General features: G+C 54.6%; 105 protein-coding genes and 1 pseudogene (2 of these 106 only partly in view). 48 read left to right on the top strand and 58 right to left on the bottom strand.

The features are described from left to right. Both AC6I8K_RS19775 and AC6I8K_RS19780 read right to left on the bottom strand, forming a co-directional pair. Positions 1-1,195: the 5' portion of a GMC family oxidoreductase gene (locus AC6I8K_RS19775; RefSeq protein ID WP_497827372.1), read on the bottom strand. It extends 449 nt beyond the left edge of the window; only the first 1,195 of its 1,644 coding nucleotides appear in the window; its start codon is at positions 1,193-1,195; its stop codon lies off the left edge, out of view. Between the two features lie 10 nt (positions 1,196-1,205). Continuing rightward, positions 1,206-2,525 (bottom strand): MFS transporter, encoded by a 1,320-nt coding sequence (locus AC6I8K_RS19780; protein ID WP_497827373.1) that lies wholly within the window; start codon positions 2,523-2,525, stop codon positions 1,206-1,208. A 151-nt stretch (positions 2,526-2,676) separates the two neighbouring features. Between AC6I8K_RS19780 and AC6I8K_RS19785 the strand changes: the two genes are divergently transcribed. Then, a complete protein-coding gene (locus tag AC6I8K_RS19785) occupies positions 2,677-3,849 on the top strand; it encodes an ROK family protein (RefSeq protein ID WP_497827374.1) in 1,173 nt (390 codons plus the stop codon). A 150-nt stretch (positions 3,850-3,999) separates the two neighbouring features. Here AC6I8K_RS19785 and AC6I8K_RS19790 read toward each other — a convergent pair whose 3' ends face one another. Further along, entirely contained in the window at positions 4,000-4,746 is a 747-nt protein-coding gene (locus AC6I8K_RS19790) for an SDR family NAD(P)-dependent oxidoreductase (protein WP_497827375.1), read from the bottom strand. 147 nt (positions 4,747-4,893) lie between these two features. On the opposite strand from AC6I8K_RS19790, the gene AC6I8K_RS19795 reads away from it, so the two are divergent. Further along, the gene (locus AC6I8K_RS19795; protein ID WP_497827376.1) at positions 4,894-5,805 is read left to right on the top strand and encodes a LysR family transcriptional regulator; all 912 of its coding nucleotides are present in this window, start codon (positions 4,894-4,896) and stop codon (positions 5,803-5,805) included. A gap of 107 nt (positions 5,806-5,912) precedes the next feature. Here the strand turns inward: AC6I8K_RS19795 and AC6I8K_RS19800 are convergent, their stop codons facing one another. The 4 genes from AC6I8K_RS19800 to AC6I8K_RS19815 all read right to left on the bottom strand — a co-directional run bounded on the left by AC6I8K_RS19800 (position 5,913) and on the right by AC6I8K_RS19815 (position 10,616). Then, positions 5,913-6,809 carry an SDR family oxidoreductase gene (locus tag AC6I8K_RS19800; protein WP_483818011.1) on the bottom strand — a complete coding sequence of 299 codons (897 nt, stop codon included), beginning with the start codon at positions 6,807-6,809 and terminating at the stop codon, positions 5,913-5,915. 248 nt (positions 6,810-7,057) lie between these two features. After that, entirely contained in the window at positions 7,058-7,210 is a 153-nt protein-coding gene (locus AC6I8K_RS19805) for a KGG domain-containing protein (RefSeq protein ID WP_008110189.1), read from the bottom strand. A 117-nt stretch (positions 7,211-7,327) separates the two neighbouring features. Further along, positions 7,328-8,407: an ABC transporter substrate-binding protein gene (locus AC6I8K_RS19810; RefSeq protein ID WP_497827662.1), complete on the bottom strand. Its 1,080-nt coding sequence runs from the start codon at positions 8,405-8,407 to the stop codon at positions 7,328-7,330. A 79-nt stretch (positions 8,408-8,486) separates the two neighbouring features. Continuing rightward, positions 8,487-10,616 carry a TonB-dependent siderophore receptor gene (locus AC6I8K_RS19815; RefSeq protein WP_497827377.1) on the bottom strand — a complete coding sequence of 710 codons (2,130 nt, stop codon included), beginning with the start codon at positions 10,614-10,616 and terminating at the stop codon, positions 8,487-8,489. A gap of 207 nt (positions 10,617-10,823) precedes the next feature. Between AC6I8K_RS19815 and AC6I8K_RS19820 the strand changes: the two genes are divergently transcribed. Further along, positions 10,824-11,711 carry a MurR/RpiR family transcriptional regulator gene (locus tag AC6I8K_RS19820; protein ID WP_497827378.1) on the top strand — a complete coding sequence of 296 codons (888 nt, stop codon included), beginning with the start codon at positions 10,824-10,826 and terminating at the stop codon, positions 11,709-11,711. A 2-nt stretch (positions 11,712-11,713) separates the two neighbouring features. Here AC6I8K_RS19820 and AC6I8K_RS19825 read toward each other — a convergent pair whose 3' ends face one another. Then, the gene (locus tag AC6I8K_RS19825; RefSeq protein WP_497827379.1) at positions 11,714-12,628 is read right to left on the bottom strand and encodes a DMT family transporter; all 915 of its coding nucleotides are present in this window, start codon (positions 12,626-12,628) and stop codon (positions 11,714-11,716) included. 178 nt (positions 12,629-12,806) lie between these two features. On the opposite strand from AC6I8K_RS19825, the gene AC6I8K_RS19830 reads away from it, so the two are divergent. Then, complete coding sequence (locus tag AC6I8K_RS19830) at positions 12,807-13,721, top strand: alpha/beta fold hydrolase (protein ID WP_497827380.1); 915 nt, start codon at positions 12,807-12,809, stop codon at positions 13,719-13,721. A 17-nt stretch (positions 13,722-13,738) separates the two neighbouring features. Here the strand turns inward: AC6I8K_RS19830 and AC6I8K_RS19835 are convergent. Then, a pseudogene (locus AC6I8K_RS19835) lies at positions 13,739-15,911 on the bottom strand (TonB-dependent siderophore receptor). A 500-nt stretch (positions 15,912-16,411) separates the two neighbouring features. Between AC6I8K_RS19835 and AC6I8K_RS19840 the strand changes: the two are divergent. The 4 genes from AC6I8K_RS19840 (at position 16,412) to AC6I8K_RS19855 (ending at position 21,422) form a co-directional block, all read left to right on the top strand. Then, positions 16,412-17,308 (top strand): ABC transporter substrate-binding protein, encoded by an 897-nt coding sequence (locus AC6I8K_RS19840; RefSeq protein ID WP_483818005.1) that lies wholly within the window; start codon positions 16,412-16,414, stop codon positions 17,306-17,308. Then, positions 17,305-18,228 (top strand): amino acid ABC transporter permease, encoded by a 924-nt coding sequence (locus AC6I8K_RS19845; RefSeq protein ID WP_483818004.1) that lies wholly within the window; start codon positions 17,305-17,307, stop codon positions 18,226-18,228. Before AC6I8K_RS19840 ends, AC6I8K_RS19845 begins: the two co-directional genes overlap by 4 nt. Further along, entirely contained in the window at positions 18,221-18,982 is a 762-nt protein-coding gene (locus AC6I8K_RS19850; RefSeq protein WP_061719602.1) for an amino acid ABC transporter ATP-binding protein, read from the top strand. The genes AC6I8K_RS19845 and AC6I8K_RS19850 overlap by 8 nt, the downstream gene beginning before the upstream one ends. A 148-nt stretch (positions 18,983-19,130) precedes the next feature. After that, positions 19,131-21,422, top strand: coding sequence for a molybdopterin-dependent oxidoreductase (locus AC6I8K_RS19855; protein WP_497827381.1), 2,292 nt, complete (start codon positions 19,131-19,133; stop codon positions 21,420-21,422). Positions 21,423-21,518: 96 nt separating this feature from the next. Here the strand turns inward: AC6I8K_RS19855 and AC6I8K_RS19860 are convergent, their stop codons facing one another. After that, entirely contained in the window at positions 21,519-25,229 is a 3,711-nt protein-coding gene (locus AC6I8K_RS19860; RefSeq protein WP_497827382.1) for an FAD-dependent oxidoreductase, read from the bottom strand. 424 nt (positions 25,230-25,653) lie between these two features. Here AC6I8K_RS19860 and AC6I8K_RS19865 point away from each other — a divergent pair, with 424 nt between their 5' ends. Then, entirely contained in the window at positions 25,654-25,776 is a 123-nt protein-coding gene (locus tag AC6I8K_RS19865; RefSeq protein ID WP_255438391.1) for a hypothetical protein, read from the top strand. A gap of 112 nt (positions 25,777-25,888) precedes the next feature. After that, positions 25,889-26,113, top strand: coding sequence for a hypothetical protein (locus AC6I8K_RS19870; protein WP_008103158.1), 225 nt, complete (start codon positions 25,889-25,891; stop codon positions 26,111-26,113). Here the strand turns inward: AC6I8K_RS19870 and AC6I8K_RS19875 are convergent. The 3 genes from AC6I8K_RS19875 to AC6I8K_RS19885 are packed head-to-tail and all read right to left on the bottom strand — an operon-like array spanning position 26,110 to position 29,107. After that, a complete protein-coding gene (locus AC6I8K_RS19875; protein WP_497827383.1) occupies positions 26,110-27,423 on the bottom strand; it encodes an MmgE/PrpD family protein in 1,314 nt (437 codons plus the stop codon). The two genes, AC6I8K_RS19870 and AC6I8K_RS19875, sit on opposite strands and share 4 nt — an antisense overlap. Next, positions 27,423-28,565: an amidohydrolase gene (locus AC6I8K_RS19880; protein ID WP_497827384.1), complete on the bottom strand. Its 1,143-nt coding sequence runs from the start codon at positions 28,563-28,565 to the stop codon at positions 27,423-27,425. Before AC6I8K_RS19880 ends, AC6I8K_RS19875 begins: the two co-directional genes overlap by 1 nt. Further along, positions 28,562-29,107, bottom strand: coding sequence for a GNAT family N-acetyltransferase (locus AC6I8K_RS19885; RefSeq protein WP_064740178.1), 546 nt, complete (start codon positions 29,105-29,107; stop codon positions 28,562-28,564). Before AC6I8K_RS19885 ends, AC6I8K_RS19880 begins: the two co-directional genes overlap by 4 nt. A 331-nt stretch (positions 29,108-29,438) precedes the next feature. On the opposite strand from AC6I8K_RS19885, the gene AC6I8K_RS19890 reads away from it, so the two are divergent. The 4 genes from AC6I8K_RS19890 to AC6I8K_RS19905 all read left to right on the top strand — a co-directional run bounded on the left by AC6I8K_RS19890 (position 29,439) and on the right by AC6I8K_RS19905 (position 34,064). Continuing rightward, on the top strand, positions 29,439-30,509 hold the full coding sequence (locus AC6I8K_RS19890; RefSeq protein WP_497827385.1) for an iron-containing alcohol dehydrogenase family protein: 1,071 nt from the start codon (positions 29,439-29,441) through the stop codon (positions 30,507-30,509). 33 nt (positions 30,510-30,542) lie between these two features. Next, positions 30,543-31,844 carry an LLM class flavin-dependent oxidoreductase gene (locus AC6I8K_RS19895; protein ID WP_064740176.1) on the top strand — a complete coding sequence of 434 codons (1,302 nt, stop codon included), beginning with the start codon at positions 30,543-30,545 and terminating at the stop codon, positions 31,842-31,844. Between the two features lie 18 nt (positions 31,845-31,862). Next, complete coding sequence (locus AC6I8K_RS19900; RefSeq protein ID WP_497827386.1) at positions 31,863-33,062, top strand: aminotransferase class I/II-fold pyridoxal phosphate-dependent enzyme; 1,200 nt, start codon at positions 31,863-31,865, stop codon at positions 33,060-33,062. Positions 33,063-33,203: 141 nt separating this feature from the next. Then, a complete protein-coding gene (locus tag AC6I8K_RS19905) occupies positions 33,204-34,064 on the top strand; it encodes a 5'-methylthioadenosine/S-adenosylhomocysteine nucleosidase (protein ID WP_497827387.1) in 861 nt (286 codons plus the stop codon). A 65-nt stretch (positions 34,065-34,129) separates the two neighbouring features. Here AC6I8K_RS19905 and AC6I8K_RS19910 read toward each other — a convergent pair whose 3' ends face one another. Next, positions 34,130-34,531 (bottom strand): H-NS family histone-like protein, encoded by a 402-nt coding sequence (locus AC6I8K_RS19910; protein ID WP_064740174.1) that lies wholly within the window; start codon positions 34,529-34,531, stop codon positions 34,130-34,132. A gap of 575 nt (positions 34,532-35,106) precedes the next feature. Between AC6I8K_RS19910 and fhuE the strand changes: the two genes are divergently transcribed. Beyond that, the gene (gene fhuE / locus AC6I8K_RS19915) at positions 35,107-37,302 is read left to right on the top strand and encodes a ferric-rhodotorulic acid/ferric-coprogen receptor FhuE (protein WP_497827388.1); all 2,196 of its coding nucleotides are present in this window, start codon (positions 35,107-35,109) and stop codon (positions 37,300-37,302) included. Between the two features lie 31 nt (positions 37,303-37,333). Here fhuE and AC6I8K_RS19920 read toward each other — a convergent pair whose 3' ends face one another. From AC6I8K_RS19920 to AC6I8K_RS19945, 6 genes are all read right to left on the bottom strand, one after another. After that, complete coding sequence (locus tag AC6I8K_RS19920) at positions 37,334-38,455, bottom strand: M20 family metallopeptidase (protein WP_483817996.1); 1,122 nt, start codon at positions 38,453-38,455, stop codon at positions 37,334-37,336. Then, a complete protein-coding gene (locus AC6I8K_RS19925) occupies positions 38,455-39,210 on the bottom strand; it encodes a glutamine amidotransferase (protein ID WP_497827389.1) in 756 nt (251 codons plus the stop codon). Before AC6I8K_RS19925 ends, AC6I8K_RS19920 begins: the two co-directional genes overlap by 1 nt. A gap of 12 nt (positions 39,211-39,222) precedes the next feature. After that, positions 39,223-40,302, bottom strand: a complete 1,080-nt coding sequence (locus tag AC6I8K_RS19930) for a phosphotriesterase family protein (RefSeq protein ID WP_483817994.1) — start codon at positions 40,300-40,302, stop codon at positions 39,223-39,225. 3 nt (positions 40,303-40,305) lie between these two features. Further along, complete coding sequence (locus AC6I8K_RS19935; RefSeq protein ID WP_162129959.1) at positions 40,306-41,307, bottom strand: ABC transporter permease; 1,002 nt, start codon at positions 41,305-41,307, stop codon at positions 40,306-40,308. A gap of 18 nt (positions 41,308-41,325) precedes the next feature. Beyond that, positions 41,326-42,072, bottom strand: a complete 747-nt coding sequence (locus AC6I8K_RS19940; RefSeq protein WP_176972170.1) for an ATP-binding cassette domain-containing protein — start codon at positions 42,070-42,072, stop codon at positions 41,326-41,328. Positions 42,073-42,443: 371 nt separating this feature from the next. Next, positions 42,444-43,472 carry a LacI family DNA-binding transcriptional regulator gene (locus AC6I8K_RS19945; RefSeq protein ID WP_497827390.1) on the bottom strand — a complete coding sequence of 343 codons (1,029 nt, stop codon included), beginning with the start codon at positions 43,470-43,472 and terminating at the stop codon, positions 42,444-42,446. Positions 43,473-43,983: 511 nt separating this feature from the next. On the opposite strand from AC6I8K_RS19945, the gene AC6I8K_RS19950 reads away from it, so the two are divergent. Then, positions 43,984-44,934 (top strand): ABC transporter substrate-binding protein, encoded by a 951-nt coding sequence (locus AC6I8K_RS19950; RefSeq protein WP_064740167.1) that lies wholly within the window; start codon positions 43,984-43,986, stop codon positions 44,932-44,934. Positions 44,935-44,938: 4 nt separating this feature from the next. Here the strand turns inward: AC6I8K_RS19950 and AC6I8K_RS19955 are convergent, their stop codons facing one another. After that, entirely contained in the window at positions 44,939-45,808 is an 870-nt protein-coding gene (locus AC6I8K_RS19955) for a PfkB family carbohydrate kinase (RefSeq protein ID WP_064740166.1), read from the bottom strand. A 28-nt stretch (positions 45,809-45,836) separates the two neighbouring features. Between AC6I8K_RS19955 and AC6I8K_RS19960 the strand changes: the two genes are divergently transcribed. The 7 genes from AC6I8K_RS19960 to AC6I8K_RS19990 are packed head-to-tail and all read left to right on the top strand — an operon-like array spanning position 45,837 to position 52,328. Then, a complete protein-coding gene (locus tag AC6I8K_RS19960; protein ID WP_497827391.1) occupies positions 45,837-46,682 on the top strand; it encodes a BtpA/SgcQ family protein in 846 nt (281 codons plus the stop codon). Beyond that, positions 46,682-47,341 carry a TenA family protein gene (locus AC6I8K_RS19965; RefSeq protein ID WP_497827392.1) on the top strand — a complete coding sequence of 220 codons (660 nt, stop codon included), beginning with the start codon at positions 46,682-46,684 and terminating at the stop codon, positions 47,339-47,341. The genes AC6I8K_RS19960 and AC6I8K_RS19965 overlap by 1 nt, the downstream gene beginning before the upstream one ends. After that, entirely contained in the window at positions 47,338-48,105 is a 768-nt protein-coding gene (locus tag AC6I8K_RS19970) for an ATP-binding cassette domain-containing protein (RefSeq protein ID WP_064740163.1), read from the top strand. Before AC6I8K_RS19965 ends, AC6I8K_RS19970 begins: the two co-directional genes overlap by 4 nt. A 31-nt stretch (positions 48,106-48,136) precedes the next feature. Next, complete coding sequence (locus tag AC6I8K_RS19975; protein ID WP_497827393.1) at positions 48,137-49,108, top strand: autoinducer 2 ABC transporter substrate-binding protein; 972 nt, start codon at positions 48,137-48,139, stop codon at positions 49,106-49,108. A gap of 11 nt (positions 49,109-49,119) precedes the next feature. After that, the gene (locus AC6I8K_RS19980) at positions 49,120-50,061 is read left to right on the top strand and encodes an ABC transporter permease (protein ID WP_483817988.1); all 942 of its coding nucleotides are present in this window, start codon (positions 49,120-49,122) and stop codon (positions 50,059-50,061) included. After that, on the top strand, positions 50,058-51,002 hold the full coding sequence (locus AC6I8K_RS19985; protein ID WP_497827394.1) for an ABC transporter permease: 945 nt from the start codon (positions 50,058-50,060) through the stop codon (positions 51,000-51,002). Before AC6I8K_RS19980 ends, AC6I8K_RS19985 begins: the two co-directional genes overlap by 4 nt. Before the next feature lie 3 nt (positions 51,003-51,005). Next, positions 51,006-52,328, top strand: a complete 1,323-nt coding sequence (locus AC6I8K_RS19990; protein WP_497827395.1) for a M20 family metallopeptidase — start codon at positions 51,006-51,008, stop codon at positions 52,326-52,328. A gap of 76 nt (positions 52,329-52,404) precedes the next feature. Here the strand turns inward: AC6I8K_RS19990 and AC6I8K_RS19995 are convergent, their stop codons facing one another. After that, a complete protein-coding gene (locus AC6I8K_RS19995) occupies positions 52,405-53,544 on the bottom strand; it encodes an acyl-CoA dehydrogenase family protein (protein WP_497827396.1) in 1,140 nt (379 codons plus the stop codon). Positions 53,545-53,744: 200 nt separating this feature from the next. Between AC6I8K_RS19995 and AC6I8K_RS20000 the strand changes: the two genes are divergently transcribed. Next, on the top strand, positions 53,745-54,803 hold the full coding sequence (locus AC6I8K_RS20000) for an ABC transporter substrate-binding protein (RefSeq protein ID WP_064740157.1): 1,059 nt from the start codon (positions 53,745-53,747) through the stop codon (positions 54,801-54,803). 164 nt (positions 54,804-54,967) lie between these two features. On the opposite strand, the gene AC6I8K_RS20005 is transcribed toward AC6I8K_RS20000, so the two are convergent. From AC6I8K_RS20005 to AC6I8K_RS20015, 3 genes are all read right to left on the bottom strand, one after another. Continuing rightward, positions 54,968-56,017, bottom strand: a complete 1,050-nt coding sequence (locus AC6I8K_RS20005) for a PLP-dependent cysteine synthase family protein (RefSeq protein WP_497827397.1) — start codon at positions 56,015-56,017, stop codon at positions 54,968-54,970. 111 nt (positions 56,018-56,128) lie between these two features. Further along, positions 56,129-57,136 carry an ABC transporter permease gene (locus tag AC6I8K_RS20010; protein WP_064740155.1) on the bottom strand — a complete coding sequence of 336 codons (1,008 nt, stop codon included), beginning with the start codon at positions 57,134-57,136 and terminating at the stop codon, positions 56,129-56,131. Between the two features lie 10 nt (positions 57,137-57,146). Next, positions 57,147-58,220 (bottom strand): ABC transporter substrate-binding protein, encoded by a 1,074-nt coding sequence (locus tag AC6I8K_RS20015; protein WP_497827398.1) that lies wholly within the window; start codon positions 58,218-58,220, stop codon positions 57,147-57,149. 194 nt (positions 58,221-58,414) lie between these two features. Here AC6I8K_RS20015 and AC6I8K_RS20020 point away from each other — a divergent pair, with 194 nt between their 5' ends. Further along, complete coding sequence (locus AC6I8K_RS20020) at positions 58,415-59,191, top strand: ABC transporter ATP-binding protein (RefSeq protein WP_497827399.1); 777 nt, start codon at positions 58,415-58,417, stop codon at positions 59,189-59,191. 69 nt (positions 59,192-59,260) lie between these two features. On the opposite strand, the gene eptA is transcribed toward AC6I8K_RS20020, so the two are convergent. The 3 genes from eptA to AC6I8K_RS20035 all read right to left on the bottom strand — a co-directional run bounded on the left by eptA (position 59,261) and on the right by AC6I8K_RS20035 (position 63,653). After that, complete coding sequence (eptA, locus tag AC6I8K_RS20025) at positions 59,261-60,904, bottom strand: phosphoethanolamine transferase EptA (protein WP_497827400.1); 1,644 nt, start codon at positions 60,902-60,904, stop codon at positions 59,261-59,263. Between the two features lie 399 nt (positions 60,905-61,303). Next, positions 61,304-62,287 carry an aldo/keto reductase gene (locus AC6I8K_RS20030; RefSeq protein ID WP_483818518.1) on the bottom strand — a complete coding sequence of 328 codons (984 nt, stop codon included), beginning with the start codon at positions 62,285-62,287 and terminating at the stop codon, positions 61,304-61,306. 271 nt (positions 62,288-62,558) lie between these two features. Continuing rightward, positions 62,559-63,653, bottom strand: a complete 1,095-nt coding sequence (locus tag AC6I8K_RS20035) for an NADH:flavin oxidoreductase/NADH oxidase (protein ID WP_497827401.1) — start codon at positions 63,651-63,653, stop codon at positions 62,559-62,561. Positions 63,654-63,832: 179 nt separating this feature from the next. Here AC6I8K_RS20035 and AC6I8K_RS20040 point away from each other — a divergent pair, with 179 nt between their 5' ends. Then, positions 63,833-64,741, top strand: coding sequence for an AraC family transcriptional regulator (locus AC6I8K_RS20040; RefSeq protein ID WP_497827402.1), 909 nt, complete (start codon positions 63,833-63,835; stop codon positions 64,739-64,741). A 25-nt stretch (positions 64,742-64,766) separates the two neighbouring features. On the opposite strand, the gene AC6I8K_RS20045 is transcribed toward AC6I8K_RS20040, so the two are convergent. From AC6I8K_RS20045 to AC6I8K_RS20100, 12 genes are all read right to left on the bottom strand, one after another. After that, positions 64,767-65,297, bottom strand: a complete 531-nt coding sequence (locus AC6I8K_RS20045; RefSeq protein WP_497827403.1) for a GNAT family N-acetyltransferase — start codon at positions 65,295-65,297, stop codon at positions 64,767-64,769. A 167-nt stretch (positions 65,298-65,464) separates the two neighbouring features. Continuing rightward, the gene (locus AC6I8K_RS20050) at positions 65,465-66,313 is read right to left on the bottom strand and encodes a VOC family protein (RefSeq protein ID WP_497827404.1); all 849 of its coding nucleotides are present in this window, start codon (positions 66,311-66,313) and stop codon (positions 65,465-65,467) included. A gap of 23 nt (positions 66,314-66,336) precedes the next feature. Further along, on the bottom strand, positions 66,337-67,488 hold the full coding sequence (locus AC6I8K_RS20055) for an amidohydrolase (protein ID WP_497827405.1): 1,152 nt from the start codon (positions 67,486-67,488) through the stop codon (positions 66,337-66,339). A 2-nt stretch (positions 67,489-67,490) separates the two neighbouring features. Then, positions 67,491-68,588: an alkylhydroperoxidase domain protein gene (locus AC6I8K_RS20060; RefSeq protein ID WP_497827406.1), complete on the bottom strand. Its 1,098-nt coding sequence runs from the start codon at positions 68,586-68,588 to the stop codon at positions 67,491-67,493. A gap of 182 nt (positions 68,589-68,770) precedes the next feature. Continuing rightward, complete coding sequence (locus AC6I8K_RS20065) at positions 68,771-69,760, bottom strand: putative FMN-dependent luciferase-like monooxygenase (RefSeq protein ID WP_497827407.1); 990 nt, start codon at positions 69,758-69,760, stop codon at positions 68,771-68,773. Then, a complete protein-coding gene (locus tag AC6I8K_RS20070) occupies positions 69,757-71,367 on the bottom strand; it encodes a dipeptide ABC transporter ATP-binding protein (RefSeq protein WP_497827408.1) in 1,611 nt (536 codons plus the stop codon). Before AC6I8K_RS20070 ends, AC6I8K_RS20065 begins: the two co-directional genes overlap by 4 nt. Then, positions 71,364-72,221, bottom strand: coding sequence for an ABC transporter permease (locus AC6I8K_RS20075; RefSeq protein WP_497827409.1), 858 nt, complete (start codon positions 72,219-72,221; stop codon positions 71,364-71,366). Before AC6I8K_RS20075 ends, AC6I8K_RS20070 begins: the two co-directional genes overlap by 4 nt. Continuing rightward, a complete protein-coding gene (locus AC6I8K_RS20080; RefSeq protein WP_196762360.1) occupies positions 72,218-73,162 on the bottom strand; it encodes an ABC transporter permease in 945 nt (314 codons plus the stop codon). Before AC6I8K_RS20080 ends, AC6I8K_RS20075 begins: the two co-directional genes overlap by 4 nt. 12 nt (positions 73,163-73,174) lie before the next feature. Beyond that, complete coding sequence (locus AC6I8K_RS20085) at positions 73,175-74,797, bottom strand: TIGR04028 family ABC transporter substrate-binding protein (RefSeq protein ID WP_064740140.1); 1,623 nt, start codon at positions 74,795-74,797, stop codon at positions 73,175-73,177. Positions 74,798-75,079: 282 nt separating this feature from the next. Then, positions 75,080-76,366: a TRAP transporter large permease gene (locus AC6I8K_RS20090; protein WP_497827410.1), complete on the bottom strand. Its 1,287-nt coding sequence runs from the start codon at positions 76,364-76,366 to the stop codon at positions 75,080-75,082. Between the two features lie 12 nt (positions 76,367-76,378). Next, positions 76,379-76,885 (bottom strand): TRAP transporter small permease, encoded by a 507-nt coding sequence (locus tag AC6I8K_RS20095; protein ID WP_064740138.1) that lies wholly within the window; start codon positions 76,883-76,885, stop codon positions 76,379-76,381. 48 nt (positions 76,886-76,933) lie between these two features. Then, positions 76,934-77,911 (bottom strand): TRAP transporter substrate-binding protein, encoded by a 978-nt coding sequence (locus tag AC6I8K_RS20100; RefSeq protein WP_497827411.1) that lies wholly within the window; start codon positions 77,909-77,911, stop codon positions 76,934-76,936. Positions 77,912-78,280: 369 nt separating this feature from the next. On the opposite strand from AC6I8K_RS20100, the gene AC6I8K_RS20105 reads away from it, so the two are divergent. The 8 genes from AC6I8K_RS20105 to AC6I8K_RS20140 all read left to right on the top strand — a co-directional run bounded on the left by AC6I8K_RS20105 (position 78,281) and on the right by AC6I8K_RS20140 (position 85,942). Beyond that, positions 78,281-79,276, top strand: coding sequence for an MsnO8 family LLM class oxidoreductase (locus AC6I8K_RS20105; RefSeq protein ID WP_064740136.1), 996 nt, complete (start codon positions 78,281-78,283; stop codon positions 79,274-79,276). A gap of 22 nt (positions 79,277-79,298) precedes the next feature. After that, complete coding sequence (locus tag AC6I8K_RS20110; RefSeq protein ID WP_483817970.1) at positions 79,299-80,456, top strand: amidohydrolase; 1,158 nt, start codon at positions 79,299-79,301, stop codon at positions 80,454-80,456. An 82-nt stretch (positions 80,457-80,538) separates the two neighbouring features. Further along, positions 80,539-81,852, top strand: coding sequence for an LLM class flavin-dependent oxidoreductase (locus tag AC6I8K_RS20115; RefSeq protein WP_483817969.1), 1,314 nt, complete (start codon positions 80,539-80,541; stop codon positions 81,850-81,852). A gap of 16 nt (positions 81,853-81,868) precedes the next feature. Further along, positions 81,869-82,801 (top strand): ABC transporter substrate-binding protein, encoded by a 933-nt coding sequence (locus tag AC6I8K_RS20120; protein ID WP_497827412.1) that lies wholly within the window; start codon positions 81,869-81,871, stop codon positions 82,799-82,801. Positions 82,802-82,810: 9 nt separating this feature from the next. Next, positions 82,811-83,323, top strand: a complete 513-nt coding sequence (locus AC6I8K_RS20125) for a GNAT family N-acetyltransferase (protein WP_064740132.1) — start codon at positions 82,811-82,813, stop codon at positions 83,321-83,323. A 9-nt stretch (positions 83,324-83,332) separates the two neighbouring features. Further along, positions 83,333-84,256 carry an amino acid ABC transporter permease gene (locus AC6I8K_RS20130; RefSeq protein WP_483817967.1) on the top strand — a complete coding sequence of 308 codons (924 nt, stop codon included), beginning with the start codon at positions 83,333-83,335 and terminating at the stop codon, positions 84,254-84,256. Beyond that, entirely contained in the window at positions 84,240-85,037 is a 798-nt protein-coding gene (locus AC6I8K_RS20135; protein WP_483817966.1) for an amino acid ABC transporter ATP-binding protein, read from the top strand. Before AC6I8K_RS20130 ends, AC6I8K_RS20135 begins: the two co-directional genes overlap by 17 nt. Positions 85,038-85,072: 35 nt before the next feature. Further along, positions 85,073-85,942, top strand: coding sequence for an ABC transporter substrate-binding protein (locus AC6I8K_RS20140; protein WP_497827663.1), 870 nt, complete (start codon positions 85,073-85,075; stop codon positions 85,940-85,942). A 118-nt stretch (positions 85,943-86,060) separates the two neighbouring features. Here the strand turns inward: AC6I8K_RS20140 and AC6I8K_RS20145 are convergent, their stop codons facing one another. Next, positions 86,061-87,422: a putative bifunctional diguanylate cyclase/phosphodiesterase gene (locus AC6I8K_RS20145; RefSeq protein WP_497827413.1), complete on the bottom strand. Its 1,362-nt coding sequence runs from the start codon at positions 87,420-87,422 to the stop codon at positions 86,061-86,063. 214 nt (positions 87,423-87,636) lie between these two features. Between AC6I8K_RS20145 and AC6I8K_RS20150 the strand changes: the two genes are divergently transcribed. From AC6I8K_RS20150 to AC6I8K_RS20160, 3 genes are all read left to right on the top strand, one after another. Next, positions 87,637-88,197 (top strand): non-canonical purine NTP pyrophosphatase, encoded by a 561-nt coding sequence (locus tag AC6I8K_RS20150; protein ID WP_064740127.1) that lies wholly within the window; start codon positions 87,637-87,639, stop codon positions 88,195-88,197. Further along, positions 88,194-88,988: an SIR2 family protein gene (locus tag AC6I8K_RS20155; RefSeq protein WP_008108794.1), complete on the top strand. Its 795-nt coding sequence runs from the start codon at positions 88,194-88,196 to the stop codon at positions 88,986-88,988. Before AC6I8K_RS20150 ends, AC6I8K_RS20155 begins: the two co-directional genes overlap by 4 nt. A 73-nt stretch (positions 88,989-89,061) precedes the next feature. Continuing rightward, positions 89,062-89,415: a YebG family protein gene (locus tag AC6I8K_RS20160; protein ID WP_064740126.1), complete on the top strand. Its 354-nt coding sequence runs from the start codon at positions 89,062-89,064 to the stop codon at positions 89,413-89,415. A 141-nt stretch (positions 89,416-89,556) separates the two neighbouring features. Here the strand turns inward: AC6I8K_RS20160 and AC6I8K_RS20165 are convergent, their stop codons facing one another. Next, positions 89,557-90,663 carry a Fic family protein gene (locus tag AC6I8K_RS20165; protein ID WP_497827414.1) on the bottom strand — a complete coding sequence of 369 codons (1,107 nt, stop codon included), beginning with the start codon at positions 90,661-90,663 and terminating at the stop codon, positions 89,557-89,559. A 244-nt stretch (positions 90,664-90,907) separates the two neighbouring features. Here AC6I8K_RS20165 and AC6I8K_RS20170 point away from each other — a divergent pair, with 244 nt between their 5' ends. Then, positions 90,908-92,848, top strand: a complete 1,941-nt coding sequence (locus AC6I8K_RS20170; RefSeq protein WP_497827415.1) for a methyl-accepting chemotaxis protein — start codon at positions 90,908-90,910, stop codon at positions 92,846-92,848. Between the two features lie 22 nt (positions 92,849-92,870). Here AC6I8K_RS20170 and AC6I8K_RS20175 read toward each other — a convergent pair whose 3' ends face one another. Continuing rightward, positions 92,871-94,088 carry an MFS transporter gene (locus AC6I8K_RS20175; protein WP_497827416.1) on the bottom strand — a complete coding sequence of 406 codons (1,218 nt, stop codon included), beginning with the start codon at positions 94,086-94,088 and terminating at the stop codon, positions 92,871-92,873. 100 nt (positions 94,089-94,188) lie between these two features. Continuing rightward, entirely contained in the window at positions 94,189-95,184 is a 996-nt protein-coding gene (locus AC6I8K_RS20180; protein ID WP_497827417.1) for a GlxA family transcriptional regulator, read from the bottom strand. 111 nt (positions 95,185-95,295) lie between these two features. Between AC6I8K_RS20180 and AC6I8K_RS20185 the strand changes: the two genes are divergently transcribed. Then, positions 95,296-96,132 carry an alpha/beta fold hydrolase gene (locus AC6I8K_RS20185; RefSeq protein ID WP_064740121.1) on the top strand — a complete coding sequence of 279 codons (837 nt, stop codon included), beginning with the start codon at positions 95,296-95,298 and terminating at the stop codon, positions 96,130-96,132. A gap of 77 nt (positions 96,133-96,209) precedes the next feature. On the opposite strand, the gene AC6I8K_RS20190 is transcribed toward AC6I8K_RS20185, so the two are convergent. Then, entirely contained in the window at positions 96,210-97,433 is a 1,224-nt protein-coding gene (locus AC6I8K_RS20190; RefSeq protein WP_064740120.1) for an MFS transporter, read from the bottom strand. 140 nt (positions 97,434-97,573) lie between these two features. Here AC6I8K_RS20190 and AC6I8K_RS20195 point away from each other — a divergent pair, with 140 nt between their 5' ends. Then, on the top strand, positions 97,574-98,194 hold the full coding sequence (locus AC6I8K_RS20195; protein ID WP_497827418.1) for a TetR/AcrR family transcriptional regulator: 621 nt from the start codon (positions 97,574-97,576) through the stop codon (positions 98,192-98,194). 106 nt (positions 98,195-98,300) lie between these two features. Here the strand turns inward: AC6I8K_RS20195 and AC6I8K_RS20200 are convergent, their stop codons facing one another. From AC6I8K_RS20200 to AC6I8K_RS20215, 4 genes are read right to left on the bottom strand one after another with little or no spacing between them, the layout of a single operon-like run. After that, positions 98,301-99,287: a nuclear transport factor 2 family protein gene (locus AC6I8K_RS20200; RefSeq protein ID WP_497827419.1), complete on the bottom strand. Its 987-nt coding sequence runs from the start codon at positions 99,285-99,287 to the stop codon at positions 98,301-98,303. Beyond that, positions 99,284-99,610 (bottom strand): EthD family reductase, encoded by a 327-nt coding sequence (locus AC6I8K_RS20205; protein WP_497827420.1) that lies wholly within the window; start codon positions 99,608-99,610, stop codon positions 99,284-99,286. Before AC6I8K_RS20205 ends, AC6I8K_RS20200 begins: the two co-directional genes overlap by 4 nt. 35 nt (positions 99,611-99,645) lie before the next feature. Continuing rightward, positions 99,646-100,734, bottom strand: a complete 1,089-nt coding sequence (locus AC6I8K_RS20210; RefSeq protein WP_497827421.1) for an alkene reductase — start codon at positions 100,732-100,734, stop codon at positions 99,646-99,648. A 9-nt stretch (positions 100,735-100,743) separates the two neighbouring features. Next, on the bottom strand, positions 100,744-101,742 hold the full coding sequence (locus tag AC6I8K_RS20215) for an LLM class flavin-dependent oxidoreductase (RefSeq protein WP_483818490.1): 999 nt from the start codon (positions 101,740-101,742) through the stop codon (positions 100,744-100,746). Positions 101,743-101,954: 212 nt separating this feature from the next. On the opposite strand from AC6I8K_RS20215, the gene AC6I8K_RS20220 reads away from it, so the two are divergent. After that, a complete protein-coding gene (locus AC6I8K_RS20220) occupies positions 101,955-102,707 on the top strand; it encodes a hypothetical protein (protein WP_497827422.1) in 753 nt (250 codons plus the stop codon). Continuing rightward, complete coding sequence (locus tag AC6I8K_RS20225) at positions 102,704-103,615, top strand: LysR family transcriptional regulator (protein WP_483818488.1); 912 nt, start codon at positions 102,704-102,706, stop codon at positions 103,613-103,615. The genes AC6I8K_RS20220 and AC6I8K_RS20225 overlap by 4 nt, the downstream gene beginning before the upstream one ends. Here AC6I8K_RS20225 and AC6I8K_RS20230 read toward each other — a convergent pair whose 3' ends face one another. The 3 genes from AC6I8K_RS20230 to AC6I8K_RS20240 form a co-directional block, all read right to left on the bottom strand. Further along, positions 103,616-104,722 (bottom strand): alkene reductase, encoded by a 1,107-nt coding sequence (locus tag AC6I8K_RS20230; protein ID WP_483818487.1) that lies wholly within the window; start codon positions 104,720-104,722, stop codon positions 103,616-103,618. 123 nt (positions 104,723-104,845) lie between these two features. Further along, positions 104,846-106,024 (bottom strand): MFS transporter, encoded by a 1,179-nt coding sequence (locus tag AC6I8K_RS20235; protein WP_497827423.1) that lies wholly within the window; start codon positions 106,022-106,024, stop codon positions 104,846-104,848. A gap of 293 nt (positions 106,025-106,317) precedes the next feature. Then, on the bottom strand, positions 106,318-107,433 hold the full coding sequence (locus AC6I8K_RS20240; protein ID WP_497827424.1) for a metallophosphoesterase: 1,116 nt from the start codon (positions 107,431-107,433) through the stop codon (positions 106,318-106,320). 124 nt (positions 107,434-107,557) lie between these two features. Between AC6I8K_RS20240 and AC6I8K_RS20245 the strand changes: the two genes are divergently transcribed. After that, positions 107,558-107,911, top strand: a complete 354-nt coding sequence (locus tag AC6I8K_RS20245; RefSeq protein ID WP_483818484.1) for an MmcQ/YjbR family DNA-binding protein — start codon at positions 107,558-107,560, stop codon at positions 107,909-107,911. 30 nt (positions 107,912-107,941) lie between these two features. Here AC6I8K_RS20245 and cybB read toward each other — a convergent pair whose 3' ends face one another. Both cybB and AC6I8K_RS20255 read right to left on the bottom strand, forming a co-directional pair. Continuing rightward, on the bottom strand, positions 107,942-108,481 hold the full coding sequence (cybB, locus tag AC6I8K_RS20250; protein ID WP_497827425.1) for a cytochrome b561: 540 nt from the start codon (positions 108,479-108,481) through the stop codon (positions 107,942-107,944). 90 nt (positions 108,482-108,571) lie between these two features. After that, entirely contained in the window at positions 108,572-109,066 is a 495-nt protein-coding gene (locus AC6I8K_RS20255) for a MarR family winged helix-turn-helix transcriptional regulator (protein WP_497827426.1), read from the bottom strand. Between the two features lie 198 nt (positions 109,067-109,264). Here AC6I8K_RS20255 and AC6I8K_RS20260 point away from each other — a divergent pair, with 198 nt between their 5' ends. Both AC6I8K_RS20260 and AC6I8K_RS20265 read left to right on the top strand, forming a co-directional pair. Next, on the top strand, positions 109,265-110,413 hold the full coding sequence (locus AC6I8K_RS20260; protein ID WP_497827427.1) for an MFS transporter: 1,149 nt from the start codon (positions 109,265-109,267) through the stop codon (positions 110,411-110,413). Positions 110,414-110,500: 87 nt separating this feature from the next. Then, the gene (locus AC6I8K_RS20265) at positions 110,501-110,923 is read left to right on the top strand and encodes a nucleotide triphosphate diphosphatase NUDT15 (RefSeq protein WP_064740105.1); all 423 of its coding nucleotides are present in this window, start codon (positions 110,501-110,503) and stop codon (positions 110,921-110,923) included. On the opposite strand, the gene AC6I8K_RS20270 is transcribed toward AC6I8K_RS20265, so the two are convergent. The 3 genes from AC6I8K_RS20270 to AC6I8K_RS20280 all read right to left on the bottom strand — a co-directional run bounded on the left by AC6I8K_RS20270 (position 110,910) and on the right by AC6I8K_RS20280 (position 112,612). After that, positions 110,910-111,281 (bottom strand): RidA family protein, encoded by a 372-nt coding sequence (locus tag AC6I8K_RS20270; RefSeq protein WP_497827428.1) that lies wholly within the window; start codon positions 111,279-111,281, stop codon positions 110,910-110,912. The two genes, AC6I8K_RS20265 and AC6I8K_RS20270, sit on opposite strands and share 14 nt — an antisense overlap. Positions 111,282-111,291: 10 nt before the next feature. Beyond that, a complete protein-coding gene (locus AC6I8K_RS20275; protein WP_483818479.1) occupies positions 111,292-111,756 on the bottom strand; it encodes a GNAT family N-acetyltransferase in 465 nt (154 codons plus the stop codon). Positions 111,757-111,865: 109 nt separating this feature from the next. Next, positions 111,866-112,612 carry an SDR family oxidoreductase gene (locus AC6I8K_RS20280; RefSeq protein ID WP_497827429.1) on the bottom strand — a complete coding sequence of 249 codons (747 nt, stop codon included), beginning with the start codon at positions 112,610-112,612 and terminating at the stop codon, positions 111,866-111,868. A 99-nt stretch (positions 112,613-112,711) separates the two neighbouring features. Between AC6I8K_RS20280 and AC6I8K_RS20285 the strand changes: the two genes are divergently transcribed. Beyond that, positions 112,712-113,614 carry a cupin domain-containing protein gene (locus tag AC6I8K_RS20285; protein ID WP_497827430.1) on the top strand — a complete coding sequence of 301 codons (903 nt, stop codon included), beginning with the start codon at positions 112,712-112,714 and terminating at the stop codon, positions 113,612-113,614. Here AC6I8K_RS20285 and AC6I8K_RS20290 read toward each other — a convergent pair. Further along, complete coding sequence (locus tag AC6I8K_RS20290; RefSeq protein WP_497827431.1) at positions 113,611-114,033, bottom strand: DUF2000 domain-containing protein; 423 nt, start codon at positions 114,031-114,033, stop codon at positions 113,611-113,613. The two genes, AC6I8K_RS20285 and AC6I8K_RS20290, sit on opposite strands and share 4 nt — an antisense overlap. A 267-nt stretch (positions 114,034-114,300) precedes the next feature. On the opposite strand from AC6I8K_RS20290, the gene AC6I8K_RS20295 reads away from it, so the two are divergent. Together AC6I8K_RS20295 and AC6I8K_RS20300 are read left to right on the top strand one after the other, a co-directional pair. Beyond that, positions 114,301-114,780 (top strand): Lrp/AsnC family transcriptional regulator, encoded by a 480-nt coding sequence (locus AC6I8K_RS20295; RefSeq protein ID WP_064740101.1) that lies wholly within the window; start codon positions 114,301-114,303, stop codon positions 114,778-114,780. 303 nt (positions 114,781-115,083) lie between these two features. Continuing rightward, positions 115,084-115,343: the beginning of an autotransporter outer membrane beta-barrel domain-containing protein gene (locus AC6I8K_RS20300; protein ID WP_497827432.1), read on the top strand. It continues 5,716 nt past the right edge of the window; only the first 260 of its 5,976 coding nucleotides appear in the window; its start codon is at positions 115,084-115,086; the stop codon falls past the right edge of the window.

Raw genomic sequence — 115,343 nt, forward strand, 5'->3', positions numbered from 1 at the left:
GCGTCACTTCGCCGGTGGCTTTTGGCCGCAGCAGCAGCGAGTTAACGGTTACGCCGTGGCCGGGATCGGCACCCATCACGTCGCGATCAAGATAAACCGTGGGCACGCAGAACATCTGGATGGTTGGCGTGGCGCTGAAATCGAGCGGATCGAAAAAGGCACAGGTTTCCACGCCGGTGGTGGTGACCGGGCCGGTTTTGAACAACATATATTGCAATCCGGCTTTCACCATTGGCCAGCCGCGATCCTGGCCGTAATAGCCAAATTCGCCGTTGGTGCTGGCCACCACCGGCACTTCGTAGTGATCCTGCAAGTTCTTACCAACGCCGGGCAAATGCTGGCGCAGCGTGATGCCATGTTGTTTCAGCTGCTGCTGCGGGCCGATGCCGGAGAGCATCAACAATTTCGGCGTTTGATAGGCTCCGGCGGCGAGGATCACCTCCTGGCGCGCACGGGCATGTTGCGGATGTCCGTCCTGGGTATAGCGCACGCCGACGGCGCTCGCGCCCTCGAACAAAATTTCCTCAACCTGTGCGCCGGTGGCAATGGTCAAGCGTTGATCCTCGCGCAGCGGCGTGATAAAGGCATCCACCACGCTGCAGCGCTGGCGCGTTTGTCCGTTAATGGTGTGCTGCATAAAACCGACGCCATAGGGATTGCCGGTATTGAAGTCCGGCGTGTAGGGAATGCCCATGCCTTGCAGGGTTTTGACGTAGGCGCGACTCAGCGGGCTAAAGTGACCGAGATGCGACACCTTCATCGGTCCGCCCACGCCGTGATGGGGCGCGCCAAGGTGATCGTTATCTTCGATGGCGGTGAAGTGCGGCAGCAGCGCATCCCACGACCAGTCGATGCCCCGATTGCCGAGCGCGCGGTTCCAGTCGGCATAATCCTGGCGATGCCCACGCATATACACCATGGCATTCACCGTTGAGCCGCCGCCCAGCACTTTCGCCTGCGGCACAATCACGCCGCGCCCATTCAGCTGCGGCTGCGGCTCGGTTTGATGCAGAGTGAGAAACTTATCGCTGGCGAGGAATTTCATGTATCCCGCCGGCATTTTTAATACCGGATGATACTCATCGCGTCCGGCTTCCAGCAGCAAGACGCGCGCGTTACCCTGCGTGACTAACCTGGCGGCGACAATACAACCGGCGCTGCCGCCGCCTACCACAATGTAATCAAACTCTTTCATGGTTCTCTCTTTACTCTGAAGCAACGGAATCTAAACGGCGCAGACGCTGCGCCTCGGGATTATGCTGCTCGCCGGGATCGAGTGGGCTGAGCAGGAAACACCAGGAGACGATGGCGCTGATCAAATACAAGGCGGCGTAGCCCCAAATCACGCCCGATGTGCCAAACAGCGCGTTGAAAGCGCCGTACAGCGCCGGGCCGAAAAAGGTGGAAAGTCCGGCGGCGAAACAGTAAATCGCCATCGCATTGCCTTTATCTTTCGGCTGGCACAGGGAAGAGAACAGGGCGGCAGCCGGAACATAGCCGCATAAGGTGATGCCATATAAACAGGCACAGATCACGCTGAGCACAAAGCTGCCGTGGCTCCACTGCGGCACGAAGTACATCAGCAACATGGAGATGCCGGAGCCGAGTCCGCCAAATACCGTCAACACTTTGCGCCACCCGAGGCGATCGCTGAGCTTGCCAACAATCGGGTTAAAACTCATGCCGACTAAACCCATAATGGTGATCAGGCTGAGATATTCGGTTTGCGTAAAGCCGATCTGCTCGGTGAAAAAGCCCGGCAGGAAAATAAAGAAACCAAAGTAGGGCGTGGTGTTGATGATGCGTACTACCGCAGCGGCCGTAATGCGCGGTTCACGCCACAGAATATCAATGCCGCCCATCAGCGTACGTGCCACGCTTTGCTGACGTTGCTGTTCATCCAGCAGCGACTGATATCCGCTGCGCTCCTTCAGCGCGATCACCATCACCAGCATTCCCAGCGCCACCAGCCCCAGCGAAAGCCAGAAGGTGGCGTACTCGCCAATCAATTTTATCGAGAAGATCGCCACGAGCGATCCCAGCGTAGGCAGGCCGCCGGTAAACGCCAGCCAGAACCAACCGGTAGCCGAGCCGCGCATATCCGCAGGCGCCGCCGCCTGAATCCACACTAAAAATGCATACGCAAACATTGGATACGCCACGCCGCGCAGGCCGTAGGTCAACGCCAACAGCAATACGCTGTGGGATGGCAGCGCAATGGCAAGGAACAGCACTTCGAACACAATCCAGATAACGCCGCCCGCCAGCATTACTTTGCGCGGGCCAATCAACGTGGAGAGCGAACCCGCCAGCCACGAGCCGAGCGTGACCGTAACGCCGTAAAAGGCAATCACCGCCGCCGCGATATTGAGGGAGAAGCCATTTTCGTGCAGATAAGGTGCCAGATAGTTGGATTCCACGCCGTCGCCAATCATAAACAGCAGAACGGCTACGTAGCCCCACGCCAGCGCCGGGGGAATGCCGAGGCGAATCAGCCACGGATGTTGAGTCGATGATGTTGTCATTTTAAGGTTCTCTAAGAGGTCGCGATGGTTTGTTGTTATAGGGATGGGGATGAACTTTAGAGCAAGGCAAGTTGCCGGGATGGCGTGATCATCACAAAAGACAGTAAACTCTGTTTAGTAAACGTGTATGGCGTGTTGCGCTGGAGTGAATATGAAGCAGGTTGGTTTGAATAATTACCAGGTGCGAAAACACAATAAGGCGTTGTTTATGGCGCTAATGTGGCGCCATAAACAGCTCAGTAAAGCGCAATTGGCGCTCCTGAGCGGCTTGACCATTCCTGCCACCAGTAAAATTTTGCAGGCGCTGCTGGACGAAAAAAAACTGCAAAAAAGCGCTGTATTGATGAGCGCGCGCGGCCACAGCAACGGCAGCTTTCAACTGCCTGCTGAAGGTGCCTGGACCTTATGTTTATGCATTAAACCGACCAGCATTGAGCTTCAACTGGCTGATGCGCAGCTGGTGGCGCAGGGCGACTATCAGCAGATCACCATCAACGCGGCAACGCCGCAGGATCTGCTGAACGAGATTGAAGCGGTGTGGCGGCAAACCTGCAAACAGTGGCCGAAACGGCGCATCAATCTGGCGCTGGCGGTGCATGGCCAGGTGGATCCGGTGACCGGGGTGTCGCAGCATATGCCGCAAGCGGCGTGGAAAACCCCGCTGCAGCTGAAATTTTTACTTGAAGAGAAGCTTGCGATTGAGGTGCGTGTTGATAACGACTGCGTGATGCTGGCGCTGGCGGAGAAGTGGCTTAATCGCAATGTTCTCAGCGAATTCTGCGTGATTAACGTGGATTACGGCATCGGTTCATCCTTCGTGATCAACGGTGAGATCTTTCGCGGTAATCTTTATGGCAGCGGACAAATTGGCCATACCCTCATTGAACCACACGGGCAGCGCTGTAGCTGCGGACGCCAGGGATGTCTGGAAACGCTGGCGTCGCTGAGTGCGTTAAAGCAGGCCGCGCATCTGCGCGTGCCGGATGCACCGCAGCCCAGCAGTAAGCAGTTACTGGCGGCGTGGCAAGCGGGTGAACCCTGGATTGTGGCGTGGGCACAGCAAGCGGCCGAGGCGATTGGTGTGAGTTTGTACAATTTTCTCAACACGCTGAATATTAATCAAATTTGGTTATACGGTCGTAGCTGCACGTTTGGTGAAGCGTGGCTAAACACCATCGTGCGCCAGATTGATGTGAATCCCTTCGATCCGCGTGATGCGCTGAAAAGCAAAGGCACTCATGTGCATTTTGGCCAGTTGGATCGTGCCCGTCAGGTATTGGGCATCGGGTATTTGTATGTGGAAGCGGATCCCAGCGCGGCTTAAGAAAGTGGTCGCCATTCATGGTGTAATGCTGCTCACTGAAGCAAAGAATTGCCTGATGATGCAGGTGCGCATGAATGCGCACCCTACGAAAACCCAGCGCTGTAAACGTAGGGTCGCCATTCATGGTGACCTTACAGGCTCTGGTTGTCATCACACCTGCGCCATGCCGCCATCAACAAACAGTTCGGCGGCATTGATAAAGCTGGATGCATCAGACGCCAGAAACGCCACAACTTTGCCAATTTCGTCGGGTTCGCCAAGACGACCCAACGGTACCTGCGCTGCCAGCGCATCAAACAATCCCTGACGCTGTTCTTCAGGTACTAAACCGCCTAACCCTGGCGTACGCACCGGGCCGGGACTGACCACATTGACGCGAATACCGCGATCTTTCACGTCCAGCGCCCACGAGCGGGCAAAGTTACGCACCGCGGCTTTGCTGGCGCTGTACACGCTGAATCCGGCGGTGCCCTGCACCGAGGTGGTGGAAGAGGTGAGGATCACTGAGGCGTTGTCGCTCAGCAGCGGCAAGGCTTTCTGCACGGTAAACAGCACGCCGCGCACGTTGGTACCAAAGATGCGGTCAAAATGTTCTTCGGTGATGGCGCCGAGCGGCAACATGTCGCCGCCACCGGCGTTGGCGAACAGGATGTCGAGGCGGCCCGCTTGTTGCGCAATCTCTGCGTAAACGTTGTCGAGGTCGGTCAGTACCGAAGCGTCAGCGCGAATACCCGTTGCGCTGGCACCGATGCGGGTTACTGCCGCATCAAGTTCCACCTGACGACGACCGGTAATAAAGACGCGAGCGCCTTGTGCCGCCAACTCTTGCGCGGATGCCAGACCAATGCCCGATGTGCCGCCCGTTACCAGGGCGATTTTACCGTTGAGTGCGTTCATGTTTGCTTCTCCAGTGTGTGATGAGGTTTCGTTCACTGCGCTGCAGTGGCTGATAAGCAATCTATCTTCACGGCGTTTGCTGATAAATGGTGTAAAATCGAAATGACTATTTCTGTGTGTGGATAATCAAATGCAGCGGAAAACAGCATGGATCAGTTAATGGCGATAAAGGCATTTGCGCGCGTGGTCGAAGCAGGCAACTTTACGCGGGCGGCGGATTCGCTCGACATGCCCAACGCGACGCTGAGCAAACTGGTGCAGGAACTGGAAGCGCATCTCGGTATTCGCTTGCTGCAACGCACCACGCGGCGCGTCACGGTAACGCCAGCAGGGCGCGATTATTACGAAAAAGCGCTGCGCATCGTACGTGATTTGGAAGATATCGATCACTCGTTCAATGCGGAAAGCACCCGACCAGGCGGCTATCTGCGCATTGATATTGGTGGCTCAACGGCGCGTGACGTGTTGATTCCCGCGCTGCCCGATTTCATCCGTCGCTACCCTGACATTCAGCTTGACCTAGGCGTGTCCGATCGAGCGGTGGACCTGATTAGCGGTAACGTCGATTGCGTAATTCGCGGCGGTCCGCTCAGTGATTCCTCACTGGTCGCGCGGCATTTAGGTGATGCAGAGATGATCACCTGCGCCGCGCCGGGCTATTTGAAAACCTATGGCGTGCCGGCCTATCCGCAAGAGTTGAAAAACGGCCATCGGCTGGTGAGTTATCTCTCGCCTCAAAGCAGCCGGGCATTTCCGTTTCGCTTTGCCAACGGTGAGCAGACGCTGGAAATCAAAACCGAGCATCGGATTGGCGTCAATGAAAGTAATGCGCATCTGGCGGCGGCGGTGGCGGGATTGGGCATCATTCAAACCTTCCGCTACGCGGCGGCGGGGGATTTGCAGGCGGGGAGGTTAGTGGAGATTTTGGCGGAATGGCGTCCGGCAAATTATCCGTTTCATGTGGTGTATCCACAAAATCGTCATCTGACGCAGCGCTTGCAGGTGTTTATCGCGTGGTTGCGTGAGGTGTTTCCTGAGCGATTGCTGGCGCTCACATAAGCAATAAATGACACATAAATAAGGGTGCGCATGAATGCGCACCCTACAAAAATCAGCGCTATCAACGTAGGTCGCCATTTATGGCGACCTTCTATCATAGCAGCGGGTTACAGCGTACCGGTACCGCCGTCAGAGCACCAAACCTGACCGGAAGTGAAGCTGTTTTTCACATCCGCGAACGTAACGTAGAGCGGGGCAATTTCCGCCGGTTGTCCCGGACGGCCCAGCGGAGCGGATTCACCAAACTTCTCCACTTTCTCTTGCGGCTGCCCACCGCTCACCTGAAGCGCAGTCCAGTATGGGCCGGGCGCAACCGCATTGACGCGAATCTGCTTTTCACCCAACTGTTTCGCCAGCGCTTTAGTGAATGCCACAATCGACGCTTTGGTTTGCGCATAATCCAGCAGAATGGCGCTTGGCTGGTAAGCCTGCACAGACGAGGTGTTGATGATGGACGATCCGGCTGGCAAATATTTCAACGCCGCTTTGGTAATCCAGAACATTGCATAGACGTTAGTCTTGAAGGTGGCGTCAAAGTCTTCAGTGGATAAAGTGAGGATTGATTCATTGAACTGCTGACGTCCGGCGTTATTCACCAGAATATCCAATCCCCCTAGCTGATCAGCGGCCTGATCGACCAGCTGCTGGCAAAACTCTTCTGAACGAATGTCACCCGGAATCGCCACCGCTTTGCGGCCTTCCGCTTCAATCAGTTTCACTACTTCTGCCGCATCAGCTTCTTCTTCCGGCAGGAAGTTAATCGCCACATCAGCCCCTTCACGAGCATAGGCAATCGCTACGGCGCGGCCAATCCCGGAATCACCGCCGGTGATCAGGGCTTTACGACCGGTCAATCTGCCGGTACCACGATAACTGGTTTCACCATGATCGGGACGTGGATCCATTTTGCTCGCCAAACCCGGCATCGGTTGCGTCTGCTTTTTAAATGGCGGAACCGGATACGTTTCAGTAATTAGGGTTTTATTGGTGGTTTGCGTAGTCATATATATCTCCTTGTCGCATGAGGTGAATAAAATAAGCCTGGCATAAATGTGATATTTGTCACGTTAGAAAGTGAGCAATTAGATTTATTAAGACGAAACGGAAAAGGAGATGTTTAAAAATGTCAGCTGTTACGTGAGGTAATTAACGAATCTTTTTCAAAATGTAAATGCGGGGATGAGATAATTCTTAGGGCGTCCATGCCCTGGCGGATTTCCAAGATACGTGGTGCTATTTACAGCGTAGGTGACTACTTCTTACCGCCTTTCTTTCCTGCTTCTGACGCTTTAGCGGGGTCGTCTTTGAAGCTACCGCCGCTTTTTTCTCCACCTTTTTTACCGGCATCTGACGCTTTCTTTTTATCGTCAGCAAAATTACCGGAACCGCCTCTATGCTCAGCCATAAAACATCCTCTCGTGAGTTGTTGTTGCACGACGGAAATAACTTCTTCGACGCCGTGCCCGTGCTGCAAATTTAAGATTAGCGAGGTTCCAGTTAATCACAAGCGGAGCGCTAATGATTATTTATTGTTCACTGGCGGAATGGGTGTGAAATAAGTTCCGCTGTAAGGAATCGGTAAGAAATCGTGAAAAATCTGCTGCAGCGTATTTTCCGGTTCAATGTCGGTAAACAGTTGCGGGTAAAGCATTTTCGCCATAAATTCGGTGGCGGCAATATGCCACGGGCTAAGATAGAAGTTCATCCAGATCACCGCCGAGTGGCCATTTTTCACGGCCGCTAATTCCCGCAAACCGTTTTGCTGCGCAGTCAGTTGTTTGAAACTGCTGAGCACGGTTTCGTGTGCCACTTCTGGCCCCAATTTGAGTAAGCCCTGAGAGGCGTTATCGCCAAAGCCGGTAGCGAAGTAATACTCCGGCTGGGCAGCAATCACGCTTTCTTCACTGAGGCGACCAAACACGCCGTGCTGAGTTTTACTGGCAATATTGTCACCGCCCGCCGCATTAAGTAACTCGCCAAGGCTGCCGTTGATCGCCGTCACGCAGCACTCGTTACGTCGCCCAAGATGCAGTTGTAGCAGCACCGAAGGTTTGGCACCCTGATAGCGGGCTAAGCGTTCACGAATCACCTGCATATGCTGGTCGTAGAACCGATTAAACGCCTGCGCTCGCGCTTGCTGGTTCAGAACCTCACCAAAAATCTCTACGCTACGGCGCGTATTTTTGAGCAGATGCACGCGCAGATCGATCTTTACCACCGGAATATGCGCTGCTTTCAGCATGGTAACTAATCGCAAGTCGGCATCATCATAGCGTGCCAGACTGGGCAAAATTACCACGTCAGGTTGCAACGCCAGAATCTGTTCAGGGTTGATGGCGTTCGGACCGCCAGAACCGAGCGACGGGATTTTCAGCATCTGAGGAAACTGGCGTGCAAAGCTGTTCCAGGTTTGGCTGTCGTATTTTTTCAGGTCCTGCGGCCAGGCCACAATATGCTGAAACGGATCGCCCGGCTCCAGCAGCGCCAGCGTATACAACATGCGGCTTTCGCCCAGCACGATACGTTGCGGATGATCGGGGATTTCAACGCGATTGCCGTCGATATCGGTGACCGTTTTTGCCCACGCCGCGCTGCTCAACATCAGCAAAAAACAGGTCAGTAGCGCCCGTAACGGGCTGAGCAGGACAGGCGCACGTGGTGCGCCTGCCGTCAATTTCGCATCAGAATTCAACGCTGGCCTCGAGCATCAGGTTGCGGGTTTCTCCTTCACGCACGCGCAAATTGCCGCCGCTGGAGGTGTAATAGTGTTTGTTGAACAGGTTATTCAGATTGAGTTTCAATTGTGTTTTCTCACCCAACAGCTGATTGTTCCAGGCGATAAAGCTATCCGCGACCACGTAATCAGGCAGGGTAAAACTGTTTTCTGGATCGCCCGCACGCGTGCCCACATAGCGTGCGCCACCGCCTACGCGGAAGTCGCCCGGCATGCCGGAGATGGCCAGATTATGGCTCAGATAGAGCGCGCCTGAGTGGCGGGGCGCATTCTGCAGACGATGACCATTGTTATCAGCGTTTACGCCATCATCAACGATCTCTGCTTTATCGTAACTGTAGTTGGCACTGAGATCCCAACCCGGCAGCACTTCGCCATTTAACTCAAATTCTGCGCCGCTGGAACGGGCTTTATTGATGGCGCGCGTGGTGCCGTTGATGCTCAGCGACATATCGCGCTCGTCGATGCGATATAGCGCCACGCTGGCAAACAGCTTCGGTGAAATCTGCCATTTGCTACCCACTTCCCATGTGGTGCCCTGTTCCGGTTTACCGACGTTGCCATCATCATCAACATCGGTCGATGGCGTGAAGGATTTACTCACGCTGGTGTAGAGCGCAACGTCCGGCGTCACTTTGTAGATCAAACCGGCCTGCGGCAGGAATTTGTTGCCTTCGCTGTCCAGCGTTTGCACCACTGGATCGAAGCCTTTCGAGGCGCGCTGTTCGTAATGCTGATAACGCCCGCCTAACACTGCAATCCAGTTTTCCGTCAGGCTGATGCTGTCTTTGGCATAGATTGAACGGCTATGTGTGCGGTTGAGATTATTGGCATTGGCGCTGTTTTCGGTGCTGCTGTTGGCGATCGGCGACAGAATATCGTACTGCGGATCGGTGAAGTTAAATCCGGTATTGGCTTTGCCTTGATATTGATGCGCGCGATACGTTTGGATCATCTCATAATCGCTGCCCAGCACCAGATCATGCGTCATACCCAACATTTGCTGTGAGCCGATTAAGTCCCACGATACGTATTTGGTTTTATGGTTGAAGCCGCGATTGGCATCGGCACGGCGCGTCACCACGCCGGTGGTGGGATTCACTGCGGTCACGCGCACTTCATTGTTATCGTATTGGCGCTGGTTCCAGCCGAGCGTGACACGCGTGCTCCAGTCGTCATTAAATTGCCACTCATAATGCGCGTTGAGGGTTTTATTATGGCCCCACGCATGATTGGCTTTGTCATCCAAACGATCTTTGTAACCGATATCAATCGGCTTACCGTTGATAAATGCAGTACCGCGGTCGTAAGGAATGTCGTACTGATAATCTGCGTAGCTAATCAGGAAACTGGCTTGCTCCCCAAACCACTGCAGCGAGGGCGCAATCAATGTATGTTTCTCACTGCCAAAATTGCGCCAGTAATCCTGATTCTGTTTTTCCGCAATCAGGCGGAAGGCAAAGCCGTTGCCGAGCGGTCCCGTGACATCGACGGTGCCCGCGCCGCCGCCTTCACTTGAGGTTCTGCCGCTGACTTTAGTGTGCCATTCATACTGCGGCTTTTTGCTTACTACATTGATCACGCCACCCGGATTCTGGATGCCATACAGCAGGGATGCAGAACCTTTTAACACTTCCACGCGCTCGGTGGTGGCATCGAAATTCAAACCCTGGCTGCTGCGGACGCCGTCACGATAGATTGAACCATCCGAGTTACTCCCAAACCCGCGGCGCACAAAGCCATCTTCGGTGCCTGCCAACGTGTTGCCTTCCGTTACACCGCTGACAAAGCGCATCGCATCGGCGAGGCTTGATGCCTGATAATCTTCAAGCTGCTGCTGCGTTACCACGCTAACTGATTGCGCCTGATTGATGCGCGGCGTAGAGGTTTTACTGCCAACCGAACTATTCGTGACGTTGTAACCTTGCGCGCTATCTTCCTGCGCCGAGACAGTGAGGGTGTTGCTTTCCTCAGCTGCAAAACTGCTGGTGGAACCCCAGATGCTCACGCCGTAAATCGCAGCAAGGATGGCTGGATGGCGCTGAGATTTAAAAGCGAACGGTTTGTTGTTATTCATGGGACATTAACCTGGTGCAATGCAATTGAGAATCATTCAATCATGTTGTAATGTAGTAGTAAATGGAAATAATTACACAATCACTACAATTATATTTATTATAAATCATGCATTTATTTGCATATCAGGTGAATAATGTGAAGAATTTACTACAAATAACCCATAAACCCATCCCGTCATCCTCACTATTAATTGAGCAATCAGCAGATGAGTCGAAATAGCATTAAAAGTCGTGTGGATGTATTGGGGGAACGCTATCGGTCACGTGCGCCGACATTATCATCCCGTCTGCAAGCGGTGGCGCGTTACATACACGACAACCGCGAGGTGATCTTGGATGCCACGGCGCTGGAAATAGCCGATGCCACTAACACATCGGATGCCACCGTGGTTCGCGCGGTGCAGGCTCTCGGTTTTGCCGGTTTACGTGATTTAAAAACCACGCTGAACGCCTGGTTTGGTCCGGCGATGAACTCCGAAGAGAAGATGAGCGCCACCGTCAACGAACTGTCGTGCGATATCAATTCGGGCATCGATTTTGTGCTGAGTGGGCATAAACGTGCCTGCGATGCGTTATCCGAAGCGCACAATCGCGAAGCTGTCGCTAAAGCGGTGTCGCACCTGATTGACGCCCGCCAGGTGGCGCTGTTTGGCATTAATGCATCGGGGATTCTGGCAGAATACAGCGCGCGGTTATTCACGCGCATTGGCATTCCGGCGGTGACGCTCAACCGCTCAGGCATTGCGCTGGCGGAACAGCTGATCACGCTGCAACGTGGGGATGTGCTGATTATGATGGCGCAGAAATCGGCGCATCGTGAAGGCATCACCGCACTGAAAGAGGCGAAACGTCTCGGCATGCCGGTGATATTGCTCACCAACGCCATGGATTCAGCTTTCGCTAAAGAGGCGGATGTAATTATCAACGTGCCGCGCGGCGGCGAGAAGGGGCGTATGCCGCTGCACGGCACGGTGTTGGTGTGTCTGGAGATGCTGATTTTGTCGGTGGCTTCGGCGACCTCATCGCGCACGGTGAAAACCATGAAGCGTATTCAGGATCTCAATCGATCGCTGAAGCCATCGGGTAAGAAGTAACGCTATTTGGCGCGGCTGTTGACCGCGGCGCGTTTGCCGAAACCCTTGCTGGTCACCAGCCAAACCGCACAGACAATCAGCAGCGAACCGCCGATAAAGCCCTGATTAATTTGCTCGTCCAGCACTAACCAGCCCCATAAAATTCCGAATGGCGGAATCATAAAGGTGACAGTCAGCGTGCGCAGCGGGCCGATATCGGCCAGCAGACGGAAGTACAGAATGTAGGCGAGTGCGGTACAGATAAACCCAATTGCCAGAATCGAGGCCCATACTGCCGGGATCTGCCAACTGGCGACCGGCGTTTGCGGCGCGCTGAAGGCAAAAAAGGGCAGCAAAAAGAGAGTTGCGCCGAGCTGGCTGCCAAATGCGACTTTAGTGGCGTCCAAGCCACCGCGAGTACTAATCCAGCGTTTCGCTAGAAAACCGGCAAAGCCGTAACAGGTTGTTGCCACCAGGCAGGCCAAAATCCCCATCACCAAGGTTGTGCTTAAATGCGCTTCGCCGGTGGTGCTAATCACGATGATGCCGCTAAATCCAGCGATCATGCCGAGCACTTTGTTAACGGTCAGCTTATCGTCAAAAAAGGCCGCGCCGATTATCACGCCCATTAAGGGTGCAGTGGCGTTGAGAATAGCGGAATAGCCCGCAGGCAACACACGCGCCGCAAGGCAATACATCAGGAACGGAATGGCGGAGTTGATCACGCCTAACAACATCGCCCAGCTTAACTTGCCATCAAAGCGGCGAGGAATGCGCATTATCGCCATGATAAGCAATAAGCCCAACATGCCGCACAACACGCGTAAAAATGCCGTGTTCACCGCGCCCAGCGCCGGCACGGCAATGCGCATAAACAGAAAACTGGCACCCCAAATCGCGGCTAAAAGCAGCAGTCGCAACAGATCCGATGTTCGCATAAGTTTCACAATGGTTAAGAAAAATTCGCGCTTATGTTAGCAAATAACCTGCGACGTAGGGGCGCCATTCATTGCGACCGTCTCACCCTTCACGCAATCAGGTTTTAAATTCCCCAATGTGGCGATCGTCATGTAGTATTTAGGTATCGATCGTTTCCTAAATATCTGGAGAGCAAAAATGTCAGCATCAGTTTTGAAGCATGCGCCGGGCTGGACGCAGCCCTTTAGCGAATTAGACGGATTTTCCCATCATTACGCCACGGTGGATGGCGTACGTTTGCATTATGTCAGTGGCGGTAACGTAAACGGGGAAACCTTGCTGCTGCTGGCGGGATTCCCACAAAGCTGGTTTGCCTGGCGACAGGTAATGGCGCGCCTGGGCGATCGCTATTTTATTATCGCGCCAGACTTACCCGGCCAGGGCGACTCAGATAAACCGCTCAGCGGCTACGACACCACCTCGCTGGCGCAAAAAGTGCAGGGTTTGATGCAGCAACTGGACCTCGATAGCTATTATCTCGCGGCGCACGACGTCGGTGCGTGGGTTGCCTGGCCGTATGCCACGCTGTTTAGCCACCAGGTAAAAAAGCTGGCGTTACTGGATGCTGGCATTCCCGGCGTCACCTTGCCGGAGTCGCTGCCGGCTACGCCGGATAAAGCGTGGAAAACCTGGCACTTCGCGTTCCATCTCTTGCCCGATTTACCGGAGGCGTTGATTGAAGGGCGCGAAGCGATCTATCTCGAATGGTTCCTGAAACGGAAAGCGGCCAGCCCGATGGTGTTCGGCTATGAAGATATGGCGGAATACACCCGTTTGTTACAGCAGAAGGGCGCGATACGCGCAGGCATGGCTGCATATCGTGACGTGGCGGTATCCGCAGGGCAAAACCGTGAGTTACTTCATCAACGCGGCAAACTCGCCTTGCCTTTATTAGCGATCAGCGCCGATCAAGGTTCGATTCCCGATATGGCGATGCCGTTGCGTGCATACGCGGCGGATGTCACGGGAATTAAAATCGCGCACTGCGGTCACTTCATCCCAGATGAGCAACCGCAGGCGCTAGCAGATGCGTTACGCGAGTTTTTTAGTTAAGCCAGGAAGCGGCTCAATTAAAACGACATCGTCAAGCCAGCATAATAGGCGCGGCCTGGTTCGTTATAGGTTGAAGCGCCCGAGTTTTCGCGGTAAATGCGTTTATCAAACAGGTTGTTGATACCGGCATTGGCGCGCAGGTTTTTAGTGATGTCGTAATTGGCGTTCAAACCAAACACCGAATAGGGACTAATCTCCTGCGTCGTCATGCTGGACGCATCGATATTGGTCTCGACATTCTGACGCGGTTTCTGGCGCCCATACTGCGTCCAGTTGATGTTAGCGCTGAGATCCTGCGTCGCCTGCCACTCTAGCTGCGAGTTGATAGTGAATTCCGGGATCACTGACAGCGGATTGCCGGTTTTCTTGCTCTCGGAGCGGAACATATAGGTGGCGTTAGAGCGCCATTCCAGCGTGTCGGCAATTAAAGGAATGGTCAGATTACCTTCCAGTCCTTCAACAACCGCTTTGCCACCGTTTTCCCAGCGCAGCACGTTGTAAACCGGGCGGCTGCTGGAATAAACCGGCTCGGTGCCCGAGACAATTTTGTTCTTATAGTCATTGCGGAACCAGGTTATGCCCGCGACGTAGCCTTGGTCACTGAATTCCAGCCCAATCTCTTTGTTGACGCTGGTTTCCGCATCAAGATCCTGATTACCCAGCAGATAACATTGGCTGAGGCCAATCGGGCAACCGTTGCCACGCGTGGAGAGCAGATAACCCGGTGTGGATTGATAAAGGTTAGGGGCTTTAAACACGCGCGCAATACCGGCTTTCAACGTGAAGTAATCGCCCAGACCTTGCGAAACGTTGAGGCTTGGGCTCCAGTTCGCGCCGAATTGGTCGTGATAATCAAAGCGCAGGCCCGGAATCACTTCGGTGCTATCGGTGGCGGCAATGTTGTCTTCGAAGAACAGCGAACTGAGGGTGGCGCTGTTTTTACTGCTGCGCTGCGACGGATCGCCTGAACTGTCCGGCAAATTCACCCCGATCGCGCTGGCCGAAAGCATCGATGCTGGGTCGTTCAGCTCATCGCGATTCCACTCCGCGCCCAGCGTCACGGTTTGATCAACCAGCAGCTGTAGCGGGAAGTTGATCTCTCCGCCCGCGCGATAGCTTTCCAGACGGCTGGTGGCATAAGTATCGCTATTGATCATGCCTTCGGTACGACCGGCCGTGCCTTCTTGCAGACGCGTATTGTTGGTTTTCTCGTAGTTAACATTGAACTTTGAGGTTCCCCCAATCCCAGATACCGTTGTGCGCGATGCCGTAGCTTTGGCGATACATGCGGTTTGTCTCATCGCCGTACAGCGATTCCACTAAACCGTCGGTGCTGGCGTTGCTGTTACTGTTTTGCGTATCGCCGGCGTAAATGTTGCCCTGGCGGCTGTAGCCGTAAGAGAAGTCGATGATTTGCAACGGCGTGATTTTCCACGAAAGCACGGTGTTGATATCTTTATTGCGCACGCCTTCACGGCCCGCGGCATAAGAACCATTTTCGGCGGTGTTGATATCAAACGCATCGGCATCGGTGCGGTTGATATTGCCGTAGAGACGCATCGTCAACGCATCACCGGCCAGCGGGCCGCTGAGATTGAAGTTAGCGCGTCGGGTATCGCCTTCTTTGTCATTTTCGGGCTGGCTGGTATACAGCGATAGCGAGCCATGCCAATCGTTAGTAGGGCGCTTGGTAATGATATTCACCACGCCGCCCGCCGCGCCAGAACCGTAGCGTGCCGCAGCCGGGCCACGAATTACTTCAATACGCTCAACCATTTCAGCCGGCACCCAATTGGTATCGCCGCGAGAATCACGTTCGCCGCGCCAGCTGTAGCGCACCGCGTTACGCGAGGAAACCGGCACGCCATCGATCATCACTAAAGTATTTTCCGGGCCCATGCCGCGGATATCGATTTGACGGTTGTTACCGCGGCTGCCGCTGGCACCGTTACCGGTGAGGTTAACGCCGGGCATTTTGCGGATGATGTCGGAGAGATCGTTAACAGGGGGATTTTTCTTGATGTCTTCAGCCGTAATCGTGGATACGCCCGGTTGCTGTTTGAGCTCCTGCTCGGCAGTAACAATCATCGACTCATCGTCAGCCAGCTTTTCGGTTGTTTCAACGGCAAAGGCAGGCGACGTTAGCATTCCCGCTAAAACAAGCGCAATCGGACGCTTTTTGCCACGCATGGTTACATTCACTTAATTTTTCTCCCTGTTAGGTTAACAATTGTAAGTAAATGCGCATGATAATGATAACGTTTCTCATTGTATATCTGGCATGACAAACCTTTACACACAGAGGCGACGTCAATTGAAGCGGGGTAGTCCTAATCGGTTAGATGAATCTGTTATGACTAAGAAGCGTTTATTCATGGCGAGCAGCAAAAGCAGGTTATTGATTCGCTAGTAAAATCTGAAATCCGCGCGCTTTTCTTTACGCACACCGGTGCTGAAATGCCTGATTTAAGGCGTTCGTCTCTCTATTCCCATTTTTCGGCAATAGATATGTATTTTTTGCATTTGTGATCGCTGTATATCTTCACAGAGAATGACGCAGGGACGTAATGAGGATGAAAATGCCAACCACTGTGCGCCGTGATGCGCGGTGAGTCTGGAGAAAAAAACATCGCTACCTCAACGCCTTTTCCCGATGGGGAAACATTTTATAAATCAGGAGAAAGGTTCCAGTGAAACTCGCCAAAGGCATCACTTTTATTGCGCTCGCTCTGAGTGCCCACACCGCGTTTGCCGCCGATGAATCCGTGCCAACTGACAGCTCAATCCATGTGCAGGCCGATCCTGCGCTGAAAAGCCTGCTGCCTGCGGATGTGGTAAAGCGTGGCTACATTGTCGCCGGAACCAACCCCAACACGCCGCCAACCACCTTCTATAAAGAAGACAATAAAACGCTGGCGGGTCGTGAAATCGATATCATGAATGCCGTAGGTGAGCGTCTGGGAATCCAGGTTCAATGGCGCGATACCGGCGGTTTCGACAACATTATTCCAGGCCTGAAAACCGGTCGTTATGATGTGGCGCTTTCCAACATCAACGCCACGCCGACGCGTGCCAAAATCATCGACTTCGTCGGTTACTACGATGCCAGCCGCCTTGGCATTATCTCGCGTAAAGATGCCAATATTGCGCCATTCAAAGATCTTGCGGATGTCTGCGGTAAAGAAGTGGGGGCCGGTTCTGGCACCACGCAGGTCACGCGCCTTGAAGACGCCAGCAAAGCCTGTGAAGCCGCAGGTAAAAAACCGATCAAAGTGTCGGTGTTCCCGGATCGCCCTGCTGGCGTGCAGGCGGTGGTAAGCGGTCGCGTGCCCATGTTCCTCGGCCCGTATGAAGGCCTGCTGTGGCAGGTTAAAGTGATCAAACCGTTAACCATGAGCGGCGAAATCACCGTTCACGACGCGCCAGTTTCTGTCGCTTTCCCGAAAGACTCTGCGCTGGAGCCAGCCGTACAGGCCGCGCTCAACTCATTGATCAAAGACGGCAGCTACAACAAGATCCTTGATACCTGGGGCATCGGCTTTGGCGCTGTTAAACAAGCCAAACGCAATCAGGAAATCTTTCAATGAGTGATATTCACGACCACACCGGCGATTTGAAAATCGTCGGCAAACGTTATTACGGACGCTGGCTGAGTGCGCTGGTGGTGCTGTTGTGCGTGGTGGCGATGGCGAACTCGATGATTAACAACCCACGCTTCGAATGGAGCGTGATTGCGGAGAACTTTACCGGCGAATCGATCCTGCAAGGCGTAGTAATGACGCTGCAGCTCACCGCGATCTCTGTGGTGCTGGGTTTTGCCTTCGGTACGGTGCTGGCGCTGATGCGCCTCTCCTCCAATCCGGTGCTGGTGGGCGTAAGCTGGTTTTACACCTGGTTCTTCCGTGGTGTGCCGATGCTGGTACAGCTGTTCCTGTGGTACAACATCGCGGCGCTCTATCCAACCATCGCCCTGTCTATCCCGGGTCTCGGCGAACTCTGGAGCACGCAATCTAACGCGCTGGTGAGCCCATTCAGTGCGGCGGTGATCGCGCTGGTGATGCACCAATCTGCTTATGCTGCTGAAATTGTGCGTGCCGGTATCCAAAGCGTCGGCAACGGCCAGCTGGAAGCCGCGCGTGCGCTTGGCTATCGTCCATCGCAGATTTTCCGTCACACCGTGCTGCCGCAGGCGATGCGCGCCATCATGCCGCCCGCTGGAAACGAAATCATTGGTCAGTTGAAAACCACGGCGGTGGTCTCAGTGATCTCGCTGCAGGACGTGCTGTTCTCGGCGCAGATTATTTACCAGCGTACCTATGAAGTGATTCCGCTGCTGCTGGTGGCAACCTTGTGGTATCTGCTGATGACCTCGGTGCTGTCAGTGGGTCAGTTCTATGTGGAACGCTATTTTGGTCGTGGCGTCACACGCCGGGAAAAACGCAGCCTGTTTAAATCGCTGCCGGGCTTCTCAGCGGCGAAAGCAGAAAGGAGCGTCAGCAATGGGTGAAGCCATCGCATTACGTAAAGTCACCAAGCGCTTCTCTGGCGTCACTATTCTTGACGAAGTGAATCTGGATATTCCCGCCGGGTCAGTCACGGTAATCCTTGGGCCGTCCGGGTCGGGAAAATCGACGCTGTTGCGCTGCATTAATCATCTGGAAAAACTGGATGGCGGCACCATTCGCATTGGTGGCGAGATCATTGGCTACAAGCAAAAAGGCCAGGCGCTGCACGAGTTAAGCAGCGGTGAGGTTGCGCGTCAGCGTGCCGAAATCGGCATGGTGTTTCAGCAGTTCAACCTGTTCCCGCACCGTACCGTATTGCAAAATATCGTGGATGCACCGATGCGGGTGAAGAAGCAGAGCCGTCAGCAAGCGACCAGTAAAGCGCTGTCGCTGTTGAAGCAAGTGGGTTTGTCAGGCCGCGAAGAAGAGTGGCCGCAGAATCTCTCCGGTGGTCAGCAGCAGCGTGTGGCGATTGCCCGCGCGCTGGCAATGGATCCCGGCGTGATGCTGTTTGATGAACCCACCTCTGCGCTCGATCCTGAACTGGTGGGCGAAGTGCTGCAGGTGATTAAACAGCTGGCGCACTCCGGCATCACCATGGTGGTGGTCACGCATGAGATTGGTTTTGCCCGCGAGGTTGCCGACAACATCGTGTTTATGGAAAGCGGCAAAATCGTGGCGGCGGGGCCCACCCAGCAAGTCCTCGACGACCCGGAAAACGGGCGCGTAAGAAACTTTATTGCAACGGTGCTTTAATTTCCTCAGCCCTTGCAGCATGCACATACCGTAGCGGCGCGATTTATCGCGCTGTTTTTAATTTCATTCGTCGCTGCGGCATTGCGCAATAAATTGCGCCGCTACCCTATCTGCAGTGATTGGATTTCAATGAATGCCAGGAACAGTGATGACGCAAAAACCGGTAATGCACAGCGCCCATTGGGGCGCTTTTCATGCCCAGCAACAGGGTGATCGGCTCACCATTGAACCGTTCAAGGGCGATCCCGATCCGAGTCCGCTACTGCAAAACTTCCGCACCGCATTAAACCATCCGGCGCGCGTTTCCCGTCCGATGGTGCGTCGTGGCTGGCTGGAGAATGGGCCTGGCCCAGACGATCGTCGCGGTAACGACGAGTACGTGGCGGTGAGCTGGGATGAAGCTTACGCATTAGTGACGCGTGAGCTGCAACGCGTCGGCGACAAGTATGGTCCGGAAGGCATCTTCGGCGGCTCTTACGGATGGTCGAGCGCGGGACGTTTCCACCACGCGCAAAGTCAGGTGCATCGTTTTCTCAACACCACGCTCGGCGGCTACGTGCGTTCGGTCAATAGCTACAGTTCCGGCTCCGCTTCAGTGCTGTTGCCGCATATTGTCGGCGACATGAATGAAATTGCCCGTCGCGGCGTTAGCTGGGAAGAGATCGCCCAACACAGCGAAATCGTGCTGGCATTTGGCGGTTTGGCGCTGAAAAACTCGCAGGTCGCCAGCGGCGGTTTAAGCGAACACACCGAGCGCGGCTTTATGCAGCAGGCAGCGCAGCGCGGCACGCGCTTTATTTCGGTCAGTCCGTTGAAAAGCGATCTGCCTGAAGAAGCGCAGGGCGAATGGCTGGCGCTGCGACCGGGCACCGACGCGGCCTTTATGCTTGGCGTGTTATCAGTGTTGATCGCCGAGCATTTGACTGATGAAGCCTTCCTCGCGCGCTATACCGTGGGTTGGCCAGAAATGGCGGCCTACATTCGTGGCGAAGAGGATGGCACACCGCGCGATGCAGTGTGGGCAGCAGCAATTTGCGGCGTAAGCGCCGAGTTTATTAACGATTTTGCCCGCCAGCTGCACGGCAAGCGCGTGCTGGTGACGGTAGCACATGCCCTGCAGCGCGCCGAACACGGTGAACAGCCGGTGTGGCTAGGGTTGGTGCTGGCGGCGGCGCTTGGGCAACCGGGCTTGCCGGGCGGCGGTTATACCTATGCACTTGGCGCGCTCGGCCATTACGGCAAACATCACAATCTGGTGAGTTTCCCGGCGCTGCCACAGGGCAAAAACGGCATCGATCGCCTGATTCCGGTGGCGCGTATCGCCGATATGCTGCTCAATCCCGGCAAGCCATTTGATTACAATGGTCGCCGGTTAACCTATCCGCATATCCGTCTGGCATATTGGGCGGGCGGCAATCCGTTCCATCATCATCAGGATTTGGCGCGCCTGCGGCAGGCATTCTGCCAGCTGGATACGCTGATCGTGCATGAAATTGCCTGGACCGCCAGCGCGCGTCATGCGGATATCGTCTTGCCCGCCACCATGACGCTGGAACGTGAAGACATTGGCGGCGCGCCAACCGATCGTCACCTGTTTGCCATGCAGCCGGTGGCAGAACCGTTCGGCGAAGCCAAAGATGATTACGCGATTTTCACCGAGCTGGCGCGGCGTTTAGGTCACGAAGAGGCGTTCACTGAAGGACGTGATACGCGCGGCTGGTTGCAACATCATTATGCCCAGCTGCAGCAAAAGCTGGCGGCGCATCAGGTTGAGATTCCAGAGTTTGATAAATTCTGGCAAGAAGGCGTGCTGGCGTTGCCGCAGCTGAAGGATGGCGGCCGTATGATTAACGCCTTCCGCGCCGATCCAGATACCTCGCCGTTGCCAACGCCAAGCGGTAAAATCGAAATCTTCTCCGCCACTATCGCCAGCTTTAACTACGAAAATTGTCCGGGTCATCCGGTATGGCGTGAACCGCAGCAGAAACCGAATCCCGATCATCCATTTTGGCTGATCGCCAATCAGCCAGCGACGCGTTTGCACAGCCAGCTCGATTTCGGAGATTACAGCCAGAGCGGCAAACGGGATGGGCGCGAAGTGTGCAGTTTGCATCCGGCTGATGCGGCGTCATTAGGCATTCACGATGGCGACATTATCGAACTCTACAACGCGCGCGGTCATGTGCTGGCCAGTGCGCGTCTGACCGAAACCATTATGCGTGGCGTGGTGCAGTTGCCGACCGGCGCCTGGTATGATCCGGTTGATCCCACTGCGCTACGTCCGCTGTGCCGTCACGGCAATCCGAATGTGTTGACGCTGGATATCGGCACCTCATCACTCGCACAAGGCTGCAGCGGGCAAATCACGGTGGTGCAGGTGCGCAAATACCGCGGCGAACTGACGCCGGTGCAGGCATTTACGCCGCCACAGTGTTCATGATGTCCGGCGGGACAACGTAAATCGGTCGCCATCAATGGCGACCATACAGTCAGTTGGCGAAATTTTTGTCGGGTGCGCAGGGATGCGCACCGTTAATTACGCGGTGGTTTTCTGGTTATGCGTCAAATCCTTGACCGTTTCCGCGGCACGTTTCCCGGCAAGAAACGCGTGATCTGAGTTGTAATATTCCCACTCACTGTAACGTCCTGAAAGATGTATACCTTGCGTCGCCAGCCAGCTACGAATCAGCGCAACATTGGCGCTGCGCTGATGGTCGTACACCACGTAGGCATACGGCATATCCACTTCGCTGGCGGTAACGATCGCATCATCGGCATTAATAATGCCCACGCGAATACAATCCGCGATACAGCGTTCAATCAACGCGTCGCCTTCACAGGGCAGCGGTTGATCATCGCGATAGGTCATTTCGCAGGTCAGGCCAAAACCGCCTGCAGGATTACAGTGTGGACTGGCGTTACCTTGTAAAAAGATGCGGTGGAACAGCGTGTTACCAGGATAGTAAATCCAGTGCTTATCGCTGATGGCCGCGCGGCCAATGCCCAGATTGACGCAGCGTACCGAGATATGCCGCAACTGTTTTGCCGCTTTTTGTACCGCTTCCGGCGCAAAGTTGCCCATCAATCGCACCAGTTCCGGCAGCGGCAAGGTGCTGATCATTTGGTCATAGTGGAATTGTCGGCCATCACTCAACAGTACGCGTCGTTGCAGCGGCTGAATCTCATTGACGCTCGCCTCCATCTCCAGCGAGCAAGCCAGATGTGGCAGGAATCCTTCCATCAACGCCTGAAAACCGCCGCGCAGCGGATAACCAAAGCGTGCATTGGGGCCGACAGGTTTATCCAGCGGTGCCAGTGCGCCAGAAATGATTTGCTCTAAATCTGGCAAGGGTACGCGTCCGCCGAGCCATGAGGTTTCCATATTTGCCAGCGGCGTTTTCCACAGTTTTTGGTTATAGGGCAGGGCAAAATGTCGGGCGATGCCTTTACCCCAGGTGCGGAAAATAAAGCTTTCGAAATCTTCATTCTCCGGCTGACAGGCCAGGCTTTCACCATCCGGGATGGCACCATCAGCGCAGCAGTCATGCCGCGCTTCTGTGGCGACGGCTTGCAGCACAGGAGCCGACTCATAGCGCGCTTCAATCGCACCCAACACGCATTCGCCAATCACCTCGGCAGGCAAACCATGCAGCGCCGACTGGAACGGATAGCGGGTGTAAACATCATGGCTGTAAACCCAGGCTTCACGCGTTTGCCAGTGCTGATTGTCGCCCAGCAGAATGTCGTACAGGCGCAACACGTAAGGATCGTTAGAAAACATGATGTGGCCGGCGTGATCGAAAGTGAATCCCTGATCCTCGACAGAACGGCACCAGCCGCCCACGCTGGCATTCTTCTCCAGCACCACTGCACCTGCACCGTAATGATATCCGGCACTCAATCCGGTGGGGCCAGCACCCAGGATCAGGCACTCAATGGTGTTATGCGCCAGCGCTGGCGGGGCGGCGGCGGCCATTTCGGCAGGGGAAATCGGGTGTTTCATCAGCGCCACGATGTGCGCTTGCATCTCTTCAGCGGTGCGATCCCATGAAGTCTCGGCGACGCGTGCTGCCATGTTTTTCGCCAATTGATAACGGGTTTCTACCGGCATGTTGAGCGCCGCTTCGCAGGCCTGAATAAAATCCTGCTGTGAATCGGCGATGCTCACCACCTCGGCATAATGACGTGTTACATCGGCAATTGCCGTGCTAACGATCGGCAGCTGCGCCGCCATGTATTCCAGCACTTTGGTTGGGCTAATAAAGCGCGTAGATGGATTCAACGCGAAGGGCATCAGGCACACGTCCCAACCGGCGAGAAAATGCGGCAAGGCGGCGTAAGGCTGCTGACCAAACCAGTGCAGATTGCTGCGCTGCGGCAAGCTGGCGACGTCAATTTTCACTACCGGACCGACCATCACAATCTGCCAGTCAGGATGTGCATCTGCCAGCGCGGCAATCAGCGTTAAATCGAGGCGCTCATCAATCACACCGTAATAGCCCAGGCGCGGTTTCGGCATGTTTTCCTGCAGCGGATGGCTGTTAGTCCGGTCTAGCGCCTGTTCAAAATGTGCGGCATCAACGCTACTTGGGCAGCAGTAAACCTGCGGATGGCGATGTTTTTTCGCTTCATACAGGCTGGTGCCGCCGGTGAACACGATGTCTGCGCGGCTTAACAGCGCGGATTCACGTTGTTGTAACTGACGTGGAGCCTGGTTGAAGGCAGAGAGCTCATCCATACAGTCATAAATAATGGCACTTGGGGTGAAACAGGCCAGTAGCGGCAGCGCCATCGGTGTGTAAAACCACACCAGCGGCGTTTCATCGTCATCAAGCAGTTCGGCCAGCAGCGGTTGCAGCACGGCGATTTGGCTGTCATGGAAACCGGGTGCAGCCACATCGGTATGCGGCTCGATCACCGTCACATTGGGTGCTGGTTGATATTGGCGTAACGCCGCTTCACCGGGCTGATAAATCGGCTCTTCAATAAATACAATGCGGTGGAACTGAGCGAGGCGCGACAACAAATGCTGCGGACGTTGAAAAACAAATCCCCAACGTAGATGACTGAATACCACTAATACGGATTGTTTCATGACGCTTTCCTCTGGCCGGTTGGCCACGGTGATAAGACCCTGGAAACGGGCTAATACGCGTTGTGATTGCAGTAATGACGCGGCATAAACCAGGTTCAGCTGGCGCTTTTTGTGGGGATCAACATCCCACAAGCCGCTGCGTGGCCAGTGCTGGAGATCCTCCCAAAGTGGGCGATCGATAATCGGATAAAGGCAGATGCCGCGAATATCACAGCCGCTAAGCTGTGCCTGCGCGACATCGGCAGTGACCTGAGCAATCCAGGCGGCGCGTCCGCTGCCGACATGGCTGGTTTCAGCCAGCAAAATCGGCCGCTGATAGCGCTGGGTTAACTGCGTCAGCAACGGATGCAGCGGCACGCGGCGCTTATCTCCGAGATGCCAATCCAACAGACCACCAGACCAGGCAAACCACTGGTTACTGTGGTAATAATTGGCACCCACCACGTCGAGATAGTGTGGTTTACCGCCGAGTTCCGGCTCGCGCAGACCGGCAATCATGTCCCACGCCTGATATTGTGACGCGTTGATCTCGCGGGTGCGCTGCCGACACGCCTCGCTGTCTTCATCCGGCACCACATGAATAATCGGGTCACAATGCAGAAAGCGTGCGCGCGGATCGACACAGCGAATGGCGGCGCAGCCCGCCAGCGTGGCGCGAATGAGCTGGCGTTTAATTTCGTCGGGATCGTTATGCGCATTATTGCCAAACAGGCCGACAGATATTCCCCATGCCATAAACGAGATTTCATTCATCGGCGAATATATGGGTGCGTCTTCATAATATTCAGCGAGAAATAGCGCCATGCGCTGACAAAATGCGGCGAAGCGCGGCACAAATTCGCTGGAAAATAAGGTTAAGTCGTCCGGCCAGCCGTAATGGCAAAAGGTCCAGTTAATTTGCACACCAAATGAGCGCGCGGCATTCATGCGCTTTTTTAAACTTTCGAGCGTGGCTTGCGGTTCCATTTCCGCCAGTCGCCAGCCAATACTTTCGCGGGCCGATGTCATTCCGAACTGCTGCAGCGCGGCATAATCGGTATGGTATTGTGATAAATGGTCGGTCAACGCATTCATTGAAAGCCGTTCCCCGCAGGGATTGATATGATCTGCTCCCTCATAACCGGCTTGCCAAAAGCTGGAAAATGGCGGCATGGTGTTCCCCCGGAATAGAATTCAGGAAATAAAAAGTGAGAGAATTTAATTTATTAATTAAGTGGTACGCATAAATATTTATCTGCGCACATCTCGTAGCGGCGCAATTTATTGCGCGATACATCTCGCTGCTACGATATGTGCGGTCATTTACCGATCGTTAGACTGCGTATCTAAACGACACATTTTTTGGAAAAACCAATTAAAATTATAACCACGCTTTGGCTTAACGCAAATGACTGAGCTGAAAAGAAAATAAGCACAGCGTGAGTTCTGGTTAAATAAGTGAAGCGGCAGGTGAGTCTTTAAGTGATATAGTTAAATTAATTCTTACGCTTAACTCACATAATGGAGAGAAGGGTGCTTTTAAATTTATTTTATTACTACAATTTAATTAACCCATTTCGGGTTTACGGAGGTACCTATGTCAGAGCGTCCAGATGATGATGTAATTCCCCTGCCAGGTGATGATGAACCATTACCCGACGAAGATGATGATTTACCCCGCGATACTGAATTCCCAGAAGATCAGCAACCTAAAATCTGAAAATGGCGTGAGCCGCCAGTGGCGGCTCACTATTTAGATAGCACTCTGCTGTAATTGCCCCATAATACCTCTCCTGAATTCATTTTTTTTTAGCACTTGAGGGAGAGATACGATGGTCAACGACTATTTCACACAGCCAGCGATTGGCGTCACAGTTGAGCAGCATAAGCGTACCGTTGCGGTCGCTGCAGCCTTAGCAGTGGCAAAAGAGTCAGTGAGCGCCTCAACCTCTGCCAGCGGATCAAAGGCATCGTGGGATTTGCAGGCGGTTGCCAATGAGATCGCAAATCTGGCCGATGCCATTCAGGATGCGCTGGAGCCCGTCGAAACGCTTTAATGTAGCAGCTGAGTTAATGCCATCAAATGTGTGGTATTAACCAGTTCGCTGCTGGTGAGCAGCTGTTGCTGGCGTTGCGGAGATTCCTGCTGCAATGCCGCACGCAGTTTGCCTGCGACATCGACCGCATCGGCCAGCGATTGCTGACGTGTGCGGCGATGCTGCAACTGTGAGCCATCTCGCAGCGTGATCGTTACCAGATGAAAACGCAGCGCTGGATTAATCGCATCCGGCGGCGCAGTACTATCCGGGGCACGACGTACTTTGGCCGCCAGCGGCATCACTTCTTGATTTAACTCGCCCTCCGCAAAATCCTGCAAGCGTAAATCGCCGTAAATCAGCATCGCGGCAATCACGTATTCCAGACTGAAACGTGCTTCAATGCCATTAGTCGGCACGCGCACCGAGGCGGCTATATCGCCGCCGGGCGGAAACGCCACGCTAATATCGCTAATACTTTCCAGCAACGACGCCAGGGATTTACCGCTCGCCAGCCATTCATTGCGCAAAATGCGCGTGGCTTCCGCGGCGCTGTGCGTACCGGCGCAGGTGGGGAACGGTTTGAACTCAAGACCTGGCGAGACAATGCGCCACGGTTGTGCCCAGTTCTCAACCAGCTTTTCTGGCTGCGCCTGGCCGTTGCTGGTGGCAGAGATGAACGCATCAATCACGCCATCCTGTTTACCCTCAAAACCAGCCAACGTTAGTTGTGCCGCGGTTACCGCACGTTCTGCGGCAAAGCCAGCGTGCAACGGCTTCACTGCCGAACCAAACTGCGCACGCAAACCGCTGGCCTGGGTAGTGGCGATGCCGAGCAGCGTCGCGGTGGCGGTCACATCCAAAGCCAGCAAACGCGCCAGCGCGGCGGCGGCGGCAACTGTGCCAAGTGTCGCGGTGTTGTGATTGCCTAATGCGTAATGCTGCTGGCTAACGGCGAGGCCTAAACGTCCGGCGACTTCCACGCCAATCGCATAGGCATCAAGGAAATGGTCCCGCTCAGAAGGCTGCTGTTGCTGCCAGGCAAACAGCGCGGGCAAGATCACCACGCTGGGGTGACCGCGAAAATCCGCATGAAAATCATCGTAATCCAGCGCGTGACTGGCATAACCCAGCAGCAACGCATTGGATCGCGCACTGCCGTCGCCGTACACGCTGCGCAGCGCGGGTAAACCGCTGTCCGGCACCTGGCCTTGCAGCACCGGCCAGCTCACGGCGAGAAAATCACGCACGCCTGTGCGCGCCGCGTCGCGTGCGGCGGCATCCGGTTTGCTGTGAACAATGCGCTCAGCCAGCGCGGCGGTCAGGTTCATCAGCTCACGCTCTTCAAGGCCGCGACCGCCAAATTAGCGAGGTAGCGCGACGTGGGCAGCAGCACATCATCATTGATGCGGAAGGCCGGATGGTGCAGCGCATAGGGCTCGCCCGTGCCGATCATCATGAACGCACCCGGCAGCTGTTGCTGATAGAACGCGAAGTCCTCGCCAATCGGGCTGGCTTCGACCACGCGCGCCTCAAAGCCGCTTGCGCTGGCCTGCTGCAAGGCAAAATCCGCCCAATGCGCATCATTCACCACGGAGGGCGGACCTGCATGCCAGTTGAATTTCACCTCGGCGGCAAAGGCTGCGCCGATGCCTTGCACGATTTCACGGAAGCGCTGCTCAAGACGTTCGCGCGTCTCCTGTGAAAACGAGCGCACCGTGCCTTCCAGCCAGGCGCTGTCTGGAATGACGTTCCACGTGCTGCCGCTGTGAATCTGCGTAATCGATACCACTGCGTTGTCGCCGGAGGGCGCATTGCGGCTGATTAACGTTTGCGCTGCCGAGACAATTTGCGCGGCGATCACAATCGGATCGTTGCCCTGATGTGGCTTAGCGGCATGGCTACCCATACCGGTGATGCTGATATCAAAGCGATCGACCGCCGCAGTTAGCGGACCGGCTTTACTGCCAATCACGCCCGGCGGCAGCGACGGATCGTTGTGGATACCGAAGATCGCCACCGCGTCATTCAGCGCGCCAGTGGCGATCACGTCGGGCGCGCCCTGGCCGGTCTCTTCTGCGGCCTGAAACAGAATGCGCACGCGACCTGGCAGTGTCTCTTCTTGCTGTTTCAACAGAATCGCCGCGCCCAGCGCTGCCGAACTGTGAAAGTCGTGGCCGCAGGCGTGCATCACGCCGGGACGTTCAGAGCGGAACGTAACGTCTGACTGCTCTTCAATCGGCAGCGCGTCGATATCAGAGCGTAACACCATCAGCGGACCTGTTTCCGGTCCGATTTCAGCGACTAAGCCCGTTTTGAGCGGCAGATCCAGCACGCGAATGTGGTGTAACTCTAACTGCTGGCGAATACGTGCGGTGGTTTCAAACTCTTCATTGGAGAGCTCGGGAAAACGGTGCAGTTCGTGGCGGAAAGCGATCAGCTGTTCGCCTAAGGTGTCGAGTGATTGACTCATGCGTTTACTCCTTGTTGCGCCGCCTGGCGTGATAACCACGCATCATGGGCGGCGGCATCCAGTACTTTCTTCATATATTGGGTAATGTGGCCTTTGCCGAGATCGGTGGTGTGCATCAATTGGAAACCGCGCTTCTGGTACATGTCGATCAGCCACGGATGGCTGGTGGCGGTGCCAAGCGAAACGGCGGGGGCGCGTAATTTGCCCCAGAGAATGTCTTCTTCGAGGCGATCCTGCACCTGGCGGCCATACTGCTTGCCGGGATAGTCGGGATGCGCACCGAACCAGCCGATATGTGGCAAGCCAAAGGGGCCGGGCAGCGGTCCCCACGGATAGCGCACGGTAACGGACGAGACCATCACCTCATCTGCATAAAGGGCATAAACACCGTGGCTTTGCAGGTGGCGCAGGGTTTTCGCGCGATCGGCGGTGGCGGCATCAAACTTAATGCCCAGTGCCAGCGTGGGCGCATACGCGGCATGCATGAGCGCCTGATAGGTTTCCACCTCGTCTTCTCTAACCTGACGAAATTCAAGTGACATAGACATCCCCGGAAAACCGCCAATAGGCGGCGAATAAAAAAAATATGCACAATCCGCAGCGGCGCGATTTATCGCGCAATAAATTGCGCCGCTACGGATTGAGCTTGCAGTCATAAAGATCAGATTACCAGCAAAGCCTTACCGCGCTATATGTGAAAAATAACTAAGCTAATGCGAATTTGTGAAAATGAAATCGCCGGTTTTGCATTGCTTAAATCGTTATTTACCGTAGTATGCAGAAAATACATAGCGCTATAACTATTCTGTATTAACCCTCTGAATTATCTTAATTTTAATCCGTTATAGCCTTATTCTTAATCAGGGTGACGCCGTGTTAGCGATCAAATCTCCGCGTGCATACGCACATGAATCCGGTTTGCGTGCGCGCGCCGGTGAATTTATCAAACCTTACGCTTCGCATATTCGCATCTTTACTTCTCCTCGTGCCTGGCAGGCCGTTAATCCGGAATTAACGCAGAGCCTGGAGGCCAACGGTATTCGCTGGGAACTTGAATATTTATCGGGCGAATGTACCGACGGCGCCATCGAAAGCCTGAAGCACAATGTGGTGCAACAAGGTGCTGAACTGCTGTTTGCGGTGGGCGGCGGACGTGTATTGGATGCGGCGAAAGCGGTCGGCAGCCAGCTGCCCGATCTCAAAGTGATTAACTTCGCGACGGTGGCCGCCACCTGCGCGGCCTGGTCGCCCATCGCCATCATTTACAATGAACAGGGCGGCCATGTGCGCAGCCAGCCGCTGGGCAAAATGCCGGATTTGGTGCTGGTTGATAGCGAAATTATTGCACGCAGCGATGTGCGTTATTTAAAAGCCGGCATCGTCGATGCGCTGGCAAAATACTACGAGTTCTACCCTTATCAACGTAATAATCCCAACGATCTGGCGCTGGATCTCAAAGTGATGACCGCCAAACGCGCGTTGGATCTCTATCGCGAGCTGGGTGCAGCAGCTGTTGCCGCTAACCAACAGCAGCAGGTAACGCCGGAGCTGGTGAAAATCATCGATGCCAACATCGTGTTAGCCGGTTTGGCCAACAGCGTACGCGATGTGTTGCCGACGCCGGGCTTTGCCCATGCCATCCACAATCGTCTCACCCATCTGCCGGAACTGCACGAATGGCTGCACGGCGAGAAAGTGGGTTACAGCCTGCTGGTGCAGTCGTTGATTGAACATAACGGCGTGCCGGATGCCGATCTGCTGGCGCTCCTGCGTGAGTACGATATGCCTTTAACGCTAGCTCCCTTAACCGGCAACCGCGCCGCGGTGATCCGCACCATCGCGGAACACATCAAATTCCCGGCGGCCAGCGCTGAACGTCTGCCCTTCCGCATCTCAGCCGATGCGCTGGAACAAGCGCTACTGGCGACCGAGAACACGTTTTAAAACGCCCCCCTTTTTATTGACCAGGACAAATTAATGGCTAACTCACAACAACAACGCCGCATCCGCTTAGGCCTTTTCGTACAACCGGTAGGACAACACGTTAGCGGCTGGCGTCTGACGGAAAAACTCGGCGATCCTACCGACATTGACTGGCTGATCACCATCGCCAAAAAAGCCGAAGCCGGTAAATTCGATCTGTTCTTCGTCGGCGATGCGCTGGCCACCAGCATGTATCGTCTGCCATCGACCATGGCGCGTCTCGAGCCGCTAACCATGCTGTCGGCGCTGGCGGTGAACACCACACGCATTGGCCTGGCAGCCACGGCATCCACTACCTTTAGCGATCCGTTCACGATGGCGCGCAGCTTCTCCTCGCTGGATCATATCAGCCGTGGCCGCGCCGCATGGAACGTGGTGACATCGTTTTCTGCCGATGTGGCACGCAACTTTAGCCGCAACGATATGCCGAATCATGCCGAGCGTTATGCGCGTGCGCGCGAGTTCCTCGAAGTGGCGGAAAAACTGTGGGCCGGCTGGGAAGAGGGCGCAGTGCAGCCAAACAAAGAAACCGGCGCGTACTTTGTTGATGACAAAATTCAGCCGATTAACCACGAAGGCGAACATTTCCAGGTGCAAGGCCCGCTTAACATCACCCGTTCGCCGCAAGGTCGTCCGGTGATTATCGAAGCGGGTTCATCCGCCGATGGCCAGAAACTGGCGGCGGAAACTGCGGAAGTGATCTTTACCGCCGCCGCCAGCCTCGAAGAAGCGCAAACCTTCTATCGTTCGCAGAAAGATCAGGTGGTTGCCGCCGGTCGTAATCCGGATCACGTGGTCATTATGCCGGGTGTGATGCCGATTGTTGGCCGCACGCGTGAAGAAGCCAAAGCACTGTGGAAAGAGCTCAACACGCTGGTGGACATCGAAAACGGTCTGCGCCAGCTGTCGCTGCGTTTCAGCATGGATCTCAGCCAGTTCCCGCTGGATGGTCCGGTGCCAGAAGTACCGCTGGGTGAAGGTAACCAGAGTCGCGTCAAACTGATGACCGACATGGCGAAGCGTGAAAATCTGACGCTGCGTGAGCTGGCGGCAGTGGCTGCTGGTTCACGTGGACACCGCGTGATTGTCGGCACCGCCGAAGATATTGCCGACGATTTCGAGCTGTGGATGAAAGAGGGCGGCGCGGATGGTTTCAATATCATGCCAGCAATCATGTCCGAGCAGCTGGATCTGTTTGTTGAGCTGGTGATCCCTGAACTGCGCCGTCGCGGCCTGTTCCGTGACGACTACGAGTTCGCCACGCTGCGTGAAAACCTTGGCTTACCGGTGGCTTAACTTATTCAGGAGTTCAACATGGTCACCTTATCAAAGCGTGTGCAGTCCGTGTCGCTCTCTGCCAATGCTGCGGCGCGTCAACTAACGCGCCAGCTAAAAGAGCAGGGCGTCGATATTCTCGATCTCACCACCGGTGAGCCAGATTTTGATACGCCCGCGCATGTTCGTCAGGCGGCGGTGGCAGCAATGGAAGCCGGTGAAACGCGTTACACGCCAACCAACGGCACCACGCCGCTGCGCAAGGCGGTGCTGGCCAAGCTGAAAAATGAAAATCAGCTCGATTATGAACTGGCGCAGATCTGCATCGCTAACGGTGCCAAGCAGATCATCTTCAATGCCTTTGCCGCCACGCTGAATGAAGGCGATGAGGTGATAGTGCCGGTACCGTATTGGCCGACTTTTCCCGATAGCGTGCGTTTTAATGGCGGTAAAGCGGTATTGCTTGAATGCCCGCTGGAGCAGGAATATAAGTTGCAGCCGCAGCAGCTGGCGCAGGCGATCACGGCGAAAACTCGCTGGCTGGTGTTGAACAATCCCGGCAACCCTTCTGGCATGGTGTACCGCGCCGATGAACTGACCGCGCTGGCGGCGGTGCTGCGCGATCATCCCGATGTGCTGATCATGCTGGATGAGCTCTACGAGCATATTCTGTTTGATGGCCGTGAACACGTCAGCCTGTTGCACGTCGCGCCGGATTTAGCCGATCGAATTCTGCTGGTGGGCGGCGTGTCGAAAACCTACGCCATGACCGGCTGGCGCATCGGCTTCGGTGCCGGGCCCAAAGCCTTGATTGATGCGATGGTGGTGGTGCAGTCGCAAAACAGTTCCGGTGCCAGCGCTATCAGCCAGGCCGCGGCGGTGGCGGCGTATAATGGTGGACTCGACTTCCTGCCGCCGCAACGCACGGCTTATCAGGATCGCCGTGATGCGATTATGGCGCTGTTAATGCCGGTGCAGGATATTGAAGTGTTGAATCCTGACGGCGCGTTCTTTATTTTCTGCCGCTGCGCAGGTTTACTGGGCAAAACGCGTCCCGATGGTCAGAAGATCGAAAACGAGCAAGATGTAATGAATTATCTGCTGGAGAGCGGTGTATCTGGCGTGGCGGGTAGCGCGTACGGTTTATCGCCTTATTTCCGCTTGTCGATTGCCACCGATATTGAAACGGTGCGTGAGGCGGGCCGCAGAATTGCGCAGGCCTGTGCAGCGCTGAAATAATCCTGCTATTAAATGATGTCAGATATTTCCTGAGATTTATCTGACGTCTTATCACCATAACTTCATCAATGAATTAACAACTTTCCAACGCGCGTGTCATCGCGCATAATGATTTTTTTCATTATTTTCGGTTATTATTTCATGCCTAAACTATTGTTGAATCTGAATACCGCATTGATCAGCGGCGTGGCTATATTCTCACCGCTGCACGCCCTGGCAAATACAGAAACGTCTCCAGCACCGATTATTATTCAGGGAGCGATGCCGGTAGAAGCAGAACATTTTTCTGCCAAACTGGATAACGTTAAACAGCGCCAGATTGGCGAATGGCGTTTTTGGCAGGGCACGGTTGACGGTTATCCGGTGATTGTTTCTGAAACATTAAAAGGCATGTCGAATGTGGCGGCAGCAACCTCGATTGCTGCGGTCGAATTTAAACCCAAAGCCATCATTAATCAGGGCACGGCGGGCGGTCACGATCCGGCATTACATGTTTATGACATCGTGGTAGGCAAATATTCGGTGAACCTCGGTGCGTTTAAAACGCCGCACAAGTTACAAGGCGCAGGCAGTAATTCCGTTGAGTGGAAACCGATGGATCTACTGGCCTCGAAAGGCAGCGCAGGTGAAGATAAAAATGCCCACAGCATCCGCCAGTTTGCCGCCGATCCGCAGCTGATGAAAGCGGCCGAGCAGGCGATACCGGCCTACACCAAAGGCAAAGTAGTGGAAGGCGTGATTGGATCTGCGGATGTGTGGAATAGCGAGTTAGACCGTATTCGCTTCTTCCATGAGAATTTCAGCACCTCTGTCGAGGAGATGGAGACCGCGTCTGCAGCACAGATATCATCGCTGTTTACTATCCCGTTTATCGGTATCCGTGTGTTATCCAACAACATCACCAATAACGGTAAGTACGATGCGCAAACCGGTATCGCTTGCCAGGATTATGTTTACGACGTTTTAAAGGCGTATATCAAACAGATTAACGTTCAGAAGTAATAAGTAAAAAACGCAGCACATGTGCTGCGTTTTTTACGTTCATGCGCTGTACTGCATGGTGTCGATTAAATCAGGAAATCATCCATTGAACCGCCGGCATCAAGTGCAGCCTTAATCGGTGACGGCGTGCGGCCCTGGCCGGTCCACAATTTTTCGTTACCCTGTTCATCGATGAACTTATACTTAGCTGGACGCGGCGCACGTTTCGCTTTAGGTTTACTTTCCTGCAGGTTTAATTGCGCCAGGTCATTAATATCGATGCCGTCATTCAGCAGCATCTCTTTATACAGCGCCAGTTTTTCTTCTTTTTCTCGCTGTGCTGCAGTTTCTGCATCCACTTCTTCACGGCGTTCGGCGACTACCACGGCGAATTTTTCCAGCATCTCTTCTAATACTGCGACCTCAATATCACGCGCATGAGCACGCAGCGTACGAAGATTGTTCAATGCTTTAAGTGCATCGCTCATGAATAAATCCTTATTACTTATATAAATGGTTTGAAGCCGCGCATTCTACGAGATTTTTCACCAAATTAAAATAATCTACTATCAACAGAATTGTCCGGAAAATAGGGATGAGATCAGGTATTTCTTTATTTGACTTGATGATTATTCACACTATTTGACGTTTTTTTATGACGCAAAGCAATGCGAGTAATAAAGGTGCACGTACTCCGCGTTTTATGCCGTTTAGTTAAGTTCATCATTATTTCGCCGCACATTCTGTGGCGGCGCGATTCAATGTGCAATTCACGCGCAATAAATTGCGCCGCTACAGGGTGAATCCGTTTAATTTCACATAGTTGCCGGAAATGCCAAGCGGATACTCCTAAAAATAACGCCTCTCAACTATTACTCCTTGAAGATTAAGGTTTTTCTTGAAGTGTAAAAGTGTCAGTAAACCGGTAACAATTTCTTGCATTGGAAATCTTAATGCGTATATTTCTCATTTGCTTTCTTAACGGCTTCCTTACTGTCGTTCCTCTTTCAGACGTCAGCAGCGGTGCCGCAAAAAAATAACGATAAGTTGATCGAGGAATCGTATGTCTTTCGAAGATTTGCGCGTCAGGAAACCCGGCAGTGTGCCTCAGCGTGCATTGCGTCTCTCTTTACTGGCTATGATGGTTGCGTCGGGTATCGCGCAGGCAGCAGAGACCAGCCAAACCGAACAGACACTGAACGTTGATGCCAGCGCTACTGCGGAACAGGAACAGCAGGCGGCACAGGATTACAGCGTTCCGGTGACGCGTGCCGGTACCAAAATGGCGCTCACCGCGCGCGATATTCCGCAATCGGTTTCGATCGTTAGCAAGCAGCGTATGCAAGATCAGCAGCTGCAATCGCTCAATGACGTGCTGAAGAACACCACCGGCATTCACGGCGTCTCGTCCGATATGGACCGTACTAATTACTATTCGCGCGGTTTTATTATCGACAACTATATGGTCGATGGTATTCCCACTGCCTTCGCATCACGCTGGAACCTTGGCGATGCGCAGAGTGATATGGCGCTGTATGAGCGCGTAGAAGTGGTGCGCGGTGCCACCGGTTTGTTAACTGGCCCAGGCAATCCATCCGCCTCGATCAACATGGTGCGTAAGCACGCCGACAGCAAAACGTTCACCGGTGATGTCTCCGCCAGCTATGGCAGCTGGAATAAGCAGCGTTATGTTGCGGATCTCTCCGCACCGCTGTCGCCAGAAGGCAACGTGCGTGGTCGTTTGGTCGCGGGTTATGAAGATAAAAACAGCTTTATCGAACGTTACGGCGCAGACAAAAAGTTCGTCTATGGCGTGGTTGACGCTGATCTGACCGACTCCACCAAATTGTCGGTGGGCTACGAGTTCTCGCAGGTCAATACCGATTCGCCAATGTGGAGCGGTTCACCGCGCTGGTATACCGATGGTTCGCAGATTAAAGCGCGTCGGGGTTACAACACCGCACCGGATTGGGCTTACAACAACAAAGAAAACAAAAAGGTCTTTGTTAACCTGCAGCAGAATTTCGATAACGGCTGGAACATTACGCTTAACGGCACGCACAACGAAATGTTCCTCGACAGCAAACAGCTGTATATCGATGGCTTCTTTGATAAAACCACCGGTGCGGGTTCTTCTTCTTACGCCGGCTATCCGGTTATCGGCGGTACGGGCTACAACACCGGTAAACGTAAAGTGGATGCGGTGGATGCCTTCGCCAGCGGCCCATACGAATTGCTAGGCCGTCAGCATGAGCTGATGATCGGCGTTAACTACAGCCGTCAGGACAACAAGTACTACAGTTCGTGGGAAAACATCTCATCCGCCGAGCTGGGTAACTTCAATAACTACAACGGCGATTTCCCGGAATCCAACTGGGATCCGCGTGAACCTGCGTCAGATACACAACGGGTACATCAGAAATCTGCTTATCTGGCAACCCGCCTCTCGCTGGCCGATCCGCTGCATGTGATTCTGGGCGCACGCTACACCAACTGGAATCGTCAGACGCTGAGCGAAGAGATGGAGAAGAACAACATCACGCCGTATGGTGGCGTGATTTGGGACTTCTACGACAACTGGTCTGCGTATGCCAGTTACACGTCAGTGTTCCAGCCGCAGGATTATCAGGATGCCTCGGGCGGATTCCTGGCGCCGGTGATTGGCAAAAACTACGAAGCGGGCGTGAAATCAGACTGGTTTAACAGCCGTCTGACCACCTCTATCTCGTTATTCCGTACCGAACTGGATAACGTTGGCGAGGCTACCGGGCAAACTAACCCGGAAACCGGCAATGCTATTTATGTGGGTAAAAGTGGCGTAGTCAGCCGTGGTGTCGAGTTTGAAATCAACGGTGCGGTAACTGATAACTGGCAGATGACATTCGGCGGCACCAGCTATGTGGCTGAAGATCGTGATGGCGAAAACTACAACTCTCAATTGCCGCGCACCTCATTCAATCTCTTCACCAGCTATCGCTTGCCGATGCTGGATCAGTTGACCTTGGGTGGCGGCGTGACCTGGCAGTCGAAAACGTACGGCGACATTGGTGGTCCAGAGGGTGAAGGCACCTGGCGTGCTCGTCAGGGCAGCTACTCGGTGGTGGATCTGTTCGCGCGCTACGACGTCACCAAAAACGTCTCGCTGCAAGCGAACATCAACAACCTGTTCGATAAAGAGTACGATACCAACGTCAGTAACGGCGGCATCGTGTACGGCGATCCGCGTAACTTCTCAGTCTCGGCAACTTATCGCTTCTGATGAAAGGTCTGGGTGCGCAGGATTGCGCACCCTACGAAATCCTCATCCACTCGGCAATGATCTCACCATACAACTGCTCGGCTTCCCCCAGCTTGCTCACCAGACAATACTCATCGGTTTGATGTGCCATCGTCGGCTCGCCAGGACCTAAAATAATACACGGCGGATGATCCAGCGCGGGCAGCAGTAAGGATGCATCGGTAAAATAGGGCACCACGCGCGCGTGTAATGGCTGCTCGAACATCGCCTGACAATGACGGTAGATCGACTGAATCCACAGGTTCTCTTCTGAACTCAACACCGCAGGCAGGTCGACTAAGGTGGTGATGTGTACGGCTTCACCCATCAAGTCGCCTAACTGCTGACGAATAGTGGCGTGTTGCAGGTTGGGCGCGCTGCGGATATCAACATCAAACGCCGTGCGATCCGGCACCGAATTAATATTCAAGCCACCCTGAATACGGCCAACGTTGAGCGTGGGCTGCTTCATTAAGGGATGCGGCGCGCCGGGAGAAAAGTGGCGGATTTTACCTAACGCATCGGCGGCAAGATAAATGGCGTTAATACCCAATTCCGGCATTGCGCCATGCGCGGTTTTGCCGCGCGTCTCACAGCGTAACCACAGCGCGCCTTTGTGACCAATTACCGGGTAATTTGCCGTGGGTTCGCCAACGATCAGCGCACCAATCGCCGGCAACGTTCCCGCCTCAATCAGCGCCTGCGCGCCATCGCAGCCGGTCTCTTCACCGCCAGTGATGAGCAACACCACGCCGCGTCCGGCACGAATTGCCTGCTGTTGCTGGATGCAGGCGAGGGCAAACGCGGCGATGGCTGCTTTCATGTCGCTCGAACCACGCCCATACAGCCGATCGTCGGCCACCTCCGAACCAAAAGGATCGTGCTGCCACGGCTGATTGCCGAGCGGCACGGTATCGATATGTCCGGTAAACGCCAGCGGTTTGCCCGGAGCAGTACCGCGCATCTGCGCCACGAGATTGCTGCGACCTTCGCCAAACGATGATAGCTGCACGTCAAAACCCTGCTCGCTCAGCCATGCGGCAAAAAACGCCATACAGGCGGCTTCGTTGCCCGGCGGATTGATGGTGTCGAAGCCGAGCAGTTGCTGGGCGAGTGCGAGTGAAGCCGGCTGCATCAGGCGCGCTCCGTCAGCCAGTCAAAGCAGTTAATCCACAGCTGGCGATAGCCAGGCCATTGGGTAAACTCTTCCGGCAACCAGTGCGCCGACATATCGCTGGTCCACACTAGCGAGCGGCCTTGCTGATATTCGCGCACTGCTAATAAAGGATGCAAAGTCCCCGCGACGGTCGCCAGCAGCGTGCCTTCGGGCTGCATCTCCACTTCGTTGTAGCCCAGCATCCACGGCCATTCGTCAGAGATACCATCGAACAGCGCGTGTGATTGTGTTATCTCCAGCGTGGAACCTTCCGGCGTTTCGATGCGGTCATCCCAGGCGAGGCAGCGCACCGGCAACACTTTCTCGACCAGCGTATTGCGGAAACGCGCGCCGCCATTGATGCCCTGAAAACTGAAGTAGCCGCCGATCATCATCAGGCTGCCGCCGGCGGCAACGTAATCGTGGATCAATGACAAGCGGTTGGCGGTGCGACGGCTTTTCAGCCAGGTATCAGGATGCAGCAGCAGCGTATTGGCGCCAATATCCGACAGGATAATCACATCCCATTTTTGCAGCCCTTCGAGCGTCAGCGGGAAATCCGTGGCGGCGGCATGCGCAGGCATGTGGGTAATGGCGTAATTGCTATCCTTCAGCGCCGCGATAAAATCGTTGGCCCCGCTGTGCCAGGTCGCGGTGGAAAATTGGTCAAAGCCTTTAATATGGTTCGAGGTGCTGGTCCAGGATTCGCCTACCAGCAAGACTTGTTTCTGCATAATATTTCCCTTTTACCCGCCAAATACGCGCTGCGGGTTAGCAATCATTAAGGTTTCGAGTTGTTCGCCGCTAACACCGTGACGTTTCAGGCGCGGGACAAAATGTTTGAGGATGTAGCCATAACCGTGACCGCCAAAGCGGGTCAGCATGGTTTTCAGGAACACATCCTGCGACAGCAAAATTTGCTGAATGTAGCCGTCATCGATCAGTTCGCAGATGGCGCGCGCGTTCTCTTCATCGGAAGGCGATTGCGCGGATTCATCGGCGTAGTAATAACTCATGCCGATCATGTCGTATTCAAGGAACACGCCGCGGTCGGCCAGTTCACGCTGATAGGTTTTATCGGCAAAGCTGGGATTCATATGGCACAGCACGGTATGACGCAAATCGGCGCCTTCCTGCTGCAGAATATCCAGCACGTTGTGACCTAAACGCTCCCAACCCGGTAGATGCACCTGAATCGGTACGCCGGTCGCCGCACTGGCGCGCCCGGCAGCCCGCAGCGACTTCTCTTCATCGGCGGTAAAGCGGCTGGAGATGCCGATCTCGCCGATCAATCCGGCGATCACCTCGGGTTTTTCCGCTGCACCGCCGAGGTCAAAAATCAACTTCTCAGCGAGTTGCTCGACGCTGATGCGCTTCACCCATTCCGGATGTGACGGTTCCAGATACAGGCCGGTGCCCATCACGATATTGAGTCCGGTTAAACGCGCGATGCGTTGCAAGCCTTGTGGATCGCGGCCAATGCCGATATTGGTAGGATCGACGATGGTTTCGCCGCCCAATGCGCGGTACTTCATCAACTCGTCAATCGCCATCTCGACGTCAAACAGCTGGCAGTTGTCGCGGCTCATCAACGGATTCATGTTGAGTTCGCCGAGGTTCTCCATTTTGACCGGCATCTCAGCGAGATGACGATCGCTGCAGCAGCAGGGCGGCACCCATTTGCCGGACGCATCCAGCAGAATGTGTTCGTGCATTAAAGTGACGCCCATCTGGCTCAGGGGCAGCGGCCCCAAAACCGTCATCACCTGTCCACTGCGTACGCCGAGCGGTAACGGATCCGCATGACGAAAAATCGATCCTTTCATGAGCTATCCTTTTGCCGGCGCGCGGGTGGGATTGAGAATGCGGGTGTTGAGCCAGATGGCGAGCAGGATGATGGTGCCGGTAGCGATTTGCGTATAGAACGGCGAGATGTGCGACAGGATCAGCCCGTTCTGAATAATCGCTATCGACAGCGCGCCCAGTAGCGTACCGATAATGGTGCCGAAGCCACCAAACAGGCTGGTGCTACCGAGAACGACAGCTGCGATCACCTGCAACTCAAAGCCTTCGCCCTGATTAGATGAACCGCTACCGAGACGCGCGGTAATGATCATCCCGGCCAGCGCCGCCGCCATGCCGCTGATAATATAGACCTTCATGGTGACCGCTTTGGTATTGATACCGCTGCGGCGCGCACCTTCGGCATTCGAACCAATCGCCGTCACGTAGCGGCCAAACCGCATGTGATTGAGCACTATATGCCCGGCGAACAGCACCACGATACCGATCAGTGCGGGCATCGGGATGCCAAGCACCCACGCGCGGCCCATAAAGGTAAACAGGCTGTCAGCCGGGACCGGAATTGAGTAACCCTGAGTGACCAGCAGCGCGATACCGCGCACCACGGCTAAGGTGGCTAAGGTGACGATAAACGCCGGAATCCCCTCAAAGGCGATAAAGAAGCCATTAATCGCGCCAACCAATCCGCCCAGCAACAGCCCGCCAATTAACACCACCGGCCACGGCAATCCCCAGTTATTCAGCGCGATAGCCGAAAGCGCACCCACCAGCGCCAGCGTCGAACCCACCGATAGATCAATGCCGCCGGTGGTGATCACCAGCGTCATCGCGGTGGCGACGATCAGCAGTGGGGCGCTCTGGCGAATGATATTCAGCCAGTTAGTGCTGGAGAGAAAGTTGCTGGTGATCAGTGAAAACACGACGCAGCAAAAGATGAAAAACAGCGCAATGCTCACCACGCCCGAATGGTTGTGCAGCAGGCGACGCGGTAGCGAATGCTGGATCATGCGCGAACTGCTTAAATTCATGATGCTCATCCCGTTACCTCAGTGTGCCGCCGCTGAGTGAGCGGTAAACTTCTCACCCACGATCAAATTAACGATATCGCTCAGGCTGGTATCCGCTACGCGCCGATCCGCCACATTGGTGCCTTCGTACATCACCATGATGCGATCGCACACCAGGAACAGATCCTGCAGGCGATGGGTGATGAGGATGACGCTGACTCCACGTGCCGAGACACGGCGGATCAGTTCCAGCACCGCTTCGACTTCCGCTACCGCTAATGCGGCAGTCGGTTCATCCATGATCAGCACCTTGGGCTCGAACGCGGCGGCACGCGCAATTGCAATCGCCTGACGTTGTCCGCCAGACAAATTGCGCACCAGTAAACGCGTATCCGGAATTGAAATGCCTAAGCCTTTCAGCATCTCGCGCGCCTCAGCGTGCATTTTGGCTTGATCAAGAAAAGGAATACCGAGCACGCTTTTCATGGGCTCGCGACCCATAAACAGATTTCCTGCGACGTCTACGGTGTCGCACAGCGACAAATCCTGATAGACCATTTCGATGTGACAGCGGCGCGAATCGGCCGGATTAGTAAAGTGCTGTTGTTCTCCATCAATGCGAATGGTGCCGCTGGTGGGCACTACCGCGCCAGAGAGCACTTTGGTTAACGTCGATTTACCCGCGCCGTTATCGCCGACTAAGCCCAGTACTTCGCCCGGCGCCAATTGCAGATTGACGCCGCGCAGGGACCGTATTGAACCGTAAGTTTTGGTGATGTTAATCATCTCTACCCGCGCTGAGGTAGCGTGTGGCTGCAGCATCTGAACACTCCCAATCGGTTGCCGGGAACAGGCTCTGTTAGCGCGAAAAATGCCTTTTCTGACACGATTTACAGTCTAGTAAACCGGTTTACCTGTCAGATAAATTATTATCCGAACTCACAGAGCAATAGGTTACAACGATATTTGTTTGCCGCTGGGAACGTTGCAGCTTCTGTGCCAGGTTAGAATATAGACAGTTTGGCAAGCGTAAAACTGATTCAAATTCAGCTGGTTAATAATTTAATATTTAGTAAACCGGTTTACCTCGCGCCGCTCGACGTCACTGCATTGATCAACATTTGCGCCAATGTTGTGCAATTTTGCGCCATTGTGGGTCAGCTAAGGCAAATCTGGATTGAATCGCGTCCCACCCACTCAACGGGCAGGCGCGTTTCCAGCGGGATAGTGGTGTCGCTATTGAGCAGGCGCAGCATGATGTCCACTGCGGTATAACCCAGTTGCCGTGCGGGCTGGCGGATGGTCGAGATACGCGGCTGCGTCAGGTCGGTATAGTTGGCGTCATCAAAGCCAACCAGTGAAAGGGCATCTGGCGCCTGTAATCCACTGGCGCGTAAACCATCCAGCAATCCCAGCACCAAATAATCACTGGCCGCAAATACCGCTGAAGGGCGTGGCGACTGGCTAAACAGGTGCTGCAAGGCCTGCTGGCCGAACTCGCGTGCGTAGTTGCCGTACATCACCCATTCGTCCGGTATCGCCAAACCGGCTTGCTTCATTGCAGTGCAGAAGCCGAGATAACGTTCGCGCACACTCATTAACTGTTCCGGGCCACCGATAAACGCAATATGACGATGTCCGGCGGCGATGAGGTGTTCCGTGGCAATACGCCCACCTTGCACGTTGTCGGCAAACACTTTTGGTACGCTGCTGCCGGGAATGTCTTCATCGAGTAACACAATATGCTGATGGCGCTGGATCTCTTTACGCAACAGGCCGTTATCCGGGCGGTTGGTGGTGAACAGCAGACCATCAACCTGACGTGTATCCAGCCAGCGAATGAACTGCGCTTCTTTATCGGGATTGTTGCGGGTGATGCACAGCACCAAACTGTAACCCCGCGCTGACGCCGCTTCTTCTGCGGCATCGGCCAGTTCAGCAAAGAAGGAGTTGGTGATATCGGGTAGCACCAGGCCGAGGGTTTCGCTGCCGCCTTTGCTCAGGCGCCGCGCCAGGCTGTTGCCGCGATAATCGAGCTGACGTATCGCTGCTTCGATGCGATCAATCGTCTCCTGCGGCAATACAATGCTGTGATTCATATAGCGAGAGACCGTGGCTTTGGAAAGCCCGGCTAACTGTGCCACGTCGGATAACAGCACGCGTTTGGTATTCATAGTCCTCGCCATATTGAGTTATTGGTCGCCAAAAATGGGGTAATACCGTTCACTTAAGCGCCGTATCAAAACACCGCACATTCCGTAGCGGCGCGATTTATCGCGCAATGAATTGCGCCGCTACAATGTGTGCGCTCGGTTATTGAAGTAACTGACAAGCATTGCGCCAAAAATGGCGACCTCACTAAGCGCCGCAATATCTGTAACACACATAAGCACAGCTGATACAGCGCTTTCCTGTATTCACTGGCGCGTAAATAAACACTTGACAAAAAAAGTCACTCAGCGAATTGTATGCACAGTTTACCGCATTACCGGGAATCCATTCCCAAACCGACTTAAGTTATTTCACCAGGTATTCCTAACGGATGGGTTACCGAAAAAAACTTAAGCAGGTCGTTGTAAAAACACGGCTACGTTGCCGTGTGTACATCACGCCATCGATATTTGCCCGCCAAAAAATAATCTCAGTGTCTTAAGGCTGGGAAACGCTGATTATTCTTTATTCCCGACGAGGAACACCATGATGTTATCTTTCACCGGAAAACTGCGTTCATTGGTTTTGGCTTCCACCTTAATTTCTGCGGGTTCATTTTTCTCCCTGGCGCAGGCCGCGCCGACTTATGCATTAGTGCAAATTAATCAGCAGGCGCTGTTCTTTAATCTCATGAATCAGGGCGCGCAAGAAGCGGCAAAAGCCAGCGGTAAAGAGTTGGTTATTTTCAATGCCACCGATAATCCTGTGGCGCAGAACGATGCGATTGAAAACTATATTCAGCAAGGTGTGAAAGGTATTTTAGTTGATGCCATTGACGTCAATGGCATTATGCCAGCGATTAAAGAAGCCGCCGCCGCAAAAATTCCCGTCATTGCCATTGATGCGGTATTACCCGCCGGTCCGCAAGCGGCACAGGTCGGCGTGGATAATCTTGAAGGTGGAAAAATCCTCGGTAAATATTTTGTCGATTACGTGGCGAAAGAGATGGGCGGCAAAGCGCGTGTCGGTATTGTTGGCGCATTAAATTCGGCAATTCAGAACCAGCGGCAGAAAGGCTTCGAAGAGACGATTAAAAGTAACAGCAATATCACCGTCGCCGATGTGGTGGATGGGCAGAATATTCAGGACAACGCCATGACGGCAGCGGAAAACCTGATCACCGGCAATCCTGACTTAACCGCAATTTACGCCACCGGTGAACCGGCATTGCTCGGTGCGATTGCGGCAGTGGAAAATCAGGGCCGCCAGAAAGATATCAAAGTATTTGGCTGGGATCTGACGGCAAAAGCCATCAGCGGTATTGATGGCGGCTACGTCACCGCCGTGTTGCAGCAGGATCCAAAAAAGATGGGTGAAGAGGCGTTGAAAGCATTGAACGCGCTTTCTGAAGGCAAAACGGTGAGCAAAACCATTCTGGTTCCGGCCACCGTGGTAACCAAAGCGAACGTCGATAGCTACCGTCCGCTGTTTAAGTAACAGATCACTCGCTGCGCGTGGCAAGCAGCGCAGCGAGTTCTTGCTGGCTGGGAAAAGCGTTAACGGTGCCGGTGCGACCTACCGTCATCGCGGCGGCCAGGCTGGCGTGGTGTAAAGCAAGTGCATCGGGTTCCACGCCGCGTAACAGCGAGGACGCGAGCAGCACGGCGAGGAAGGTATCACCCGCGCCAGTGCTGTCCACCGCGCGCACCGGCGCTGCCGGGCAGAAGTGGCGTTCCGTTTCATTGATTAGCCAGGCGCCCGCCGCGCCCTGGGTGATGATTAAGCTGCTCACGCCAGCGGGTTGCAGCAACTCCGCTTCCAGCTGATTGACAACCGCGATATCGACCAGCGGCCAAAGTTGCGCGAAGTCAGCATTGACCGGCGAGGGATTAAAAACTGTTTTCAAGCCGTTGGCTTTTGCCCACATGAAAAGGAGGCGCGTTTTCTCAATAGAGAAGTTGCCTTGCTGCAACAAAATATCGCCTGCTTGAGCATCGGCTAAATAAGGCAGCATCTGCTCAACGGTTAATGTGTCTGCCGCCGCCGTCGTGGTAATAATGGCATTATCGCCATCGCGGCTGTTTAAAATAATTGAGGCGTCGCTGGGCGATGATGAATATTCAGTGGGGAGTAGCGTAACCGGCTCTTGCGCTATTTTTTCACGCAGCCACTGGCCATTGCTGTCGTCACCGATGGCAGCAATTAATCGCGTATCGATACCACAGCGTGCAATAACAATCGCCTGATTAGCGCCTTTGCCGCCTATATCCTGCGAGACTTTAACGCCGTGAATAGAGGCACCTTTTTGCGGAAGATCGATAATCGACCAGGTTTCATCAACAACAATATTCCCTGCAACATAAATTTGCATAATGGTTCTCGTTAATAAGGTGGAGAAGATGGTTTCTATATCAGCAGGAAAAGTTAGCGCAATACAAGATATTTTTTCCAGAAAGAAAGCAGTGATTGGCGTCGTGCATTGCGATGCTTTTCCAGGCGCACCTAAATATCGTGGAAAACCACTGTCAGCTATTATTGAGCGTGCGCTACGCGATGCTGAAAATTATATTTCTGGTGGCGTACATGGTTTGATTATCGAAAATCACGGCGATATTCCTTTTGCTAAACCAGACGATATTGGCCCGGAAACCGCAGCCTTTATGGCGGTGATAACGGAGAAGATTCGCGAACGTTTTGGCGTGCCATTGGGGATTAACGTATTGGCGAACGCCGCCATTCCTGCCTTTGCTACCGCCTTAGCGGGCGGCGCAGATTTTGTGCGTGTCAATCAATGGGCGAACGCCTATATCGCCAACGAAGGCTTTATTGAGGGTGCGGCAGCGAAAGCGCTGCGCTACCGCAGCCAGCTACGCGCCGAACATATCCGTGTGTTTGCCGATAGCCACGTCAAACACGGTAGCCACGCCATCGTGGCCGACCGCTCGATTCAGGAGCTCACACGCGACGTTGATTTCTTCGAAGCCGATGCGGTAATCGCCACCGGGCAACGCACCGGCGACAGCGCCACGCTGGATGAGATCGACGAAATCCGCGCCGCCACCGAGCTGCCGCTGCTGGTCGGTTCCGGCGTCACGCCCGCCAACGTGTGCCAGATTCTTGGCCGCACGCAAGGCGTGATTGTTGCCAGCACCCTGAAAGTCGATGGCGTGTGGTGGAACGAGGTAGAACGCGCGCGCGTGAAGCACTTTATGTCCGTGGCGCAAGCGGCGCTGGAGGAAGCGTAATGAACAGCTTTACTGACCAGCTTTTGCAGCAGCACCACGCACTGTGGCAGGCGATGCAACAACATCCGTTTGTGAGAGATATTGAGCGCAATCAGCTGCCCGACGCGGTGTTTAACCGCTATCTGGTGTTTGAAGGTAACTTCGTCGCCACCGCCATCAACATCTTCGCGCTGGCGGTGAGCAAAGCGCCCGATATTCGTCAGCAACGCTGGCTAATCGGCGTGCTGAATGCGCTGGTGGATACGCAAATCGCCTGGTTTGAGGAGGTGCTGGCGCGCCGCCACATCAACCCATTGGATTATCCCGATGATCTGCCCGGCGTCAGCGCGTTTCGCGATGGCATGTTTCACGTGGCAAAGCAGGGCAGTTTTGCCGAAATCCTGACCCTAATGTTTGGTGCCGAGTGGATGTATTACCACTGGTGCGCCCGCGTCAGCGCTCAGCCGCTGCTGGATGATGACATTCGTCATTGGGTCGATATGCATGCCGAAGAAGCGTTTCACCAACAGGCGTTATGGTTGAAAGCCGAATTGGACCGCAGCGCGCTGGCATTGGCGGAAGAGGAAAAGCAGCGTTTATCCGATCTCTACGCGCAGGTACTGCAGTGGGAGATCGATTTTCACAGCGCCGCCTATCTGAGTGCCGGGGAGGCAAGATGACGACGTGTTTTATTGAAGCGCGCAACATCTGCAAACGCTTTGGCGCCTTAACCGCCCTCAATCAGGTGAATCTCAGCATTCATCGCGGTGAAGTTCTCGCGCTGCTGGGTGACAACGGCGCGGGCAAATCCACCTTCACCAAAGTGCTGTCGGGCGCATACAGCGCCAGCGACGGCGAATTATGGATCGAGGGTAAAGCGGTGAAATTCAGTTCGCCGCGCCAGGCATCCGAACACGGTATCGCCACCATTTATCAGGAGCTGGCGCTGGCGGAGAACCTCAGCATTGCGGAAAACGTGTTTCTTGGTCGTGAGCTCAAGCGGCGCGTGCTGGGCATTCCTTTCCTGCGACGCCGGGAGATGCGCGAGCAGGTTGATCAACTGTTAAAGGATCTGGATGCACACATCTCCGATGCCGAAGCCTCGGTCGGCAGTCTCTCCGGCGGACAGCGTCAGGCGGTGGCGATCTGTCGCGCGCTCAACCTCAATGCGCAGCTGGTGATCATGGATGAACCCACCGCCGCGCTGGCGGTGGCCGAGACGCAGAAGGTTTTGCAGCTTACACGCCGACTCGCTGAACGCGGCTGCGCGGTGGTGCTGATCAGCCACAACATCAGCGATGTGTTCGCGGTGGCCGATCGCATGGTGGTATTCCGCCGTGGGCGAAAAATTGCCGAGCGCCGTCATGCCGAAACCTCACCCGATGAAATCGTTTCACTCATTACCGGCGCGCATCCCGATGCGCGCGCGTTTGAGAATCAGTAATTGTTATGCCATTAACCCAGGGGAAATAAAGATGCGCCGAATTACCACTGCAGTCTGTTCTCTCTCATTACTGTTTTCAGGTTATGCCCTTGCCGCCGAAAAAGTGGCCTTTGTGCCGCAGATCATCGGTATTCCCTATTTTCAGGCGATGGAGGCGGGCGGTAAACGTGCAGCCAGCGATCTGGGCGTCGAGTTCGTGTACAGCGGCCCGGTGGATACCAATCCAATGGATCAGTTGCAGATTGTGCAGAACCTGATCGCGCAGAAGGTGAATGCGATTGGCATCAGCGTGCTCGATGCATCAAGCATCGCGCCGGTGCTGGCGCAGGCGAAAGCCAACAATGTGCATCTGTTCACCAGTGACAGCGACGCACCCGACAGCGGACGCCCGGTTTACGTGGCGCAGGCCACCGATCAGGGTTTAGGTGACGCCATTATTGATGAAATGGTTAAGCGCGTGGGCGATCACGGCAAAATCGGCATCGTCTCCGGCGAGGCCACCGCCTCCAACCTCAACAGTTGGATTGGCTTTATGCAGCAGCGGGTCAAAAGCAAATATCCCAACATCACGTTGCTCAAACCGCAGTATGCCGGCGGATCCGCCAGTCGCGCGGCACAGATTGCTACCGATTTGATGTCCGCCAATCCGGATATTAAAGGCCTCATCGCCATGGCATCGACCACGTGCCCAGGCGTGGCGCAGGCGATTGAGACCGCAGGTAAAAATGGCAAGGTGATCGGCAGCGGTTTCTGTAGCCCAATCACCGCGCGCGCCTATCTGAAAAGCGGTGCTTTTGGTTACACCGTGTTGTGGGACCCCGAGAAGCTCGGCTATCTCACCGTGTGGGCGGGCAAACAGCTGATTGACGGCAAAGCCTTCAGTGCCGAAAACCGCGTACCAGGCTTCACCGAACCGGTGAAGTTTGATAGCAAAACCGGCGTGTTGCTGCTCGGTTCGCCTGCGGTGTTCACCAAAGAGAATGTCGATCAGTTCAAATTCTAACGGGGCTTCACATGCACATGACTTCACGGGAGATCGCTTTGCTGGCGATTGCCCTGTTAGCCATCGCCGGTTTTTCCTGGTTTTCACCCTGGTTCGCGACGGTCGATAACCTGCTCACCATTCTGCGCAACAGCAGCGAACTGCTGCTCATCGCGCTAGGCATGACGCTGGTGATCGCCATGGGCGGCGTGGATGTGTCGGTCGGCGTGGTGATGGGCGTTGCCGCATGGGGCGTCGGCCAATTGCTGCTCGTCAACTCGCCGTGGTTGGCGGCGTTGGCCGGTCCGCTGCTCGGCTTGCTGCTCGGGCTGATTACCGCATTGGTGGTGGTAATGGGCCGCATTCCGGCTATCGTTGGCACGCTCGGTCTGTTCGGCGTGTGGCGTACCGGGCTGTTTGCGCTGCTCGGTGGACAGTGGTTATCCGGATTGCCCGGCAGCTTAACCAGCGGCCTCATGCATCCCCTGCTGGGACTGCCGGTGATGGCGTGGATCATCGTGCTGGTCTGGGCCTGCGTCTGGCTGGTGTTACGTCACACGCCTTACGGTTTGTGGTTGCTGGCAGCGGGTAATTCGGAGGAGAAAGCGCGGCTGGCGGGCATTCCTGTCACACAGGTGCGTATCGCGACCTTCATGATCAGCGGCCTGCTGTGCGGCATCGCCGCGACCTGCTACATCGCCACCTATCGCAACGTTGAGATGACGGTCGGCGGCAGTCTGGCGCTGGAAGCCATCGCCGCGGTGGTGCTGGGCGGAACGCGCATTACCGGCGGTGCCTGCAGTTTGTTGGGCACGCTGCTCGGCGTGCTGCTGCTGCGCATCCTGCAAAACGGCTTATTGCTGGTGGGCATTCCCTCGCTGTGGCAAACCGTGGTCACCGGCGCGGTGCTGCTCGTCGTGCTGAGCAGTGAAGCGGCAAGCGGTCGCGTTATTGCTTTCAGGAGGACCGCATGAGTTGGTGGCGCAAATTTCCTGACTTAACGCTGTTGAGCGCGCTGTGGCTGCTGCTGGCCATTGGCATTGTGCTGGTGTTGCCGCAGATGCTGGCATCCTGGTCGATCACCTCGATTCTGCAGTTCGCGACCTTACTGTCGCTGGTGGCGCTCGGTCAATCATTCGTGGTGATGAGCGGCGGTGGCGGCATCGATCTCTCGGTGGGCGGCAACGTTTCGCTTTCGGCGGTGATGGGCATGCTGGCGCTTCATCAGGGCATCAATCCGCTTTGGCTACCGCTGATCTGCCTGATCACCGGCACGCTGGCGGGTGCGATAAACGGCTGGTTGATCGCGCGGCTGCGCCTTTGGCCGCTGATCGTCACGCTCGGCAGTTTCTATCTGTTTTCCGGGCTGGCGCTGGCGCTAACCGGTGGCGCCGCGGTTGCCGGTGTGCCCGCCGAACTCACGCAGTGGGGGCGCGGTACGCAATTCTTTGTTCCCTTACCGTTCCTCACCTGTGTGATTCCAGCCTTCCTGATTGCCTGGCTGATTCTCAGCAAAAGTGCGTGGGGAAAATGGATTTACGCCTGTGGTTTCAATGAACACGCCACGCGGCTGGTGGGAATTCCGGTCGATCGCCTGCGCTTTCTTACTTACTGCCTGAGCGGCATGCTGGCGGGCTGCGCAGGATTCGTCTCGCTCAGCTGGTTGGGCAGCGCGCGACCAGAAATTGGCGTCAATCTGGAGCTCGAATCCCTCACCGCCGCATTACTCGGCGGCATCGCCATCTTTGGCGGACGCGGCAGCGTGATCGGTGTATTAGCCGCCGCACTGATGCTGGTCACCATCAAAACCTGCATGTTGCAACTGGGATTGAACAGCGTCTGGCAGCTCGGCGTGGTGGGCATTTTGTTAATTATCGTGTTGATGGCACAACGACTTTTTATCTATCGGAGATAACCAATGAATCTGACTGAACAAATCAGCGCGCACGTTGAAGCGAGCGCTGAACGCATCGCCAACACGCTGTGCGATCTGCTGGCGTTTCCCTCTATCGTCAAAGTCGATCCGCGTGAAGCTGGGCCAGGCGAGCGTGATTGCCAGCTTTACCTGCAACAGCGTCTTGAATCGCTGGGCATGGAGACCGATCTGTGGGATCCCGATGGTCCGGCGCTTTTCGCCAAGTATCAAGGCCGACCCGGCGCCAATAAAGGCCGCACCTTTGAAGGCCGACCCAATCTCGGCGGCACGTTAGCGGGCGCGGGCGGAGGAAAATCGCTGATGCTCACCGGCCATATTGACGTGGTGCCGCCGGGTCCGTCGGAACATTGGCATACCGATCCCTTTGTACCGGAGATTAAAAACGCGGCGGTGTATGGTCGCGGCGCCGTCGATATGAAAGGCGGCGTCGCCTGCATGTTGATGGCGGTGGAGCTGTTGCAGGATCTTAACATCCGTCTGGCGGGCGATGTGGTGTTTACCACCGTGGTGGATGAAGAGATCGGCGGCATGGGATCGCTGGCGATGGTCGATCGCGGATTTAAAGCCGATGCGGGTATTATGACGGAACCCACGGCTAATCGCATTTCACCGATCTGCCACGGCATTTTATGGGGCCGCATTATTCTCGACGGCATTGGTGGTCACGCGGAGCTGACGCCAAACAGTTGGGACAGCAGCGGGCCGGTGGATGCAGTGATGCTGTGTCGCCAGATGCTTGATGGCCTCGATGTGCTTAACCGCCGCTGGCAGACGCAGCCGAGCAAAAACCATCCGCTAATGGCATTGCCGAACCAGATCATCGTTACGCAGCTGAAAGTCGGTGAACACCCGGCCTCCATTGCTGGCCGCGCCGAGATTGTGATTGATGTGCAGTATTTGCCAGCCGAGAAGGATGAGATGGGGCTGGGCGGTAACGTCAAAAAAGAGATTGAGGCGCACGTTGCCAAAGTCTGCGCGCTCGATCCTTATCTGGCAACACACCCGGCTAAAGTCGAATGGATTCTGGATGCTGATTGCGCAGAAATCGCTGCGGAACATCCGTTCGTCACCACTTTCCAGCAGGGCGTGACCGACGCCGCACTCAATCCGCAACTGGCTGGATTCGGCGCACACAGCGACATTGGTTTGCCAAGCACGCTGGGGCAGACGCCGACGGTGAACTTCGGCCCCGGCGATCCGGCGATGTCACATCAACCGAACGAGCATGTCGCAATCGCCGATCTGGTGGCCTGCACCAAAGCGATTGCATTGACGTTAGTGCGCTGGTGTGGAACCGCCGTTTGACACGACGTCGCGCAATAAATTGCGCCGCTACAGAACCTTGCACCTATCTGTAGCGGCGCGATTTATCGCGCACTTTTTATCTCTCTGCTGCAAGCGCCGCTTTTCCCACGGAAGTGAAGATGGCGTCGTCCTGCGGCGTGTGAATGCGACCGCACAGCACATTGCGTAGGTGACGTTGTAACGGATGGTGGCGCGTTAAGGCGTGATTGCCGATGCTCTCCACCATCAGCTGCACGCTGCGAATGGCGTTTTCGGTCACCACCTGTTTGATTTGTGCGGCATGTCCGCTGGCGATGTGGCCATGCGCAGCGCTGCTTAATAGCGTTTGATTGGTGAACAGCAGCGTATCGATGCGACCCACCAGCTCATGAAAACGCGGCAGCGATGCCAGCGGTGCGCCAAGATTGGCGGGTACCCGCTGCTGCAAGAAGGAGATAAACCAGTCGCGCGCGCTGTGCGCAATTGCGTCATACAGCGAACCGAGCAGCACCGCCATCCACACCGATTCCTCTTCATTCAGACCCGGACGCGGCGTGCTCCACCGCACTACGTTCACCGCGTGATCGAGCGGGATTAGCACGTCATCCAGCACCACGCGGTGACTGCAGGTGCCGCGCATGCCGAGGTGATCCCACTCATCAATAATCTGAACGCCGGGCGCGTTGGCCGGCACCAGATAGCCGCCCACCAGCGGATCGGCATCATCGCTGCTGGCCCAGACCAGAAACCAACTCAATCCATGGCTACCGGTGGAGTAAATCTTCTCGCCGCTGATGCGCCAGCCTTCAGTGCTGCGGCGGGCGCGGGTGGCGGGCAATCCACCGCGCGCAGGCGTGCCTAATTCGGGTTCGACGCGCAGTGCGTTGATTAGCGCACCGTCACGAATCACGCTCTCCGCCACCTTGCGGCGCACGGCATCTGGCCAGTTTGAGGTGTCGTCGAGCCGACGCGTATTAAGATATTGCATGATGAGGATCAGCGCGGCGGAAGGTTCGCCGCGCGCCACGGCCTGGATAATCGTCTGGCTAGCCAGCAGATCGCCGCCGCTGCCGCCTGACGCCGTCGGTAATACGAAATGCACTAAGCCATGCTGCTGCAACACATTAAAAGCCTGCCTGGGAAATTCGCCGCTGCGATCAACCTCTTCTGCGTCTTTTTCTAAGGCTTGAATAATCACCGGCAATATTTCAGCCAGAAAGGGCGGGATATTTGCCATGCGCTATTAATTCCTCAATCCAATCAGACTTAATTGTTTGCTTTTCTGCCACCGCTGTAAAAGCAATAAATCGGCTATATACATGCGTAATCGGCATAATTCTGCGGCCAGTTGAAGTGTTAATTTGCCATGGCTACTTCTGCGCAACTTTTTAATTAGGGTTAACAACTTCACCTGCATTTATTTTTGGGAGTCATTTAATGCCAAATAATTATTTAGTTTCCCGTCGGCATTTTCTGGGATATTCCGCCGCGGCGGCGATGGCGGCAACGTTACCGGGCCGCGTATTTGCTGACGATCATAGGGCAGGCATGTCGATGCCCGGCGATTTACTGCAAGATGGCCCAGGAAAATGGGCGCTGGCGAAGCCGACGCACGTGCGTCTGGCGGTGAATCTCAACGCGATTTGCCTCGCGCCGGTGGTCGTGGCCGATCAACATCACTTCTTTAAAGCGCACAACCTGGACGTAGAGTTTGTTAACTTCGGCAACTCAACCGAACTGCTGTTGGAATCCATCGCCACTGGCAAAGCCGAAGCTGCCATCGGTATGGCGCTGCGTTGGCTCAAAGCGCTGGAACAGGGCTTTGACGTTAAACTCACCGCCGGCACGCACGGCGGCTGTATGCGCCTGCTGGCGCGCGAGGGTGGCCCAACCACGCTGGAACAGTTGAAAGGCAAAACCATAGGCGTCACCGACATGGCCGGCGCGGATAAGAACTTTTTCTCGCTAATGCTGAAAAAGCACGGCGTCGATCCCAACACTGACGTCGACTGGCGCGTGTTCCCGCAGGATTTGCTGCCGATGGTGCTGGAGAAGGGCGAGATTCAGGCCGCCAGCGGTTCTGATCCGGTGATGTGGCGCTTAACCCAGAAGCCGGGCTATCGCGAGATTGGCACCAACTTAATGGACGAGTACGCCAAACTGAGCTGCTGCGTGGTGGGCACGCGCGGCAGCCTGATTCGCGAGCAGCCGGAAGTGGCCGCCGCCATTACTCACGCCATTCTGCAGGCGCATGCCTATGCGGCGCAGCATCCGGAAGCGATTGGCAGCGAGTTTAACGGCCATGCGCTCAACACCACGCCGCAGGAGATCGCCAGCGTGTTGAAAACCCATACACATGGGCACTATTCGGTGGGTCACGCGTTTGTAAATGAGATCGACGTGTATGCACGCGATTTGAAAGCGATCAACGTGTTACGACCGGAAACCGATCCGATGTTGTTCGCCAAAGGGATTACCAGCAACGTGTTGGTTTAAATTGAAAGCGCGCGATAACTTCCGTAAGGTCGCCATTCGTGGCGACCTGGTGCGCATAAATGCGCACCCTACGAAAAACGCACCAATCCTTTGTAGGGTCGCCATTTATGGTGACCGAAAGATGCTTAACTGACGCGAATTAAGCAATGTATTGCGCATTATTTTTACGCGATTTTCCTGGAGGTTTGCACGGCGCTCGCCAGCTTCAGCGACTCCGCGGGCACCTGATGAGCGAACAGCTGGGTGGTCAAATAACTGCTGCCGCCGTCGGCCAGTAACACCACGATGCGCTTGCCGTGATTCTCCGGTCGCGCCGCGACCTGTTGCGCCGCCCACAACACGGCACCCGACGAATCCCCAACCAGCACGCCTTCGCTCAGCGCCAGCTGACGCGCCGCCGCATAGGCTTGCCAGGTTTCCACCGCAATCACCTCATCGTAAACCCGGTGATCGAGATTGGCAGGAATACGCTCCGGCGTCTGGTTGCTAAACGCATGGACGCCGGTGATCTCCAGCGGATCCGGACGCAGCTCGCTCGGCTGTGAACCCACACCCGGTTCCACGGCAATCACCTGTAAGCCGGGATGCTGCTGTTTGAGATAACGTCCGGTGCCAGAGAGCGTGCCGCCGGTGCCGACGGCGGCGATAAAGATATCCAGCTCGCCTCCGCTGTCGCGCCAGATTTCCGGCCCGGTAGTGCGCTCGTGTACCGCCGGATTGGCCGGATTATCCAGTTGCAGCAGAAAATGCACTTCCGGCTCTGCGGCGGTGACCTGCTCGGCCAACCATTTGGTGGCGGCGACGAAATCGCCGTTGCTGGCATCGTAAAATTCTTTAAAGCCTTCAATGGTGCTAAACGGCACCACTTCGGCACCGTAGGCCTGAATGATCTGGCTGCGTTCGATGCTGACGAAATCATTGATGTAGACGCGGAACTTGTAGCCTTTTGCCGCCGCAATCGCCGCTAAACCAATGCCGGTATTGCCGCTAGTGGTTTCAACCAGTGTATCGCCGGGCTGAATAAGGCCGTTGCGTTCTGCGGCTTCAATCATGCTGAGGGCAATGCGATCTTTCACACTGTGATTAGGGTTGAACAGTTCCAGTTTGGCGATTAAATCAGCCTGAATCTCCTGCTGCTGCGCATAGCGCGACAGACGAAGCAGCGGTGTGTTACCAATCAGTTCGGTGATAGAAGCGGAAATCTTTGCAGCCATAATCGACCTCGGAAATAGATGATTTGAACCTGATTAATTGCGCGATAAATCGCGCCGCTACGGATGCGTGCACATACTGTAGCGGCGCAATTTATTGCGCAATCTGTGTGCTTACCATTTCACCGCGCTGCGCTGCCACGACAGCAGGCGGTCACGCACCAGAAACAGCAGGGAGATCAGTGATGAGAACAGCAGTGCCATGACGATCAACGCGGCGTACATATTGGCGTAAGCCGCCCAACCTTGTGCCCACTGCAGATACCAGCCGAGCCCGGACTTCACGCCCATCATCTCCGCCGCCACCAGCACCGAAAACGATGCGCCCAAACCCATAAACAGGCCGACAAACAGATGCGGCAGCGCGGCAGGCACCGCCACACGCAAGACGAGAAACAGCGAATTGGCACCCAGCGTGCGCGCCACATCGTAATAACGGGTATCAACGCTGGAGACACCTGACCACGTCAGCACCGTCACCGGGAACCAGGTCGCCAGCGCGATCAGGAATACCGCCGCCGAGAAGCTCGACGGGAAGAAGTAGAGCGACAACGGCAGCAGCGCAGTTGAAGGCACCGGACCAAGAAAGCGCAGAATCGGATGCACCCAATAACCCAACCCGCGCGACCAGCCAATCGCCACGCCGGTAATGAAGCCGACCACGCTGCCGTAGATAAAGCCGAAGGCCAGCAGACGCAGCGAATTGAGTACGCTATCCAGCAGGCGCGGCCAGTCGGTGGCGTAGGCTTCTACCAGCGCACGCGGCGGGGCGAAGAAGGGCGCGGGCAGCAACCCCAGTTTGCCGGTGACGGTTTCCCACAGGCCAATCAGCAGCGCCAGCACCATCAGCCAGGGACCGCTGCGCTTGAGTGGCGCGCGCAGCGTCAGTCGCGGGAACAGGCCTGAGGCAATCGTCAGCCCGGTGAGAATGAGCGCTATGGCGGCAAACAGCTCGTGCGTTTCATTAACAAAGCGCGGGGCGGCAAAGCCCTGCGGTTTATCCGGCACCGCCACCATCAGCGCTACCAGCGCCCACCACAGCAGGAGTGCCCCCCAAACCGCCGGTTGAATGCGGCGCGGCACATCGTGGTTGCGGGCAATCGTCAGGGTTTCACTGGCCATTCTCGTCTCCTTAGCTGGACATGTTGCTCATGTGCGCCATGTTGCTGGCGTGTTGATGGGCCGCTTTAGCGGGCAGCAGCTCCGGCACATAGTGCTCAGCGAAGCGCTGCGCATCGGTCTCCGGACGGATCACGTTGATTTGTTTTAGCTCATTGATATACACCGCCACTTCTTTGCGCAGCTGCACGCCAGTGGAGTGATGACTATGTGTGTGCTCTTTTAGCATCGCGGCTATATCCTCAACCGCCACTGAGCCCGGCACAAACGGCTGGAAGATTTTCGCTGTCTCCTCCGGATGCTCGGCGGTCCACTGCTGCGCATCGACAATTGCCTGCGTGATGGCGCGCGCGGTGGCGGGATCGTCACGCACCAGCGAGCCGCGCAGGCCCAGCACGCAGCAGGTTAGGTTGGCGTATTCGCCTTTTAGGTTGTTATCCACTTCCACCAGGTCGTGCTGCTTCTTCAGCAGCCAGCCCTGCGGATCGTCAGTGGCCAGCGCCTGCACTTCGCCTTTGCGCAGCGCTTCGCCAAACAGGTCAGGTGGATATTGTAACCAGTTAACCTGTTTATCGGGGTCGATGCCCTGTTTCGCCAGCTGAATGGCGAAGAAGTTGCGAATCGGACTGGCCTGATCGCTCACCGCCACCGATTTACCCACTAAATCTTTCACATCGCGAATACCACTGTTCTGCGGGGCGAGTAAACGCATGCAGCCGCCGTGCGTGCCGACCGTGAGGTCAACATCAAAGCCTTGCTCCAGCGGCTTCAGCCAACGCAACGCCATGCCAATCCCGCCATCGGCCTGTCCAGTGGCAATCGCCTGTAACAGCGCATCGGTTGGGCCACTGAAGTTCACCGGTTCCACATTCAGGCCGTACTTTTTAAAGAAACCTTGTTTCAGCGCCACCGAAATCGGTGACTGACACACTGCGGTTTGTCCCCACGCTAGCTTGATGGTTTTGAGGGATTTATCGTCGGCAAACACCTTGCTGCTCAGCAACGGATTCACCGCCACGCCGGCACTAAAGAGACCCAGGCCACGTAATAATGCACGACGGCTCAGAGAGAATTGTTGAAATGCCATCCTGTCTTCCTTGTAGATAAATTTTACAGGCACTATGGCAAAGGCAATAAGCGCGACCAAATAACATTCCCGCATGACATCATGCAATTTTTCATTATGAATATTTACGGATAAGTTTGCCGAAATGGCTATTTCGAGCAGGCAAAGGTGCGGCTTATGCTTTATTTCTTAGCATATCTTGCAGGAGCATAAATATGGCCACCACCTCGGCGGGTGTGAATATAGCGATTGAGCAGGTTAATCATCACTTCACCTTAGAAGGCGAAGCGTTGCCGGTGCTGGAGAATATTAATTTGCAGGTCAAGGCCGGAGAATTTGTCGCACTGCTGGGGCCGTCCGGTTGCGGCAAATCGACGCTTTTGCGTCTGCTGGCCGGACTGGAACCCCCAACCAGCGGTTTACTGGCGGAAGAGGGCAAGGCGATCACCGCGCCCGATCCGTCGCGCGTGGTGGTGTTTCAAGATCCAACACTCTATCCGTGGCGCAATGTCTATGACAACGTTGGCCTCGGCCTGCAGATTCGGGGTGAAAGTCGCCCCCTGCGTGAACAACGCATTAATGCCATGCTGGATCGCGTTGGGCTCAGGCAGTTTGCCCGCGCCTGGCCGCATCAGCTCTCCGGCGGGATGGCGCAGCGTGCAGCGCTGGCTCGTGCGCTGGTCAATGTGCCGCGTTTGCTGATCCTCGATGAACCGCTCGGCAAGCTCGATTCACTGACGCGGTTGCGTATGCAGCAGGAGATTGTCGATCTGTGGCAGGAGCAGCAGTTCACCACGCTAATGGTAACGCACGACGTGGAAGAGGCGCTGGTGATGGCTAATCGCGTGGTGGTGTTCAGCCCAAGACCGGCAAAAGTGGTGGATGTGATCGCGGTTAATCTGCCGTGGCCACGCCGTCGCGACGATCCACAACTGGTGGCACTGCGTAGCCGTATTCTGGATTTATTGGGGGCGGATCGGGTGGCGGCGTGACGTTGGTCGCCAGCAATGGCGACCTTACAACGGCTTCGTAGGGGCGCCATTTATGGCGACCTTATAGCACTAACCCTGCGTGGCCCGACAACTGGCCAGAATATCATCCGCAGGCTGATATTCACGGGTCTGAATCCCCGTTAATCCCAGCAGGGTGGAGAACAGATTATCCTGCGAATAACCCTGATGCATCGCGAGCTTATCGACACAGCTTTTACTCACGCCATAGCGCTGTTGATAATCCGGTGATAACCAAATCAGCATCGGCACATGTTTCTGCACATCAGGCGCAATTGCATACGGCATACCGTGCAAATAGGCACCGTTTTCACCTAAAGATTCACCGTGATCGGAAAGATAAACCAGGCTGGTGGTAAAGTGATCCTGATGCGCTTTTAGCACATTAATCGCTTTATCGATAATGTAATCGATATACAGAATAGTGTTGTCATAAGTATTCACCAGCTGCTGTTGCGAACAATCCTGAATTTGATTGGTATCGCACGTCGGCGTGAATTTTTTAAACTGTGGCGGATAGCGGTTGTAATAGGTTGGGCCGTGACTGCCAATGGTATGCAAAACAATTACGCCGTTGCCTTTGAGGTTTTTAATATAATCCTCAATGCCGTTGAATAACACCTCGTCATAACATTCCCCATCGTGACACATATTCGCCAGATTCAGACTGGTCATATCCTGATGCGGCACGCGGTCGCAGGCACCTTTACAGCCGCCGTCATTGTCTTGCCATAAAACCTGCACACCGGCACGCTGGATAATATCGAGCATGCCTTCCTGATGATCAGCGAGCTGATCGTCATAATGTGCGCGCGGCATATTAGAGAACATACAAGGCAAAGAGACCGCAGTAGCCGTGCCGCAAGACTGGGTATTTGGAAAATAAGAGACATCATCTTTCGCCAGCAACGGCGTGGTTTCACGGCCATAACCATTCAGCTGGAAATTCACCGCGCGCGTGGTTTCACCCACCACTAAAATCGTCAGGTTTTTCTTTGCACCCGCCAACATTGCTGGTTGTTGTTTGGCGTCTAAACCAATTTTTACCAGCGGCAGATTAGCGGTGCGGCTGTGGTGGTACCAGGAAAGCGTCGCCACGATCGAATTGGAAGGACTGAGCGATTTAATCAGCTCTTTTTGATTACGGAACAGCGAGGCGTAATCTTTATAGAAAAACGTCGCCACCAAGGCGATGCAGATTATCGACACGACGATGGACGCAGCGCGTTTGGCGATGTTTTTCCAGAGAGGTTGGCTATTATTGATCCCAATCCAGAAAACCAACAGGGCCGCGAGCAAGCCGCTGCCACCCAGGGTAATAATTAACTTGGGTGACAATAAGGCAAAGGATTCTGACGGTGTGGTATCCAGAATATTCACGATCATCGAGCGATCGATAACGATACCGAAGGTCCAGATGAAATATTGCGCCGCAGCCGCAACCAATATAAACAGCGCGAGAATCAGCCGATCGAGCCACACAAAGGAGGCGAGCGTGGCAATAATATTGATTACGCTAAAGGCCACTAGCGGCATGGAGGCGAAGACGGCTATTGTGCGCAGCGTATCAAGCGGCATCGCTTCAATCACCTGACGATAAAAGGCAATATTCAGGAACACCGCAATATAAAGTGAAAATAGCGTAATAAAGGTCAGCCGACTTAGCGTCGGTCTTTTGCGCAGCGAAAATATCATTGGTCCATCCATAAAAGCTCAGATGGGCCTAGCTTAAGCAGTGAAGGTTAAGTAAACCTTAATTTAGAACCAGATGGCCAGAAAGCTCACTACGGTGAACACACTTACAACGACGGCCAAAAATTCACTGAAGGGTCGGGACATCATCGATTTCATAAAAATTTCCTCTTAGGTTGAGGACATTTTCATTTCTGAAGATTAAGTGAACCTTAGTATGAGAATAAATGACATTACGCGGCTTAATTGCACACAGCTGTCGGTCGGCGAGTTTATCCACCCTGATCGCCGCGGGTATAACGCGCAGATGCAGTTGACGTTATGAGAGCAGGGATCAATTAGGGCAGCCTTTATGGATTATTGGGCTGCCCGAGTGACTGAAACGCATGTATTCAGGAATATTTATGATGCTGGCTGAACAATCTGCATCTGTTCCTTGTTCATACGACCGCCAAACACGGTTAATCGGGCCAGTGCTGTATCCATTTCACTCAATTCAGCTGCAGTAAATCGAATATTTACCGCACCCAGATTTTCATGCAGATGATTGATATTTCGGGTGCCAGGGATCGGCACAATCCAGGGTTTCTGCGCCAGCAACCATGCGAGTGCAATCTGAGGAGGCGTGGCATTTTTTTCCGCCCCGATTTTTCTTAGCAGATCAACAAACGGCTGATTAGCTGCCAGGTTTTCAGGTGAGAATCGTTCAAAGCCTGTCCGAAGATCTTTTTTTGCATCAAAATGGGATCGCGCGTTCAGTGCTCCGGTTAAAAAACCCATGCCAACTGGGCCCCAGGGAACAAAGCCAATCCCCAACGCTTCACAGGTTTGCAGAACGCCGTTGTGTTCCGGGTCGCGGTTCATCACTGAGTACTCAGTCTGTACTGCCGCTACCGCTTGAACAGCATGAGCGCGGCGAATAGTTTCAGGGCTGGCTTCGGAAAGACCAAAATGCAGGATTTTGCCTTCGCTTATCAGATCTTTGATGGTGCCGGCGACGTCTTCAATCGGCACGTTGGGATCAACCCGATGTTGATAATAAAGGTCAATACGATCGGTTTTCAGGCGGCGAAGGGATTCTTCAACAACCTGACGAATATGCCGAGGCTGACTGTTTAGTCCACCGTTTTTGATATCGAAGCCAAATTTACTGGCAATGACCACCTGATCACGAATCGGCGCTAATGCTTCTCCAACCAGCTCTTCGCTGGTATAGGGACCATAAACTTCCGCCGTATCGAAGAATGTCACGCCCTTATCATGTGCTTCACGCAATGTGCGGATACCCTGTTGACGATCGGCCGCCGGTCCGTAATTGGCACTGATGCTCATACAGCCTGCACCCAGTGCTGAAACGGTAAGGTTGCCGAGTTTTCGCATTGGCATAATGTCTCCTGCTTGCGATGGATGGTTAGTGTTCTGTGCCCCGGAAGCGAGGGATATGGAGGCCCCCCACGACAGCGAGCTGACCGCCATGCCTGCGCTTATCACTGCTGTCCGGGAGATGAAACTGCGTCGACTCATTGTTCCTGCCGACGTTGATAATGCCGCTGACGAAGCATCGAACTTTTCTACTTTCATGATTATCTCCAGAGGGAAAATGGCATTAAGCGGCAGCGCTGAGTTAAGGCTGACGGTGGCAAATAAAAAGAGAGAATTATTCCGCCCAGTTCTTTAGCCAGTACGCATAAGCAACGGGTAATACTGACTCTGGCGAATTGATCTGAAGTTCCCGTGCAGCATGGAATACCCAATGGGGATTGGCCAAAAGCGTGCGGGCAAAAAACACCAGGTCAAGTTTTGCATCCTGGATAAAGTCGTTAGCATCGCTGGCTTTGGTGATCATCCAACTGGTTGCAACGGGGAGACCGGTTTCTCTGCGAACCCGTTCAGCGTAGGGAACCATGAAATTTGGACCCCAGGGTACCTGTTCATCGGGAGTTGAGAGCGCTAACCCAACATCAGCAAAGTCGATCCCAGCTTTTTTCAGCCATCGAATGACTTCCAGGGATTCAGCAAAACTGTGTTCAGGACAGGCATCAAATTCAATGACACCGAGTCGGGCGGTGAGTGGCAGATGTGCAGGCCAGACAGATTTCACGGCCTCGACCACATCAAGCATAAAGCGTGCACGGTTCGCTAAAGAACCGCCATACTGATCTTCACGAAGGTTGGTTTTTGATGACAGGAATGTTTGTGCCAGAAAGCCGTGTGCAAAATGAAGTTCAAGCCATTCAAATCCAGCTTCCGCAGCGCGGCACGCGGCCTCTTTAAAAGCATGAATGGTATGCTGGATCTCTTCGCAAGACATCTCATGCGGAACATAGTCGCTACCTTCTACGTAAGGCACTGCGCTGGCAGCAACGGGGACCCATGCCTTTGGATCCTGCTGATCCAAAGGAGCGCCACCTTGCCACGGCGGCGTGCACCCTGCTTTTCTGCCCGCATGCCCAAGCTGAATTCCCGCTACCGCTCCGGCTTGTTTGATGGCGGTAACAACGGATGCGAATCCTTCAGTGTGAGCATCACTCCACAGACCAAGATCACCTGGTGTAATTCGCCCTTCTGGCAAAACGGCGGTTGCCTCAACGATGAGTAAACCCACGCCACCGTTTGCCAGCATCGAATAATGCGACTTATGCCAGTCATTAATGAAGCCACCGTCAGCCTGATATTGGCACATCGGTGACGCGACGATTCTATTGCGAAGGGTAGTGTCTTTGAGCGTGTAGGAATCAAATAAACCAGGCATCTTTCGTCTCAGCTTTTCAGGTTAAGTGTTGACCTATTATGGGATGGCTATTGCTTGTTAGGCTTGTCGGATCTGCCGAGAGAATTGCCTAAAACGATGCATGTGCCTCAACGAGTACATTTTGAATTTTACTGATGTTAAAATCACCTGACTGAATCTACGGCGATGGGTGGGCTTAAATGGTCGATAATAATGTGAATTCTGGCCTTGGAAATTTGGCTGCGCTGATTAGCAGGATTGCCCAAAACGAGGGCGATCACGTGACGGCTATAGCCTCACTTTCTGTTCATCGTCGCGATATGCCAACGTTGCCCGTGCACTGTATTTATCAGATGGGTTTAGGTGTAGTGGTGCAGGGAGCAAAAGAGATCATGCTGGCGGGAAAACTAACGCATTACAGCGCGGGTGAGTCCTTGCTGACGACGATCGATTTGCCGGTGGTATCGCATGTAACGCAGGCTAGCCAGCATGAGCCATTTTTAGGAATGATGTTAACGTTTGATCCTCGCATGGTGATGCAGATTGCCGCGCTGATGCCGCCGGCGAAGCCTGGTAGGGAGATATCACTCAATCCACTGTCTGTCGAACCTTTGGATGAGGGGTTGATTAATGCGTTAAGCCGCTTAATTACGTTACTGGATGAGCCGGATTTAATAACTCACCTGGAACCCCTGATTCAGCAAGAAATTGTTATGCGCCTATTGGCCAGCAACCATGGTCCACTACTAAGGCAAATAGCCACGGCCGGTTCGCCAAGCCAGAATATTTCGAAGATCGTTGGCTGGCTAAAACAAAACTTCACACGGCCTATTAGCATGGATGAACTGGCTGCGAATGCTTTCATGAGCCCATCGACTTTTCGCCAGCATTTTCGCTCAATGACGGGGGTGAGTCCCTTGCAGTACCAGAAAAAGCTGCGATTGCAGGAAGCCAGGCAACAGATGTTGAGCAAGAATCTTGATGCCAACAGCGCAGCGTTAACTGTTGGCTATGAAAGTGCGTCGCAGTTTAGCCGCGAATACAGACGCGAGTTTGGCGAATCTCCGCAACGGGATATCAAACGCACGCGTTTGAATGGAGAGGGCTAAGTCGATAACTGCTTGATTACAGACTCTATCCGCTGCGCAGCAACCCAAACAGCCAATCGTTATGCCATGCATTTCTCAGCCAGTAACTTTCGCGCAGTTCACCCTCCAACACGAAACCGACTTTTTCCAGCAATCGACGTGACGGCATATTGCCTGCAGTGACGGTGGCGCTCAGGCGATGGATGCCGCCGTCGCTGAATGCATAGTCACAAATCGCCTGAAGCGACTCGTGTGCATAGCCTTTGCCTTGCGCTTCTGGTGCGAACAGAAAGCCGACTTCGGCGCAGTCATTTTCACGATGGATATAGCCGCTGACGCCGATGCGATTACCCGTCTGTTTTTCACGCACCACCAGACAAAGCCAATGCTCGCTCTGCGGCGACCAGATCGGCAATCTTGCTGAAAAGTCTGCGAGAATTTTTTCTTCTGTTTTTTGGTCAGCGACGTAGTGCATAACGTCTGGCGAGAGCTGGAGTTGACGGAAGAAAGCCCAGTCGGCCTCCTCAATCTGCGAGCAGGTGAGTCTGGAGGTTTCAAGATGCAGTTTCGTAGGCAATGTTCACCTTCGGTAACAGGACAAGGAGGATGAACCTATTTTAGAACGCACTTAACGTAGCGGCGCAATTTATTGCGCATCATCTGGAGGTGCGCGGAGTCGCCTTTGCTATGCGCGATAAATCGCGCCGCTACGGATTTGTACCAGGCTCGGTATACGCGGATTTTTTATTGCTCAAACCTTAACGCCACGCCAAACGCCTGCCCGGCACCGACGATAATCGCGGACTCTTCTTCGCGGAACGGTACGTCGCCGAGCAGCAGGCTGGCTTTCACCTTGCGCAGATCCGTGGTACGCAAGCTCAATCCCGCCATGCGCGCGCTGCCATCGTAATCGATCGGTAAACCAGCGAAGCGCTGCGTCACGTATTCTGCGGCGGCAAAGCGCACCGTCGCTACGCCCGCTTTGAGTATAAACGCACCTTCCTGACAGGCGGTGAGCTTATCGGCGCCAAACAAACGGCTGTAAGGTTGCGCGGCAGCAGCGGGATCCTGAGCAACCACCACAAATTCAACGATATCGCTCACGCCATTGGGATGAACGCGCCACGCGTCCTGCCATACCGAATCCGGCGTGTCGTGTTGGCAAAAGAAGCTGCGACCATTTGCAACCAGCGACGGGCGCAGCCGCACGGTGCGGAAGCGCGCTTCCTGCTCGGTGCCATCCGGCAAGGTTACCGGACGGAAAAAGCTCGCCGGCAAATCGCCGTCGATGTCCTGACTCTCCAGATAGCGCCACACCGCATCAGCATCTTCGGTTTTCCACACTAAACCGCTGAGACCCATCGGTGACTGCCACAAATCCTGGCGCAAATTGCCACGCCCGGCTTCAAAACCTAATAACTCCAGATAGTTATCACCAAATATCGCCAGATGATTGCTGGAGCCGAGCGAATGATGGCCGCGCTCGGTCAACTGAAATCCGAGTCGACGAAACAGTGCGCTGGCATCATCCAGCTGGTTGGCAACGTTAATCACCACATGGTCGAGACGTGGAACAGGTACTGAAATCGCCATCGCTTTTCTCCTTGCTCTCATGGTCACGATGCCAGCGCCTGTTGTTGACGCAGCATGTGTAGCGCGCGCTGGGCCAGCTCGGTGAAGTAATGCACCGCCGGTTCCAGCATTGCTTCATCCGGATCGAAACCGGCGTGATGCAGGCCAAATTCACTGGCGCTGCCAATGCTCACGAACGCACCGGGATGCTGTTGCAGGTAGAAGGCGAAGTCTTCCCCCCCCATCTGCGGTGTGCCAACTAACGTTTGATAGCCGTGATCCGCTGCTACATCCAGCGCGAAATCGGCCCATTCCGGTGTGTTCACCAGCGAGGGCGGGCCTTCCTGCCACACCAGCTCCGCCTGCGCGCCAAATCCGGCGGCGATCCCATTAATCAGCGCTGCTATTCTCTGCGGGATTTGCGCGCGAATCGCTGCGTTATGGGTGCGCACCGTGCCTTCCAGTTCCACCGTTTGTGGCAGCACGTTCCAGCTGTTGCCTGCGGTGAAGCGCGTCACGCTGACGACAACCGATTCCAGCGAACTGAACACGCGGCTCGGCAGCGTTTGCAGCGTGGTGACGATGTGGCTGCCAATCACGATGCTATCGATGCCTTCATGCGGACGCGCGGCGTGTGCGCCTTTGCCGGTAATAGTGATCTGGAAGCGATCGACATTGGCATAATAGGCGCCGCCGCGCGTGCGCAGTGTGCCCGTGGGCAGATCTGGCGCGTTATGCAGCCCGAAAATCGCCTGCACATCTTGCAGCGCACCCGCCGCCAGCAGCTGTTTCGCGCCGGTAAAAATCTCCTCGGCAGGCTGAAACAGAATACGCACGCGACCGGGTAATTCAGATTCGATGCGTTTTAGCTGCTGTGCGACGCCCAGCATCACGCTGCTGTGCAGATCGTGGCCGCAGGCGTGCATCACGCCCGGCTGCTGGGAGCGCCACGGCTGGTCGGTTTGCTCGTCGATCGGCAGGGCATCGATGTCGGCACGCAGCGCAATCAGCGGTTGGCCGTGACCGATTTCTGCCACCACACCGGTTTTCAACGCCAGCGGCAGCAGCTTGACGTTCAATTCCTGCAGCCAGCGGGTAAGTCGCTCGGTGGTGGCAAATTCCTGATCCGACAGCTCGGGATGCTGATGCAGCTCGCGTCGCCAGCGCACCAACTGTTGATGGGAAAGATCCGTCATGGTCATCCTTGTGTTTGTGCAGGTAAAAAAGGTTCGCCCAGCGTCAGCATCAGACGGTTCGCCCAGGCGAAGAAGGCGGCGGACTGAATCAGGTCCAGCAGCTCTAGCGTGCTGAATCCCTGATCGCGCAGCGCGTGCAGCTGTTTCAGGCTAGTGGCGGCGGGTGTGATCGATAAGGTGGCAACCAGATCAATCTGCGCTGCCCAGCGGGCCGATTGTCCGTGCGCCAGCTCAGCGCCGGGCGCGACATTCAGCAGCTTCTGCACCGCGGGTTCATCTTTGGAGAGCTGGCTGGCTTTACGCGCATGCACCGAGGCACAGTAGATGCAGCCGTTGACCTTGCTCACTACCGTGGCGGCGAGTTCGCGTTCGGCACGCGAAAGGCCACCGGCGGTATAGAAGATGCCTTTATCGGTCAGGGTGCGTTGCTCAAGCAGCGGCTGATTACGGCCCAGCAGGCGGAAGTAATCGGAATCACTATGGCCGAATTTCGCCAGTGTGCTCTGCTCTTCAGGGCTAAATTCATGCAAGGGTTTCGCCGCCAGCCACGGCTCCCAGCCGAGTTCCTGTTGGGTAAATGCGGTGAGGGCAGTTTTACCCCTCACGGTGAGCGGCGCATCATGCCATTTACCCGCTACCGCATGCGGCTGCGTGGCGGTCTCTTCGCCGTTGAGCAAACGCAAACCCGCGAGTAAGCGGCTCTGGAAGCTGACAAACGCAACCAGCTGCGCCAGCGTGACGATACCGCGCGGCGACCAACCGGCACGTTGCAGCGTCTCGATGTGCTGCGGCGCGGCATCCACCGGGTGCAGGCTCAGCAGTTCAGCAAACGTTAAACCGGCATCGAAGCGTGCGCCGTGCGGCTGATTCGGCTGCCGGTAATGTGCTTCGAGGCGTGATGCGCCATGCCAGGCCGCCACCTGCGCGGCGAGGGCGAAGCGTTCAGCCAATGGCAAATCTTCATCATCTTGTGTAAACAAAAAGTCATAGCTGCCTTGCGTATGTTGCGTGGCAGCATGGCGCTCGGCGCGGGCTTGCGCCAGTTCAGACGTAGGATCGATATCCGCCAGCGCGGCGAGTAAATCTGTCGGTTGAGACATAAAATTCTCCAGTTAAAGCATGAGTAGGTCGCCATAAATGGCGTAATGCCGTTCAGCTAAGCGCAACATCAAACCACCGCACATTTCGTAGCGGCGCGATTTATCGCGCAATGAATTGCGCCGCTACAAGGTGTGCGCTCAGTAACGTGAGTATTCATCTGTGTACCTTCATGCACACCGACTTAGCCACGCAGCGTGGGCGCGATATGGTCGGCAATCAATTCAATGGAACGCAGAATGTCGGCGTGTGGCGGATCGATGGAGTGCACCTGGAAACTGATATCGGTGACGCGTTGCAACACGGTGTCTGCCAGCAGGGATTGCCGCACCCGTTCGGTATCGCCGAAGTGCGCATCTAACTGGCGCGTCTGCTCATCCAGCGTGTGGCCAACCACATATCCTGATTCGCGGAAATGCTGCGCCTGACGCTGCAAGCCCGGCTCGGCAAGGCGACGCGCGTAGTCGTTGGAATCGGCGACAAAGGCGGTGCGCGAGGCCAGAATGCGCGGCGCAATGCCCGCCGGTAATGCGGCAAGATAAGCATCGATCATCGGGTTCTGGATTTGATCGAGCGCTAAATCCGGCTGACCCGCCGGACGCGGCTGGGTGCGCGACAGCATCAAACCGTGCCCGGCTTGCCCGGCGCGCGCGGCGCCTTCCACCGAGAAAGTGGCAATCCACACGCGTTGTGCCAGCGTCGGTGCAGCGGGATAGAGATGATTATCCGGATGTCCCAGCGTATCGCCGCGCCATGCGCTGAGCAGCTGATGAAGATGATCGGCAAACACGCTGGTGCGTTGGTCGATGGTGATGCCAAACGGCAGAAACGAGGTCGCGGTGCCGCCCGATCCTAAACCTACCTCCAGGCGACCATTACTGAGCAGGTCCAGCACCGCCGTATCTTCAGCCACGCGCAGCGCATTCTCCATCGCCAGCGTGACGATACCGGTGCCAAGGCGAATCGTGCGGGTGTGTGCGGCAACGTGTGCCAGGAACAGCAACGGCGACGGCAAGCCGCCTTCTTTCTCATGAAAGTGATGCTGAGCAATCCACGCGCTGTCAAAACCGGTGCGCTCGGCGTGCTGAATCTGCTCGGTTGCCAGGCGATAGCGCTGCTGTGCGGTGGTGTCATCCAGCAGGCGGGTGAAAAAACCAATGCGTTTGCGCGTCATGCAGACTCCTTAATCAGCGGGCGGAAAGCCGGAATTGCGTCAATCAGCGATCGGGTATACGGATGCTGAGGCGCGTTAAAAAGCGTGACGGTGTCACCTTGCTCCACCACTTCACCCGCGCGTAGCACGGTGACGCTGTGTGCAATGCGGCGCACGGTTGCGAGATCGTGGGTGATGAACAGATAGGTGAGGCCCAGCTCACGTTGCAGTTGTTGCAGCAGGTGCAGAATCTGCGCCTGCACCGTGACGTCCAGCGCCGAGGTGGCTTCATCCAGCACCAGAATCGCCGGTTGGATAATCAGGGCGCGGGCGATGGCTACACGCTGACGCTGGCCGCCGGACAACTCGCGCGGTTGGCGTTGCAATAATTCCAGCGGCAGCGCCACGCGCTGCGCTACGGCTTCGACGCGTTCGCGCCGCTCGTTATGGCTTAGCTGCTCAAAGTTACGCAGCGGTTCCTCAATGATGGCGAACAGTGTCTGGCGCGGATCGAGGGAGGCAAAGGGGTTCTGATAAACAAACTGAATCTTGCGGCGCAGTTGACGTTGCGCTTCACCGCGCAGCGCGGTGGCGTCAATCCCATCAATCACCACGCGACCGCTGTCGGCCTGCTCAAATCCCAGCAGAATGCGCGCCAGCGTGGTTTTACCCGAACCGGATTCGCCGACCAACGCGTGGGTGGTACCGCGCGCCACGCTAACGCACACCGCTTTGGCGACCTGCAGCTGCTGCTGGCGACCGAGGGCAAACTGTTTATTGATGTTCGAGAGCTGGATCGCGGGCGACGAAAAGTTGGCTTTGGCGGGCACCGCCAGCGCGCTGTCGCCCGGATCGGCGTCTTGTAACAGTTGTCGCGTGTAGGGATGTTGCGGCGCGGTGATCACCTGCGCCGCCGGGCCTTGTTCCTGCACTTCGCCATGACGAAATACCAGCAGACGATCGGCGCGTTCTGCTGCCAATGCCAAATCGTGCGTGACAAACAGCACCGCCGTGCCGGATTCGCGGCGCAGCACATCCAGCAGATCGAGAATGCGTTTTTGCACCGTCACATCCAACGCGCTGGTGGGTTCATCGGCAATAATAATCTGCGGACGTAGGGCGAGGGCGATGGCAATCAGCACGCGCTGTTTCATGCCGCCGGAGAGCTGATGCGGATACTGTTTTAAGCGCTGTTCCGGATGGCTGAGACCGACCTTTTGCAACAGCTCGAGCACGCGTAGCTGGCGTTCGGCTTTGCTGATTCTCAGGTGTAGCTGCAGCATTTCACCGACCTGATCGCCGATCGTTTTTACCGGATTGAGCGAGTTGCCGGGATCCTGCGGTACTAAGCTGATGCTGACGCCACGCAGGCTATCAAGGCGTTTGGACGACCAACCGGCGATATCGGTGCCGTTCAGCACTATCTTGCCGCTATCACGGCGGCCGTTTTCCGCCATCAGACCAATAATGGCCTGTGCGGTGGTGGTCTTGCCGGAGCCGGATTCACCGACCAGCGCCACCATTTCACCAGGCTGTAACTCAAAGCTGACGTTGTGAACCACCGCGCGCCACTCGCCGCGCTGGCGATAACTCAGGGTTAAATTTTCGATGGCTAATAACGCGCTCATGCGTCACCTCCGGCCAGTTGACGGCTGATGCGATTGGCGGCCAGTACCACGGCGACCACCACCATGCCAGGGAAGGTGGTGAGCCACCACGCAGTGGCCAGATAATTGCGTCCTTCGGCGATCAGTAATCCCCACTCAGGCGTCGGCGGCGGCGTGCCGTAGCCCAGGAAACTGAGGGTAGATAACGCCAGGATTGCCTGACCAAACTGCAAGGCGGCAAAGGCGATCACCGCCGTCAGCGAGTTAGGCAAAATGTGACGCCACAATACGCGCCAGAAACTGCCGCCGCTGCCGTAGGCCGCTTCGACGAATTCACTGCGGCGCACGCGCACCACTTCACCGCGCGCAAGGCGAGCAAAGCTGGCAATAGAGGCGATGCCTACCGCCAGCGCGGCGTGTACGGTGCCGAAGCCCAGCAGAATCAGAATGCTGAGCGACAGCAGCAGAGAGGGAATCGACAGCAGCACATCGACTAAGCGCATCAGCCAGTTCTCGGTGCGCCCGCCAATCGCGCCCGCCAGAACGCCGAGCGTGGTGCCGCCAATCAACCCCATCGCCACGGCTGCGACCGCCGCCGACAGCGACTGAGACGCACCGTAAATAATGCGCGCGTAAAGATCGCGGCCTAGCTGATCGGTGCCGAGCCAGTAAGCGGCCTGTGGCGGCAGACGCTGCGCGCCGGGGACGCCTTCAGTTGGGCTGAAATGGGTAAACAAGCCAGGCGCAAACGCCGCCAGCAGCGCCAGCAGCATCACGCCCCACGCCAGCCACAATCCCGGCTGGAGGGGGAGCACGCGTAACGCACGCGCGTTGCCATTGCTTTGACGCGCAGTTGAGTAATCGACCAGACTCATCGGTTGCCTCCGGCAATAGATTGCAGACGCGGATCGAACAGCGGCATCAACGCATCGACCAGCAGGTTAATCAGCACAAACGCCAGCGCAGAGATCATCACCACCGCCTGTAACACCGCGACGTCCTGATTATTCACCGCCTGCTGCGTCAACTGTCCGACGCCGCTCAGGCCAAACACGGTTTCGGTTATCAGCGCACCGGCAATCAGCTCACCGAGTAGCAAGCCCGCGACATTCAGCACCGGTAGCAGCGCATTGCGCATCACGTGATGCCACAGCACGTGGCTTTCGCTGGCGCCTTTGGCACGCGCCACCGCCACGAACGGCTGGGTTGAGACCTGATCGATGCTGCGCAACAGAATTTGCGCCAGCGGGGCGGAAATCGGAATCGCCACGGTAATCACTGGCAGGATCAGGCCTTGCAGGGCTGAAGGATTGATCACTGGAATCCAGCGCAGTTGGAAAGAGAACAGCTGAATCAACGCGATGCCAAGCCAGAAGGTGGGCAGCGAGATAAACAGCGCCGGCACCGATTGCAGCAGCGAACGCAGGAAACGCAGCGCAGGCAAACGCGATAACGCCGCCAGCGTAAAGGCGATAAGCGTCGCCAGCGCAAAGCCGAGCAGTGCCAGTTGCAGCGTAGCGGGCAGATTGCTGATCAGCTGTTCACTGACCGGCACGCCCGCCTGCACCGAGTAACCAAAATCGCCGCGCAGCATCGCCAGCAGCGTGTGCACGTACTGCTGCCAGAGCGGATTATCCGCGCCGTAAGCCAGGCGCATTTCGGCGATTTGATCCGGGCTGAGGCCCAGATCCGGGTTCTGAAACTTGATCAGCACCGCATCGCCGGGCAGCACCTGCAGCAGAAAGAACGACAGGGTAAACGCGGCCCACAGCACCAATACGCTTTGACCCACTCTTCGCAGCAGTGAACGTTGCATCATTGACCCGCCTTAGTGTTTTTCCAGCCACGCGCCGTAGAACGATGGACGACCCACGGCTTCAAAATTCACCCCTTTCAACCACGGCGCACCAGCAAACACCTGCGGCTCTTCAAAGATCGGAATCACATACGCCTGGTCGAGCAGATAACGCTGCGCATCACCGGTCACCGCCAGGCGTTTTGCCGCATCGACTTCGGAGGAGATACTCAACAACAGCGTGTTAAGCTTGTCGTCGCGGAAGTTCTGCACTTTGTCGCTGGAGCCGCCTTTTTGCAGCAGCGCATCGCGGTTTGTCGGATAGAACTGGCTTTTCACCACGTCAGGATCGGCGCGGCCCACTTCGGATACCACCAGCGGGGTTTTCAGCGGATCGAGGTTATCCAGTACGCGGCTGCCGGCGTCACCGGCTTTGACCGCCAGCGCGACGCCAACCTGACGCCATTGCTGCGCCACCAGCTGCAGCACTTCTTTGTTCTGCGGCTGCGGTAGTGATTCGTAAATGGTTAACGCCAGTTTTTTGCCATCTTTCTCGCGGATGCCGTCGCTACCCGGTTTCCAACCCGCGTCATCCAGCAGTTTTTTCGACAACGCGGGATCGAATTTCAGCTTGTCGGCCAGGTTGACGTAACCGGCGGCCGATGTGGCGATCACCGAGGTGGCTTGCGGATAGTTGGGTGAGAACAGGGTTTGCACCACTTGCTGCGCGTTGGTGGCGTGTAGCAGCGCCTGACGCACGTTCACATCGCTGACCAGCGGGTTATCCGGGCGGAAGCTGATGCTGTCGTTGACACCGCGCGTGGGGGCGGCATAAATCGGGAAGTTTTGCTGCTGCGCCTGCTTCTCGTCATAGGCTTGCACCTGACGAATAAAATCGGCCTGGCCGGCCAGCAGCGCGCCGATGCGCACGCTGTCTTCCGGCGTCACAATAAACTTGATGCCGTCGAGATTGGCAGGACCTTGCTGGGCGCTGTTTTTCGGGCCCCACTGGTAATCTTTGCGCGCGGTTAAATCGACTTCGCGCCCGAGTTTTTCATCGCTGACGACAAACGGGCCGGAGCCAATAATATGGCGCGCATCGCCGAGTTGGTCGAAACTACGCTGCAGGGTGCTGAGGGAAACCAGACCTGATCCAATGGTTGCCGTGCCCTGTAAAAAACCGGGTGACGGTTTCCTGAAATAGAATTTCACCGTCTGCGGATCAATAACCTCACTGTGATCGTAATTATTAATCACTTCGGAAACCGGCAGGCGCTGGGCTTTATTTCCCAGACCGTAAGTATCAAAGTTTTTTGCTACCGCATTGGCATCTAATGGCGTGCCGTCGGAGAACGTGACGCCGGGACGAATTTTAAAGGTATATTCGGTTTTATCGGCGTTACTGCTCCAGCTTTCGGCAATCCACGGTTCTACTTTTAAGGTTTCCGGATTCTGCCACGTCAGTTTATCGGTGATTTGATTCAGAATACCGCCATTGGGATAAAAGCCACCGGCGGGTGGATAAAGGTTGGTATGCGCCTGTTGTTCGAGATAAATCAGCGTGCCGCCTTTGACCGGCGTATCCGCCGCGTGGGCACTAAATATCCCTGATAGCAGGGCCAAACTCAGAGCCTGCAAGTGAAAGTGCTTAGTCATGGTGATTCCTTTTTTTATCAATAGCCCGACGGGCGGTTTTCATCATTGAATGCCGCACCCGTGAGTTGAACCAAGGAATTGCACTAAGCTTTTCTGAAAAAGATAAATAGGATTGAAAAAGGTGAAGAGATGTCGTGGCGCTTCTTTACCTCTTTGTTGATATGAACAACGATAGTGCTTATCGCATGTATTGTAGCGGCGCAATTTATTGCGCGATAAATCGCGCCGCTACACAATGTGCGAATATTAAATAACCTGCTCACGCCTTATAAATGCGCGTTGCTACATCACCCCCATTAATTGCGGTAGCCAGAGCGACAATGCCGGAATATAGGTAATCAGCATCAGCACAATAAACAACACGCCATAGAACGGCAGCATGGCCTTAACCACTTGCTCAATTTTCTGCTTACTCACTGCGCTGGCCACAAATAACACCGTGCCGACCGGCGGGGTAATTAAACCAATGCCAAGGTTGGTTAGCATAATCATGCCGAAATGTACCGGGTCAACGCCCAGTGCGGTGGCCACAGGTAGTAATACTGGCGTCAGAATCAGGATCAGCGGCGCCATATCCATTAATGTTCCCACCACCAGCAACAGCAGGTTAATACACATCAAAATCACATATTTGTTACTGGAGAACTGGGTAAAGGCCTCGGTAATGATGGTGGGCAGTTGCATAAAGGTCATCACCGCACCGAAACCGGCTGCGAAGGCAATCAGCACCATCACAATCGTCACCGTCTTGATGGTGCGAAAAACCAGAATGTGCAATTGATTCCATTTGAAATCGCGGTAGATAAACATCGTGACGAAGAACGCCCAAATACAGGCGATTGCTGCTGACTCAGAGGCGGTAAAAACACCTGAGAGAATCCCGCCAAGAATAATAAAAATAGTGAACAGGCCCCAAAACGCATCGAAGAAGATTTTCACCGCCTGCTTATAAGGGATGCGCTCACCTTTAGGGTAACCACGTTTACGCGCAAAGATCAGACACATCACCATTAAGCATAATCCCAGTAACAGACCGGGAATAATGCCGGCAACAAACAGCGAAGAGATGGTGACGATACCGCCGGTGGCGAGTGAATAAATTACCGAGTTGTGGCTGGGCGGGGTTAAAACCGCTTGCACCGACCCGCTGGCCGTTACTGCCGCAGCAAAATCACGGGGATAACCTTTCTCCTCCATCTGCGGAATCATGACTGAACCAATTGACGCGGTATCCGCGACCGAAGATCCGGAAATAGCGCCAAAAAAGGTTGAGGCGACAATATTAACCAGCGACAATCCGCCCCGAATGAATCCGACAAAAATATAAGCAAAGTTGACTAGCCGTCGGGCAATGCCGCCTTCCGCCATAATGGCGCCCGCCAGGATAAAGAAGGGAATAGTCAGCAGAGAAAATTTGTTGATCCCGTTGGTAATTTGTATCACCACTGCTTCCAACGGTAATTCGATCCACCATGCGCCGATAAATGCGCTTAACCCAACGGCAAACGCTACGGGAAAACCCAGCAACAGCAATACCACCAGACTGCCAATTAAAATAAGTGCGTCCATTTTTTGCTCCGCTTAATGGGTGCCACCAAGAGTGACGATTGCTCGCTGGCTTTGATCGCCATTAATTAATCGCTCAGCTACAAATAACAGCGTAAACACCGCGCCGACCGGGATGGGTAAATACATTTCGCCATACGTCACCACCGGCAGTGAGGCCAGCGTTTGAACCCACATCGCTTCACACAGGTTGTAGCTGGCGCGGAAAATTACCAGACAGGTGATGATCATTAAGATGTCAGACAGTTTCAGCAGCCAACGCTGGTTGGTGGGCGAGAGCCTGTCGGTCATCATTGATACACAGATATGCGTACCGGCACGAAATCCCACCGGCGCACCAATAAAGGTAAAGATGATCATGCAAATGATGGCGACCGGTTCTGGCCAGGAAAGCGCATCGTTTAACACGTAGCGTGAAAATATCCCGATGGGGATGACCGTCACCATAATTAATAGCGCCACAGCGGCAATCGCCATGCACAGTAAATAAAGCCCATCCATCAGACGAGAATATGCAGTCATAGTGTTTACCTGAGTAAAACGCCACGATGAGACGTGGCGTGGAAAGGGTTACTTCACATCAGCAATCTGTTTCATCAGGTCCTGATATTTTCCACCAAACTGATCGCGCACCGGCTGAGTCGCCTTGATGAATGTTTCACGATCGGTTTCCTGGAAGGTCACGCCGCCGGCTTTCATTTTTTCAATCGATTGCTGGGTGTAGGTTGCCCATAACTGACGTTCCTCATCCTGCGCTTCTTTGCCGAGTTTCTTTAGCAGCGCCTGATCGTCAGCCGATAGCCGATTCCACAACGGTTTGGAGTAGAGGATCATTTCGGGCTGAATGAAGTGCCCAGTCAGGGTGTAGTACTTGGTGACGGGCATATAGTTATGGGCGACAAACGTCGGTGGATTGTTTTCGGTGCCATCTACAACCCCTGTTTGCATGGCGCTAAACACTTCGCTCACCCCCATCGCCACGGGATTGGCCCCCATCGCTTTCAAGGTGGCCAGTGAGATAGCACTGTTTTGCACGCGAATCTTCATGCCTTTCAGATCGTCGGGTTTAGCAATCGGTTTTTTGGTGATCATGTTCCGCACACCGGCGTCGGTCCAACCGAGGAAAATCATGCGGGCGTTGGGATCGTTATCGAATTTGTCGACAATCTGTTTGCCGATATCGCCGTCCAACACCTGATGCATATGATTCTCATCGCGAAAAACATACGGCAAGGTTAAGACGCTGGTCTCTGGCGCGATGGTGGTGACCGGTGCCAGCGACACGCGAATCATATCGATGGCCCCGAGTTGTACCTGCTGCAGCGTTTGGTCTTCATCCCCCAGCACACCACCGGCATAAACTTTCATTTCTAAGCGCCCGTTAGTGGCTTTTTTCAGCTTCTCGCCCATGTGCTCAAGTGCCACGACGGTCGGATAGCCTGCGGGTTGCACTTCCGCCACTTTGATGACTTTAGCGGACACCGCGGCAGGGAAAAATGCTGCAGCGGAGGATAACGAAACTACCAAGAGTAATTTTTTAAACGTCATTCTTTTTTCTCCAGCAAAGGATGAAGCAGAGGTGCGGCACAATGACTTTCCAGAGGGGGGCCGCGTGGTGCCAGCATAGAGAAATTACTTCGCGGAAAAATAAGGCAATTGCGATTGGATGAATTGCGTCACATTTTGAAACGATGTTTTAATAATTTTATATTGAGTGTCACATTTTCAAAACATCGCCTTAACAATTCCTGCGGGTTTTACTTAATTGTGTGTTTTAAAAGGAATTAAACCCGGTGCATATAGCCTATCTATCTGATATGCATAAAGTAAATATAGATACGACAATATGATGTTTTACGAATCAGTGATTACCGCACCACACTACTCGCCATATTCACTTTGATAAGGATAAGGCGCATGTCATACCGACTGAGTTTGCTGGATAAATCGCCGATTGCCGATGGAGAGACGGCCAGCCACGCGCTTCATCGCACTTTACAGCTGGCGCAGCAGGCGGAAGCCTGGGGCTATCACCGTTTTTGGTTAGCGGAACACCACAATACCGATCGTCTGGCGAGTCCCTCGCCGGAACTGCTGATCGCCTGGATCATTGGCCAGACACAGCATATTCGCGTCGGCTCCGGCGGCGTGATGCTGCAGCATTACAGCCCGTATAAAGTCGCAGAAAATTTCAACTTGCTGGCGTCATTAGCGCCGGGACGAATCGATATCGGTGTTGGCAAAGCGCCGGGCGGCTTGCCGCTCTCGACGCGTGCGCTGCAGCTCGGCGTGCATCTGCAGGAGAAAGGCAGCTTCGCCGAGCAACTGACGCTGCTGGATAGCTGGCTGCACGTGCCGCCGGTGGGTGATGAAGAGATTTTGCGCGCCACGCCGCAGCCGCCGCGTCCGGCGAATCGCTTCCTGCTGGGTGCCAGTGAAGAGAGCGCCAAACTGGCAGCGGAACTGGGCTGGCAGTTGGTGTTCGCCGCACACCACAACGGCGATCCGCAATTAATGGAAAAAGTGCTCAACGGCTATCGCCAGCATAGCAACGGCCAGCGCGCGCTGGTGGCGGTGCAAGTGGTGGTGGCAGATTCTCCAGCGGAAGCCGATTTGCTGGTGGATAACCTGCGCGTGTATCACGTCAGCGTGAAAGAGGGCCCCAGCGTTAACGTCGGCAGCGTCGAGCAAGCCGAGCGTTATGTGCGTCAGGGCGGTTACACCGATTACGTGATTGAACCGCGCACGCCATCGCTGCTGAAAGGCACCGCCGCGCAGGTGCATGCCAAACTGGATGCGCTGCATCAGCATTTCGGTATTGAAGAGTTCGTGATTGATACGCCAGTGGCGGAAGAGCAGGCGCGGGTGAAATCACTCGAACTGTTAGCCACACATCGTTTAGTGACGGCATGATTCGCCGCTTCCGGAGGCAGGTATGACGCAATTTAGCGAACATCAGCTGATTGACTGGCGACGCGAGCTGCACAGCTGGCCGGAGTTGTCCGGTCGCGAAGTCGAAACCACCGCACGCCTGCGTCGCTGGTTACAGGACGCCGGTTTGCGTCTGCTGGATTATCCGCTGGAAACCGGCGTGATAGTGGAAGTGGGAAGCGGCGACACGCTGATTGCGCTGCGCGCCGATATCGATGCGTTACCGATTCACGAAGCCACCGGACTTGCTTACCGTTCGCGCAACAGCGGCGTGATGCACGCTTGCGGGCATGACGTACACAGTGCCGTGATGCTTGGCGCGGCATTAAAGCTGAAAGCGATTGAAGATCAATTGCCGGGCCGCATCCGTATTCTGTTCCAACCGGCAGAAGAGAACGCCACCGGCGCACGCCAGTTGATCAACGCTGGAGTTCTGGACGGTGTGCAGGCGATTTTCGGGATGCACAATGAACCCGGTTTGCCGACCGGCACCTTCGCGACACGCGGCGGTGCGTTTTATGCCAATGCAGATAAATTTATCGTGCACGTTGCTGGCAAAGGTGCGCACGCAGCGCATCCGGAAGAGGGCGTGGACAGTATTGTGGTCGCCAGCCAGATCATTCAGGCGCTGCAATCGCTCACCAGCCGTAGCTTCAATACGCTGGACAGCTTAGTGCTCAGCGTTACGCGCATCGACGCCGGCAAAACCTGGAACGTGCTGCCCGGCGAGGCAGAATTTGGTGGCACGGTGCGCACCCACGACAAACAGGTGCGCGCCGAGCTGGAGCAGCGCGCCCGCACGCTGGTGGAGAACATCGCGGCGGCCAACGGTGCCAGCGCCACCTTTAGCTGGCATCCGGGTCCGCCAGTGCTGGAGAACGATGCGCGTTGGGCGCAGTTTGCCAGCCACGTGGCGCAGCAAGCGGGCTACCGCGTGCAAACCGCGGAGTTGCATCTTGGCGGCGAAGATTTCGCCTACTACTTACAGCAGATCCCTGGCGCGTTTGTCAGCATTGGCAGCGCAAGCGAATTTGGTCTGCATCATGGCGGCTTCAATCCTGATGAAGCGCTGATTGCCCCCGCTGCACAATACTTTGCGCAATTGGCTCAACACGCGTTGCAGCACCTCAATGTGCGATGTCGTGACGCCATTCTGAACTAACTCGATTCACGCATTTAATACCGATTCTGTACGGCGACACGATGTCGCCGTCAGGCTGCGCCTTGGCAAAAGAGAGAACATTATGACTGCAAGACAACTGCGATTGGGCACCATCCTGCATGGCGCATCCGGCAACATGTCCGCATGGCGACATCCGGCGGCGCTGGCTGATGCCAGTATCAATTTCGATTACGCCAAACACATTGCGCGCAAGGCGGAAGCGGGCAAGCTGGATTTCCTGTTTGTCGCCGATGGCCTGTTTATCAACGAAAAATCGATTCCTCACTTTCTTAACCGTTTCGAGCCGCTGACCTTGCTGTCGGCGCTGGCGGGCGTCACCGAGCATCTCGGTTTGGTCGGCACCGTTTCCACTTCGTACAGCGAACCCTTCACTGTGGCGCGTCAGTTTGCCAGCCTCGATCATTTGAGCGGCGGTCGCGCGGGCTGGAATGTGGTGACCTCGCCACTGGAAGGGTCGGCGAAAAACTTCTCGCGCCAACAGCATCCTGAACACGCGCTGCGCTACCGCATCGCCGATGAATATCTGCAAGTCGTGAAAGGGCTGTGGGATTCGTGGGAGAGCGATGCTTTCGTGCGCAATAAAGAGAGTGGCCAGTTCTTTGATCCCGAGAAGCTGCACACGCTAAATCACCACGGTGATTTCTTCCAGGTGCAGGGGCCGCTGAACATCGAACGCACGCCGCAAGGGCGACCGGTCGTGTTTCAGGCGGGCGCTTCGGAAGATGGCAGAAAGCTGGCGGCGCGCCATGCCGATGCCATTTTCACCCATCAGCCGACGCGTGAAGAAGCACAGGCATTCTACCGCGATGTGAAAAAACAGCTGGTGGAAAACGGCCGTGAACCAGGCGACCTGCACATTTTCCAGGGCGTCGGCGTGATTGTTGGCGACAGCGCAGAAGATGTGGAGCAGCAGTATCAAGCCACCGCCGCGCTGGTTTCCATCAAAGATGCGCTCAATTATCTCGGTCGCTTCTTTGATCATCATGACTTCTCGCAATATCCGCTGGATGCGCCGTTCCCGGAGCTGGGCGATATCGGGCAAAACAGCTTCCGCAGCACCACCGATGAAATCAAACGCAAAGCGCGCGAGCACGGCCACACGCTGCGTCAGGCGGCGCTGGAAGCGGCGACGCCGCGTCCGCTGTTCCACGGCACGCCAGAGCAGGTAGCCGATGGTTTGCAGCTGTGGTTCGAGAGCGAAGCCACCGATGGCTTCATCATTCAGGGCGGCACGCCCGATACCTTCGAACGCTTTGTCGATCGCGTGGTACCGATTCTGCAAGCGCGCGGCTTAAGCCGCACTGAATATCCCGGCACCACGCTGCGCGCCAGCTTTGGTTTGAAAGATCCCGTTAACCAGTTCACACAACAATAAGAGTCGAGAATACGCTATGCAGAAAAAATCCCTTATCGCGCTGTTACTACTGGGCATGAGCAGCGCCGTATTCGCCGAAGACGTGGCGGTTAACGGGCAGAACATCAGTGTTGAAGCCAATAAAACGCCTATCAATACTGCGAAGAATGATGCCGCTGTGGCGCAGATTCCGGCCGGACATCGCTTCGCCGTGCCGGGCTCGTTCACCGTGGCGGTCGCCGCCCTGAATTCACCGCCGCTGACGGTGTTCAGTGATGACAACAAAACCCTGCTTGGCAGCGAAGTGGATATCGCCCGCCTGGTCGCCGACAGCCTGGGTTTGAAACTCAACGTGGTGCCAACCTCGTGGGAAGACTGGCCGCTTGGCGTGGCATCGGGCAAATATGATGCGGCGATCAGTAACGTGACCGTCACCAAAGAGCGCAAAGAGCGCTTCGATTTCGCTACCTATCGCAAAGATTCACTCGGTTTTTACGTCAAAGCCAGCAGCCCGATTAAGTCGCTGACCAAAGCCGAAGATATCGCCGGACTGCGCATTATCGTTGGCTCCGGCACCAATCAGGAGTCGATCCTGTTGGCCTGGGATAAAGAGAATCAGGCCAAAGGGTTGAAGCCGTTTACGCCGGTCTATACCAAAGACGATGCGGCGCAAACGCTGGCGTTGCAGTCGGGTCGCGCGGATGCCTTCTTCGGTCCGAACGTAATTGGTGCCTGGAAAGCGGCGCTAACCAAGCAAACGCGTTTAGTCGGCAGCGTCGATGGCGGCTGGCCGAAAGCGGCGCACATCGCGGTGACGGTGAAGAAGGATGGAGGTCTGGTGCAGCCGATCAACACCGCGCTGAATGGCGTGATCAAGAACGGCGATTACGACAAGGTGCTGAAGCGCTGGGGTGAAGGCGTTGAGCGTATCGACAGTTCAGAAATCAATCCGGCCGGATTGGGTGATTAAGGAGGCCGCATGAGCGAGCAACTGTTCCGCGAAGTGTCACCGGAAGCGCCTGAACTGCAGCCGATTTTGACCGGGCTGTTTGGTGAATACACCGCGCGCTACGGCGCGTTCTTCACCAGCCAAAAAGAGGTTGAGTTGACCGAATGGTATTTGCCGCCGCGCGGGCTATTTATCGTGCTGGAGCGTGACGGCGAAATCATCGCGATGGGCGCGTACAAACCCTATGACGCGGTGACCGCCGAATTTAAACGCATCTGGACGCGCAGCGATCTTCGCCGTCAGGGGCTGGCGTTGTTGATCCTGCAGGAACTGGAGCGCCGTGCGCTGCGTGCTGGTTACCAGCGCGTGTTTCTCACCACCGGTTTCCGCCAGCCGGAAGCGGTGAAGTTATATATCGGCCACGGTTATCAGCCGCAGTTTGAGCTGCTGGAGGATATGGAAGTCTACAGCCAGCCGCCACACGATGGACGCTTGCGCTTCCTGAAAGTGATTGATGTGCATAGCGTGGCGCAGGCCAGTTAAGGAGTTGCAATGAGTAATCAACAACGTTTAACCGTGGTGCCGGCGCGATATCCGGCACGTACCGTCGGCGCGATTGTCGCGCTGTTTATTCTGGCCAGCGTGATTGATTCTGTGGCCTTCAATCCGCGCTGGGAATGGGGCGTGTTCGCCAAATGGTTTTTTGATCCGGTGATCCTCAGCGGTTTAGGGCAAACGCTGCTGCTGACGCTGTTCGGCACTATCCTCAGCCTGATCTTCGGCGGCCTGCTGGCGCTGGCGCGGCTTTCGTCATCGTGGCTGCTCAGTACGCTGGCATTCGGCTATATCTGGCTGTTCCGCTCGCTGCCGCTGATTGTGGTGCTGATCATCCTCTACAACTTTTCTTATCTTTACGACACGCTGTCGCTCGGCATTCCGTTTACCGCGCTGTCATGGGGCCATTTCCAGACCATTAACGTACTCGGCCAGTTCCCGGCGGCGGTGATTGGTTTGACGCTGGTGCAGAGCGCCTACAGCGCCGAAATCATTCGCGGCGGCTTTTTGGGTGTCGATCACGGCCAGTTTGAAGCGGCTTCGGCGCTGGGATTATCCTCCACGCGTCGCACCTTCCGCATCATTCTGCCGCAGGCGCTGCGCGCGATTATGCCAACCACCTTTAATGAAATTATCAGCCTCGCCAAAGGTACCTCGATGGTGTACGTGCTGGCGATGCCAGAACTGTTTTACACCATCCAGATGATCTACAACCGCACGCAGCAGGTGATTCCACTGCTGATGGTGGGCGCGGCCTGGTATCTGATTATCACCACCGTGCTGTCCCTGCTGCAGCACAGCGTTGAGCGCTGGCTGGCGCGCAGCGTCACCCGTGAACCGCAGCCATCGCGCTGGCGTCAATGGCGCAACCGCAGCGCCAAACCTGTCACCGAGGAGCTTTCCCATGTCCGAAGCCATTGATTACCGCAAGAATCTGCATACTGCTGGCGCAATTAGCATCACCGGCGTGAGCAAGTCGTTCGGCAAACTGAAAGCGCTGGATGAGGTGTCGCTGGAGCTTGAACCGGGATCGGTGACGGTGATCCTCGGGCCTTCCGGGTCGGGCAAATCGACGCTGCTGCGCACCATTAATCATCTCGAACGTGTCGATGAAGGCTATATCCAGATCGATGGCGATTACATCGGCTATCAGCGTCGCGGCGACAAGCTGTATGAGCTGAAAGAGAAGGCGATTCTGCGTCAGCGCATCAATGTCGGCTACGTGTTTCAGAACTTCAATCTGTTCCCGCATCTAACGGTGCTGGAGAACCTGATTGAAGCACCGATTGCGCATCGCCAACTGTCACGCCGAGCAGCGATTGATCGCGCCGGTGAACTGTTGGATGTGGTGGGCCTGCGCCATAAAGCCGATGCCTGGCCGCGCCATTTGTCGGGCGGCCAGCAGCAGCGTATCGCGATTGCGCGTGCCCTGATGCTCAATCCACGCGTGATGCTGTTTGATGAACCGACGTCAGCGCTCGATCCTGAGTTGGTGGGCGAAGTCCTGGATGTGATCAAAAAACTGGCGCGTTCAGGCACTACGCTGGTGATTGTGACGCACGAAGTCGGTTTTGCGCGTGAAGTCGCGGACAACGTGGTGTTTATGGTCGATGGCCGCATTGTGGAGCAGGGCAGCAGCACTCAGGTGCTTAATCAACCGCGCCACGAGCGCACTAAACGTTTTCTGGCGCGGGTACTTTAATGGAACGAGTGATGATTACCGCGTTACTGGCAGTGATGTTAGCCGCGCCAGCCATTGCAGCAGAAACGCTGGATGCTAAAAATAACGAAACGCCGATTAATATTGCGGCGAATCCACAGGCTATCGCTAACATTCCGCCGGGTTTTCATTTCGTCAATCCAGGCTATTTAACCGTTGCCACCACGTCGATGAATTCGCCGCCGATTGGTTTGTGGGCATCAGATAATAAAACGTTGATTGGCAGCGATCCGGATATTGCGCGTTTGCTGGCAGATAGCCTTGGCCTGAAATTAAAACTGGTGCCGGCGGCCTGGGAAGATTGGCCGCTGGGTATCACCGCCGGGCGCTATGACGTGGCGATGTTTAATATTGCCGTCACCGAAGAGCGGAAGAAAAAGTTCGATTTCGCCACCTATCGCGCCGATAACCATGCGTTTGCAGTGAAAACTAATAGTGCGATTACCGCGATTAAAGGGCGGGAAGACGTGGCGGGCAAACGCATTATTGTCGGTTCCGGCACCAATCAGGAAAGGATTTTGCTCAGCTGGGATGAGAAAAATCGCGCGCAAGGTTTAGCGCCGGTGCAGCCGATTTATCTCAACGATGATGCTGCGGCCACGTTGGCGCTGCTTTCTGGGCGTGCCGACGCATCGTTTGGCCCGCAGGCGATGGCGGCATGGAAAGTTGCTTCGCGCGGGCAAACCAAAATTGTCGGCCACGGCCCATTCCGCGCGTGGGTGGCGGTGACCACCAAAAAAGGCAACGGATTGGATGTGGCGCTGCAGCAGGCGATCAATGGGGCGATCGCGAGCGGCGAGTACAAACAGGTGTTGGCGCGTTGGGGTGAACAGGAAGAGGCGGTTGAAACCTCGCAGGTGAATCCACCGGGAATTGTTTATCAGTAATTGTTTAAAGGGGATTGGTTTGATAGTTAAGAGACAACAATTCCCATTACCGAGCGCACACATTGTAGCGGCGCAATGTAGTGCGCGATAAATCGCGCCGCTACGGTATATGCGTAGATTATATTTTCGCTTTTTTGATCCATACCAATGCATCAGGGGCTGGCAGCGGGCGGGCGAAATGGTAGCCCTGAAACAGATGACAACCTTTATCACGCAGGTAAGTGAAATACTCTTCACTTTCGATGCCTTCGGCGAGGACGGTTATGCCCATTTCGCGCGATAACTCGATGGTTTTTTGTACCACAATGGCCGATGACTCATTTTTGAAAATTTGCAGGGTGAGTGATTTATCGATTTTAATATCATCAATGGCAAAATCACTGATCGATTTAAGCGACGAATAGCCAACGCCAAAATCATCAATCGCCCACTTAACACCTAATTGGCTAAAGTGATTGATCACCTCACCAATACGCTTTTGATCGTAGATAAAGGTGGTTTCAGTGATCTCGAATTTCAGTCGTTCCGGGCGGATTTTATAGTGCGAGAGCGTCAGTAAGGTTTCCTGAGTAAAATCACGGTGCATCAATTGTAGCGGACTGATGTTAACGGAAAACACCAAATCACCGAGGTACTGCGTACGATCCCATTCAGCGATTTGTTGTAAGGTGCGCTCCATCACCCATTTCCCAATTTCAATAATCAAGCCGCTTTTTTCTGCCACGGGAATAAACACTTCGGGTGAGATATAACCTTTCGCAGGATGTTTCCAACGCAGCAGAGCTTCAAACCCGATGAGATTTTTATCGCTATCAACCTGTGGTTGGTAATAGAGTTCCAGCGCGTTTTTTTCAATGGCCTGTGAGAGTTCACGCTTAATCAAATCGGTTTCAGAATAGTTGCCGCGCAGCGTGAAGGCGGTTAACAGTAACGCGATCATCGGTACCGCACAGTTAACGATATAGAATCCAGACTCTTGGGGAATATTGAATTGAAAGTGCTTAAGTTGCCATGTCAAACCGGTTGATATAAAAAACAGATAAACGACCAGACAGATTATCGGAAATATTTTACTTAAGTAGGGTGATTGCTGCCGCAATACCAATACTGAACCAACGGTTAATGCCACCAGATAATTGTACTCTGAATGCTTTTCAATGGCATGACCGTTGTCCAGCAGAAACAACAATATAATGATCAGTAACAAAGCGTGGACGATGATATAGAGGTGCTTAGACAGTTTGTCACTAAAAGCCACAGCAGCAATATAAAACCCTAATGATAGGCTGATGCAATATAATCCCGCGACGCCATTCCGGCCACTGGAGACATTGATTATCACCATATAGAGACCTGCTAAAATGCTGGAGAATCCAGCAATTAACAAGGTTAAACGTAATTTCTTCTCTGGATTATCCCCCTTCATTGCGAAGGGTAGATCCTTTACCATAGAATATCGTGAATTAAAATAAGAGTTCATCTGTAGTTCTCATTTCTTTACTTTCATATTAATCACATTTCTTTTCATCGCTATTCTAGAGTTAAGCGAGGCGAGTGTCATAAATTTTTTTCGTATTATACTTTTATTACCATCAGAGATTGTTCCTATCCAGTTATCTCTCCACGCGTTAGAATGAAATCGAAATGGAAAGTCTCAAACAGCACGTAAATTCACTCTTAACTTAGTGATTGCAATGAAAATACGTTTCCTATCTGCAAATGAGCTAAAGCTGGCCGAGGTCCGTACCATCCTTGGGCCAGTGGGTGTCGAAGTACTCCCTATCGCGCGCCGTATCGAAGAGATTCAGACTGAAAATGAGGTTGAGCTGGTGCGCGACAAGCTCACCAAAGCGTTCTCGATTATCGGTCGTCCACTGTTTGTTGAACATACCGGGCTCTATCTGGATGGCTTGAACGGCTTACCCGCCGGGCTCACGCGCATCTTCTGGAGCCGTCTGAACGCCGAGCGATTTACCAAGCTGGTTAACGGTCTGGATAGCCCCTGCGTTACGGCGAAAACGGTATTGGGTTATTGTGACGGGCAAAAGATGTATCAGTTTGAAGGCGAACTGCGCGGCACCATCGCCACTGAGCCTGCTGGCCCACGCGAATTTCAGTGGGACTGCGTATTTATCCCGGAAGGGCACACGCAAACTTTCGCCGAAATGGGCGAACTAAAAAATGAGATTTCTATGCGCCGTTTGGCGTTGGATCGCTTTGCTACCTTTTTGAAAACGTCGCGAGGACTGGCATGAAACCGGAGCTTAAACGCGCCTACGACGCCGGTAAACTGATCTTGTTTGCGGGGGCGGGCATTTCACGCAATCTTGGCCTGCCTGAGTGGCATGAGCTGATTGCTCATCTGGCCAAAGAACTCGGCTACGACCCGAAAATCTTCAATACCTACGGTACGCATTTGTCGCTGGCGGAATATTACAAACAGCGTAAAGGCTCGCTGGGGCCGCTGCGCAGTTGGATGGATCGCGAATGGCATCGTCCGGATATTGATGTGCGCAGTTCTGAAATCCACACCATGATTACGCAAGGTAACTTCTCTCGCATCTACACCACCAATTACGATCGCTGGCTGGAGATGGCGCACGAGGCGCACAATGTACCTTACAGCAAGGTGGCAAATGCGGCAGATTTGGTGTCTCTGACCGAAGATAAGCGGCATATCATCAAGCTTCATGGTGATTTCGACGACGATACCTCAATCGTGCTCGATGAGAGCAGCTACTTTGAGCGCCTCTATTTTGATTCGCCGCTTGATATCAAACTCACGCACGACGTGATGGGCAATTCGGTGTTGTTCGTCGGCTATAGCATCAGCGATTTCAATATTCGTCTGTTATTCTACCGCCTGACAAAAATGTGGGGCCGCACTGGGCTGGCTACCGCACGTCCCAAATCTTATCTGTTCACTAACCGCAATAATCCGGTGGCGAAAGAGGTGCTGGGACAGTGGGGCATTGAGATGATCGTCTCGGAAGAGGACGATCCGCGTAAAGCCCTGGCGCTGTTCCTGGAAGAATTACTCGCTTAACAGCAGAAAGTCATTGCCTGGAAAAGTTTGATCAGAATATACTGTATATAAATACAGTTAACCGAGGTGCATCATGGCAGTCGAAACCAAATATGTTGTAGTCAGAAAGGGTGAAGAAAAGATGACGTTTGCCAATAAAAAAGACGCGGATGCCTGGGACAAAATGCTCGATATGGCAGACGCCTTCACCGATTGGTTGCAGCAACATCAGCCAGAACTGGGTGAAGCGCAGGCTGAAGCATTGGGTCTGTTGTTGGCTGAACAGAAAGATGCGGTGCAGCATATTTTGCGCACCAGTAAACGCCCTGACGTGGTCAAGCGTGACGTAGCGGACGCTGAGGAACCTGCTGAAGCCTCTACAGCATCGGATGCTGAAACAGAAGCTGCGGCGCCGGAAAAGAAAGTGCGCGCGGTTAAAGCGGCCTAATTGGGCTGGGTCGCCATGATTGGCCTCATCACTTTGCACATACCGTAGCGGCGCAATTTATTGCGCGATAAATCGCGCCGCTACGGTATATGCGGTGATTAAATTTAATGCCAAAGTGCGCCGTTTTGTAATCGGCCCCCTTCAGCATTTAATCTGGTAGCGCGTACTGCGTCCGCCGCCGGGTAATTTCTGCAGACAACCTTTCGCCAGCAGTTCGGTCAGATGCCGTGTGGCCGTGGCTTTACTCACTTTCGCCACCTTCTGGTACTGACCTGCGCTGATGCCTTCGCTAAAACCGTGTTCACCGCCATCCAGCAAGCGATTCAGCACGCGGGTTTGCTCCGCGCTAAGCTCAGCAGCGTTATGCATCAGCCAGAAACGCGCTTTATCTTGCGTGCGCGTAACGGTTTTCAACGCGTGTTCCAGGCTGTCATTCATCACATCGCAAAACCACAGCAGCCAATCTGTGACGTCCATTGCACCGCGCTGCGTCTCCTGCAGGATGCGGTAATAATCCGCACGTCGCGCCAGGATCGATGCCGACATGGCATACAAACGGATGCTTTGGCTATCAGCCTGTGCTAACGCCAAATCGGTTAGTGCGCGGGTGATGCGCCCATTTCCATCCTCAAACGGGTGCAGCGTGACGAACCACAGATGGCAAAGCGCGGCGCGCAATAGCGGATCGAGCAGCGGATCCTCGCGACTGTGATTAAACCAGGCAACAAATTCATCAAGTTGGGCTTTCAGACCGGCACGCGGCGGCGCTTCAAAATGCACCGTTGGTCGATCGATACGCCCCGAAACCACCTGCATCGGCTCATCACCACGCAACGTTCCTACATTCAATCGCTTGATCGTCCACTCACTTTCCGGGAATAACCAGCGATGCCACTGATACAATCGCGCCAGGGTAAGGGTTTCATCGCGTTGTGTGATGGCATCCATCATCATGGTAGCCAGCCCTTCTGAACGTTCTGAAACCGGATAAGGTTGATCGAGCGAAACGCCCAAACGCCGTGCGAGAGAAGATCTTACCGATTGCGCATTGATGCGTTCATCCTCAATCGCTGAGGATGAAAGGATGTTGCTCAGCAGCGTATCCAGCGTTTGTTGTTCGCTATTCTCCTGCACGCTGGCACGCCCCAGCAAAATGCCACGTTGTTGCTGCAACTGACGCAGGCGCGGCAATATTTTGTCGTCCTGCCAGTGGAACTGCGGCCATTCTGGCCGTTGCCAAATCCACATAGGTTTTCTCCGCTAGCGAATGAGCTAAATAGAGAGATTATTCGGCTCGATATATGAGCTGAATAATAGCCCCTATTCGGCTCAACGACCAGCCTCAGACGAAAGTACCGCCCAATCGTCTGGTTTCCGATCGATTTATAGCCATCAAGTTCCCACTCTGCGCGCCGATAGAGTGTTCAAAGGGATGTACGCGCACAGGGAGTGGTTGTGAATACCGATAAGTGTCAACTCCAGGAGCGCCATAATGGCCAAACACGCATCACCTAAGAAAACCATGAGCACCCGCACGCAGATGCTGCTGACGGGCGCCTTAACCATTACGCTCGGCTTTGCCGTGACCATCGGCGTCCTTAGCTGGCAATCCAGTAACGAACAAAAGTCGTTGGCCGAAAACTATTTGCAGCAAATTGCGCAAAGCCAGGCGCTGCAAATTCAGCATCAACTTAGCTACGCGCGTGATGTGGCGCACAACCTCGGTCACAGCCTGATTGCCCTGCCCGCGGCGGGCATTCAGGACCGCAAAGTCGCGGACAAGCTGATGGAATCGGCGCTGCGTGATAATCCGGATTATCTGTCGATATCCGTCATCTTCGAAGAGAACGCCTTCGATGGACGCGACGCGGAGTTCGCCACCCAGCCCAATGCAGCGCCGAAAGGTCGCTACGCTTTCTTCGTCGATCGCGATCAGGCCGGCAGTTTCAACATGCATCCGCTGACCTCAATCTTTACGCCGGGTCAGGGCGATTACTATCTGCTGCCGCAAAAAAGCCAGAAAGACACGCTGATTGAGCCGTACAGCTACGCCTATAACGGCGTGCCAACACTGCTGACCTCAGTGGCGGCACCGATTGTCAGCCAGGGCAAACTGTGGGGCGTGGTCACATCCGATATTTCGCTGGCTTCACTGCAGGAGAAGGTGAATAAAATCAAACCCTGGGAAGGCAGCGGCTATGCGATGTTGCTCTCCAGCGCCGGCAATGTGGTGTCATATCCGGATAAAAGCCAGACCAGCAAAGCGTGGAAGGGGGATACGCACAACTTCAGCCATAGCGTAACGGAACAACACGATGCGCTGCTCGGTGAAGATGCACTGGTGACATGGCAGCCGGTGGTGATTGGTAACAGCGATCAAAAATGGTATCTCGGCGTGGTTGCGCCAGTGAGCCAGGTAATGGCCGCCGCACATCGCCAGCTGATTAACGCGGTAATCCTGATGGTCATCAGCATTCTGGTGGTGTGTACGCTGCTTGGCATGCTGTTCAGCCGCAAAGTCTTGAAACCGATTGGTGGCGAACCGCTGGAAGCCGCAACCATCGCGCTGGCGGTGGCCGACGGCAAACTGGATAACGTCATTACGCTGAAGGGGCGCGATAACAGCAGCTTGTTCTTTGCGCTGCATACCATGCAAAACCAGCTGCGTGATATCGTGGGACAGATCCAGGATGCCAGCTCGTCGGTACGTCAGGGCGCGGGTGAAATCGCCAGCGGCAACCTGAATCTGGCTTCACGCACTGAACAACAAGCTGCCGCACTGGAGCAAACGGCTGCCAGCATGGAGCAGATCACCGCCACGGTGAAACATAATGCCACCAACGCCCATCAGGCGACGACACTCACCGACAACGCCACGCACATTGCCAGCCGCGGTGAAACGCTGGTGGGCGAGGTGGTGCAGACCATGGCACAGATCGACGACAGTGCGAAGAAAATTGGCGACATCACCGCCATCATCAACAGCATTGCCTTCCAAACCAATATTCTGGCGCTTAATGCCGCAGTCGAAGCGGCACGCGCCGGTGAGCAAGGGCGCGGCTTCGCCGTGGTGGCTTCGGAAGTGCGTAATCTGGCCCAGCGCAGCGCCAATGCAGTGAAAGATATCGGCGCGCTGATTGAGGAATCAACGCAGCGCGTCGGCAGCGGCGTGCAGTTGGTGCAGGATGCGGGCCGAACCATGCAGGAGATGACGCAGGCGGTGAATTCGGTGCGCACCATTATTGGTGAAATCGTCATTGCATCCGATGAGCAGGCGCGCGGCATTAGTCAGGTGACTATCGCGGTGAACGAGATGGACAGCACCACGCAGCAGAACGCCGCGCTGGTGCAGGAGATGTCTGCCGCCGCCAGTTCGCTGGAAGATCAGGCCTCACAGCTGGCGAACACCGTTGGGCGTTTCCAACTGAGCTAATCGATCAATGGCCACGGAACAGCTATGAACGCGCTGAACGTGGCACACCTCTCTTTTCTGAATAACGGCTGCCGATCCACCAAATGATCAGCGCCGCAAGCGCGATCGCGCCCAGCACCGCAAACGCACTTTGATAGGAGTAGGCTGCGGCAATGTTTCCCGCTAACGCAGGACTCATTGCCGCGCCGACGCCCTGCATCAGCATAATAAAACCCTGACCGGCATTCGTATGGCCGCTGCCCTGAAGAACTTTCACGATATAACCGGGCACCGCCACGCCCAGCAGACCCGCCGCCAGGCCATCAAGCACTTGTACCGGAATCATGAAATAAGCGCCGTCAAAGGCTGAGGCGATCACCGCGCGAACCGGCAGCACCAGCAGCGCGGCGGTAATCAATGCCGGATAGCCGAAGCGCGCTGCACGGCGTGCGGCATACAGCGCCACGGGGATCATTACGCATTGTGAAATAACCACGGTGGCGGCAGCGTAAAGCCCCGGACTGATGGCACCGTTATGTGCCGCCGCAACACGCAGGCTCAGCATGGGTAACAGCGCAGCATTGCCCAGATGAAAGAGCAATAACGTTACCCCCGCGACGATGATCGCAGGTTCGCGGGCAATCTGGTAAAGACGCGGAACGTTACCGGCCGATTCCGGCCCAGAAAGCCCGCGCGCCGCGAGATTGTCGATATCGTTATGGTGAATAGCCAATACGGCTGCACCCGCGCAAAGCGCCATCGTGGTCATCAATACAAACACCGCACCCGTTCCCCAATACCACACTGAAGCGCCAGCAATGATCGCGGCCGTCATATTTCCACCGTGATTGAAGGCTTCATTTCTCCCCATTTGATGACCAAACCCTTGAGGTCCTGCTAAGCCGAGGGTGATCCCGGTCAATACTGGCGCGATGAGGGCGGCTGAAAGGCCGGTCACAATCTGCGATAAAACGACGATCCAACTCTGTTGGAAATACCAAAGCAGCAAGGTGGAAAGCGTGATCAGGATTGAACCGATGATCAGTAGCGATCGTTTATGACGCGTGGCGTCCGTGGCTAAACCCGCCGGTAAGGTGGCAACAAGCCCCGCCAGGCCACCCGCGGTCATGACCCAACCAATATCTCCGGCATTCCAGTGCCGTTCCGTTAGAAATATGCCCAAAAAAGGCCCGAGACCATCTCGTACGTCAGCCATAAAAAAGTTAACCAGACACAAAGCCTGAAGCGAACGCAGTGGCATAGCAATCCTCAATGATTAAGTGAAGCGCGCGGAACGGGACGACGATAATCATGGCAGGAAAACGGCGATTTGCCTGTTGTGACGCGCAGTAAACCTTGTGTTAATCATTGTGACGGGTGCCAAAACGCTGGCGGTACTGTCCGGGCGTGACGCCGGTGAGTTTGCGGAAAATTTTGCGAAAGGCGGAAGGATCGCTGTAGCCGATTTCCCACGCGATGTGATCGACAGAACGACTGCTCAACTCCAGCGCATCGCGGGCTTTCATGATGCGTACCTGCTGCAGGTAATCTGTTGGCCGCAAGCCGGTGGCTTTCTGGAAATGGCGCAGAAAAGTACGTGGTGTCATGTTCGCCAGCGCCGACATGGTGTCAATGCTGTGCTGTTCGGCAACATGGGCATGAAGATGATGCTGCGCGCGCAGTATCTGGGCGTCGCCATGATCGAAATTGGGGATAAACGCGGAGTAGGTGCTTTGCTCGCGTCGCGGCGGATCGATCAGTAAAAAGCGCGAGGTCGCCAGCATGGTGCCGGTACCCAGAACCTTTTCAATCAGCGTTAACCCCAAATCGGTCCACGCCAGAATCCCTCCGGCGGTAATTATATCGCCATCGTCGATCACCATATTGTCCACCGCTACCTCGACCGCAGGAAAACGTTCCGACAGCGTCTGCGCAAACGCCCAGTGCGTAGTGGCGCGACGGTGATCGATCAGGCCGGTTTCTGCCAGTACAAAGGCACCGGCGCAGACCGAACAGAGCGTGACGCCTTGATCATAAAGTTCGCTCATCCAATTGGCGGGCACCTTCATCGGCACCATTTTCGCTGGCACCACTAGACTTGGCGGCGCAATCACGTAGCTTAATCGATGTGGCATAGCGGGATGGCTATCCCAGACGCAGGTCATTTTTTCGCTGTGGGGATCGATCTGCCAATGCGATACCCGAATGGCCCGCTTGCGCTCCTCTCCGGAAATATTCTCCGCCCATTCAGCGGCAATACGGAACATATCGGTTAAGCCATAGATCGCCGCGAGCTGGCAATCGGGATAGATCACTAAGCCAATCTCCGCCACAACGTTATTTTTTGCAGTTTCCATGAATTGTCACTTACGGCCCTTAATGTGTCATATATGACAATGTTAGCGGCTGTCGCTTTCCCTGACAATAAGCCCATCGAACATAAACCATCCCATTCAGAGGACACACATATGAGCAACGGCATCATCACTACACAAGACGGTACCCGGATTTTCTACAAAGACTGGGGTCCAAAAAACGCCCAACCGATCGTGTTTCACCACGGCTGGCCGTTAAGCGCCGATGACTGGGACAACCAAATGTTGTTCTTCCTGGCGGAAGGTTACCGCGTTATCGCTCATGACCGTCGTGGACATGGTCGTTCAGATCAAACCGATAGCGGCAACGATATGACCACTTACGCCGCCGATGTGGCAGAACTCGCTAAAGCGTTGGATCTGCGCAACGCTATCCATATCGGCCACTCAACCGGCGGCGGTGAAGTGGCGCGTTATGTGGCGCAGGCTGAGCAAGGCCGGGTGGCGAAAGCAGTATTAATGGGCGCTGTACCACCCATCATGCTGCAAACCGCCGCGAATCCGGAAGGTTTACCAAAATCGGTATTTGACGGCTTCCGTTCTGCACTGGCAGCCAACCGCGCGCAGTTCTTTATCGATGTGCCAGCGGGCCCGTTTTATGGATTTAACCGTCCCGGTGCAAAAGTCAGCCAGGGTTTGATCGATAACTGGTGGCGTCAGGGCATGGCGGGCGGGGCTAAAGCGCAATACGACTGTATTACTGCCTTCTCTGAAACCGACTTTACCGACGATTTAACCGCGATTACGGTACCGGTGTTGGTGCTGCACGGGGAAGACGATCAGGTGGTTCCGATTGATGACTCGGCACATAAGGCGATCAAACTGCTGAAACATGGCACCCTGAAAACCTATCCAGGCTTGTCGCACGGTATGTTCGCCACCCATCCTGAGCAAATTAACCCTGATCTGCTGGCGTTTGCGAAATCCTGAATTGCAGCTTGATGAGCCGGACATGCTGTCCGGCTTTTTAACGTTGTGGCTGGTTTCGGCCGCTGGCGTGAAGTCGATTATCTGTCAATCTCGCTGGCCGGGCTGAGTGCGGTTTTGGCTCGGCTGTTGACTGCCGGGAAACCCCGCTTTGCACACGCCGCCGTGGCCAGCGCCACCAACAGCAATATCAGAATCGCCCACGGGAAGGATTGGGAACCGGCATGCTGCAGCAGCAATCCGCCTGTCACACCGCCGAGGGCGATGGCACTGTTCCAGGTGACAACATTCATCGACAGCGCCACATCGGCATAGTCACCGGCTGCATCGGCTAAAGCCGTTTGCAGCAGCGTTGCAGCCCCCCCAAACGTCACGCCCCAAACGGCAATTCCCACGTAGATGACGGCGGGTGTTGGCGTACGTAAACCAAAAACGACCGACACCGCAGCAAAAATTGCCAGAGAAAGCAGCACCGCTTTGCGCAGATGCGTATCGATGATCTTGCCGGTAATGAATATGCCGCCCAATGCCGCAATACCAAAAATCAGCAGCACGCTATCCACGCGATCCGCCAGACCGGCTGAAGCAATGAATGGCGCGATGTAAGTATAGAGAATGTTATGCGCCATCATCCATGTCAGCACCACGCCGAGCACGGCACTGACGCCCGGGATTCGCAATACCGCGCCGAGCGGCATTTTTTGTGTGGCAGATTGACCGGGGTAATTCGGTACGGCCAACAGAATCCAGCCAATAAGGATGATAGAAAGTCCGGACATGACGGCAAACGTCAGGCGCCATCCCAGTAACGATCCCATCCAGGTGCCAGCGGGTACGCCGAGGGAAAGGGCGATGGGCGTTCCTACCATGGCGAGCGCTAATGCGCGTCCCTGCAGTGATGGAATCACCATTCTTCGCGCATAACCCGCAATCAGACTCCATGCCAAACCTGCGGAAGCACCCGCCAAAAATCTCGCGGTCAAAATAATGCCAATATGGGAGGACACGGCGGTGAGCGTGTTAAAAACCAGAAATCCGCACACCGTACTTAACAGCACACTCCGACGCGACCAGGTTCGGGTCATCAATGTCAGAGGAATTGCCGCCAGCAGTGAACCAGCGGCATAAGCTGTCACTAACTGGCCAGCCAGCGAGGGTGAAATAGCCAGGCCTTGGCTGATTTGCGGCAGCAAGCCAGCCGGGATGGTTTCCGTCAGGATGCAGATAAAACCTGCCATTGCCAGGGCTAGCAGCGCCAACACGGGCAGTTGTTGCGCCTCGCCATTTTTAAACTGTGATTTCATCATTAAACCTTTCTGAGATGGGTAGCGTCGCCATAGCGTGGCGCCGATATATATACTGATCGGTATTTATATTGCGGAGGCGAACCATGCGTTGTCAATGAATTCTGTATCGATTAGTATAAATAGCGGAGGAGGTGAAGATGAGAACAGGCAGACCAAGACAATTTGACCGGGATGAAGCGGTCATCAACGCCATGCACCTTTTCTGGGAAAATGGCTACGAATCAACCTCGCTGGCGCAACTCAAAGCCTCGATAGGCAAGGGGATCACCGCGCCAAGCTTTTACGCCGCATTTGGATCGAAAGAGGCGCTTTTTGCTGAAGCGGTGAGCTGTTATTTGCAAACGCATGCTCAGGTTACGGAAGCTCTGTGGGATACCCGCTTGCCAGCACGTCAGGCGTTGGAGACTGCGCTGCTCAATTCCGCCAGAATGCAGTACGATCCTTCGCATCCGCGCGGCTGCATGGTGGCGCTCAGCGTGATGTCGTCCTGCTCCGATGAAAACCGCCACGTACTTAAACCGCTTGAGGCATCACGAACGCGCACCCGTGAAGGCATCAAGCAATGCGTGCAGAGAGGTATCACCAGCGGAGAGTTGAGGAATGATGAGGAGACGCGTTCCCTGGCGGTGAGCTTTAACAGTTTTATGCTGGGCATCTCAACGCTGGCGCGTGATGACGTTCCCCTCGCGGAGATTGAGCGTGGAATCGCGCAGATGATGCGATTGTGGGATGCGTCGCGTGCGCTGCCAGGGGAGTAATCTGGCATTGTTCACCTATCGGTAAAGTGAACAATGCCATTTTGGGCCAAAGAGAATTTCTCATTCATCTGCATCGTGCTGAAAGAGAGTTTTTCTAATCAGCATGTTATGCGTTGAACGGCAGGGTATTTTCAGAAAACCAACCCGGAACATATTCGCTCCAGGAGAACTTCCAGTATCCCTCCTCTTTACGAAGCTCAATACGATAATGCGCTCCGTACATCCATTCGCCCTGTTGATTTTTGATTTGTCCGGGTATCAAGCGGCCAGTCCACATCTCGGCGCTTTCACCGTCTGAACCTACTGTGATTTTAAGCGCTACACCGTAATGCTGCATCCACGGCCAGTGACGTCGAAATTCCTTTAGCGAGCCGACAATATTGTGGTGTCCGCTCAGCGGCCCTAAAGGCGGAAATTCCCCTTTAGCATCCCAGGTGTAACATGTGCGAAATTGGCCAAAATCATTCTGATCGATACCCCATGAGTAGCGAGAGTAAGCCTCTTCAATCTGCTCTTCTACTGTGGAAACAATCTGGTTATGCGGTATACAGGCCCAGGGTGAATCAAGTTCACTGACCAACACCGGCGGTGCATCACCCGGCCGCCAACCCTGCTGACCTGGCGGAAGCGTCCAGCCGGATAGGGCGTGACGGTCTCCTTCTACCCAGCTGATATTGACCAGCACTTCCGTCACTTTCCACTCACTATCGATTAAATTTAGCGTTAGACGGACAACGGCACCAAAAAGCGCGGCTGGGGTAGACTTTATATCTGACGCGACCTCCCCGTAGAGGTAGGCGCTGACCATCGCCATACCCTGACCATTATCGGCAGCATAATAATTCGAGGTGACCAGATTGCGATGCTGACCAGAATCCGTATCTTCACGAAATGCCGCGATAACGGTTTCATCACCTTTCAATGTGCCTTTATGGCTACTTCTGAGCGTGACAGAAGCGGACAGGAAGCGTGAGGCGTCCTGCCAATCGCCGGTTTCCCAACTGCGACGAAACGCGTCAAGGAAGCCAAGCGCTTTAGCGCGGCTTATTATCTGGGTCATATATTCACTCTGATTGGTGTCCGGAAGACTCAACGTTTTTTGATTTCAGTGATGTAAGTGACGGCTACGTGATCGGCAAAATTGGGCACATCATCATAGGCCTCAACGCCGGTCGGTGAACTAAACGCAGCTATAGCATCTTCAAGGGAGTCGAACCACAGTTCTGAAAACCCATCGACGGGCGAGTCAGGATAACGTTCGCGATCAATAGGATTGAGCACATAACCACGCAATCCTGGTAAACGCAGGGCAATTTCGGTATGGACTTCATCCCAGTATTTGACGAAATCTTCGAAACGCTGTCCCTTCTTCCGGGTAATAAAACCCACATGCTTAAAGCCTTTTACCGTTGTCATATCGATCTCCGCTTGTTTTTTCAGTAAGCCTGCATTCAGGCATGGTCTTCGCCATAAAACGGGTAGTCGGTGTAACCGTCGGCACCACCACCGTAATACGAGCTCTTTTTCGCCATCGTCAGCGGCCAACCGTTTCTGATCCGATCCACTAAATCAGGATTGGCAATAAAGGGACTGCCAAAGGCCGCGAGATCGGTCAGACCGTCTTTGATCAGGCTTTCGGCTTGGGTGGCTGTCAGACCGCCCGCGAGAATCAAGGTGCCACGCCAGGTGTGTCTGAACTCTCGTAGCAGGCCGTTGAACATCACTGGCCCCTGAGCCATCAGATGAACATAGGCAATATCACGACGATTAAGCTGTCGGCCTATGTGCAGATACGTTTCTGATGTCTGGTTATATGACGGCATGTCCTGCAACTGATTGCAGGGTGAGAGACGTACGCCGGTACGTCCGGCACCGATCTCAGCAATAACCGCATCGGTAATGTCCAGCAGCAGGCGAGTTCGGTTCTCAAGCGTGGCACCACCGTAGAGGTCGGTGCGGGTATTAAATATGGGGTTGATAAACTGCTCGATGAGATAGCCATTTGCCGCATGAATTTCGACACCGTCGAATCCCGCCGCCATGGCGTTTGCTGCCGCACGACGAAAATCGTTAATTACACGGGCAATTTCATCCGTCTTAAGTGCTCGCGGTTTGCTGGCGGTTACCGTAGCTGCCTGACCATTTTGATCCCAGGCAAACGCATTGCCGCCCTGAATAGCGACTGCGCTAACGGGATCTTGCCCCTCTGATTGCAGGCTGGTATGTGACACGCGGCCAACATGCCAGAGCTGAGCAAAGATTTTACCTCCCCGCGCATGCACGGCATCCGTAACCGGCTGCCATGCTGTCACCTGGCTGTCGAGATAAATGCCGGGTGTAAAAAGATACCCCATCCCTTCACGTGAAACGGGCAGACCTTCGGAAACGATCAGCCCGGCGCTGGCGCGCTGCGCATAATAAAGAGTGGTCAGCTCATCGGCATGTTCATCGCTGGCGCGCGAACGGGTCATGGGCGCCATCACGAAGCGATTGTTGAGCTGAATATTCCCGAGCTGATGACGGGCAAAAAGCTGTTTCATATTGCCTCCTTACCGTTTCCAGCATTCAGCAATCAGCTGATGGGAACGAATTCGCGCGTCAGCGTCATGGATCCAGGAGTTCACCATAATTTCATCTGCCCCGGTGCGGCGCACCAGATCCGTAAGGCTTTCGCGTACCGTCTCGGGTTTACCCCAGATCGACTCGCGCAACTGACTCAGCACGCGTTGTGCCTCAATGGGGTGCCACAACGCATTCATGTCATCAACCGGCTTGGGAAGTTTCACCTCAACGCCACGCCCCAGATTGACGAATTTCTGCAATTCAGTGGTTGCAAGTCGATCGGCTTCCTGCTGAGTGTCAGCCGCAACCACGTTAACGCACACCATGACATAAGGTTCGGCGAGGGTTGCAGACGGCCTGAAGCCGGAGCGGTAAGTATCAATCGCCGCCAGCATCGCGTCGGGTGCAAAGTGCGAGGCGAACACCAGTGGCAGGCCTTTCATTGCTGCCAGTTGTGCGCTGAAGGTGCTGGAGCCCAGCAACCAGAGTGGGATATTGAGTCCAGCACCCGGAACCGCGGTGACGCGCTGACCAGGGCGAGAAGGCGCCAGGTAATGCTGCAACTCGTCCAGCATTTCGGGGAAGTCGAGTCCCTTCGCGCGGCTTTCGCGGCGTAAAGCCTGAAGGGTTTCCTGATCGGTGCCCGGCGCCCGGCCCAGTCCCAGATCGACTCGGCCTGGGTAAAGCGTTTCAAGCGTGCCGAACTGTTCCGCAACCACCAGTGGGGCGTGGTTAGGCAACATAATGCCGCCCGAGCCAATACGAATTTTGTCAGTTTTGGCACCGATGTGACTCAGAATTACCGTAGTAGCGGCACTGGCAATATCGACCATATTGTGGTGTTCAGCCATCCAGAAGCGATGATAGCCCGCCTCTTCGGCCGCTTTAGCAAGACGAACACTGTTGCTGATTGCATCGCTAAGATTGTTGCCCTCTGTAATGGGAGCCAAATCCAGCAATGACAGGGGGATGTAAGTGTCTTTCATAGTCATTTCCTCGGCCTCGGTAATCAGTTTTGAGGCGAAACAGTAAACCTGGAAATCACTATGATTGTTTTTTAGGAGATGATAAATCCGGTTAAGTGCGCATCTGTGTAGACATAAATTCCACAATTAAACGGGAAGGTTAGCGGTATCTTAACGTCATCCTGACAAGCGGATAATCCGCATGTCACTTACTCTACGCGATGGGAATATCGATGACAGATGAACAGATAATCAAAGCCCAATATCATGCAGCCTGTGATATTGCATACCGCTGGTTTTCCTTCTTTGAAGGAGAGACTGAGGCACTTGATCAGCACAGCGCTCTCTTTTCCGAAGATGTCATCCTGACGCATGCAGGCACGCACCTACTTGCCCAGGGAAAAGAGGAAATAAAACAGTGGCTGCGTAATTTACCTTATGAAAAGGGTTCGCACTTCATCCGTAATATTGATGTGATTAACAGGGCTGATAACCAAGCCGACGTTAATATGAATATTAGTTATCAGAGAATTGACGCTAATCAGGAGGTGGGTGGCGCCTTATCGGAATACAGAACAAGGGTGAAATTTGATGAACGGCACAATGCGACATTTACATTCATTCAAAAAACACCCCGTTTCCCCAATCCAGATCCGGTGTTTCATGATTCATTTGCTGTAAATCGACTTCGTTCGTTTATTGCACATTTCAGCCAGTTAATCATTTCTGACCCAAAGGGCATTGCCGAATTAGTGGCAGCAGAAGCCGATCAGCAGACCACAGCTATGATAAAAACCCTTAAATGGGATGAAGAAATCGGCATATTAAAATTGCTGAGCTTTGATCCGAAGCAGTCAATATGTGAATTCCTTATTTCATCCAACGGAATGCAGAACACGCTCGCGCTGACGTTAATTGAGTCGGCGGGGCGTTATATGACTATACTGCGCGCTACAATATCTGAACGTTCACTCAGCAAATCATGAGAAAAACCGATCATTTAGGTGGAATCACCGCATTTGTGACAACCGCGCAGCAAGGCAGTTTTACTGCTGCAGCTGAGCGATTGGGACTGACTAAATCCGCCGTTGGCAAAAGCGTCAGCCGGCTTGAGGATCGCCTTGGCCTCAAACTGTTTCAGCGTTCGACGCGCAGACTGAGTCTGACCCCCGACGGTGAGCGTTTTCTCACTAGCTGCCAAAGTGCCATCGATATTCTTGAGCAAGCAGAAGCGGAACTGACTTCACATATTTGTCAGCCGGCAGGAAGGCTGCGGGTCGATTTGCCTGCGGCCTTTGGCCGCCAGCGCATATTGCCTGTCCTGCTACAAATCACGCGAAAATACCCCGAGCTTGCGCTGACGGTTACCTTTAGTGAGCGATTTGTCGATCTCATCGAAGAAGGTATTGATCTGGTCATTCGCATCGGTGAGCTGGCTGATAGCAGTGGGCTGGTTGCCAGAAGACTGACCACGCAAAAGCTGGTGATATGCGCCTCGCCAGATTATCTGCTTTATCATGGTGAACCCGTTACCGCCGATGAGTTGAGTGAGCATCAGTGCGTTGTGGGATTTCGTCGCAATCAGCCCATTTCCTGGCTGCTGCGGGATGACGAAGGCGTGATAACCCGTTTTACACCCCCGCCGACGCATGAATTTGCCGACGGCGATGCGATGCTTGCCGCTACGTTGGCAGGTTGCGGCTTGTCACAGCTGCCATTGTGGTTGGTGGGTCAACATCTGGAAAGTGGAGCGTTGCGAGAGGTTCTGCCTCTTAACTCGGGGGGAGAGATGCCAATAAGTGCCCTCTGGCCCAAGAGCCGTCAACTGCTGCCTAAGATCCGTTACGTAGTGGATACGTTGATTCAGGCAGCAGAAGAGGGCGCGCTTGACTGATTACGCTTGTTCAGAATAGGCAGGATAATCGGTATAACCTTCCTCAGAGCCACCGTACATGGTGGCTCTGTTAACGTCATTCAGTGGCCAGTTATTCGCCATGCGTTCTACCAGGTCTGGATTAGCAATGTACGGGCGACCAAATGCAATCAGATCGGCTTTGCCCTGGCGCAGATAGGTTTCGGCCAGCGTTTTATCAAAGCCACCGGCGATGATGAGGGTACCTTCGTAGGCGGCGCGGAATTTATCTATAAACCCAGCGGGAATAGCCTGCTCTCCCAACGTTTGCTGATCGCTCAGATGCACATATGAAAGCGAACGCTGCCCCAGCTCTCTGGCCAGTTGCAGCCATGTTTCTTCCTCACCGGCAAATTCGTGCATATCAAAAAGACGTCCAAATGGCGCCAGTCGAATACCGGTTTTGCCTGCGCCAATCGCTTGTGCGATAGCGTCGGTCACTTCCAAAACAAACCGCAGGCGATGCTGATAATCTGCTCCGCCGTATTCGTCATTGCGGGTATTTAAGCCACCATTGATGAACTGCTCCAGCAAATAGCCATTAGCCGCATGAATTTCAACACCGTCAAATCCCGCACGAATAGCGTTTTTCGCTGCGTTGACATAGTCCTGAATCACTAACTGAATTTCATCACGGGTAAGCGCGCGCGGAGTTGAAACCGGTACCGGGCCTGGATTGCCCTGTTCATCCCGGGCGTAGCAGGTTGAATTTTCCGCCCTGACGGCTACCGAACTGACGGGAGCCTGACCGTCCTGTTGCAGGCTGGTATGAGAGATGCGACCAACGTGCCAGAGCTGAATGTAAATTTTGCCGCCAGCCGCATGGACTTCCCGGGTCGTTTTTTGCCAACCCTGTACTTGCTCATCATTATAAATTCCCGGCGTAAACAGATATCCCTGACCCTGAACGGAAATCTGTGCCCCTTCGGTGATGATCAGGCCCGCAGAGGCGCGCTGTTGATAGTACTTCGCCGTTAATGCATCGGCGGTATCTCCCGCGCGGGCGCGGGATCGCGTCATCGGTGCCATCACAACGCGGTTTTTCAGTGTGATGTCTCCTAACGTGTATGAGGTAAACAACTTGTCCATATTTTGCTCCTTTAAGTAAATGCACCCTCATGATGAGGGTCAGGAGAGGGTAAGAGAACACCTGTCTATTCCGAACAGATGTTCCATAAATTCTACTTTAAACTGCCGATTTACTGTTGTGCATCAAGCTCGTTCTGCGCAAAGCTGCGTCGATTTGGTGTCAGAACGGTGCTTCACCGCGATGCTGATGAACGCCAGGAGGGCAAAAAGTACGCTACTAAGTACCACCGAGTGCGTGCCGAGTTGAGCGATAAACCAACCGCCGGTTAGCGAACCAATAGTAATGCCAAGGTTCGAGAACGACATATAAAGACTGTTGGCAAATTCTGGCGCTTCGCTGGCCTCGCGCATTAGCCAGGTTTGGCTGACAACCAAGCCGGAGGAGTGGAATGCGCCCCAGAACACGGTCAGCAAACACATTGCCAATGGAGAAAAGCCGAGGAACCACACCAGCAGAAAGACCACGGTAAACAACAGCGGATAGGCGTATGTGGTTTTCACCACGCTCTTCTGCAGAAAACTGCTGAACACAAAGTTGCCGGTGAAACCACAAATGCCGAACAGGATAAGCATCGCGCTAATGGCGTTGTTGCTGAGATGGGTCACGCTCGCCAAATAATCAGCGACATAGCTAAACCCAGAGAACATGGCCGCGAACACCAGCGTGACGGTGGAGATCGTTAGCCACAGTTTACCATTACGTAATACGGAAACCTGGCTGGCAAAAGAGACTTTATGGGTGGCGGGCATGGATGGCATAAAGGCCATGACGCCGATGAACGCCAGCACGCAGGCGATCGCACCAAAGTAAAATGCCGCAGACAGTGAAAGGTGATCGGCAATCAGTGAACTCAGCGGTACGCCCAATACTAAACCGATCGCCACGCCAGCAAAGACCTTGGCGGCAGCGCCAGCGGCTTTTTCTTTTGGAACAGAATTAGCCGCCACCACCAGCGCAACGGCAAAGAATACCGCATGCGCCAGCGCAGGAAGAATACGGAACAGCAGCATCAGGTTGAAGACATTAGTAGTGGCATATATCAGGTTAGAAATAATAAATACCACTAGAATACTGAGCAACACCGTTTTCTTATTGAATCCTGAAAGCATTAAAGTGATAAACGGCCCAGTCACCGCCACAATAATGGCGTAAATACTGACGAGGAATCCCACCTGTGTTGGCGTGACATGAAGTTGGGAGACGAGTTTTGGCAACAGACCAATGATGGCAATTTCGGTGGTGATTACCCCGAAAACAGCAACAGACAGCGCCAGTAAAAGCAGTGAGCTTTTATTTTGCATAGCATACCCTTGTGAAAAAACCGCAATGAAATAAAGGAAAGCCAAAGAGCGGAATACGACCTTTATGCGTTATGACCGGTATATTTTTCCGGAAGAGCATCATCGCGAAGTTTTCACAGCGGGGAAATATGCTTATAAACGTTTCAGTGGAGACATAGATTCGTCAATAAGGTTGTTAATAAGAGGATAGGTTTCATCAAACTCGATTTGTTGACGTAACCTTTCAGGCAGGCGCGCATTGAGCAAATGCCCCAATGCGCGTTGATCTTCTTTCTCTTGGGGGCAAATTAGCGTTAGGGTTTGCGCTGCAGCGTAATGCGGGTTAACTCGGAGGGGCGGCCCAAACGTACCGCCATGCCAGGCCACAGCGCGGTGCCATTGTTGACGTAAAGTTGCATGCCGCCCACCTGATAAAGCCCCGAGACAAAGCCCGCGTTGGGTTTCGCAAACAGTCGGTCAAAACCTACAATCAGGCCGCCGTGCGTGTGACCGGAAAGTTGCAGATCGATTTTCTTAACCGCATTTTGCCGGGCGTTACGCGGCTGGTGATCGAGCAAGATGATCGGTGCATTTTCCGGTGCGCCGGCCAGCGTTTGCTCCAGATCCGGACCGACAGCACCACGTCGTGACGCTGATGTATCTGGCATGCCTGCAATCACTAATTCAGCCTGATCGCGCTTAATGACCGTATGGCGATTAAGTAGCGGCTCAAGGCCGAGTGACGCCAGATGCGCAGTCCAGCGCTCCTGCTCGAAGAAATACTCATGATTCCCGGTGATAGCAAAAACGCCATCCGGCGCATGTAGCCCACGCAGCGGTTCAACATCCGCACGGCGATTCTGCAGCGTGCCGTCAATCACATCGCCGGTGACCAGAATGAGGTCGACATCCAGCGTCATGGCTTTTTGCACCAGCGCGCGCGTCCATTTCTCATTGAAGAGTTTGGTGATGTGCATATCGGTTAACTGTAACAGTTGATAGCCTTCAAAAGCGCGGGGAAGGTTATCGATATCAATCGTCACATCTTTAATCGGCGGAACGCGGATGGCCTGATAAACGCCGACGGTGGCCAGAATCATGGCAAACGCCGCCGCTACATAGCGAACCGCAGGCACGATTTCAAACGGATGACGGAACAACAACGAAACGAGCGCCACCACATCAATTACCAACTGCGTCAGCGCAAGAAACAACACGGCGCTGAAGCCCCAGTTGAATAAGATGACAATCGCGCGCGGCATTTCCGGGGAGAACATGCTGCCTGATGTAAATCGACTCACCAGCAGATACTGCGAAGCCAGTAACACCAGCAAAGACAGAATGATTTTTAACAGCAATGGCATGGCTAACGGGAATAAAAATCGTACGATCACATACCAGCTCGGTATGCTAAAAATCAGATGAAACATCACTCACTTCCCTGGTTAAAGGCGCTACACCAGCGCAAAAATACCCTACGCAGTGTAGTCTTAACGGCTTAAAATTATGGCTTCGCGTGTGCTTTTTTTACGCGCCGCCGAACAAGGAGGATGCATGCAACGCCAGCAGTTGTTCGATCACATCAATCAGCATTATCAGATAGAGCCCGATTATCCGTGGAAAAAGCTCAGTGAATATGCGGTGCTGCGTCATCCACGGCACCGCAAATGGTTTGCGCTGGTGTTTCCGCTGGAGAGTCACAAACTCGGCCTGCCGGATGGACCGGTGATTGAGGTGATGAACATCAAAACCCGGCCCGAACTGAATGGATCGCTGCGTCAACAGCACGGCGTTTATCCAGCTTATCACATGAACAAAGAACACTGGCTGAGCATCACGCTGGAAAACGGCTTGCCGGATAGCGAGATTCTGGCGCTGCTTGACGACAGCTTTAACCTGACGTTTTAGTCAGCCTATGTGACAATGTCACTATTAGCCTCAACGCGAGCGACGCGATGGCATCATGCGCAGTAACGTATTGTCTTTGAAAAGATAATGGTGCGCCAGCGCGGCAACCGCATGAATGCCAATCAGCCAGTAACCATAAGGCGCGAGTGTTTCATGCCAGCCCGCAATCATGTCGGCGAAATCGGGATCGGGATCGCCACTTACCGGCATCGGAATGCCGAAGATCCACCATGTGCGGCCCATATAAAAGCGTGACAAAATCCCCAGCGTCGGCAATACGATGAAAAACACGTAGATCGCCAGATGCATCAGATGCGCCAGTCCGGTTTGCCAATGCGGTGGTTTGGGCAAAATTGCCGGGCTGCGATGGCGAAAACGCAGCAGGATGCGTGTCAGCATAATCACCAGCACACAACTTCCTGCGCTGAAGTGACTCATGATCATCGCAAAGCCTTGCCACGAACCGCGCGTCGCCAATCCACGGAATTCCATGGTGCAATATGCAATAACGACTAACAGAAAGGTCAACCAATGAAGAAAAATCTGCGATGGCGCGTATTTATTGCTCATTTCTAATCCGTAAAATGCCTGGCGAGATGCGTACTTTAAGGGAAAATGCGCTGAATTAATTCATTATTTGACACATTAGTCACCTCGTTTTTACCTTTCCGTTTCACTTGCCACTAACAATTGACTCAATAAGCTTTTGAGCTGCAATTGCTGAGAGGCATCCAGCGCAGCCAGCAGGCTGTTTTGCGTTTCCGTATGCACTCTCAGCGCTTGCTCGATCTTCGCTAATCCCGCATCGGTAAGCGCCACCAGCATGCTGCGCTTATCCTCGGGATCGGCGACACGCACAATTGAACCGACGGCTTCCAGCCGATTGAGGCGATGGGTCATCGCGCCCGATGTCACCAGCAACGATTTATACAGCTGCGTGGGCGATAAGCGATAGGGCGCACCCGCACGTCGCAGCGTGGCAAGCACATCAAATTCGCCATCGCGAAATCCAAACGGTGCCAGTGCTTCAGCACGGGCTTTCGCCAGATGCTTCATGATGCGCAGCATGCGACCAAAAACGGCCATTGACGATGCATCCAACTCCGGCATCGCGCTGGCCCACTGTTCCACCACAAAATCGACGTGATCCGTCAATATCCTTCTCCTTACAACCTGGTTGATGCATTTCTGCCCACACCATATATCGCGCTGCTACGGTGTGTACGGTCATTGATTTTCACCATCATCTCTTGCGCATTGAATCTCCCATTTGTTGCTTTGTGCGCATGGGCTATTGTTGTTGCAAAAAGTATCTTAACGTTAAGACACTTTTAATGTGTCTGGAGATGCTCTGTGAATCGTACTTTACCTGCGGTTGGGATGTTTGCCTTACTGGTTTTTATTATCGCCCTGAATTTACGGCCCATTATGGCGGCGATGGGGCCGCTGTTTCCGCTACTGCAGCGCGACGCGCAGCTCAACGCGACGCAGCTAAGTCTGCTCACCACGTTGCCGGTAATCATGATGGGATTGGCGGCGCTGGCCGGTCCGTTGCTGCTGCGTCAGCTCGGTGAAGTGCGCGGTATCGCTGCCGGATTAGTGTTGCTGGCGCTGGCGAGCGTAGCGCGCGGATTCGACCAATCCGCGGGTGCGTTGATTATCAGTGCGCTGGTGGCGGGTGGCGGCATCGGGTTAATTCAGGCATTGATGCCAGCGCAAATCAAACGTCACTTCGGTGAAAAAGCGGGCACGCTGATGGCGCTGTTTACTACCGGCATTATGGCGGGCGCAGCGATTGCCGCCGCCAGCGCGGCGCCATTGGCGAATACGCAAGGTTTAGCGTTAACGCTGGCGATTCCAGTCGTGCCTGCAGTCCTCGCGCTGTTGTTATGGCTGAAGATTTCACACGGCGTAGCGCCGATTCAAAGCAGAAACCCGCCACGCGCCACGCGCTCCACGCGTGCGTGGCTGTTGATGATCTTCTTTGGTATCGGTACCGGTGCATACACTTTAGTGCTGGCGTGGCTGCCGCCGTTTTACATGCAGCACGGTTGGCAACCGGAGCAGAGCGGATACGTGCTGGGCGCGCTGACGCTGACAGAAGTAGCCGCAGGATTTGTCCTGTCGGCGCTGATCCATCGTTTCCGCGATCGTCGCCGTCCGTTGCTGGTGGTTTTAACCTTTATTTTGCTGGGTTTGATGAGTTTGCTGCTGCTGGGTGGCGCGCAGGTGTGGCTGCCCACATTGCTACTGGGAGTGGGCATTGGCGCGCTGTTTCCCCTCTCGCTGATCGTTACGCTCGATCACGCGCACACGCCGGAAGAAGCGGGCGCATTGCTATCATTTGTGCAGGGAGGCGGTTATTTACTGGCGGCGTTGATGCCACTGATCGCGGGCATTGTACGTGACCGCGCCGCCTCGCTGGATAGTGCGTGGATCATAATGAGCGTGGGCATTGTGCTACTGATGGTGATGGCGCTGCGTTTTAAACCGCAAAGATAAACCGCCGACAGAGAATGTGATAAAACGTGGGGCAGTTTTTACACCTAAGGTCGTCATGTGTGACGGCCTGGCAAAAAAGGAGCAACGATGTCGCCACAAGTGGGGATCGGCGTATTAATTTTCCGCAACGGAAAACTGTTACTGGGGCAACGCAAAGGCAGTCACGGCGCGGGCGACTGGTCTGCGCCGGGCGGGCATCTGGAGTTTGGCGAATCGCCGGAAGCCTGTGCGCGTCGAGAAGTGCTGGAAGAAGCCGGCCTACAGCTTGGCGAACTGCAAAACGGTGCGTTCGTTAGCGATGTGTTTCCCGAGGTCAACAAGCACTACATAACGCTGCTGATGGTGGCGCAGGATGTTATCGGCGAACCGCAATTGATGGAGCCAGAAAAGTGCCACGGCTGGCAATGGTTCGCGCCGGAGGATCTGCCGCAACCGCTGTTTGCGCCGCTGCGCACCTGGATGGCGCGCGATGGATTGGCGGCGCTGCAGGCACTGGCTAAAGTGCGATAATCGCCTCAATCTCAATCTTTAAATCCGGCGAGAAAAGTTGGCTGATTTGTACCAGCGAACTGGCAGGAAGATGGTCGCCATAGTGTTTAAATAGCACGGTGCGTAAAGCGTTGATTTCATCAAATGAGGTGATGAAAATCGTCACCTTGATCAGCTTTTCCAGCGAACTGTTTTCCTCAGCCGCGATGGTATGCAATTGCTGGAATAGGGTTTCTGCTTGCGTAGCGATATCGGCCTGCTGCGCTGGCGTACCGAAGGCGGTCAAGCCAGAAACATACAAGGTATCATTGTGCTTTACCGTATGCACATAAGGCGCTTTGACTTCACCCAATTGCGGATAGTTTTTACGAATCAGCATCTGTTTCTCCTTAAACAATTTCAAGAACCATCACCGTAACCTCTTCATCAGCAATCTCACGCTGCTCCACATCCTGCCAGCCGAAGCGGCGATAGAGCGCTTGTTGATCCGGCGTATACAGCCACAGCGCGGTAATCCCACGCAGACGCGCTTCGGTAATTACGCGCGTCACTAAAGCACTCGCCAGCCCTTTGCCACGATGTTCTGCGGCAGTAATGACTTCGCCGAGCCAAAACTCGCGCTCGGCAATATCGTTAAGTTCGTAATGGATTATGCTGGCGGTCGCCATCAATGCGCCTTCTGCCGAGGTCGCAATCAACGTCAGGGTTTGAATTTCATCAGCATTGCGCGCCTGTAAACGCTGCTGAATAACCGCCGCATCGCGCCAGTTGGGTAAATCTGACCATTCGCAATGCAGCATCCGTGTCACCGCGTCCAAAAACTGTGGCTGCTGCGCCAGCAGGCTAATGTGCATTTCTAATCCTAAAACGTGGCAGACGAGAGTGACAACATAGCGGCTAGCCGTTGATGTTGCCAGGCAAACTGCCGTTGCTTTTCACCATGGCAGTCGCCGAAATTCACCGTTAGCCCACTTCGTTTGCCAGCGCCACCGCATCTTCGCCGGCTGGAATGCGCATCGGTGCATTGGGGTCCGTCGCCGCTTGCCACACCGCTTCGGCTACATCAAGCGCTTTGGTGGTCGGTTGCGGTTGTTGCATCCTGTTTAACACGCCATCTAATAGCGGCTGATAGGGCTCAAGCTGCGTGTTCTCCATGCGCGGCGTAGCGTTCTTGCCAAAATCGGTGGTGGGCGCCAAGCCTGGCAGCACCAGGCGTACTTTGATATTGAACGGCTCAAGCTCCAGCGCCAGCGATTCGGTAAAGGCATTTACCGCCGCTTTGCTGGCGGTATACACCGCCAGCAGCGGCAGAGGTTTCAGCGTTACCGTCGAGGTCACGTTGATAATCGTACCGCTCTGTTTAGCACGGAACTGTGGCAGCACAGCCTGCGACAGTGCGATGGTGCCAAGCGTGTTAGTTTCAAACACGTCGCGTACCGTCGATATTAGCGTGCCTTCTAGCGAGGCCAGCAAGCCAATCCCGGCGTTATTCACCAGCACATCAATGTCGCCCGCTTCAGCAATGGCATTTTTAATGCTGCCGGCATCGCTAACGTCCAATGGCAGTAGACGAAGATTATCCGACGCCGGGAACAGATCGGCGCGCGGATTGCGCATGGTGGCGATCACTTTCCAGCCTCGTTCCAGAAAATAGAGCGCGGTGGCGTGACCAAAGCCAGAAGAACAGCCGGTGATCAGAATCGTTTTCATCTTTCACTCCTGCATTGCATTGGGGTAGACGAACACTATAGAGTCAACCAGCTGGACTCACTACAACACAACGTCCGGCTTTCATTCGCAGGAGTCCAAATGATCGATCCCTTAGCTGAAATGGTGTCGCTGCTGCAGCCGCAAGCGGCGTTTTCCAAACGCGCCCGCGCCAATGGCCAATGGCGGGTGGATCGCAGTGAAACCGGTCAGCCGTTCTATTGTGTCGTGCTGGAAGGGCGCAGCCAGTTGAAGATGAAAGGGCACCCAGCCATCTCGCTTGAGCAGGGCGATTTTGTACTGATCCCAGCGGCGTGTGAATTTAGCATGACCAGTGCCCAACCGCCGGCCGCCGATGCGCCTGCAACAACGCCACACATGCTTGCGCCCGGTGAATTCTGGATCGGCGATCAGCAACAGCCCGCCGATGTACAAACACTCATTGGCTTTTGCCAGTTCGGCGCGCCCGATGCCGGATTGATTGTTTCGCTGCTGCCGCAGTTCATTCATGTTCGCGGCGAATCGCGCTTAACCACACTGGTACAATTGGTGATGGACGAATGCCGGGCACAGCGTCCGGCGCGCCATGTGGTGCTGGAACGCCTGCTGGAGTTGTTATTAATAGAAGCGTTGCGATCGATACCGATCTGCAATGCGTGTCCGGGCGTGATGAGCGGGTTAGCCGATGAGCGCCTGGCGGCGGCGATCCGCGCCATTCACGCGAATCCGGCGCACAACTGGACGGTGGCCGAGTTGGCGAAAGCCGCAGCGCTATCACGTTCTTCTTTTTTTGTGCGCTTCCGGGAAGCGGTTGGCGTTGCTCCGATGGTCTATTTACTTACATGGCGCATGGCGCTGGCGAAAAATTTGCTGCGTGGCAAACGCATGGCGGTGGCCGAAGTGGCGGAGCGCGTTGGCTATCGCTCCGCCAGCGCGTTCAGCGTGGCATTCAGCCGCTATGTCGGTCAGCCACCCGCGTGGTTTGCGGCTGAAGAGGAGAGTTAGCGATACAGTTTCAAATTACCGGTTAAACGGGTAATTTTTTTCTTTGGACCGATCAAACCGATTGCCACCAACTCAATCTGATCGCTGTGCGCGTCAGCAATACGTTCGCCGTACTCTTCATACGTTTTGCAGGATTGCGCCAGCGCGCTAAACGGCATCGCAAAGATCTCGCTATCCGCGACGCTTATTTGCTGTAATTCGCGCAGGTAATTGCCGTCCGCCAATAACACCGGCAGCGGCGCGTAGATGACGCCGGGATAATTAACGCCATCCTGGCATTGCTGATCCGGCCCCACCAAATTCCCGATCAATTTTCCAAAACTAATGCCGATAACGCTAGCAGCGTTCATTGCCAATCCTGCAGGCAATTGCTGATCGATCACGATGGTACAGCGATGGGTGTTTGCGTCGAAATTCATGCTTCAGGCTTCACTTTGAGTGGGTTATAGGTACGCGCTTCTGCGAATAACGCTGGTATTCCCGGTGCGCATAAATGCGCACCCTACGCCGTAGGATCGCCATTCATGGCGACCTGGCTACATCCGCGCAATGACTCTGACGGCAATAATCAGACGAAAAGTATGCCGCATCCCCAAGGGAAAGTGCTTTCTGAATAGGTTGCAAAAGCGGCGGAATAGGGATAAAAACCCCCTTAATCACTACTTAAAGGAAAGAATTATCCGCTTATGACTCTGAGCAAGACAGATATCAAAATCCTCCAGCAGTTGCAGCAGGACGCGCGCATCACCAACCAACATCTCGCTGACGAAATTGGCCTCTCCGCCTCGCCAACCTGGCGCAAAGTGCGCAAGTTGGAAGAGGATGAAGTGATTCAGGGCTATCGCGCTGTACTGAATCGAAAAAAGATTGGCCTTAATGTGATGGTGTTTGTACGCGTCACCATTGATAGCCACAGCGAAGCCGAAGCGCGAAAATTCGAACAGAAAGTGATGGCGCTGGATAATGTGGTGTCCTGCTACAGCATCGGCGGCGATGCGGATTTCTTATTACAGGTGGTGGCAGCAGATTTGGATGCGTATGCAGAATTTGCTATGTCGGTCATTCGCCGCCTGCCGGGGATAAAGGAGATGCAAAGTATGTTTGTGTTGAAAGAGATAAAAGGATTGGCGGCCTGGCCTTTGGAAAAAAAGATGCTTAATGAATAGCTTCTGGAAAATTTCTGAACGCATGTTCATAAAGCCGAATGAAATGAATGTCTCTCAAAGATTTTAATTTACTCATTCAGGGTAGATCCGCTTAAAAATACAATTTTCCTGGCTCAATTCCTAAATCCTCTCTCCCGCCTCACAAATACTTAACTCAAACTGGACGCTTTCCTGCTTAAGCGACGATACTCATTTCATCCGATTTCAAATATTAAAATCCTGAAACAAATTAATTCAGTCAGTTAAACAATCTGAAGCACACTGCTTTGTGCCTTTTGTCTTTTCTCTCTTGAGGAAAACATTGTGTTTAAATTAAATCCGGTATTACTAAGCCTTGTGGCTGCGCAAGGCATGATGTTCCCTGTGTTGCCGACAACGGCAGCGATATTAAAGCCTTATACGCCTGAAATTAATGACAATAAGGTTGGAGCCTACTGTTTATGCAATGGCAGCACGCAAACGCTCAGCGGATTACCAAAGTTTCCACCCGGTGAGAGTGGCGTGGGGAGCGTGACAATTGGTGAGTTGCGATCGATTGGTCGTATTATTAACGACGATGTTAT

It is taken from the genome of Pantoea sp. X-Soil-ISGK-421 (genome assembly GCF_059730785.1).

Bases quoted from the DNA above. Each gene is read 5' to 3' on its own strand.
- AC6I8K_RS19780 (WP_497827373.1), bottom strand. From the start codon at position 2,525: ATGACAACATCATCGACTCAACATCCGTGGCTGATTCGCCTCGGCATT.
- AC6I8K_RS19785 (WP_497827374.1), top strand. From the start codon at position 2,677: ATGAAGCAGGTTGGTTTGAATAATTACCAGGTGCGAAAACACAATAAG.
- AC6I8K_RS19790 (WP_497827375.1), bottom strand. From the start codon at position 4,746: ATGAACGCACTCAACGGTAAAATCGCCCTGGTAACGGGCGGCACATCG.
- AC6I8K_RS19795 (WP_497827376.1), top strand. From the start codon at position 4,894: ATGGATCAGTTAATGGCGATAAAGGCATTTGCGCGCGTGGTCGAAGCA.
- AC6I8K_RS19800 (WP_483818011.1), bottom strand. From the start codon at position 6,809: ATGACTACGCAAACCACCAATAAAACCCTAATTACTGAAACGTATCCG.
- AC6I8K_RS19805 (WP_008110189.1), bottom strand. From the start codon at position 7,210: ATGGCTGAGCATAGAGGCGGTTCCGGTAATTTTGCTGACGATAAAAAG.
- AC6I8K_RS19810 (WP_497827662.1), bottom strand. From the start codon at position 8,407: ATGTTGAGCAGCGCGGCGTGGGCAAAAACGGTCACCGATATCGACGGC.
- AC6I8K_RS19815 (WP_497827377.1), bottom strand. From the start codon at position 10,616: ATGAATAACAACAAACCGTTCGCTTTTAAATCTCAGCGCCATCCAGCC.
- AC6I8K_RS19820 (WP_497827378.1), top strand. From the start codon at position 10,824: ATGAGTCGAAATAGCATTAAAAGTCGTGTGGATGTATTGGGGGAACGC.
- AC6I8K_RS19825 (WP_497827379.1), bottom strand. From the start codon at position 12,628: ATGCGAACATCGGATCTGTTGCGACTGCTGCTTTTAGCCGCGATTTGG.
- AC6I8K_RS19830 (WP_497827380.1), top strand. From the start codon at position 12,807: ATGTCAGCATCAGTTTTGAAGCATGCGCCGGGCTGGACGCAGCCCTTT.
- AC6I8K_RS19845 (WP_483818004.1), top strand. From the start codon at position 17,305: ATGAGTGATATTCACGACCACACCGGCGATTTGAAAATCGTCGGCAAA.
- AC6I8K_RS19850 (WP_061719602.1), top strand. From the start codon at position 18,221: ATGGGTGAAGCCATCGCATTACGTAAAGTCACCAAGCGCTTCTCTGGC.
- AC6I8K_RS19855 (WP_497827381.1), top strand. From the start codon at position 19,131: ATGACGCAAAAACCGGTAATGCACAGCGCCCATTGGGGCGCTTTTCAT.
- AC6I8K_RS19860 (WP_497827382.1), bottom strand. From the start codon at position 25,229: ATGCCGCCATTTTCCAGCTTTTGGCAAGCCGGTTATGAGGGAGCAGAT.
- AC6I8K_RS19865 (WP_255438391.1), top strand. From the start codon at position 25,654: ATGTCAGAGCGTCCAGATGATGATGTAATTCCCCTGCCAGGTGATGAT.
- AC6I8K_RS19870 (WP_008103158.1), top strand. From the start codon at position 25,889: ATGGTCAACGACTATTTCACACAGCCAGCGATTGGCGTCACAGTTGAG.
- AC6I8K_RS19875 (WP_497827383.1), bottom strand. From the start codon at position 27,423: ATGAACCTGACCGCCGCGCTGGCTGAGCGCATTGTTCACAGCAAACCG.
- AC6I8K_RS19880 (WP_497827384.1), bottom strand. From the start codon at position 28,565: ATGAGTCAATCACTCGACACCTTAGGCGAACAGCTGATCGCTTTCCGC.
- AC6I8K_RS19885 (WP_064740178.1), bottom strand. From the start codon at position 29,107: ATGTCACTTGAATTTCGTCAGGTTAGAGAAGACGAGGTGGAAACCTAT.
- AC6I8K_RS19895 (WP_064740176.1), top strand. From the start codon at position 30,543: ATGGCTAACTCACAACAACAACGCCGCATCCGCTTAGGCCTTTTCGTA.
- AC6I8K_RS19900 (WP_497827386.1), top strand. From the start codon at position 31,863: ATGGTCACCTTATCAAAGCGTGTGCAGTCCGTGTCGCTCTCTGCCAAT.
- AC6I8K_RS19905 (WP_497827387.1), top strand. From the start codon at position 33,204: ATGCCTAAACTATTGTTGAATCTGAATACCGCATTGATCAGCGGCGTG.
- AC6I8K_RS19910 (WP_064740174.1), bottom strand. From the start codon at position 34,531: ATGAGCGATGCACTTAAAGCATTGAACAATCTTCGTACGCTGCGTGCT.
- fhuE (WP_497827388.1), top strand. From the start codon at position 35,107: ATGTCTTTCGAAGATTTGCGCGTCAGGAAACCCGGCAGTGTGCCTCAG.
- AC6I8K_RS19920 (WP_483817996.1), bottom strand. From the start codon at position 38,455: ATGCAGCCGGCTTCACTCGCACTCGCCCAGCAACTGCTCGGCTTCGAC.
- AC6I8K_RS19925 (WP_497827389.1), bottom strand. From the start codon at position 39,210: ATGCAGAAACAAGTCTTGCTGGTAGGCGAATCCTGGACCAGCACCTCG.
- AC6I8K_RS19930 (WP_483817994.1), bottom strand. From the start codon at position 40,302: ATGAAAGGATCGATTTTTCGTCATGCGGATCCGTTACCGCTCGGCGTA.
- AC6I8K_RS19935 (WP_162129959.1), bottom strand. From the start codon at position 41,307: ATGAATTTAAGCAGTTCGCGCATGATCCAGCATTCGCTACCGCGTCGC.
- AC6I8K_RS19940 (WP_176972170.1), bottom strand. From the start codon at position 42,072: ATGATTAACATCACCAAAACTTACGGTTCAATACGGTCCCTGCGCGGC.
- AC6I8K_RS19945 (WP_497827390.1), bottom strand. From the start codon at position 43,472: ATGGCGAGGACTATGAATACCAAACGCGTGCTGTTATCCGACGTGGCA.
- AC6I8K_RS19950 (WP_064740167.1), top strand. From the start codon at position 43,984: ATGATGTTATCTTTCACCGGAAAACTGCGTTCATTGGTTTTGGCTTCC.
- AC6I8K_RS19955 (WP_064740166.1), bottom strand. From the start codon at position 45,808: ATGCAAATTTATGTTGCAGGGAATATTGTTGTTGATGAAACCTGGTCG.
- AC6I8K_RS19960 (WP_497827391.1), top strand. From the start codon at position 45,837: ATGGTTTCTATATCAGCAGGAAAAGTTAGCGCAATACAAGATATTTTT.
- AC6I8K_RS19965 (WP_497827392.1), top strand. From the start codon at position 46,682: ATGAACAGCTTTACTGACCAGCTTTTGCAGCAGCACCACGCACTGTGG.
- AC6I8K_RS19970 (WP_064740163.1), top strand. From the start codon at position 47,338: ATGACGACGTGTTTTATTGAAGCGCGCAACATCTGCAAACGCTTTGGC.
- AC6I8K_RS19975 (WP_497827393.1), top strand. From the start codon at position 48,137: ATGCGCCGAATTACCACTGCAGTCTGTTCTCTCTCATTACTGTTTTCA.
- AC6I8K_RS19980 (WP_483817988.1), top strand. From the start codon at position 49,120: ATGCACATGACTTCACGGGAGATCGCTTTGCTGGCGATTGCCCTGTTA.
- AC6I8K_RS19985 (WP_497827394.1), top strand. From the start codon at position 50,058: ATGAGTTGGTGGCGCAAATTTCCTGACTTAACGCTGTTGAGCGCGCTG.
- AC6I8K_RS19990 (WP_497827395.1), top strand. From the start codon at position 51,006: ATGAATCTGACTGAACAAATCAGCGCGCACGTTGAAGCGAGCGCTGAA.
- AC6I8K_RS19995 (WP_497827396.1), bottom strand. From the start codon at position 53,544: ATGGCAAATATCCCGCCCTTTCTGGCTGAAATATTGCCGGTGATTATT.
- AC6I8K_RS20000 (WP_064740157.1), top strand. From the start codon at position 53,745: ATGCCAAATAATTATTTAGTTTCCCGTCGGCATTTTCTGGGATATTCC.
- AC6I8K_RS20005 (WP_497827397.1), bottom strand. From the start codon at position 56,017: ATGGCTGCAAAGATTTCCGCTTCTATCACCGAACTGATTGGTAACACA.
- AC6I8K_RS20010 (WP_064740155.1), bottom strand. From the start codon at position 57,136: ATGGCCAGTGAAACCCTGACGATTGCCCGCAACCACGATGTGCCGCGC.
- AC6I8K_RS20015 (WP_497827398.1), bottom strand. From the start codon at position 58,220: ATGGCATTTCAACAATTCTCTCTGAGCCGTCGTGCATTATTACGTGGC.
- AC6I8K_RS20020 (WP_497827399.1), top strand. From the start codon at position 58,415: ATGGCCACCACCTCGGCGGGTGTGAATATAGCGATTGAGCAGGTTAAT.
- eptA (WP_497827400.1), bottom strand. From the start codon at position 60,904: ATGATATTTTCGCTGCGCAAAAGACCGACGCTAAGTCGGCTGACCTTT.
- AC6I8K_RS20030 (WP_483818518.1), bottom strand. From the start codon at position 62,287: ATGCCAATGCGAAAACTCGGCAACCTTACCGTTTCAGCACTGGGTGCA.
- AC6I8K_RS20035 (WP_497827401.1), bottom strand. From the start codon at position 63,653: ATGCCTGGTTTATTTGATTCCTACACGCTCAAAGACACTACCCTTCGC.
- AC6I8K_RS20040 (WP_497827402.1), top strand. From the start codon at position 63,833: ATGGTCGATAATAATGTGAATTCTGGCCTTGGAAATTTGGCTGCGCTG.
- AC6I8K_RS20050 (WP_497827404.1), bottom strand. From the start codon at position 66,313: ATGGCGATTTCAGTACCTGTTCCACGTCTCGACCATGTGGTGATTAAC.
- AC6I8K_RS20055 (WP_497827405.1), bottom strand. From the start codon at position 67,488: ATGACGGATCTTTCCCATCAACAGTTGGTGCGCTGGCGACGCGAGCTG.
- AC6I8K_RS20060 (WP_497827406.1), bottom strand. From the start codon at position 68,588: ATGTCTCAACCGACAGATTTACTCGCCGCGCTGGCGGATATCGATCCT.
- AC6I8K_RS20065 (WP_497827407.1), bottom strand. From the start codon at position 69,760: ATGACGCGCAAACGCATTGGTTTTTTCACCCGCCTGCTGGATGACACC.
- AC6I8K_RS20070 (WP_497827408.1), bottom strand. From the start codon at position 71,367: ATGAGCGCGTTATTAGCCATCGAAAATTTAACCCTGAGTTATCGCCAG.
- AC6I8K_RS20075 (WP_497827409.1), bottom strand. From the start codon at position 72,221: ATGAGTCTGGTCGATTACTCAACTGCGCGTCAAAGCAATGGCAACGCG.
- AC6I8K_RS20080 (WP_196762360.1), bottom strand. From the start codon at position 73,162: ATGCAACGTTCACTGCTGCGAAGAGTGGGTCAAAGCGTATTGGTGCTG.
- AC6I8K_RS20085 (WP_064740140.1), bottom strand. From the start codon at position 74,797: ATGACTAAGCACTTTCACTTGCAGGCTCTGAGTTTGGCCCTGCTATCA.
- AC6I8K_RS20090 (WP_497827410.1), bottom strand. From the start codon at position 76,366: ATGGACGCACTTATTTTAATTGGCAGTCTGGTGGTATTGCTGTTGCTG.
- AC6I8K_RS20095 (WP_064740138.1), bottom strand. From the start codon at position 76,885: ATGACTGCATATTCTCGTCTGATGGATGGGCTTTATTTACTGTGCATG.
- AC6I8K_RS20100 (WP_497827411.1), bottom strand. From the start codon at position 77,911: ATGACGTTTAAAAAATTACTCTTGGTAGTTTCGTTATCCTCCGCTGCA.
- AC6I8K_RS20105 (WP_064740136.1), top strand. From the start codon at position 78,281: ATGTCATACCGACTGAGTTTGCTGGATAAATCGCCGATTGCCGATGGA.
- AC6I8K_RS20110 (WP_483817970.1), top strand. From the start codon at position 79,299: ATGACGCAATTTAGCGAACATCAGCTGATTGACTGGCGACGCGAGCTG.
- AC6I8K_RS20115 (WP_483817969.1), top strand. From the start codon at position 80,539: ATGACTGCAAGACAACTGCGATTGGGCACCATCCTGCATGGCGCATCC.
- AC6I8K_RS20120 (WP_497827412.1), top strand. From the start codon at position 81,869: ATGCAGAAAAAATCCCTTATCGCGCTGTTACTACTGGGCATGAGCAGC.
- AC6I8K_RS20125 (WP_064740132.1), top strand. From the start codon at position 82,811: ATGAGCGAGCAACTGTTCCGCGAAGTGTCACCGGAAGCGCCTGAACTG.
- AC6I8K_RS20130 (WP_483817967.1), top strand. From the start codon at position 83,333: ATGAGTAATCAACAACGTTTAACCGTGGTGCCGGCGCGATATCCGGCA.
- AC6I8K_RS20135 (WP_483817966.1), top strand. From the start codon at position 84,240: ATGTCCGAAGCCATTGATTACCGCAAGAATCTGCATACTGCTGGCGCA.
- AC6I8K_RS20140 (WP_497827663.1), top strand. From the start codon at position 85,073: ATGTTAGCCGCGCCAGCCATTGCAGCAGAAACGCTGGATGCTAAAAAT.
- AC6I8K_RS20145 (WP_497827413.1), bottom strand. From the start codon at position 87,422: ATGAACTCTTATTTTAATTCACGATATTCTATGGTAAAGGATCTACCC.
- AC6I8K_RS20150 (WP_064740127.1), top strand. From the start codon at position 87,637: ATGAAAATACGTTTCCTATCTGCAAATGAGCTAAAGCTGGCCGAGGTC.
- AC6I8K_RS20155 (WP_008108794.1), top strand. From the start codon at position 88,194: ATGAAACCGGAGCTTAAACGCGCCTACGACGCCGGTAAACTGATCTTG.
- AC6I8K_RS20160 (WP_064740126.1), top strand. From the start codon at position 89,062: ATGGCAGTCGAAACCAAATATGTTGTAGTCAGAAAGGGTGAAGAAAAG.
- AC6I8K_RS20165 (WP_497827414.1), bottom strand. From the start codon at position 90,663: ATGTGGATTTGGCAACGGCCAGAATGGCCGCAGTTCCACTGGCAGGAC.
- AC6I8K_RS20170 (WP_497827415.1), top strand. From the start codon at position 90,908: ATGGCCAAACACGCATCACCTAAGAAAACCATGAGCACCCGCACGCAG.
- AC6I8K_RS20175 (WP_497827416.1), bottom strand. From the start codon at position 94,088: ATGCCACTGCGTTCGCTTCAGGCTTTGTGTCTGGTTAACTTTTTTATG.
- AC6I8K_RS20180 (WP_497827417.1), bottom strand. From the start codon at position 95,184: ATGGAAACTGCAAAAAATAACGTTGTGGCGGAGATTGGCTTAGTGATC.
- AC6I8K_RS20185 (WP_064740121.1), top strand. From the start codon at position 95,296: ATGAGCAACGGCATCATCACTACACAAGACGGTACCCGGATTTTCTAC.
- AC6I8K_RS20190 (WP_064740120.1), bottom strand. From the start codon at position 97,433: ATGAAATCACAGTTTAAAAATGGCGAGGCGCAACAACTGCCCGTGTTG.
- AC6I8K_RS20195 (WP_497827418.1), top strand. From the start codon at position 97,574: ATGAGAACAGGCAGACCAAGACAATTTGACCGGGATGAAGCGGTCATC.
- AC6I8K_RS20205 (WP_497827420.1), bottom strand. From the start codon at position 99,610: ATGACAACGGTAAAAGGCTTTAAGCATGTGGGTTTTATTACCCGGAAG.
- AC6I8K_RS20210 (WP_497827421.1), bottom strand. From the start codon at position 100,734: ATGAAACAGCTTTTTGCCCGTCATCAGCTCGGGAATATTCAGCTCAAC.
- AC6I8K_RS20215 (WP_483818490.1), bottom strand. From the start codon at position 101,742: ATGAAAGACACTTACATCCCCCTGTCATTGCTGGATTTGGCTCCCATT.
- AC6I8K_RS20220 (WP_497827422.1), top strand. From the start codon at position 101,955: ATGACAGATGAACAGATAATCAAAGCCCAATATCATGCAGCCTGTGAT.
- AC6I8K_RS20225 (WP_483818488.1), top strand. From the start codon at position 102,704: ATGAGAAAAACCGATCATTTAGGTGGAATCACCGCATTTGTGACAACC.
- AC6I8K_RS20230 (WP_483818487.1), bottom strand. From the start codon at position 104,722: ATGGACAAGTTGTTTACCTCATACACGTTAGGAGACATCACACTGAAA.
- AC6I8K_RS20235 (WP_497827423.1), bottom strand. From the start codon at position 106,024: ATGCAAAATAAAAGCTCACTGCTTTTACTGGCGCTGTCTGTTGCTGTT.
- AC6I8K_RS20240 (WP_497827424.1), bottom strand. From the start codon at position 107,433: ATGTTTCATCTGATTTTTAGCATACCGAGCTGGTATGTGATCGTACGA.
- AC6I8K_RS20245 (WP_483818484.1), top strand. From the start codon at position 107,558: ATGCAACGCCAGCAGTTGTTCGATCACATCAATCAGCATTATCAGATA.
- cybB (WP_497827425.1), bottom strand. From the start codon at position 108,481: ATGAGCAATAAATACGCGCCATCGCAGATTTTTCTTCATTGGTTGACC.
- AC6I8K_RS20265 (WP_064740105.1), top strand. From the start codon at position 110,501: ATGTCGCCACAAGTGGGGATCGGCGTATTAATTTTCCGCAACGGAAAA.
- AC6I8K_RS20270 (WP_497827428.1), bottom strand. From the start codon at position 111,281: ATGCTGATTCGTAAAAACTATCCGCAATTGGGTGAAGTCAAAGCGCCT.
- AC6I8K_RS20275 (WP_483818479.1), bottom strand. From the start codon at position 111,756: ATGCACATTAGCCTGCTGGCGCAGCAGCCACAGTTTTTGGACGCGGTG.
- AC6I8K_RS20280 (WP_497827429.1), bottom strand. From the start codon at position 112,612: ATGAAAACGATTCTGATCACCGGCTGTTCTTCTGGCTTTGGTCACGCC.
- AC6I8K_RS20285 (WP_497827430.1), top strand. From the start codon at position 112,712: ATGATCGATCCCTTAGCTGAAATGGTGTCGCTGCTGCAGCCGCAAGCG.
- AC6I8K_RS20290 (WP_497827431.1), bottom strand. From the start codon at position 114,033: ATGAATTTCGACGCAAACACCCATCGCTGTACCATCGTGATCGATCAG.
- AC6I8K_RS20295 (WP_064740101.1), top strand. From the start codon at position 114,301: ATGACTCTGAGCAAGACAGATATCAAAATCCTCCAGCAGTTGCAGCAG.